This is a genomic window from Pseudomonas sp. CAM1A (assembly GCF_047501685.1).
GTDB lineage: Bacteria > Pseudomonadota > Gammaproteobacteria > Pseudomonadales > Pseudomonadaceae > Aquipseudomonas.
Genome location: NZ_JBFNXP010000004.1, coordinates 56,651 through 170,330, shown reverse-complemented (window position 1 = coordinate 170,330; position 113,680 = coordinate 56,651). Strand labels below are relative to the sequence as shown.

The 113,680-nt window shown below is 64.2% G+C and carries 95 protein-coding genes, 1 tRNA gene and 4 pseudogenes (2 of these 100 cut by a window edge); 58 read left to right on the top strand and 42 right to left on the bottom strand.

Annotated features, from left to right (window positions below):
* Window positions 1-566, top strand: partial view of a FecR family protein gene (locus ABZO33_RS13635; protein ID WP_414536455.1) — the 3' portion only. The gene continues 418 nt to the left of window position 1, outside the view; the window shows 566 of its 984 coding nt (coding positions 419-984); the start codon falls outside the window, past its left edge; it ends in the stop codon at window positions 564-566.
* Between the two features lie 120 nt (window positions 567-686).
* On the top strand, window positions 687-3,077 hold the full coding sequence (locus ABZO33_RS13630) for a TonB-dependent siderophore receptor (protein WP_414536454.1): 2,391 nt from the start codon (window positions 687-689) through the stop codon (window positions 3,075-3,077).
* A gap of 96 nt (window positions 3,078-3,173) precedes the next feature.
* On the opposite strand, the gene ABZO33_RS13625 is transcribed toward ABZO33_RS13630, so the two are convergent.
* Window positions 3,174-4,565 (bottom strand): L-cystine transporter, encoded by a 1,392-nt coding sequence (locus tag ABZO33_RS13625; protein WP_414536453.1) that lies wholly within the window; start codon window positions 4,563-4,565, stop codon window positions 3,174-3,176.
* A 247-nt stretch (window positions 4,566-4,812) separates the two neighbouring features.
* On the opposite strand from ABZO33_RS13625, the gene ABZO33_RS13620 reads away from it, so the two are divergent.
* Window positions 4,813-5,868 carry a haloacid dehalogenase-like hydrolase gene (locus ABZO33_RS13620; protein WP_414536452.1) on the top strand — a complete coding sequence of 352 codons (1,056 nt, stop codon included), beginning with the start codon at window positions 4,813-4,815 and terminating at the stop codon, window positions 5,866-5,868.
* Window positions 5,869-5,996: 128 nt separating this feature from the next.
* On the opposite strand, the gene ilvD is transcribed toward ABZO33_RS13620, so the two are convergent.
* Window positions 5,997-7,838: a dihydroxy-acid dehydratase gene (gene ilvD, locus ABZO33_RS13615; protein ID WP_414536451.1), complete on the bottom strand. Its 1,842-nt coding sequence runs from the start codon at window positions 7,836-7,838 to the stop codon at window positions 5,997-5,999.
* 350 nt (window positions 7,839-8,188) lie between these two features.
* Here ilvD and ABZO33_RS13610 point away from each other — a divergent pair, with 350 nt between their 5' ends.
* Window positions 8,189-9,865, top strand: coding sequence for a DUF4153 domain-containing protein (locus ABZO33_RS13610; protein WP_414536450.1), 1,677 nt, complete (start codon window positions 8,189-8,191; stop codon window positions 9,863-9,865).
* A 55-nt stretch (window positions 9,866-9,920) separates the two neighbouring features.
* Here the strand turns inward: ABZO33_RS13610 and ABZO33_RS13605 are convergent, their stop codons facing one another.
* Window positions 9,921-10,322, bottom strand: coding sequence for a lysozyme inhibitor LprI family protein (locus ABZO33_RS13605; protein ID WP_046857459.1), 402 nt, complete (start codon window positions 10,320-10,322; stop codon window positions 9,921-9,923).
* A 274-nt stretch (window positions 10,323-10,596) separates the two neighbouring features.
* Here ABZO33_RS13605 and ABZO33_RS13600 point away from each other — a divergent pair, with 274 nt between their 5' ends.
* The 9 genes from ABZO33_RS13600 (at window position 10,597) to ABZO33_RS13560 (ending at window position 21,267) form a co-directional block, all read left to right on the top strand.
* The gene (locus ABZO33_RS13600) at window positions 10,597-11,574 is read left to right on the top strand and encodes a dipeptidase (RefSeq protein WP_139667934.1); all 978 of its coding nucleotides are present in this window, start codon (window positions 10,597-10,599) and stop codon (window positions 11,572-11,574) included.
* A 77-nt stretch (window positions 11,575-11,651) separates the two neighbouring features.
* Window positions 11,652-12,182 (top strand): DUF5943 domain-containing protein, encoded by a 531-nt coding sequence (locus ABZO33_RS13595; RefSeq protein ID WP_012316656.1) that lies wholly within the window; start codon window positions 11,652-11,654, stop codon window positions 12,180-12,182.
* 15 nt (window positions 12,183-12,197) lie between these two features.
* A complete protein-coding gene (dgcA, locus tag ABZO33_RS13590; RefSeq protein ID WP_414536449.1) occupies window positions 12,198-14,258 on the top strand; it encodes a dimethylglycine demethylation protein DgcA in 2,061 nt (686 codons plus the stop codon).
* A gap of 172 nt (window positions 14,259-14,430) precedes the next feature.
* Complete coding sequence (gene dgcB, locus ABZO33_RS13585; RefSeq protein ID WP_414536448.1) at window positions 14,431-16,383, top strand: dimethylglycine demethylation protein DgcB; 1,953 nt, start codon at window positions 14,431-14,433, stop codon at window positions 16,381-16,383.
* Window positions 16,383-17,615, top strand: coding sequence for an electron transfer flavoprotein subunit alpha/FixB family protein (locus ABZO33_RS13580; RefSeq protein WP_414536447.1), 1,233 nt, complete (start codon window positions 16,383-16,385; stop codon window positions 17,613-17,615). The genes dgcB and ABZO33_RS13580 overlap by 1 nt, the downstream gene beginning before the upstream one ends.
* A gap of 11 nt (window positions 17,616-17,626) precedes the next feature.
* Window positions 17,627-18,397, top strand: a complete 771-nt coding sequence (locus tag ABZO33_RS13575; RefSeq protein WP_414536446.1) for an electron transfer flavoprotein subunit beta — start codon at window positions 17,627-17,629, stop codon at window positions 18,395-18,397.
* Window positions 18,398-18,846: 449 nt separating this feature from the next.
* On the top strand, window positions 18,847-19,692 hold the full coding sequence (locus tag ABZO33_RS13570) for an RHS repeat-associated core domain-containing protein (RefSeq protein ID WP_414536445.1): 846 nt from the start codon (window positions 18,847-18,849) through the stop codon (window positions 19,690-19,692).
* Window positions 19,693-19,770: 78 nt separating this feature from the next.
* Window positions 19,771-20,511 carry an RHS repeat-associated core domain-containing protein gene (locus tag ABZO33_RS13565; protein ID WP_414536444.1) on the top strand — a complete coding sequence of 247 codons (741 nt, stop codon included), beginning with the start codon at window positions 19,771-19,773 and terminating at the stop codon, window positions 20,509-20,511.
* A gap of 12 nt (window positions 20,512-20,523) precedes the next feature.
* Window positions 20,524-21,267, top strand: coding sequence for an RHS repeat-associated core domain-containing protein (locus ABZO33_RS13560; RefSeq protein WP_414536443.1), 744 nt, complete (start codon window positions 20,524-20,526; stop codon window positions 21,265-21,267).
* 112 nt (window positions 21,268-21,379) lie between these two features.
* On the opposite strand, the gene gbcA is transcribed toward ABZO33_RS13560, so the two are convergent.
* Window positions 21,380-22,672, bottom strand: a complete 1,293-nt coding sequence (gene gbcA, locus ABZO33_RS13555; protein ID WP_414536442.1) for a glycine-betaine demethylase subunit GbcA — start codon at window positions 22,670-22,672, stop codon at window positions 21,380-21,382.
* A gap of 297 nt (window positions 22,673-22,969) precedes the next feature.
* Between gbcA and gbcB the strand changes: the two genes are divergently transcribed.
* Complete coding sequence (gene gbcB, locus ABZO33_RS13550; RefSeq protein ID WP_046857453.1) at window positions 22,970-24,070, top strand: glycine-betaine demethylase subunit GbcB; 1,101 nt, start codon at window positions 22,970-22,972, stop codon at window positions 24,068-24,070.
* A 93-nt stretch (window positions 24,071-24,163) separates the two neighbouring features.
* Here gbcB and ABZO33_RS13545 read toward each other — a convergent pair whose 3' ends face one another.
* Window positions 24,164-25,027, bottom strand: coding sequence for a methyl-accepting chemotaxis protein (locus ABZO33_RS13545; protein ID WP_371920989.1), 864 nt, complete (start codon window positions 25,025-25,027; stop codon window positions 24,164-24,166).
* Window positions 25,019-25,774, bottom strand: a pseudogene (locus ABZO33_RS13540) (MCP four helix bundle domain-containing protein); the annotation flags it as partial. The gene ABZO33_RS13545 and the pseudogene ABZO33_RS13540, both read right to left, overlap by 9 nt.
* Before the next feature lie 291 nt (window positions 25,775-26,065).
* Between ABZO33_RS13540 and ABZO33_RS13535 the strand changes: the two are divergent.
* From ABZO33_RS13535 to ABZO33_RS13520, 4 genes and pseudogenes are all read left to right on the top strand, one after another.
* Window positions 26,066-26,296 carry a hypothetical protein gene (locus ABZO33_RS13535; protein ID WP_011536153.1) on the top strand — a complete coding sequence of 77 codons (231 nt, stop codon included), beginning with the start codon at window positions 26,066-26,068 and terminating at the stop codon, window positions 26,294-26,296.
* Complete coding sequence (locus ABZO33_RS13530; protein ID WP_023630184.1) at window positions 26,293-26,595, top strand: cell division protein ZapA; 303 nt, start codon at window positions 26,293-26,295, stop codon at window positions 26,593-26,595. The genes ABZO33_RS13535 and ABZO33_RS13530 overlap by 4 nt, the downstream gene beginning before the upstream one ends.
* A 58-nt stretch (window positions 26,596-26,653) precedes the next feature.
* A pseudogene (locus ABZO33_RS13525) lies at window positions 26,654-27,820 on the top strand (cache domain-containing protein); the annotation flags it as partial.
* 126 nt (window positions 27,821-27,946) lie between these two features.
* Window positions 27,947-28,684 carry a methyl-accepting chemotaxis protein gene (locus ABZO33_RS13520; RefSeq protein WP_414536554.1) on the top strand — a complete coding sequence of 246 codons (738 nt, stop codon included), beginning with the start codon at window positions 27,947-27,949 and terminating at the stop codon, window positions 28,682-28,684.
* A 77-nt stretch (window positions 28,685-28,761) separates the two neighbouring features.
* On the opposite strand, the gene ABZO33_RS13515 is transcribed toward ABZO33_RS13520, so the two are convergent.
* Complete coding sequence (locus ABZO33_RS13515; RefSeq protein WP_414536441.1) at window positions 28,762-29,802, bottom strand: low specificity L-threonine aldolase; 1,041 nt, start codon at window positions 29,800-29,802, stop codon at window positions 28,762-28,764.
* A gap of 215 nt (window positions 29,803-30,017) precedes the next feature.
* Here ABZO33_RS13515 and ABZO33_RS13510 point away from each other — a divergent pair, with 215 nt between their 5' ends.
* The 7 genes from ABZO33_RS13510 (at window position 30,018) to fdhA (ending at window position 38,980) form a co-directional block, all read left to right on the top strand.
* On the top strand, window positions 30,018-31,271 hold the full coding sequence (locus ABZO33_RS13510; RefSeq protein WP_414536440.1) for a serine hydroxymethyltransferase: 1,254 nt from the start codon (window positions 30,018-30,020) through the stop codon (window positions 31,269-31,271).
* A gap of 15 nt (window positions 31,272-31,286) precedes the next feature.
* Window positions 31,287-32,537 (top strand): sarcosine oxidase subunit beta family protein, encoded by a 1,251-nt coding sequence (locus ABZO33_RS13505; protein ID WP_046857448.1) that lies wholly within the window; start codon window positions 31,287-31,289, stop codon window positions 32,535-32,537.
* Window positions 32,538-32,554: 17 nt separating this feature from the next.
* Window positions 32,555-32,890: a sarcosine oxidase subunit delta gene (locus ABZO33_RS13500; protein ID WP_414536439.1), complete on the top strand. Its 336-nt coding sequence runs from the start codon at window positions 32,555-32,557 to the stop codon at window positions 32,888-32,890.
* Window positions 32,887-35,904 (top strand): sarcosine oxidase subunit alpha, encoded by a 3,018-nt coding sequence (locus ABZO33_RS13495; RefSeq protein ID WP_414536438.1) that lies wholly within the window; start codon window positions 32,887-32,889, stop codon window positions 35,902-35,904. Before ABZO33_RS13500 ends, ABZO33_RS13495 begins: the two co-directional genes overlap by 4 nt.
* Before the next feature lie 138 nt (window positions 35,905-36,042).
* Window positions 36,043-36,675 carry a sarcosine oxidase subunit gamma gene (locus ABZO33_RS13490; protein WP_414536437.1) on the top strand — a complete coding sequence of 211 codons (633 nt, stop codon included), beginning with the start codon at window positions 36,043-36,045 and terminating at the stop codon, window positions 36,673-36,675.
* 11 nt (window positions 36,676-36,686) lie between these two features.
* On the top strand, window positions 36,687-37,544 hold the full coding sequence (gene purU, locus ABZO33_RS13485) for a formyltetrahydrofolate deformylase (RefSeq protein WP_414536436.1): 858 nt from the start codon (window positions 36,687-36,689) through the stop codon (window positions 37,542-37,544).
* A 236-nt stretch (window positions 37,545-37,780) separates the two neighbouring features.
* Complete coding sequence (fdhA, locus tag ABZO33_RS13480; RefSeq protein WP_046787516.1) at window positions 37,781-38,980, top strand: formaldehyde dehydrogenase, glutathione-independent; 1,200 nt, start codon at window positions 37,781-37,783, stop codon at window positions 38,978-38,980.
* 48 nt (window positions 38,981-39,028) lie between these two features.
* On the opposite strand, the gene ABZO33_RS13475 is transcribed toward fdhA, so the two are convergent.
* Entirely contained in the window at window positions 39,029-39,889 is an 861-nt protein-coding gene (locus ABZO33_RS13475) for an RHS repeat-associated core domain-containing protein (RefSeq protein WP_414536435.1), read from the bottom strand.
* A gap of 396 nt (window positions 39,890-40,285) precedes the next feature.
* Here ABZO33_RS13475 and ABZO33_RS13470 point away from each other — a divergent pair, with 396 nt between their 5' ends.
* Window positions 40,286-40,564, top strand: coding sequence for a hypothetical protein (locus ABZO33_RS13470; RefSeq protein WP_062572570.1), 279 nt, complete (start codon window positions 40,286-40,288; stop codon window positions 40,562-40,564).
* A gap of 173 nt (window positions 40,565-40,737) precedes the next feature.
* Window positions 40,738-41,310: a DUF2780 domain-containing protein gene (locus ABZO33_RS13465; protein ID WP_414536434.1), complete on the top strand. Its 573-nt coding sequence runs from the start codon at window positions 40,738-40,740 to the stop codon at window positions 41,308-41,310.
* A gap of 26 nt (window positions 41,311-41,336) precedes the next feature.
* Here ABZO33_RS13465 and ABZO33_RS13460 read toward each other — a convergent pair whose 3' ends face one another.
* Window positions 41,337-42,224: an acyltransferase gene (locus ABZO33_RS13460; RefSeq protein WP_414536433.1), complete on the bottom strand. Its 888-nt coding sequence runs from the start codon at window positions 42,222-42,224 to the stop codon at window positions 41,337-41,339.
* Between the two features lie 182 nt (window positions 42,225-42,406).
* Between ABZO33_RS13460 and ABZO33_RS13455 the strand changes: the two genes are divergently transcribed.
* The 4 genes from ABZO33_RS13455 (at window position 42,407) to creD (ending at window position 46,664) form a co-directional block, all read left to right on the top strand.
* Window positions 42,407-42,907: an ATP-dependent zinc protease gene (locus ABZO33_RS13455; RefSeq protein ID WP_414536432.1), complete on the top strand. Its 501-nt coding sequence runs from the start codon at window positions 42,407-42,409 to the stop codon at window positions 42,905-42,907.
* Window positions 42,908-43,015: 108 nt separating this feature from the next.
* Window positions 43,016-43,696, top strand: a complete 681-nt coding sequence (gene creB / locus ABZO33_RS13450) for a two-component system response regulator CreB (RefSeq protein WP_038707205.1) — start codon at window positions 43,016-43,018, stop codon at window positions 43,694-43,696.
* A complete protein-coding gene (gene creC, locus ABZO33_RS13445) occupies window positions 43,696-45,129 on the top strand; it encodes a two-component system sensor histidine kinase CreC (protein WP_414536431.1) in 1,434 nt (477 codons plus the stop codon). The genes creB and creC overlap by 1 nt, the downstream gene beginning before the upstream one ends.
* A 206-nt stretch (window positions 45,130-45,335) precedes the next feature.
* Window positions 45,336-46,664 carry a cell envelope integrity protein CreD gene (creD, locus tag ABZO33_RS13440; protein ID WP_414536430.1) on the top strand — a complete coding sequence of 443 codons (1,329 nt, stop codon included), beginning with the start codon at window positions 45,336-45,338 and terminating at the stop codon, window positions 46,662-46,664.
* Between the two features lie 159 nt (window positions 46,665-46,823).
* Here creD and ABZO33_RS13435 read toward each other — a convergent pair whose 3' ends face one another.
* The 5 genes from ABZO33_RS13435 to aceE all read right to left on the bottom strand — a co-directional run bounded on the left by ABZO33_RS13435 (window position 46,824) and on the right by aceE (window position 55,503).
* Window positions 46,824-47,438, bottom strand: a complete 615-nt coding sequence (locus ABZO33_RS13435; RefSeq protein ID WP_414536429.1) for a glutathione S-transferase — start codon at window positions 47,436-47,438, stop codon at window positions 46,824-46,826.
* A 3-nt stretch (window positions 47,439-47,441) separates the two neighbouring features.
* On the bottom strand, window positions 47,442-48,110 hold the full coding sequence (gene msrA, locus ABZO33_RS13430; protein WP_023632108.1) for a peptide-methionine (S)-S-oxide reductase MsrA: 669 nt from the start codon (window positions 48,108-48,110) through the stop codon (window positions 47,442-47,444).
* Window positions 48,111-48,263: 153 nt separating this feature from the next.
* A complete protein-coding gene (locus ABZO33_RS13425) occupies window positions 48,264-50,957 on the bottom strand; it encodes a putative bifunctional diguanylate cyclase/phosphodiesterase (RefSeq protein WP_414536428.1) in 2,694 nt (897 codons plus the stop codon).
* A 252-nt stretch (window positions 50,958-51,209) separates the two neighbouring features.
* The gene (gene aceF, locus ABZO33_RS13420) at window positions 51,210-52,844 is read right to left on the bottom strand and encodes a dihydrolipoyllysine-residue acetyltransferase (protein ID WP_414536427.1); all 1,635 of its coding nucleotides are present in this window, start codon (window positions 52,842-52,844) and stop codon (window positions 51,210-51,212) included.
* Between the two features lie 13 nt (window positions 52,845-52,857).
* The gene (gene aceE, locus ABZO33_RS13415; RefSeq protein ID WP_414536426.1) at window positions 52,858-55,503 is read right to left on the bottom strand and encodes a pyruvate dehydrogenase (acetyl-transferring), homodimeric type; all 2,646 of its coding nucleotides are present in this window, start codon (window positions 55,501-55,503) and stop codon (window positions 52,858-52,860) included.
* 383 nt (window positions 55,504-55,886) lie between these two features.
* Between aceE and glnE the strand changes: the two genes are divergently transcribed.
* The 8 genes from glnE to ABZO33_RS13375 all read left to right on the top strand — a co-directional run bounded on the left by glnE (window position 55,887) and on the right by ABZO33_RS13375 (window position 65,920).
* Complete coding sequence (glnE, locus tag ABZO33_RS13410; RefSeq protein ID WP_414536425.1) at window positions 55,887-58,820, top strand: bifunctional [glutamate--ammonia ligase]-adenylyl-L-tyrosine phosphorylase/[glutamate--ammonia-ligase] adenylyltransferase; 2,934 nt, start codon at window positions 55,887-55,889, stop codon at window positions 58,818-58,820.
* Between the two features lie 139 nt (window positions 58,821-58,959).
* Window positions 58,960-60,009 carry a lipopolysaccharide heptosyltransferase II gene (gene waaF, locus ABZO33_RS13405; protein ID WP_414536424.1) on the top strand — a complete coding sequence of 350 codons (1,050 nt, stop codon included), beginning with the start codon at window positions 58,960-58,962 and terminating at the stop codon, window positions 60,007-60,009.
* Entirely contained in the window at window positions 60,010-61,068 is a 1,059-nt protein-coding gene (gene waaC / locus ABZO33_RS13400; protein WP_414536423.1) for a lipopolysaccharide heptosyltransferase I, read from the top strand.
* A complete protein-coding gene (locus tag ABZO33_RS13395; protein ID WP_414536422.1) occupies window positions 61,068-62,192 on the top strand; it encodes a glycosyltransferase family 4 protein in 1,125 nt (374 codons plus the stop codon). The genes waaC and ABZO33_RS13395 overlap by 1 nt, the downstream gene beginning before the upstream one ends.
* Window positions 62,189-62,995, top strand: a complete 807-nt coding sequence (rfaP, locus tag ABZO33_RS13390; protein WP_414536421.1) for a lipopolysaccharide core heptose(I) kinase RfaP — start codon at window positions 62,189-62,191, stop codon at window positions 62,993-62,995. The genes ABZO33_RS13395 and rfaP overlap by 4 nt, the downstream gene beginning before the upstream one ends.
* Window positions 62,995-63,729, top strand: a complete 735-nt coding sequence (locus ABZO33_RS13385; RefSeq protein WP_414536420.1) for a lipopolysaccharide kinase InaA family protein — start codon at window positions 62,995-62,997, stop codon at window positions 63,727-63,729. The genes rfaP and ABZO33_RS13385 overlap by 1 nt, the downstream gene beginning before the upstream one ends.
* Window positions 63,726-64,478 carry a lipopolysaccharide kinase InaA family protein gene (locus ABZO33_RS13380; protein WP_414536419.1) on the top strand — a complete coding sequence of 251 codons (753 nt, stop codon included), beginning with the start codon at window positions 63,726-63,728 and terminating at the stop codon, window positions 64,476-64,478. Before ABZO33_RS13385 ends, ABZO33_RS13380 begins: the two co-directional genes overlap by 4 nt.
* On the top strand, window positions 64,478-65,920 hold the full coding sequence (locus ABZO33_RS13375) for a lipopolysaccharide kinase InaA family protein (protein ID WP_414536418.1): 1,443 nt from the start codon (window positions 64,478-64,480) through the stop codon (window positions 65,918-65,920). The genes ABZO33_RS13380 and ABZO33_RS13375 overlap by 1 nt, the downstream gene beginning before the upstream one ends.
* A 194-nt stretch (window positions 65,921-66,114) precedes the next feature.
* Here ABZO33_RS13375 and ABZO33_RS13370 read toward each other — a convergent pair whose 3' ends face one another.
* From ABZO33_RS13370 to ABZO33_RS13340, 7 genes are all read right to left on the bottom strand, one after another.
* Entirely contained in the window at window positions 66,115-66,291 is a 177-nt protein-coding gene (locus tag ABZO33_RS13370; RefSeq protein WP_414536417.1) for a hypothetical protein, read from the bottom strand.
* Complete coding sequence (locus ABZO33_RS13365; protein WP_414536416.1) at window positions 66,288-67,400, bottom strand: PepSY-associated TM helix domain-containing protein; 1,113 nt, start codon at window positions 67,398-67,400, stop codon at window positions 66,288-66,290. Before ABZO33_RS13365 ends, ABZO33_RS13370 begins: the two co-directional genes overlap by 4 nt.
* A gap of 81 nt (window positions 67,401-67,481) precedes the next feature.
* A complete protein-coding gene (locus ABZO33_RS13360) occupies window positions 67,482-69,908 on the bottom strand; it encodes a TonB-dependent siderophore receptor (protein ID WP_414536415.1) in 2,427 nt (808 codons plus the stop codon).
* A 147-nt stretch (window positions 69,909-70,055) separates the two neighbouring features.
* The gene (locus tag ABZO33_RS13355) at window positions 70,056-71,000 is read right to left on the bottom strand and encodes a FecR domain-containing protein (RefSeq protein ID WP_414536414.1); all 945 of its coding nucleotides are present in this window, start codon (window positions 70,998-71,000) and stop codon (window positions 70,056-70,058) included.
* Window positions 70,997-71,515 carry an RNA polymerase sigma factor gene (locus ABZO33_RS13350; RefSeq protein WP_414536413.1) on the bottom strand — a complete coding sequence of 173 codons (519 nt, stop codon included), beginning with the start codon at window positions 71,513-71,515 and terminating at the stop codon, window positions 70,997-70,999. The genes ABZO33_RS13355 and ABZO33_RS13350 overlap by 4 nt, the downstream gene beginning before the upstream one ends.
* A 125-nt stretch (window positions 71,516-71,640) precedes the next feature.
* Complete coding sequence (locus ABZO33_RS13345) at window positions 71,641-72,351, bottom strand: PolC-type DNA polymerase III (RefSeq protein WP_414536412.1); 711 nt, start codon at window positions 72,349-72,351, stop codon at window positions 71,641-71,643.
* A complete protein-coding gene (locus ABZO33_RS13340; protein WP_414536411.1) occupies window positions 72,348-74,285 on the bottom strand; it encodes a putative nucleotidyltransferase substrate binding domain-containing protein in 1,938 nt (645 codons plus the stop codon). The genes ABZO33_RS13345 and ABZO33_RS13340 overlap by 4 nt, the downstream gene beginning before the upstream one ends.
* 205 nt (window positions 74,286-74,490) lie before the next feature.
* Between ABZO33_RS13340 and ABZO33_RS13335 the strand changes: the two are divergent.
* Window positions 74,491-74,947, top strand: a pseudogene (locus ABZO33_RS13335) (response regulator).
* Between the two features lie 67 nt (window positions 74,948-75,014).
* Here ABZO33_RS13335 and ABZO33_RS13330 read toward each other — a convergent pair.
* Window positions 75,015-77,192, bottom strand: a complete 2,178-nt coding sequence (locus tag ABZO33_RS13330) for a malate synthase G (protein ID WP_414536410.1) — start codon at window positions 77,190-77,192, stop codon at window positions 75,015-75,017.
* A 461-nt stretch (window positions 77,193-77,653) separates the two neighbouring features.
* Between ABZO33_RS13330 and ABZO33_RS13325 the strand changes: the two genes are divergently transcribed.
* On the top strand, window positions 77,654-78,172 hold the full coding sequence (locus ABZO33_RS13325; protein WP_414536409.1) for a glycine cleavage system protein R: 519 nt from the start codon (window positions 77,654-77,656) through the stop codon (window positions 78,170-78,172).
* Window positions 78,173-78,412: 240 nt separating this feature from the next.
* Here ABZO33_RS13325 and rarD read toward each other — a convergent pair whose 3' ends face one another.
* From rarD to ABZO33_RS13305, 4 genes are all read right to left on the bottom strand, one after another.
* Window positions 78,413-79,300 (bottom strand): EamA family transporter RarD, encoded by an 888-nt coding sequence (rarD, locus tag ABZO33_RS13320; protein WP_414536408.1) that lies wholly within the window; start codon window positions 79,298-79,300, stop codon window positions 78,413-78,415.
* Window positions 79,301-79,526: 226 nt separating this feature from the next.
* A complete protein-coding gene (locus ABZO33_RS13315) occupies window positions 79,527-80,501 on the bottom strand; it encodes a serine/threonine protein kinase (RefSeq protein WP_414536407.1) in 975 nt (324 codons plus the stop codon).
* 78 nt (window positions 80,502-80,579) lie between these two features.
* Entirely contained in the window at window positions 80,580-81,344 is a 765-nt protein-coding gene (locus ABZO33_RS13310) for a TOBE domain-containing protein (protein ID WP_046857415.1), read from the bottom strand.
* Window positions 81,345-81,401: 57 nt separating this feature from the next.
* Window positions 81,402-82,139, bottom strand: a complete 738-nt coding sequence (locus ABZO33_RS13305) for a ComF family protein (RefSeq protein WP_414536406.1) — start codon at window positions 82,137-82,139, stop codon at window positions 81,402-81,404.
* An 89-nt stretch (window positions 82,140-82,228) separates the two neighbouring features.
* On the opposite strand from ABZO33_RS13305, the gene bioB reads away from it, so the two are divergent.
* The 9 genes from bioB (at window position 82,229) to ABZO33_RS13260 (ending at window position 92,604) form a co-directional block, all read left to right on the top strand.
* On the top strand, window positions 82,229-83,287 hold the full coding sequence (gene bioB / locus ABZO33_RS13300) for a biotin synthase BioB (RefSeq protein ID WP_414536405.1): 1,059 nt from the start codon (window positions 82,229-82,231) through the stop codon (window positions 83,285-83,287).
* A gap of 2 nt (window positions 83,288-83,289) precedes the next feature.
* Window positions 83,290-84,462: an 8-amino-7-oxononanoate synthase gene (bioF, locus tag ABZO33_RS13295; protein ID WP_414536404.1), complete on the top strand. Its 1,173-nt coding sequence runs from the start codon at window positions 83,290-83,292 to the stop codon at window positions 84,460-84,462.
* The gene (locus ABZO33_RS13290) at window positions 84,455-85,186 is read left to right on the top strand and encodes an alpha/beta fold hydrolase (protein ID WP_258599594.1); all 732 of its coding nucleotides are present in this window, start codon (window positions 84,455-84,457) and stop codon (window positions 85,184-85,186) included. Before bioF ends, ABZO33_RS13290 begins: the two co-directional genes overlap by 8 nt.
* Complete coding sequence (gene bioC, locus ABZO33_RS13285) at window positions 85,179-86,003, top strand: malonyl-ACP O-methyltransferase BioC (RefSeq protein WP_414536403.1); 825 nt, start codon at window positions 85,179-85,181, stop codon at window positions 86,001-86,003. Before ABZO33_RS13290 ends, bioC begins: the two co-directional genes overlap by 8 nt.
* Window position 86,004: 1 nt before the next feature.
* Window positions 86,005-86,685 (top strand): dethiobiotin synthase, encoded by a 681-nt coding sequence (bioD, locus tag ABZO33_RS13280; RefSeq protein WP_414536402.1) that lies wholly within the window; start codon window positions 86,005-86,007, stop codon window positions 86,683-86,685.
* Window positions 86,686-86,794: 109 nt separating this feature from the next.
* A complete protein-coding gene (locus ABZO33_RS13275; protein ID WP_414536401.1) occupies window positions 86,795-87,091 on the top strand; it encodes a pyrroloquinoline quinone biosynthesis protein PqqE in 297 nt (98 codons plus the stop codon).
* A gap of 250 nt (window positions 87,092-87,341) precedes the next feature.
* A complete protein-coding gene (locus tag ABZO33_RS13270) occupies window positions 87,342-89,147 on the top strand; it encodes a phenylacyl-CoA dehydrogenase (RefSeq protein WP_414536400.1) in 1,806 nt (601 codons plus the stop codon).
* A 261-nt stretch (window positions 89,148-89,408) separates the two neighbouring features.
* Window positions 89,409-90,695, top strand: a complete 1,287-nt coding sequence (locus ABZO33_RS13265; protein ID WP_414536399.1) for a diguanylate cyclase — start codon at window positions 89,409-89,411, stop codon at window positions 90,693-90,695.
* Window positions 90,696-90,825: 130 nt separating this feature from the next.
* Window positions 90,826-92,604, top strand: coding sequence for an acyl-CoA dehydrogenase C-terminal domain-containing protein (locus tag ABZO33_RS13260; RefSeq protein WP_414536398.1), 1,779 nt, complete (start codon window positions 90,826-90,828; stop codon window positions 92,602-92,604).
* Between the two features lie 383 nt (window positions 92,605-92,987).
* Here ABZO33_RS13260 and ABZO33_RS13255 read toward each other — a convergent pair whose 3' ends face one another.
* A complete protein-coding gene (locus tag ABZO33_RS13255; RefSeq protein WP_414536397.1) occupies window positions 92,988-93,911 on the bottom strand; it encodes a LysR family transcriptional regulator in 924 nt (307 codons plus the stop codon).
* 210 nt (window positions 93,912-94,121) lie between these two features.
* On the opposite strand from ABZO33_RS13255, the gene ABZO33_RS13250 reads away from it, so the two are divergent.
* Complete coding sequence (locus ABZO33_RS13250; RefSeq protein ID WP_414536396.1) at window positions 94,122-95,399, top strand: aspartate aminotransferase family protein; 1,278 nt, start codon at window positions 94,122-94,124, stop codon at window positions 95,397-95,399.
* A 155-nt stretch (window positions 95,400-95,554) separates the two neighbouring features.
* The gene (locus ABZO33_RS13245) at window positions 95,555-95,713 is read left to right on the top strand and encodes a YqaE/Pmp3 family membrane protein (RefSeq protein ID WP_003177654.1); all 159 of its coding nucleotides are present in this window, start codon (window positions 95,555-95,557) and stop codon (window positions 95,711-95,713) included.
* Between the two features lie 33 nt (window positions 95,714-95,746).
* Here the strand turns inward: ABZO33_RS13245 and ABZO33_RS13240 are convergent, their stop codons facing one another.
* The 10 genes from ABZO33_RS13240 to ABZO33_RS13195 form a co-directional block, all read right to left on the bottom strand.
* Entirely contained in the window at window positions 95,747-97,558 is a 1,812-nt protein-coding gene (locus ABZO33_RS13240) for a S9 family peptidase (RefSeq protein ID WP_414536395.1), read from the bottom strand.
* Window positions 97,539-98,687, bottom strand: coding sequence for a pyrroloquinoline quinone biosynthesis protein PqqE (gene pqqE / locus ABZO33_RS13235; RefSeq protein WP_414536394.1), 1,149 nt, complete (start codon window positions 98,685-98,687; stop codon window positions 97,539-97,541). Before pqqE ends, ABZO33_RS13240 begins: the two co-directional genes overlap by 20 nt.
* Entirely contained in the window at window positions 98,659-98,934 is a 276-nt protein-coding gene (pqqD, locus tag ABZO33_RS13230; protein WP_414536393.1) for a pyrroloquinoline quinone biosynthesis peptide chaperone PqqD, read from the bottom strand. The genes pqqE and pqqD overlap by 29 nt, the downstream gene beginning before the upstream one ends.
* A complete protein-coding gene (gene pqqC / locus ABZO33_RS13225; RefSeq protein WP_414536553.1) occupies window positions 98,931-99,668 on the bottom strand; it encodes a pyrroloquinoline-quinone synthase PqqC in 738 nt (245 codons plus the stop codon). The genes pqqD and pqqC overlap by 4 nt, the downstream gene beginning before the upstream one ends.
* Before the next feature lie 27 nt (window positions 99,669-99,695).
* The gene (pqqB, locus tag ABZO33_RS13220; RefSeq protein WP_414536392.1) at window positions 99,696-100,607 is read right to left on the bottom strand and encodes a pyrroloquinoline quinone biosynthesis protein PqqB; all 912 of its coding nucleotides are present in this window, start codon (window positions 100,605-100,607) and stop codon (window positions 99,696-99,698) included.
* 73 nt (window positions 100,608-100,680) lie between these two features.
* A complete protein-coding gene (gene pqqA / locus ABZO33_RS13215) occupies window positions 100,681-100,752 on the bottom strand; it encodes a pyrroloquinoline quinone precursor peptide PqqA (RefSeq protein WP_003243383.1) in 72 nt (23 codons plus the stop codon).
* A 169-nt stretch (window positions 100,753-100,921) separates the two neighbouring features.
* Window positions 100,922-103,237 (bottom strand): pyrroloquinoline quinone biosynthesis protein PqqF, encoded by a 2,316-nt coding sequence (gene pqqF, locus ABZO33_RS13210; RefSeq protein WP_414536391.1) that lies wholly within the window; start codon window positions 103,235-103,237, stop codon window positions 100,922-100,924.
* A 52-nt stretch (window positions 103,238-103,289) separates the two neighbouring features.
* The gene (locus tag ABZO33_RS13205) at window positions 103,290-104,072 is read right to left on the bottom strand and encodes a carbon-nitrogen hydrolase family protein (RefSeq protein WP_414536390.1); all 783 of its coding nucleotides are present in this window, start codon (window positions 104,070-104,072) and stop codon (window positions 103,290-103,292) included.
* 16 nt (window positions 104,073-104,088) lie between these two features.
* Window positions 104,089-105,771: a flavin monoamine oxidase family protein gene (locus ABZO33_RS13200; RefSeq protein WP_414536389.1), complete on the bottom strand. Its 1,683-nt coding sequence runs from the start codon at window positions 105,769-105,771 to the stop codon at window positions 104,089-104,091.
* Window positions 105,772-105,931: 160 nt separating this feature from the next.
* Window positions 105,932-106,246: a helix-turn-helix domain-containing protein gene (locus ABZO33_RS13195; RefSeq protein WP_096049206.1), complete on the bottom strand. Its 315-nt coding sequence runs from the start codon at window positions 106,244-106,246 to the stop codon at window positions 105,932-105,934.
* A 550-nt stretch (window positions 106,247-106,796) separates the two neighbouring features.
* On the opposite strand from ABZO33_RS13195, the gene ABZO33_RS13190 reads away from it, so the two are divergent.
* Complete coding sequence (locus ABZO33_RS13190) at window positions 106,797-107,087, top strand: DUF3077 domain-containing protein (RefSeq protein WP_263159527.1); 291 nt, start codon at window positions 106,797-106,799, stop codon at window positions 107,085-107,087.
* 16 nt (window positions 107,088-107,103) lie between these two features.
* Here ABZO33_RS13190 and ABZO33_RS13185 read toward each other — a convergent pair whose 3' ends face one another.
* Complete coding sequence (locus ABZO33_RS13185; RefSeq protein ID WP_094011516.1) at window positions 107,104-107,565, bottom strand: Lrp/AsnC family transcriptional regulator; 462 nt, start codon at window positions 107,563-107,565, stop codon at window positions 107,104-107,106.
* A gap of 146 nt (window positions 107,566-107,711) precedes the next feature.
* Between ABZO33_RS13185 and ABZO33_RS13180 the strand changes: the two genes are divergently transcribed.
* Entirely contained in the window at window positions 107,712-108,407 is a 696-nt protein-coding gene (locus tag ABZO33_RS13180) for a CatB-related O-acetyltransferase (RefSeq protein ID WP_414536388.1), read from the top strand.
* A gap of 54 nt (window positions 108,408-108,461) precedes the next feature.
* On the opposite strand, the gene ABZO33_RS13175 is transcribed toward ABZO33_RS13180, so the two are convergent.
* Complete coding sequence (locus tag ABZO33_RS13175) at window positions 108,462-108,833, bottom strand: hypothetical protein (RefSeq protein ID WP_046857393.1); 372 nt, start codon at window positions 108,831-108,833, stop codon at window positions 108,462-108,464.
* A gap of 451 nt (window positions 108,834-109,284) precedes the next feature.
* Between ABZO33_RS13175 and ABZO33_RS13170 the strand changes: the two genes are divergently transcribed.
* The 4 genes and pseudogenes from ABZO33_RS13170 to ABZO33_RS13155 all read left to right on the top strand — a co-directional run bounded on the left by ABZO33_RS13170 (window position 109,285) and on the right by ABZO33_RS13155 (window position 112,015).
* Window positions 109,285-110,421, top strand: a complete 1,137-nt coding sequence (locus ABZO33_RS13170; protein ID WP_414536387.1) for an RNA ligase RtcB family protein — start codon at window positions 109,285-109,287, stop codon at window positions 110,419-110,421.
* Entirely contained in the window at window positions 110,421-111,041 is a 621-nt protein-coding gene (gene prfH / locus ABZO33_RS13165; RefSeq protein WP_414536386.1) for a peptide chain release factor H, read from the top strand. Before ABZO33_RS13170 ends, prfH begins: the two co-directional genes overlap by 1 nt.
* Before the next feature lie 395 nt (window positions 111,042-111,436).
* A pseudogene (locus ABZO33_RS13160) lies at window positions 111,437-111,725 on the top strand (type II toxin-antitoxin system RelE/ParE family toxin).
* Window positions 111,725-112,015: a helix-turn-helix domain-containing protein gene (locus ABZO33_RS13155; RefSeq protein WP_050703537.1), complete on the top strand. Its 291-nt coding sequence runs from the start codon at window positions 111,725-111,727 to the stop codon at window positions 112,013-112,015. The pseudogene ABZO33_RS13160 and the gene ABZO33_RS13155 overlap by 1 nt, the downstream one beginning before the upstream one ends.
* Before the next feature lie 115 nt (window positions 112,016-112,130).
* Here ABZO33_RS13155 and ABZO33_RS13150 read toward each other — a convergent pair whose 3' ends face one another.
* From ABZO33_RS13150 to ABZO33_RS13140, 3 genes are all read right to left on the bottom strand, one after another.
* Window positions 112,131-112,550, bottom strand: coding sequence for a hypothetical protein (locus tag ABZO33_RS13150; RefSeq protein WP_414536385.1), 420 nt, complete (start codon window positions 112,548-112,550; stop codon window positions 112,131-112,133).
* Window positions 112,551-112,735: 185 nt separating this feature from the next.
* Window positions 112,736-112,812, bottom strand: a tRNA-Ile gene (locus ABZO33_RS13145).
* 17 nt (window positions 112,813-112,829) lie between these two features.
* A protein-coding gene (locus tag ABZO33_RS13140) for an EAL domain-containing protein (protein WP_414536384.1) crosses the window boundary here: on the bottom strand, window positions 112,830-113,680 show its final stretch. It continues 2,893 nt past the right edge of the window; the window shows 851 of its 3,744 coding nt (coding positions 2,894-3,744); its start codon lies off the right edge, out of view; the stop codon is at window positions 112,830-112,832.

Sequence of the window (113,680 nt, the reverse complement as noted above, 5' to 3'; positions counted from 1 at the left end):
TTCAGCTCAACACCGACAGCGCCGTGCAAGTTGAATTGGGGACCACCGAGCGGCATGTCCGGCTGTTGCGTGGCGAGGCCTGGTTCGAGGTGACCCGCGACCCGGCCCGGCCCTTTGTGGTGCGTGCCGGGGATGGCTGGGTGCGGGTGGTGGGCACGCGTTTCAGCGTGGCCGAGGCAGACGGGCAGACCCGCGTGCAACTGGCCCAGGGCAAGGTCGAGGTCCGTGCCGCTACCGGCCAGGGCGTATTCCTCGAGCCCGGGCAAGCCGTGGAGTACGCGGCAGGCGGGCCGGGTGCCGTGCATGGCTTCGAGCCCGCCCGCGCCTTTGCCTGGCGCGAGCGGCAACTGGTGTTCAGCCAGCAGCCGCTGGGTGAGGTGGTGACCGAACTCAATCGCTACTGGCCCGGACAGACCCTGGTGCTGGGCGACGGCCTGCGCCAGCGCAAGGTCTCCGGCGTGTTCGACATCGACAAGCCGGAGGCCGTGCTCAAGGCCTTGACCCATACCCTGGGCGTGCGTGCCGACCAGTACACCCCGTACCTGCGCATCCTGCGCGAAGGTTGATTGAAAATATTTTCGGGGATTCCCGCCGCACCGACGTCCTTGATCTCGTAGGCGCAAATAATAAGCACTCTCAGACAGTGCCGCGCCAGTCGATCACTTTGACGCTTTCGGGGAGCCCTATTGATGAAAACCACCGCCACTCGGGCCGTGCTCGGCCTGGCCATCGCGCTTGGCAGCGCCGCCCTGGCCGGACCCGTGCAGGCTCAGGCCGCCACGCAGGCTCAGGTCTACCGTTTCGACATCCCGGCGCAGTCGCTGGACTCGGCCCTGGCGGCATTCAGTGCGGTTACCCGGATCCAGGTCCTGGTACCCGGTGAGTTCACCCAGGGCCTGCGCTCGCCGGGCCTGAGTGGCAGTTATCCACAGGACCAGGCCCTGGCCCGCCTGCTCCAGGGGACCGGCCTGGATGCCGCCTACATCGATAACGACAGCGTCACCCTGGAGCGCCACCGCGCCGGGAACGACGACGCGATGCAACTGGGCGCGGTGAAGATCGACAGCAGCCAGCTGGGCACCACCACCGAAGGCACCGGCTCCTACACCACTGGGTCGCTGACCCTCGGCAAGGGCGAGCAGAAGCTCAAGGACATCCCACAGTCGGTGTCGGTGATGACCCGCCAGCGCCTGGATGACCAGAACATGAACAGTCTCCAGGACGCCATGCGCCAGGTGACCGGCACCACGATCAAGAGCTACAACACCGGCTCCAACCTCAACGACGTTTACATGCGCGGCTTCCCGGTCGACCTGGTGCAGGTCGATGGTGTCACCCAGCCCACCGGGCAAGGCGACATGGCCACGGCGTTCGACCTGGCGATGTACGACCGCGTCGAAGTGCTGCGCGGACCGTCCGGCCTGTACCAGGGCGCGGGCGAACCTGGCGGCACCATCAACCTGGTGCGCAAGCGCGCCCTGGGCAAGTTTGCCCTGTCCGGTGAGCTGTCGGCGGGCACCTACGATCGCTACCACTCCACGGTTGACGTCACCGGGCCGCTGAACAGCGATGGCAGCCTGCGCGGGCGTTTCGTCACCGCCTACGAAAACAACCAGGCCTTCGTCGACTACGCCCAGAACGAGCGCCCGATGATGTACGGGCGCCTGGAATACGACCTGTCGCCGGCCACCACCCTGACCTTTGGCGGCGCCTACCAGCGCAACAAGTCGGTGCCCGCGTTCGGCCTGCCGGCCTACGACAGCGGCAAGCTGCTCGACGTCAAGCGCTCGACCTTCGCCGATGCCAAGTGGAACGAACTGGACGAGCGGGTCTGGGAAAGCTTCTTCGAGGTCGACCATGCGCTGGATGACGGCGGCCAGTTCAAGACCTCGCTGACCTACCGCGACGCCGAGGCGCCGACGCGCAACTTCACCTGGACCGACGGCTCGGTGAATCCGGATACCGGCGCCAGCTCGGCGGTAGCCTACAACTACTACACCCACATCAAGACCCTGGGCCTGGACAGCTTCGTGACGCGGCCGTTCGAGGCGTTCGGACGTACCCATGAGCTCACCGTGGGCGCCGACTACCAGCATGTGGACAAGGACTTCCGCTACGGTGGCCGGGAGTGGTTCGACATCAACGTGTTCGACCCGGGCAGCATCGATATCCCCAAGATCGACTACGCCATGGACAACGGCAACTCGTCCAAGTCCAACCAGTACGGGCTGTATGCGCGCACCAAGGTCAGCGCCAACGACTGGCTGGACGTGATCCTCGGCAGCCGGATGATCTGGTTCGACAGCGATGGCCATAACGCCAACCCGTTTTTCAACGAGTTCTCCGACCCCCACACCAGTGTTCGCCGCAAGGTGATCCCCTATGGTGCGCTGGTCGCCAAGCTCACCCCCGAGCTGTCGGCCTATGCCAGTTACACCACGGTGTACAAGCCGCAGACGCAGATGGCCGGCGGCAACAGCACAGTGGAGCCGCGTGAGGGCAAACAGTACGAATTGGGCCTGAAGCGGGAGTTCTTCGACGGCCGCCTGAACGGCAGCGTGTCGGTGTTCCGCATCTACGACGAGAACCGCGCCCAGCAGATCGGCCAGACGCCGTTCTATGAGGCCCAGGCCAAGGTGCGCAGCCAGGGTTGGGAAACCGAGCTGTCCGGCAACCTGACCGACAACTGGAGCGTCAGCACCGGCTACGCCTTCACCCGTCTGGAATCGGGGCGCCAGGCCGACTACCAGGGCATCAGCATCACGCCCAAGCACAACTTCAATGTGTGGACGCGCTATGCGTTCGCCGATGGGCCGCTGGAAGGGTTCAGTGTCGGTGGCGGCGTGCGGGTGGTCAGTTCCACCTACTACACGCGCAATAGCGTGGACTTCGTCCAGGGCGGCTACAGCGTGGCCACGGCGCAGGTGGGCTATCGCTTCAACAAGCACCTGTCGGCGACGCTCACGGCCAACAACCTGTTCGACCGGGTGTACTACGAGCGTGTGGACAGTGCCTGGGGCTCGAACTTCTACGGTGAGCCGCGCAACCTGACGCTCAAGCTGCGCGCAACTTACTGAAACGGGTACGTGGGAGCGGGCTGGCCCCGCGATACCGGCGCAGCCGGTGCCATCCATCGCGGGGCAAGCCCGCTCCCACAAGGACCGAACCGGTCTTCAGGAATGACTCAACTCGGCATGCTCATCCCCGCCCAGCACCTGCTGGTCGGTCTGCTTGAGCAACTGGCTGGTAACCACGCCCGCCGTCATCGAACCATTCACGTTCAACGCCGTGCGGCCCATGTCGATCAGCGGTTCCACCGAGATCAGCAAGGCCACCAGCTCCACCGGCAGGCCCATGGCCGGCAGCACGATCAGCGCTGCGAAGGTCGCGCCGCCGCCGACGCCGGCAACACCGGCCGAGCTGAGGGTGACGATGGCCACCAGGGTGGCGATCCACAGCGGGTCGAAGGTGTCGATGCCCACCGCCGGGGCGACCATCACCGCCAGCATCGCCGGATACAGGCCGGCACAGCCGTTCTGGCCGATGGTCGCGCCAAACGACGCACTGAAGCTGGCGATCGACTGCGGCACGCCCAGGCGCAGGGTCTGCGCTTCGATGTTCAGCGGGATGCTGGCGGCGCTCGAGCGGCTGGTGAAGGCGAAGGTCAGCACCGGCCAGACTTTACGGAAGAAGCGCAGCGGGCTGACGCCGGTCAGCGCCAGGATCACCCCGTGGACCACGAACATCAGGCCCAGGCCGATGTACGACACCACCACGAAGCTGCCCAACTTGAGGATGTCCTCGAGGTTGGAGCTGGCCACCACCTTGGTCATCAAGGCCAGCACGCCATAGGGGGTGAGCTTCATCACCAGGCGCACCAGGCGCATCACCCAGGCCTGCAGCACATCGATGGCCGACAGGGCGCGTTCACCCTTGTCCTTGTCGTCCTTGATCAGTTGCAGCGCGGCCAGGCCCAGGAACACGGCGAAGATCACCACGCTGATGATCGAGGTCGGCTTGGCCCGGGCCAGGTCGCCCACCGGGTTGGTCGGGACGAATGACAGCAGCAGTTGCGGAATGTTGAGGTCGGCGACCTTGCCTGCGTAGTCGCTGTGGATGGCCTGCAGGCGGGCGCTTTCCTGGGCACCGGCCACCAGCCCCTCGGCGCTCAGGCCGAACAGGTTGGTCAGGGCGATACCGAGCAGCGCGGCGATCGCGGTGGTCAGCAGCAGGGTGCCGATGCTCAGCACACTGATGCGGCCCAGCGCCGAGGCGTTGTGCAGGCGCGTCACGGCGCTGAGGATCGAGGCGAAGATCAGCGGCATGACGATCATCTGCAGCAAGCCGACGTAGCCATTGCCGACCAGGTCGAGCCAGCCGAGGGTGGCCTTGAGCACCGGGTGCCCGGCGCCGTAGATCGTGTGCAGCACCAGGCCGAAGCCGACGCCGAGGGCCAGGCCCAGCAGCACTTTCTTGGCCAGGCTCCAGTCGGTGCGGCGGGTTTGCGCCAGGCCCAGCAGCAGGGCCAGGAACGCCAGCAGGTTGAGTGACAGCGGCAGGTTCATTGAAGCTCCAGGAAAAGGCAAAAGAGGCATCGCCTCTGTGAGCGATTACGAACGGAAATGCTAACAGCCTGAAAACAAACGAATTTATACCTAAAAGTAATTTACATAGTTGTTTATGGAATAACGCCTGGTCGTTTTTGGCAATACACATGGCGTTTGCGGTTGCTTCGAGGTCGGTCGCGCATGCCTGCCTGTCATGAATCAGGTCTAGGGTTGAGCGGCCACGTCTTTGGGAGAACCGCACATGATGTCAGCTCCGAAAATTCTTGCCGGCGGCCTTGCCCTGTTGCTCAGTGCCAGCAGCTGGGCGGCCACCGAGCTCAAGCACTGGCCGGCCGAAGCCGCGCAGAAGCTCGACGCGATGATTGCCGCCAACGCCAACAAGGGTAACTACGCGGTGTTCGACATGGACAACACCAGCTACCGCTTCGACCTCGAGGAAGCGCTGCTGCCGTTCATGGAGAACAAGGGCCTGCTGAACCGCGACAAGCTCGACCCCTCGCTCAAGCTGATCCCGTTCAAGGACAGCGCCGAGCACACGGAGAGCCTGTTCAGCTACTACTACCGGCTGTGCGAGCTCGACGACATGGTCTGCTACCCCTGGGTGGCCCAGGTGTTCTCGGGCTTCACCCTCAAGGAACTGAAGCAGCAGGTCGACGAGCTGATGGCCTCGGGCAAGCCGATCCCCAGCACCTACTTCGAGGGAGACCAGGTCAAGACTATCGAGGTGCAGCCGCCGAAGGTGTTCACGGGCCAGGCCGAGCTGTACAACAAGCTGATGGAGAACGGCATCGAGGTGTATGTGATTTCCGCGGCGTCCGAAGAGCTGGTGCGCATGGTCGCCTCCGATCCCAAGTACGGCTACAACGTCAAGCCACAGAACGTGATCGGTGTGAGCCTGCTGCTCAAGGACCGCGCCAATGGCCAGCTGACCACGGCGCGCAAGCAGATTACCGCCGGGCACTACAACCCCAAGGCCAATGAAGGCCTGGAGTTGACCCCGTACCTGTGGACCCCGGCGACCTGGATGGCGGGCAAGCAGGCGGCGATCCTGACTTACATCGATGAGTGGAAGAAACCGGTGCTGGTGGGTGGCGACACCCCGACCAGCGACGGCTATATGCAGTTCCACGGCGTCGATGTGAACAAAGGCGGCATTCACCTGTGGATAAACCGCAAGGCCAAATATATGGACCAGTTGAACGGCATGATCGCCAAGAATGCAGCGGCCCAGGCCAAGGAAGGCTTGCCGGTGACGGCGGACAAGAACTGGGTGATCGTGACGCCGGAGCAGATTCAGTAATGCAATCGCGGGGCAAGCCCGCTCCCACAAGTTCGAGGAATGCTCGTGGGAGCGGGCTTGCCCCGCGATCGGGGTTTCGCAGGCATAAAAAAACCGGCGCACCAGGCGCCGGTCTTTTTTTCAGGCCATCACAGCCCTTCGAGCATTGCCTTGTTGCGCACCGCACCCTTGTCGGCGCTGGTGGCCAGCAGGGCGTAGGCCTTCAAAGCGGTGGTCACTTTGCGTGGCCGCACTTCTGCTGGCTTCCAGCCCTTCTTGTCCTGCTCGATACGGCGCTCGGCCAGCTCTTCATCGCTGACCAGCAGGTTGATCGAACGGTTGGGGATGTCGATCAGCACCTTGTCGCCATCGCGCACCAGGCCAATGGCGCCGCCCGCTGCAGCTTCCGGCGAGGCGTGGCCGATGGACAGGCCCGAGGTACCGCCGGAGAAGCGGCCGTCGGTGAGCAGGGCGCAGGCCTTGCCCAGGCCCTTGGACTTCAGGTACGAGGTCGGGTAGAGCATCTCCTGCATGCCCGGGCCGCCTTTCGGGCCTTCGTAGCGGATGATGACGATATCGCCGGCCTTTACCTCATCGGCGAGGATGCCGCGCACGGCGCTGTCCTGGCTTTCGAAGATCTTTGCATTGCCCTCGAACACATGGATCGACTCATCCACGCCGGCGGTCTTCACCACGCAGCCGTCCAGGGCGATGTTGCCGTACAGCACGGCCAGGCCGCCCTCTTGCGAGTAGGCGTGCTCGAAGCTGCGGATGCAGCCGTTTTCGCGGTCGTCGTCCAGGGTTTCCCAGCGGGTCGACTGGCTGAACGCGGTCTGGGTCGGGATGCCGGCCGGGCCTGCCTTGAAGAAGGTGTGCACGGCTTCGTCATCGGTCTGGGTGATGTCCCACTTGGCGATGGCCTCCTCCATGCTTGGGCTGTGCACGGTCGGCAGGTCGGTGTGCAGCAGACCGCCACGGGCCAGCGAGCCGAGAATGCTGAAGATGCCGCCGGCGCGATGCACGTCTTCCATGTGGTACTTCTGGATGTTCGGCGCCACCTTGCACAGCTGCGGCACCTTGCGCGACAGGCGATCGATGTCGCGCAGGTCGAAGTCCACCTCGCCTTCCTGGGCCGCGGCCAGCAGGTGCAGGATGGTGTTGGTCGAGCCGCCCATGGCGATGTCGAGCATCATGGCGTTCTCGAACGCCTTGAAGTTGGCGATGCTGCGCGGCAGCACCGACGCGTCGCCCTCGCCGTAGTAGCGTTTGCACAGCTCGACGATGGTGCGGCCTGCGGTAAGGAACAGCTGCTCGCGGTCGGAGTGAGTGGCCAGGGTGGAGCCGTTGCCCGGCAGGGCCAGGCCCAGGGCCTCGGTCAGGCAGTTCATCGAGTTGGCGGTGAACATGCCGGAGCACGAGCCGCAGGTCGGGCAGGCGCTACGCTCATACTCGGCGACTTTTTCATCGGAGGCGGTGGAGTCGGCGGCGATGACCATGGCGTCGACCAGGTCCAGGCCGTGGCTGGCAAGCTTGGTCTTGCCGGCTTCCATCGGGCCGCCGGAGACGAAGATCACCGGGATGTTCAGGCGCAGGGCGGCCATCAGCATGCCGGGGGTGATCTTGTCGCAGTTGGAGATGCAGACGATGGCGTCGGCGCAGTGGGCGTTGACCATGTACTCGACGGCGTCGGCGATGATCTCGCGGCTGGGCAGCGAGTAGAGCATGCCGTCGTGGCCCATGGCGATGCCGTCATCCACGGCGATGGTGTTGAATTCCTTGGCCACGCCACCGGCGCGTTCGATCTCGCGGGCGACCAGCTGGCCCAGGTCCTTCAGGTGCACGTGCCCCGGGACGAACTGGGTGAACGAGTTGGCGATGGCGATGATCGGTTTCTTGAAGTCTTCGTCCTTCATCCCGGTGGCGCGCCACAGGGCACGGGCGCCGGCCATGTTGCGGCCATGGGTGGAAGTCTTGGAACGATAATCAGGCATGGAGCGCTCCTGGCGGCTTAATCAGGTCACTGGCTTTGCGAGAAAAGTGCTTTTCCGCAAACCCAAACAGGGAGTGAGCTTCTCTTGTCCTAATACGCCGAAGGCCGGTTGCCACTGGCACGGATGGGGGTCGAAGGACCGCGCGGGATCGCCGCAGGCTCGACCAGAGCTCATAAACCCGCCGGGGATGTCTGGCGATGAATAGCCCGATTCTACACCGCCGCGCTCGTGAGGGAATGGCGTTGTGATAATTGGCTGCCGCCAGCCCGCAAGGTAAAGGCCTTGGTGTGGAGGGGACGGGTTTCGGTAGCCTTGCGCGCCTTCTACTCCCCAGGCCAAAAGGATTTGCAATGCCAGCGCCAAGTCGCCCCTTATTGTTCTACGTCGTCATCGGCCTGATCCAGGGCCTGGTGTGGCTCACCACCGTGAAGGGGGAGGGTCAGCTGCTGGGTTTCAGCCTGTCGGTAGCCCTGTGCGTCGCGGTGGCGGTAGCGGGCGTGAACCTGCAGCTGCTTGGCAGCGCGGTGCTGCAGCGTGGCACCGGCTGGTTGGTACTGGGCCTGACTGTGCTGCTCAGCGGGATCAGTGCCTGGCTGCTCGATACCGGGCAAATGGGCTGGCTGCAGCAGACCTGGTGCCTGGCCGCCGTCGTGCTGGCCTATATCGGCACCGCGTTCATTCTCGCCTGGCCGACCGGCGAAGGGCTGCGCCCGCGCTACGAAGACCTGTTCCGGCATGCCTGGAACAACGTCTTCATCGTCTTCCTGGCACAGCTGCTGACCGGACTGTTCTGGCAATTGCTGTGGTTGTGCGCGCTGCTGTTCAGCATGCTGGGCATTGCGCAGGTCAAGGACGCGGTGGAGTCACCGGTGTTTCTCTGGCTGGTGTTGCCGGTGGTGTTTTCGCTGGGCATGCGCATGGGCCGGGAAAACGAGAAGATCATCGGCCTGCTGCGCGGCATCCTGCTGACGCTGTGCCGCTTCCTGCTGCCGCTCAGCGCACTGATCGCCGTGCTGTTCACCCTGACGTTGCCGTTCTCTGGCCTGCAACCGGTGTGGGACACCGGCTATTCGACCACTCTGCTGCTGGTACTGGCGGGCATCAACCTGTTCCTGGTCAACGGCGTGTTCCAGGATGGCCGGCAAGGTAGCGTCTACCCCGCGTCGCTCAAGCGCCTGGTAGAGGCCAGCCTGCTGTGCCTGCCGGTGCTGGTGGGCCTGGCGGCCTATGCGAGCTGGCTGCGTATCGACCAGTACGGGCTGACACCGACACGGATCATGGCGTCGATGCTGGTAGGCGTGATGCTGGCGCATGGCCTGGCAGCGGTCTGGGCGGTGCTGGCGTCGCGCCAGGCCTGGCTGCACAGCCTGCGCCTGAGCAATCCGTGGATTGCCCTGCTCAGCGCGTTGCTGGTGGTAGTGTTCTACACGCCGCTGCTCGATCCGCAGGCATTGAGTGCTAAGAATCAGATCGAGCGGCTGCTCGATGGGCACACGCCGATCACCGAGTTCGACGCCGAGACCTTGTATCGTGATCTCGGCCAGCCGGGGCGTGAAGCCTTCGAGCAGCTCGAGCAGCGGCTGCAGACGGATGAGCTGTTCGATGCGGGCCGCCGCGAGCAGTTGTTGGTGCAGATGGCCCAGGTGCGTCAACCGACCGTGGCCGAAGACCATGGCCCGAAGTTCGAGTGGCTGGGGCCGGTGCAATCGAGTAGCGAATCATTGGCAGGCGCGACGCTTGCGCAAAGCCAGTGCGGTGGCAAGGGCTGCTACCTGTGGGCAGTCGACCTGGATGGCGACGGGCACAACGAAGTGCTGATGATCCCCCGGCACACCTATGCATCGAGTGTGTTCGTGTTCACCTGGGAGGAGCGCGAGTGGCGCGAGGTGGGCAGCCTGAGCGGCAACATGGAAAACCTCGACGGCCTGGCCAGGGGCATTCGCGAGGGTGCTGTGAAACTGGTGGCGCCGCGGTACAAGACACTGAGCATCGATGGCCAGGAGCTGCGGCCTGACTTCAGGCGCTAGCGCCCGGCGCGGGAACTCCCCGGGGGCCGCTGGGCGGCCCGTCGCGGGCAAAGGGTCACTGTTGGCCGATGCCCTGCAGGTACTCCGACCGCTCATCGCTACGTTGCGCCACGCAGGTGTCCCACGCCGCCTCGAACGCCTTGCTGCCGGGTTTCTCGGCCCAGGTCTCGACCTTGCAGTCGGCGTCGCGCAGTTGGGTCCACAGCTTCTCGGCGGCTTCCATCTTGCCGCTCAGCGCCGCGGCCTTGTCGCTTTCATCCGCGTACTGGTCGCGGATGCGCTGCATGAGGTCGTCATAGGCCGCCTTCAGCTCGCGCTCGGCGGTCTGTTTGTTGTAGGCGGCGCAGGCATAGCCCTGCTGGTCGGTCTCGACGTTGTCGCAGGGGGTGCTCTCCTCTTCGGCGGCGTGCGCGCCGAAAGCCACTGCCAGCAAGACCAGCCATGCCATTGATTTCATCGGGTTTCTCCTGAAGAGGCTGCGAGTCGCTGGATTCTCGCTCAGCCCAGGCCCGGGCGATAGCTCCCCGAGAAAATGTTCATGAAACCGCGTTGTCGAGACTCGCTCTCATTGCCGAGGGGCGTGTTAGAGCGTGCCAGGTCGGCCATTGACGCTTTCGGCAAACCCCCTGTCGTTTTTGCATCGGGGCGCCTCGAGCCGCAGGCATATGCTGGCCCCAAAGCGTCGGCACAAGGTTCGGCGCCTGCAAACTTCAATAAAAGGGGACAGCCTGATGAGCCCAGCCGAACTTCACGCCGACAGCATCGTCATCGACGGCCTGATCATTGCCAAGTGGAACCGCGAGCTGTTCGAGGACATGCGCAAGGGCGGGCTAACCGCGGCTAACTGCACGGTGTCGGTGTGGGAAGGCTTCAAGGCCACCGTCGATAATATCGCCTCGAGCCAGAAGCTGATCCGTGACAACAGCGACCTGGTGATGCCGGTGCGCACCACCGCCGATATCCGCAAGGCCAAGGAGCTGGGCAAGACCGGCATCCTCTTCGGCTTCCAGAACGCCCACGCGTTCGAGGACCAGATCGCCTACGTCGACGTATTCAAGCAGCTCGGCGTGGGCATCGTGCAGATGTGCTACAACACCCAGAACCTGGTCGGCACCGGTTGCTATGAGCGCGACGGCGGGCTGTCGGGCTTCGGCCGCGAGATCGTCGCCGAGATGAATCGCGTCGGCATCATGTGCGACCTGTCCCATGTCGGCTCGAAAACCTCCGAGGAAGTCATCCTCGAATCGAAGAAGCCGGTCTGCTATTCCCACTGCCTGCCCTCGGGCCTCAAGGAACACCCGCGCAACAAGTCCGACGCAGAGCTGAAGTTCATCGCCGACCACGGCGGCTTCGTCGGTGTGACCATGTTCGCGCCGTTCCTGGCCAAGGGCATCGACTCGACCATCGACGACTACGCCGAGGCCATCGAGTACACCATGAACATCGTCGGTGAAGATGCCATCGGTATCGGTACCGACTTCACCCAGGGCCATGGTCAGGACTTCTTCGAGTACCTCACGCACGACAAGGGCTACGCCCGGCGCCTGACCAACTTCGGCAAGATCATCAACCCGCTGGGCATTCGCACCGTCGGCGAGTTCCCCAACCTGACCGAAACGCTGCTAAAGCGCGGCCACTCCGAACGCGTGGTGCGCAAGATCATGGGCGAAAACTGGGTCAACGTACTCAAAGACGTCTGGGGCGAGTAAGCCGCTCTCCAAGCCTGAAAGCCCCTGCCAGCAACGCCGGGGCACACCAATAAAAATTTGTATGGAGTTGAGTTTCCATGGCCAAGATCGCCCCGCAATTGCCAATCGAAGTCGACAGCGAGACCGGTGTCTGGACCAGCGACGCCCTGCCGATGCTCTATGTGCCACGGCATTTCTTCGTCAACAACCACATGGGCATCGAGGAAGTGCTGGGCGCCGACGCCTATGCCGAGATCCTCTACAAGGCCGGCTACAAGTCCGCCTGGCACTGGTGCGAGAAAGAGGCTGAGTGTCATGGCCTGGAAGGTGTGGCGGTGTTCGAGCATTACATGAAGCGCTTGAGCCAGCGCGGCTGGGGCCTGTTCGAGATCCAGGACATCGACCTGGATAAAGGCACCTGCAGCGTCAAGCTCAAGCACTCCGCATTCGTGTACGTGTACGGCAAGTGCGGTCGCAAGGTCGACTACATGTTCACCGGCTGGTTCGCCGGCGCCATGGACCAGATTCTCGCTGCCCGCGGCAGCTCGATCCGCACCGTCGCCGAGCAGGTCTACGGCGGGTCGGAAGAAGGCCACGAAGATGGCCTGTTCGTTACAAAGCCGTTGTAAGCCGGAGATAGCGTCATGGCCTTCGAAGCAATGTTCCAGCCGATCCAGATCGGCAAGCTGACCATCCGCAACCGCGTGCTCAGCACCGCGCACGCCGAGGTGTATGCCACCGACGGCGGCATGACCACCGACCGCTATGTGAAGTACTACGAAGAGAAGGCCAAGGGCGGCATCGGCCTGGCGATCTGCGGCGGCTCGTCGGTGGTGGCCATCGACAGCCCGCAGGAGTGGTGGGCTTCGGTCAACCTGTCCACCGACCGCATCATCCCGCACTTCCAGAACCTCGCCGACGCCATGCACAAGCATGGCGCCAAGATCATGATCCAGATTACGCACATGGGCCGCCGCTCACGCTGGGACGGCTTCAACTGGCCGACCTTGATGTCGCCGTCGGGTATCCGTGAACCGGTACACCGTGCCACCTGCAAGACCATCGAGGTGGAAGAGATCTGGCGAGTCATCGGCAACTACGCCCAGGCTGCGCGCCGGGCCAAGGAGGGCGGCCTGGACGGTGTCGAGCTGTCGGCGGTGCACCAGCACATGATCGACCAGTTCTGGAGTCCGCGGGTCAACAAGCGTACCGACGAATGGGGCGGCAGCTTCGAAGGCCGCATGAAGTTCGGCATGGAAGTGTTGAAAGCCGTGCGCGCCGAAGTGGGCGACGACTTCTGCGTGGGCATGCGCATCTGCGGTGACGAGTTCCACCCCGATGGCCTCAGCCACGAGGACATGAAGCAGATCGCCGCCTACTACGACGCCACCGGCATGCTCGATTTCATCGGCGTGGTCGGCTCGGGTTGCGACACCCACAACACCCTGGCCAACGTCATCCCCAACATGAGCTACCCGCCGGAACCGTTCCTGCACCTGGCGGCCGGCATCAAGGAAGTGGTCAAGGTCCCGGTGCTGCACGCGCAGAACATCAAGGACCCGAATCAGGCCACGCGCATTCTCGAAGGCGGCTACGTCGACATGGTCGGCATGACCCGTGCGCACATGGCCGACCCGCACCTGATCGCCAAGATCAAGATGGGCCAGATCGACCAGATCAAGCAATGCGTTGGTGCCAACTACTGCATCGACCGCCAGTACCAGGGTCTGGATGTGCTGTGCATCCAGAACGCCGCGACCTCCCGTGAATACCTGGGCGTGCCGCACATCATCGAGAAGACCACCGGCGTCAAACGCAAGGTGGTGGTGGTTGGCGCAGGCCCCGCCGGCATGGAAGCGGCCCGCGTGGCAGCCGAACGTGGCCACGACGTGACCCTGTTCGAGAAGAAGGAGCAGATCGGCGGGCAGATCACCATCGCCGCCAAGGCCCCGCAGCGTGACCAGATTGCCGGCATCACCCGCTGGTACCAGCTGGAGCTGGCACGCCTGAAGGTCGATCTGCGCCTGGGCACCGCCGCCGACGTGGCGACCATTCAGGACCTGCGCCCGGATGTGATCGTGCTGGCGGTGGGCGGCCATTCGTTCCTTGAGCAGAACGAGCACTGGGGCGCCGCCGAAGGCCTGGTGGTCAGCAGCTGGGACGTGCTCGACGGCAAGGTGGCGCCGGGCAAGAACGTGCTGGTGTACGACACCATCTGCGAATTCACCGGCATGTCGGTGGCCGACTTCATTGCCGACAAGGGCAGCCAGGTCGAGATCGTCACCGACGACATCAAGCCGGGCGTGGCCATGGGCGGCACCACCTTCCCGACCTACTACCGCAGCATGTACCCCAAAGAAGTGATCATGACCGGCGACATGATGCTGGAGAAGGTCTACCGCGAAGGCGACAAGCTGGTGGCGGTGCTCGAGAACGAATACACCGGCGCCAAGGAAGAACGGGTGGTCGACCAAGTGGTGGTGGAGAACGGCGTGCGTCCTGACGAGCAGTTGTACTACGCGCTCAAGGACGGTTCGCGCAACAAGGGCCAGATCGACGTGGAGGCGCTATTCGCCATCAAGCCGCAGCCGATCCTCAGCCAGCCGGGCGAGGGCTACCTGCTGTACCGCATCGGCGACTGCGTGGCCCAGCGCAACGTGCATGCGGCGATCTATGACGCCTTGCGGCTGTGCAAGGATTTCTGAGTCCAGGACCAACGCGGCATCTGTAGCAGGACAACGTGGGAGCGGGCTTGCCCCGCGATAGCGCCAGCAGGGGCAACCTGGTTGGCCGATCGTACGCAATCGCGGGGCCAGCCCGCTCCCACGGACCTCTGCTCATGTCGGCGCACGCTTACCGCTGTTGTGGGAGCTTCCCATGTTGAACACCCTTCTACCCATTCTGCTGTTCACCGCCCTTGCGCTGGCGGTGCTTGGCGCCCTGCGCCGGGTGCGCATGTGGCGGCGTGGGCGGCCAAGCAAGGTCGACCTGCTTGGCGGTCTGTTGGCCATGCCGCGGCGCTACCTGGTGGATCTGCACCATGTGGTCGAGCGCGACAAGTACATGTCCAAGACCCACGTGGCCACCGCCGGCGGCTTCGTGCTCTCGGCCGTGCTGGCGATCCTGGTGCATGGCTTTGGCCTGCAGAGCAAGATCCTTGGCTACGCGCTGCTGGTGGCCACGGTCATCATGTTCACCGGGGCTCTGTTCGTCTTCAAACGCCGCCTCGATCCGCCCGCGCGTCTGTCCAAAGGCCCGTGGATGCGCCTGCCCAAGAGCCTGCTGATGTTCGCGGCGAGCTTCTTCATTGCTACCTTGCCGGTGGCGGGGATCCTGCCTGAAGGCACGGGCGGCTGGGTATTGGTCGCACTGCTGGGTATCGGCGTTGTTTGGGGCGTGTCCGAGCTGTTCTTCGGCATGACCTGGGGCGGGCCGATGAAGCACGCCTTCGCCGGCGCCCTGCACCTGGCCTGGCACCGCCGCGCCGAGCGCTTCGGCGGTGGCCGCTCCACGGGCCTCAAGCCGCTGGACCTGGAAGACCCGAATGCGCCGCTGGGCGTGGAAAAGCCGGTGGACTTCACCTGGAACCAGTTGCTCGGTTTCGACGCCTGCGTGCAGTGCGGCAAATGCGAGGCCATGTGCCCGGCGTTCGCCGCTGGCCAGCCGCTGAACCCGAAAAAACTCATTCAGGACATGGTCATCGGCCTTGCTGGTGGCACCGACGCGCGGTTCGCCGGCAGCCCGTACCCCGGCAAGCCGATCGGCGAGCATGGCGGCCACCCGCACCAGCCGATCGTCAACGGCCTGGTGGATGCCGAGACGCTGTGGTCGTGCACGACCTGCCGTGCCTGCGTAGAGGAATGCCCGATGATGATCGAGCACGTCGATGCCATCGTCGACATGCGCCGCCACCTGACCCTGGAAAAGGGCGCCACGCCGAACAAGGGCGCCGAGGTGCTGGACAACCTGATTGCCACCGACAACCCCGGTGGCTTTGCCCCAGGCGGGCGGATGAACTGGGCGGCCGATCTCAACCTGCAGCTTTTGTCCGAGGTGAAGCGCACCGAGGTCCTGTTCTGGGTCGGCGACGGCGCCTTCGATATGCGCAACCAGCGCACTCTGCGTGCCTTCGTCAAAGTGCTCAAAGCGTCCGGCGTGGACTTCGCCGTGCTCGGCCTGGAAGAGCGCGACAGCGGTGACGTGGCGCGCCGCCTGGGCGATGAGGCGACCTTCCAGCAGCTGGCCAAGCGCAATATCCAGACCCTGGCCAACTATCAGTTCCAGCGCATCGTCACCTGCGACCCGCACAGCTTCCATGTGCTGAAGAACGAGTACGGCGCCCTCGGCGGCGAGTACCAGGTGCAGCACCACAGCACCTACATTGCCGAGCTGATCGCCGCCGGCAAGCTCAACCTCGGCCAGCACAAGGGTGGCAGTGTCACCTACCACGACCCGTGCTACCTGGGCCGTTACAACGGCGAATACGAAGCCCCGCGCGAAGTGCTCAAGGCGCTGGGTATCGAAGTGCGCGAGATGCAGCGCTCGGGCTTCCGTTCCCGTTGCTGCGGCGGTGGTGGCGGTGCGCCGATCACCGACATCCCCGGCAAGCAGCGTATTCCCGACATGCGCATGGACGATATCCGCGAGACCGAGGCCGAGTTGGTGGCCGTGGGCTGCCCACAGTGCACGGCGATGCTCGAAGGCGTGGTCGAACCGCGCCCACAGATCAAGGACCTTGCCGAGCTGGTCGCCGATGTACTGATCGAAGACCAGGCCCCCGCCAGCGCAAAGTCGCAGGCGGCCAAACGTGAACCTGCGGAGGTGCACTGATGAGCGACATCATCCGCCGCGACCCACGCGCCGAGTGGATCGCCCGTAACCGCCTGCACCCGCTGCATGCGGCCATGCAGACGCAACAAACCAGCTGGATGGGCCCCAATGGGTTGATGCGCAAGAACCCCCATGCGATTGCTGCCGGCTTCATCGGCCCCAACGGCCTCAAGCGCATCGACCGCAGCGGCGCCCAGCAGGGCACCGGTGTCGGCGGTCGGCGCACGGCGGCCGCCGAAGTGCAGTTGCCGCTGCACAGCGTGGCTGCGCCTGCGTTCTACATCGCCGTGGTGCCAGACATGGTCGGTGGCCGCCTCGGCAGCCATGACCGTGACCTGCTCGGCCTGGCTCACAGCCTGGCCGGTAGCGACGGTGCGGTGCTGGCCGTGGTGTTCGGCGAGCACAAGGAAAGCAACTTTTCCACAGCCGGCGTCGACCGCCTGCTGGTCATCGAGGGTGAGGCCTTCGAGGGTTATGCACCGGAACAACTGGTCCAGGGCCTGCGGTCTGTGGATAACCAGTTCGCCCCACGCCACTGGCTGCTGCCCGATAGCCGCAGCGGTGGCGGCGAGCTAGGCCGACGCTTCGCCGCGGCCCTGGGGGAGCGCCCGGCAACAAGGGTGTGGCAGGTCAAGGATGGCCAGTGCATCGGCCGTGCCGGTGCCGGTCAGCAGGATATCCAGCGTAGTGTACCGCGGTTGATCGTGGCCGCCGCCGAATGCGCCGAGCCGGTGAGTGAAACCCGCCATGAAGCCCTGCCGGTGGAGTTGTCCACAGGCGTGGCGCGCAGCCTGTCGCGCATCGAAGACCTGGGTTCGGTGGCCGTGGACCCAGCGTCCATCGCCATGGCCGAGGCCGAGTTCATCGTCTCCGGTGGCAACGGCGTCAAGGACTGGGACCTGTATCACCAGGCCACTGCCGCCTTGGGCGCTACCGAAGGCGCGTCGCGGGTGGCGGTGGACGATGGCTTCATGCCGCGCAACCGCCAGGTCGGCGCCACCGGCACCTGGGTTACCGCGCGGGTCTACGTGGCTGTGGGTATCTCTGGCGCTATCCAGCACCTGCAGGGCATCGGTGCCTGCGACAAGGTGGTGGCGATCAACATGGACCCAGGCTGCGACATGATCAAACGGGCCGACCTGTCGGTGATTGGCGACAGCTCGGCGATTCTCAAGGCATTGATCGAGGCTGTGGATAACTTCCGCAGTGGCGGCCAGCGCGACGCGGCATAGGGGCAGCGAGCATGAGTACGAAAGTCATCAGCCTGGTCTCGATCGGCGCCCACCCCAGCTCAGGCCGCGCGCGCCGCGCCGAGCAGGATGCCCGTGCCGTGGAACTGGGCTTGCAACTGGCTGGGGATAACTTGCAGGTGGTGCACGCCGGCGATCCTCGTGAAGAGGCGCTGCGTGCCTACCTGGGCATGGGGTTGGATCATCTGGATGTGCTGGAACAGCCCGCCGGTGCCGATGTGCTGGGCGCGCTTGGCGACTACCTGCGTGATGCCGGCGCCCAACTGGTGTTGACCGGCAGCCAGGCGGAAACTGGCGAGGGCTCGGGCATGCTGCCGTTCCTGTTGGCCGAGAAGCTGGGCTGGCCGTTGGTGGTCGGCCTGGCCGAGGTGGAATCCATCGACAACGGCACTGCCCAGGTGCTGCAGGCATTGCCCCGCGGCCAGCGGCGCCGCCTGAAAGTGCGCCTGCCATTGCTGGCGACTGTGGACAACGCCGCGCCCAAGCCACGGCAGTCGGCCTTCGGCCCGGCCCGGCGTGGGGTGCTGGCGGCGCGCGCTGTAGAGGTCGTGGACGATCCGATGCTGGCCGAAGACGCCCTGCAACCGGCCCGGCCACGGCCCAAGCGGCTCAAGGTGATCAAGGCCAAGAGTGGCGCCGACCGCATGAAGGCCGCCACGGCCAAGGCCAGTGGCGGGGGCGGCAAGGTGCTCAAGGATGTTTCTCCACAGGAAGGAGCCGAGGCCATTCTCAAATTGCTGATGGAGGAGGGGGTGCTGCGCTGATTTACCCACAAACGCTGTTGGTCACACTGTGGATAATTTGTTCGAAAACCACTGTAAGCCACGTACGACAGGGCGTAGATTGACTTGATCGAATTTTGAACAATAGTATTTTCGCTGGGGGCGGGGACTAGGAATTGTGATCGAGTTCAATTATGCACAGAGTCTGGATAGAAGGCTTCGAGTTTTCAACAAAGCCTGTTCATGCCTCTGTGGATAATTTGTTTGTGCAAGGCTGCAGGCCCTGACTTCATTGAGCTGCACAGAAGTGACTATTTTTTGAGCAGCGGTAGGCGGCGGAGCCGTTGGATAAATAGGCCAGGCCGTACCCGTCAATAGCTTTAAAGGGATTCCCCTGGACCAAGCTGGCTGTCTGACCTAGCAATTTTGCCAGTTAAAGCGGCGTGGCAGTGGGTGATAGTGTTGCTGTCACGTCAGACAGTAGCCTACCCATGTTCAAGACAAAGCTGTTCGCAAGCGACCAGCTGCTGAGTCCTGGCCTTGTTTTGGACGCTTCAGGCTATGCGCTTGCTTCCTATACTCCATTCGGTGACCGTTGCGCGTTGACGGGTTTCGCGCGCATGGGGTTTACGGGGCAGTTTCGTGAATCAGAATCGGGTAGTTACCTGCTGGGCAATGGCCGTAGGGCTTACAACGCTCAGCTTATGCGTTTCCATTCTCCCGATACACTGAGCCCATTTGATGCCGGAGGCCTGAACTCCTATGCGTATTGCAAGGGGGACCCTGTCAACATGACCGATCCAAGTGGCAATGTCCCTGGATATAAAGCGACAGTGATGGGGAACTCGCCGGCACTCTATGTGGCAGGTAAAATGATGGTCACCAGCCTCTACAATAGAACACTGCCAAATGCTCAAGATGCCGTTGTCGCGCTCGCCACAGCAGCAGTTGGCGGTTTAGGTATGTATGGGGCTCTGTTGCAGTATCAGGGGGAACCGTTGGGTGATGATTATGCTAACTGGACAACAGCGATAAATGGGGCTGGAACGACGGCATATCTGCTTATGTCCGATGTACTGAAAGGCGGTACGTTAAGCCTTGAAAAAGTTCGGGAAGTCGGTGGGAAGGTGGTTAGTTATACCCGCGAAAGTTTCCGAACCCGACATGCGGGCGAAATCGCAATGGCGGATATGGTCCAGAGTAATAAAAAACTGCTTAGCACGTTCACCACGCAGCACAGTGTCGTAGAAGTCAGGGCCAGACGCCCGGGCTCTACCAGCTCGGATAGCGAGCCCGAACTTTCCACCTCTGCCTCGTCATTGAGGCAAGCTAATTAATTAGCCTGTTCGGATATTCCGTCTGCCTTGGCTCAGCTACGGTTTGTTCTGGTTATTCGACCTGTCGAGGTACCGACCATGTACGCCTCACCTTCATTGTTACAGACGGATCTTCAGCACAGCGCCCTTGCTGTCAGGCCACGAGGCGCTCCTCGATTTATTGCTTATACCGTCTATGGCGCAAGTCCGGCAGCGCCCGCAGGGCCATTGACGGGATTTGATGGGATAGTGCGTGAAAGTTTCTTGAAGGGGTATCTGCTCGGAAATGGCTATCGGGTATACAGTCCCTTGCTGATGCGATTTTATTCCGCCGACCAGATGAGTCCATTTGAGCGAGGTGGGATAAATACCTACGCATACTGTCATGGAGATCCAGTTAATTTTCGAGATGACTCTGGAAGAGCGCGAGAAAAGTTAGGTAGAAAAATATCGACGACAGACTTTCGTTCTGCTCAATTAAAAGGTCAGGCTGTGAAGTTAAAGTTGGAAATAAAAACCTTGGATCATAACCTAAAAAAAAGCCAGGAGGTACTAAGTAAAAACATTGACGCCTCGTCGGTTAAACCAAGTCAGGCGGAAATATCACTTAGAAAAACCATGGTGGAACTGCATCTTCGTAAGCGGAGTGCCGAAGAGTCGTTAACGCAAATCTCTCAGGAACTTAAGGCGATTTCGCCACCAGAGTCGAGCGCGTCAAGTGATACAGAATCAAGTGGAAGCGTACCTCCTTCACCAGGTGTTTTAAACGTAGAGACCATGATTATCCGAGGTTCATCGAACTCTGCGGATTCTCGAGAGGCGAGTAACAGGTTTTTCTAGGGGAAAGGCGTCATGATAAGCAATGCGCTGCTTCAGAAAACTGACAGGCTAAGAAGCACGTTAAGCAGCCTCTCAGGTAGTGCCTACACAGTCTATGGCTTTCAGAAGTCTCCTCCAGCGCTGTTGGGCTTCGCAGGTCAGTTAGGTGAGCGTAGCCTGAACGGGTACGCGCTCGGTAACGGTCATCGTTTTTACAATCCCTCCCTGATGCGTTTCCTTTCTCCAGACGCATTGAGTCCTTTTGCCCAAGGGGGAATCAATGGTTATGCCTATTGCGGGCTTGACCCCGTCAATCATGTAGACCCTGATGGGCGACAGTTCTATTCAGTCGCAAAAAATAATCTCATGACGGCAAAAATTTTCATGGAGGGCATTTATGTTTTCCAAAAAATTGTAAAGCGCTTTATCACCGGTTCAGAGGCGCCATGGTATGAGCCGAAAAAATTTGGTGAGTATGTTTCATACACTTTCAAGGCGACTGCTGTGGGGTTGACTGCGATATCTGAGCTTGTAAGCAACCTGCCAGGCCCTACTACGCCGGGAGAGCAGGCCAGTCACGATGGACTGATGAATACCTCTGACAATTTGAAGGGGACGGCCGCAGTATTCAGTCTAGCCGCGACAGGTGTCGAAATTATCATTGCCGGTGTAGATATTTTTCAGGCGATACAGAAAAAGAGGCAAGCCGATCTGAGTCGCGCCACCGAGATGTTGAGGCAAGCGGGGGATAATGTTGATTTGTTGCGCACGCTTTAAGGGACTATTTGGTGTGCAGCAGAGGGCTTTCTGGGGTCGCTCCACGCGAACATAAAAAGGAATGCCCTACATACCGGTTGCCTATGGCCAGACAGCACGTAGGGCTCCGAGGTTACTGAGAGGTCACTTCCTTTAGATAAGGGGCCGGCTCGGCACCTAAATTATTCAGTAGCCGCTGGCTATACCAGTCAATGAAATTCACCACCCCAAACTCATAGGTCTTCGAATACGGCCCCGGCTGATAGGCGGTTGAGTTGATCCCCCGCTGATTCTCCTCCGCCAACCGCCGATCCTGGTCATTGGTGGCATCCCATACCTTGCGCATCTCCTCCGGGTTGTAGTCCACCCCCTCCACCGCATCCTTGTGCACCAGCCACTTGGTGGTGACCATGGTTTCCTGCGCGCTGATCGGCCACACGGTGAACACGATCATGTGGTCGCCCATGCAGTGGTTCCACGAATGCGGCAGGTGCAGGATGCGCATCGAGCCCAGGTCGGGGTTCTTGATACGGCCCATCAGCTTCTTGCACGCCACCTTGCCGTCCATGGTCATCGACACGGTGCCCTTGAGCAGCGGCATGCGCACGATGCGGTTACGCAGGCCGTGGCTCTTGTGCAAGTAGGGGATCTTCTCGGCTTCCCAGGCAGCGGCCGAGGCGGCGACGTGATCCTTGAATTCCTGGCTGGCGCGCGGGTCGTTGGTGTCGTCCCATTCCAGCAGCGTCTTCAACAGCTCAGGGTGCGAGCCGTTGCAGTGGTAGCACTCGCGGTTGTTCTCCAGTACCAGCTTCCAGTTGGCCTCTTCCATCAAGGTGGTCTGCACCGCCACCTTGGTGTTTTCCATGTCGTACGGTTCCATGTAGTGGTCGAGCGTGGCGAGGAACTCGTCGATGGCCGGCGGGTTCTCAGCCAGGCTGATGAAGATGTAGCCCCCGGCCACCTTCACGTTCACAGGCTTCAGGCCGTAGTCCTTCATGTCGAAGTCGGCGCCCATCTCGGTGCCGGCGAACAGCAGGCGGCCATCGAGTTCATAGGTCCACTGGTGGTAGTGGCAGACCAGCTTGGCCACCTTGCCTTTGTCGCTGACGCACAGGCGCGAGCCGCGGTGGCGGCAGACGTTGTGGAAGGCATGCACCTTACCTTCGGCACCGCGAATCACGATGATCGGGTTCTTGCCGATCTGCAGGGTGATGTAGTTGCCCTTGGTCGGGATCTCGCAAACCATGCCGGCGATCAGCCACTCCTTGTGGAAGATTTCCTGCATGTCGATCTGGAACAGGCGCTCGTCGCAGTAGAACGGTTGCGGCAGCGAGTAAGTGCGCTCGCGGGTCTGCAGCATCTCGGCGGTGGCCTTGCGTGCAGGTTCCAGTGGATCGCCCAGGCTCAGGGTTGCGGTGACGTCCATCGTGTGGTCCTCGGGGCCGCGTGCGGCCGGCTGAAGTGGCTAATCGTTGTTGTAGTGCCGCAAGGCTGTTCTTCGAGATAAACAGCGTGTTGTTTTGCCGAGGAGTGTGCGTCCGGGCAGTGAAAGGACCATATCCACGGGCGACATGGCCGCATCGAATTCCGACGCGCCAGCCCTTGTAGCGCGGGGCTGGTCGCGATAAGCACGCCGATGTCGCGGATGGGAATGTACGTAGACGGCGCTATGCGCATTATCGGAGCCATAAGAAAGGCCGACAGTCGGCTGCTGGAGATGAACATGTCCGATACCTTCCTCAATCCGGTTACCACCCAGACCTGGGCCAATGGCCGCCACATCGTGCGTTGCGTCAAGGTCATCCAGGAAACCTGGGACGTGCGCACCTTCTGCTTCATGGCCGACCAACCGATCATGTTCTTCTTCAAGCCTGGGCAGTTCGTCACCCTGGAGCTGGAGATCGAAGGCAAACCGGTGATGCGTTCGTACACCATCTCCAGTTCGCCATCGGTGCCCTACAGCTTCTCCATCACCGTCAAGCGCGTGCCGGGCGGGCTGGTCTCCAACTTCCTCCACGACACCATGCACGAAGGCGCAGAGCTGCCGGTGCACGGGCCGGTGGGGTTGTTCAACGCCATCGACTTCCCGGCCGGCAAGACGCTGTACCTGTCCGGCGGCGTCGGCATCACCCCGGTGATGTCCATGGCCCGCTGGTTCTACGACACCAACGCCAATGTCGACATGGTGTTCGTGCACAGCGCCCGCTCGCCGAAAGACATCATCTACCACCGCGAGCTGGAGCAGATGGCCTCGCGCATCCCCAACTTCAGCCTGCATATCATTTGCGAGAAACACGGGCTGGGTGAGCCGTGGGCGGGTTATCGCGGTTACCTGAACCAGCGGCTGATGGAGCTGATCGCCCCGGACTACCTCGAGCGCACCATATTCTGCTGCGGCCCGACGCCCTACATGAGCGCGGTCAAGCGCATGCTTGAGGCGGTCGGCTTCGACATGAAGAACTACCACGAGGAATCGTTCGGCGCGACGCCGCCGGAGGCCAAGGCCGATGCGGTGGAGCACGCGGAGGCTGCGGCCGATGCGCCGGAAGTGGATGTGGCCGATCTCAACCTGGTGGAGTTCGTCGGCAGCGACAAGAGCATCCGCGTGGCCCCGGGCGAGACCGTGCATGCGGCGGCAGCCAAGGTCGGGCTGATGATCCCCAAGGCCTGCGGCATGGGCATCTGCGGCACCTGCAAGGTGCTCAAGCTTGGCGGCGAGGTGGAGATGGAGCACAACGGCGGGATTACCGAGGAGGACGAGGCCGAGGGCTACATCCTGTCGTGCTGCAGCGTGCCGAAAGGGGATGTGCGGATAGAGTACTGATCCGGCACTGCAAAGCACCGCGGGGCAAGCCCGCTCCCACGCCAAACCTGGACCTGGCGTGGGAGCGGGCTTGCCCCGCGATGCGTTTGAGGATCAGGTGCGGAACCGCGCCACCAACCCGTTCAGATCCACTGCCAACCGCGACAGCTCGGCACTCGCCGCGCTGGTCTGATGCGCGCCGGTCGCGCTCTGCACCGACAGGTCGTTGATGTTCACCAGGTTGCGGTCCACCTCTCGGGCCACCTGGGCCTGTTCCTCGGCGGCGCTGGCAATTACCAGGTTGCGCTCGTTGATCTGCGCCACCGCGCCGGCGATGGTGTCCAGCGCCAGGCCTGCGCCACGGGCGATGTTCAGGGTCGATTCGGCGCGCTCGGTGCTGGTGCGCATCGAGTCCACGGCCTGCTCGGTACCGCCCTGGATGCTGCCGATCATCCGCTCGATCTCGCTGGTGGATTGCTGGGTGCGGTGGGCCAGGGCGCGTACCTCGTCGGCGACCACGGCAAAACCACGGCCTGCCTCGCCGGCGCGGGCTGCCTCGATGGCGGCGTTGAGCGCCAGCAGGTTGGTCTGGTCGGCCAGGCCGCGGATCACGTCCAGTACCTTGCCGATATCGCGGGACTGCTCGGCCAGGTGGGCGATCAGCTTGGCGGTGGCCTGCACATCGCCGCTCATGCGCTCGATGGCGCCCACGGTCTCCAGTACCAGGTCGCGGCCATCGCCAGCTGAGCGGCTGGCTTCGCTGGATGCTTCCGAGGTGCTGACCGCATTGCGTGCCACTTCTTCGACGGCGCTGGTCATTTCCGTAACGGCGGTGGCGGCCTGCTCGATCTCGTTGTTCTGCTGCTGCAGGCCACGGGCGCTTTCGTCGGTGACGCTGTTCAGCTCTTCGGCGGCGGAGGCCAGCTGGGTGGCGGAGCCGGCGATCAGTTGCAGGGTATCGCGCAGCTTGTCCTGCATCTTGGCCATGGCCTTGAGCAGGCGCGCGGCTTCGTCGGTGCCGTCGGCGTGAATGCTGTGGGTCAGGTCGCCTTCGGCGATCTGCTCGGCGGCCTTGAGCGCCTCGTCGATGGGCTTGACGATGCTGCGGGTGAGCAGGAAGGCGAACAGCAAGGTCAGCACCGTGGCCGCCACCAGCAGGCTGATCACCAGGGCGAAGGCGCCGCTGTACTGCTCGGCCGCCTGGGCGTTGGTGGCGCTGGTCTGGTCGGTGTTGATGCGCACCAGCGCGTCCATGACCTTGTTGATCTGCTCGGAGTTGTCCAGCAGGTCGCGGTTGAGCAGGTCACGCAGGGCATCGAGGTCGCCGGCCTGGCTCAGGCTGCGCATGCGCGCCTCGAGCTGGCGGTACTGGTTGAGCAGCAGGCCGTACTGGTCGAAGGCGGCTTTCTCGTCGGCGGCGGTCACCAGCGGCTCGTAGGCGCGGCGCGCCTTGTCGATCTGCGCGTTGCGCTCGTCCAGCAGGCGCAGGGTGTCTTGCTGGGTGGCCGGCTCGCGGTTGAGCAGCAGGCGGTAGGAGAGGGTGCGCAGGCGCAGATTCAGTGCGGTCAGCTCGTCGAGAGTCTTGATGCTGGGCACGCTGACTTCTTCGATGGTCACGCCGGCCTGGCGGATGTTGCCCATCTGGATCAGCGAGAAGATACCCAGGCCGAGCATCAGCACACCGATCACGGCGAACCCGAGCAACGCGCGGGGCGCGATATTCATATTGCGTAAGGACATGGAGGCGGTTTCCAAGGCAGAAGAGGTGCCGCGATCCATGCGACGGAAGAAGACCTGCCTGCCTATCGGTCGTGACCGGCCAGTCTTTAGGCTGACGCGATGAAATTGTGAGGCAGCTAACTATTTTCCTGACCAGCGGTTGATCCAGGTCGGAACAAGCGCGGTGATCCTGAGTCAACCTGAACCCGGCAAACACCTTTTGAATCCGATATTTAATGGCGGGGGCGCAGGTTTTTCCTTATCGTGTGCGCCCTTTGCAACAACCGAGATAGACGCATGTTGGAAACTTCCCTGAATCAACTCGAGCAACTGGTCAGCGACCTGATGCACAAGAACGCACAGCTGGCCGAGCAGAACGCCAGCCTCAGCCAGGAACTGGCCCAGGCCAAGGAAGAAAACGACAGCCTGCAGTTGTCGCTGATGGAACAGGAAGAGAAGCACGGCGCCACCGCCGCGCGCATCCAGGCCTTGGTCGAGCGCGCCAGCGCAGGTGTCGTGAACGCATGAGACTGCAAGCGCAGCCGGTCAACGTCGTGTCGATCCTGGGCAACGACTATTCGCTGAAGGCTCCCGAGGGCCAGGAAGAAACCCTGAACCAGGCCGTGCGCATGCTCAATGTCGCGCTGGCCGAGACCAAGCGCAGCTACCCGACGCTGATCGGCGACAAGCTGCTGGTGCTGGCCGCCCTGAACCTGTGCTCCAAGCAGATCGAACTGCAGCGCGAGCACGACCGCACCCTCGAGCGCACCCAGGCGCAGATCGACGCTACGGTCGATGCCATCAGCAAGGCCGTCTCCGACGTCTGAGTGATGTCATGGCGGGGCTTCGTGGGAGCGACGATGCGGCGACCCGACCTGCCCCGCGATGGTGGCGGCCATCCTGTCGCAGATCACTGGAACAACTGGATACTTAAGTGTATACACTTCCCGAAAAACAATAATTATCGGGGAGTGGGATATGCGTATCTGGCAGCGGAGTATCCAGTGGCAATTGATCGCGAGCATGGGCGCCGCCCTGCTGGCGAGCATCCTGGTGGTGGTGGCGATCTACACGGTGGCGCTCAATCGCCTCACCGAACGCTACCTGGTCGACACGGCGCTGCCGGCCAGCGTCGAGGCCATCCGCAACGATATCGAGCGCATGCTCGGCCAGCCGCTGGTGGCGGCGGCGGACATCGCTGGCAACACCCTCCTGCGTGACTGGCTGGCCGCCGGTGAAACCCCGGCCGAACTGCCGCGCTTCATCGAATACCTGGACGCGGCCAAGCAGCGCAACCACGCCTTTACCACTCTGTTCGCCTCCGCAGTGAGCGGCAACTACTACAACGAAAAAGGCCTGGACCGCACCCTCAGCCGTGCCAACCCCAAGGACAAGTGGTTCTACGGCTACATCGACAGTGGCGCTGAGCGCCTGATCAACATCGATATCGACGGCTCCACCGGCGAGCTGGCGCTGTTCATCGACTACCGGGTCGAGAAGGATGGCCAGCTGGTCGGTGTAGCCGGCATGGGCCTGCGCATGACCGAGCTGTCGAAGCTGATCCACGACTTCAGCTTCGGCGAGCACGGCAAGGTGTTCCTGGTGCGCAACGACGGGCTGATCCAGGTCCATCCCGACCAGCAGTTCAGCGGCAAGCGTCAACTTGCCGAGCAACTGGACGTCGAGGCGGCGAAGGCTGTGCTGGTGGGCGGCGAGGGCCTGCGCAGCAGCCGTTTCCAGCGTGATGGCGCGGACTACCTGGCCTTGGGCTTGCCATTGCGCGACCTGAACTGGACGCTGGTGGCCGAGGTGCCGGAAGCCGAGATCTACGCCCAGGCACGCCAGGCAATCTGGCAGACCTGCCTGATTGGCGGCGGCGTGGCGCTGATTTCGTTGTTGCTGGTGGTGCTGCTGGCGCGCGGGCTGGTGCGGCCGATCCGCCAGGTCACGGCGGCGCTGGTGCAGATTGGCAGTGGTGCGGGCGACCTCAGCCATCGCCTGGACGATGCGCGCCAGGACGAACTGGGCGACCTGGCCCGAGGCTTCAATCGTTTCCTCGACAGCCAGCGCGGTCTGATCGGCGAGGTGCTGCGCACCACTGAACGCCTGCACCAGTCGGTGGAGCAGGTGACCCAGGTGGTGGACAACACCGCCGAGCGCTCGGGCCGCCAGCAGGAAATGACCGAGATGGTCGCCACCGCCGTGCACGAGATGGGCCTGACCGTGCAGGATATCGCCCAGAACGCCGGCTCCGCCGCCCACGCCTCGCAATCGGCGCGGGATGAGGCACTGCAGGCGCGGGAAGTGGTGCGCCGCTCCATCCACAACATCGAGGGCATGTCCGGGGAGATTGGTCGCGCCGCCGAGGCCGTGACGCAGCTGGCCGACGAGGTTGCCTCGATCGATGAAGTGCTGGCGGTGATCCGCAGCATTTCCGAGCAGACCAACCTGCTGGCGCTCAACGCCGCCATCGAGGCAGCGCGGGCCGGCGAGATGGGGCGGGGCTTCGCGGTTGTCGCCGATGAAGTGCGCACCTTGGCGCGGCGTACCCAGGTGTCCACCGACGAAGTGCAGCAGATGATCCAGCGCCTCAAGCACGGCGCCGGCATGGCAGTTGCGTCGATGCAGGCCGGTCAAACGGCCACCGGCAACGGCGTCGAGTCGAGCCAGCGTACCGGCACCTCGCTGGGCGCTATCACCGATCAGGTCGAGCGCATCAGCGGCATGAACGAGCAGGTGGCCACCGCCACCGAGGAACAGTCGGCGGTGACCGAGGAGATCAACCGGACGGTGCAGGGGATTTCCGACCTGGCGCGGCAGACAGCGGCTGAGGTGCAGGGGTGCCGAGAAGAATGCCAGGCGTTGCGTGGGTTGGCCGATGACCTGGCGCGGCAGATGGGAGGCTTCCGTCTCTAGCTGATCGCGGGGCAAGCCCGCTCCCACAAGCGCTTTGGAATGGCGTGGGAGCGGGCTAGCCCCGCGATGGCGATTGATCAGGCGCCGAAGATCGCGCGGATATCCGCCGCCAACTCCCGCACGCGCGATTCCTGGGTATCCCACGAGCACATGAACCGCGCACCACCGCTACCGATGAAGGTATAGAAACGCCAGCCTTTGTTGCGCAGCGCCTCCAGCGCAGGTTCCGGCATCTGCAGGAACACCCCGTTGGCCTCCACCGGGAACATCAGCTCCACTCCCGGCAGGTCACTCACAAGCGATGCCAGCAGCTGCGCGCAGTGGTTGGCGTGCTGGCCATGGCGCATCCAGGCGCCGTCTTCGAGCAGCCCGACCCAGGGTGCCGACAGGAAGCGCATCTTCGACGCCAACTGTCCGGCCTGCTTGCAGCGGTAGTCGAAATCTTCTGCCAGGGCGCGGTTGAAGAACAGGATTGCCTCGCCCACCGCCATGCCGTTCTTGGTGCCGCCAAAGCACAGCACATCGACGCCAGACTTCCAGGTCAGTTCGGCCGGCGAACAGCCGAGGAAAGCGCAGGCATTGGTGAAGCGCGCGCCGTCCATGTGCAGGTTCAGGCCCAGTTCCTTGCAGGTGGCGCTGATCGCCTTGAGCTCGTCGGGGCGGTAGACGGTGCCCACTTCGGTGGCCTGGGTAAGGGTCACCACCCGCGGCTTGGGGTAGTGGATGTCCTGGCGCTTGAGTGCCACTTCGCGGATCGACTCGGGGGTGAGCTTGCCGTTGACGCTGGGCGCGGTGAGCAGCTTGGAGCCGTTGGAGAAGAACTCCGGCGCGCCGCATTCGTCGGTTTCGACGTGGGCGGTCTCGGAGCAGATCACGCTGTGGTAGCTCTGGCACAGCGAGGCCAGGGCCAGGGAGTTGGCGGCGGTGCCGTTGAAGGCGAAGAACACTTCGCAGTCGGTCTCGAACAGCTTGCGGAAGTACTCCGAGGCGCGTTCGGTCCACTGGTCGTCGCCGTAGGCGCGTTCGTGGCCCTGGTTGGCCTTTTCCATCGCGGCCCAGGCTTCGGGGCAGATGCCGGAATAGTTGTCGCTGGCGAATTGCTGGTTGTTATTGGTCATGACGCCTGTCCTTTTTACGACGCAGGCACGCACTCTAAACCATCGATTCGAGGGTTGCCTATACAAGCCTTGGCTGGCCCTGGGGAGCAATGTCGTAAACGCGCCATTGCAAGGCGCGCGCAGGCATCTGTACCGCCGTGCCCGGTCATACCATCGCTGCAAAGGGTGGGAAAACCCTCACCAGACAAGAAACGATCGCTGCCGGGAGATACACGATGTTCAGCAAGCAAGACCAGATCCAGGGTTATGACGACGCACTGCTGGCGGCGATGAATGCCGAGGAGCAGCGCCAGGAAGATCACATCGAGCTGATCGCCTCGGAGAACTACACCAGCAAGCGCGTGATGCAGGCCCAGGGCAGCGGCCTGACCAACAAGTACGCCGAAGGCTACCCGGGCAAGCGCTACTACGGTGGCTGCGAGCATGTGGACAAAGTCGAGGCGCTGGCCATCGAGCGCGCCAAGCAGCTGTTCGGCGCCGACTACGCCAACGTCCAGCCGCACTCCGGTTCCTCGGCCAACAGCGCGGTGTACCTGGCCCTGCTGCAGGCCGGCGACACCATCCTGGGCATGAGCCTGGCCCACGGCGGCCACCTGACCCATGGCGCCAAGGTGTCGTCCTCGGGCAAGCTGTACAACGCTGTTCAATATGGCATCAATACCGACACCGGCCTGATCGACTACGACGAGGTCGAGCGCCTGGCCGTGGAGCACAAGCCGAAGATGATCGTCGCCGGCTTCTCGGCCTACTCCAAGACCCTGGATTTCCCGCGTTTTCGCCAGATCGCCGATAAAGTCGGGGCGCTGCTGTTCGTCGACATGGCCCACGTCGCCGGCCTGGTTGCCGCCGGCCTGTACCCCAACCCGATCCCCTTCGCCGACGTGGTCACCACCACCACCCACAAGACCCTGCGCGGTCCGCGTGGCGGCCTGATCCTGGCCAGGTCCAACGAAGAGATCGAGAAGAAGCTCAACGCCGCCGTGTTCCCCGGTGCCCAGGGCGGCCCGCTGATGCACGTGATCGCCGCCAAGGCGGTGTGCTTCAAGGAAGCGCTTGAGCCTGGCTTCAAGGCCTATCAGAAACAAGTCATTGAAAACGCCCAGGCCATGGCCCAGGTGTTCATCGACCGCGGCTACGACGTGGTCTCCGGCGGTACCGACAACCACCTGTTCCTGGTCAGCCTGATCCGCCAGGGCCTGACCGGCAAGGACGCCGACGCCGCCCTGGGCCGCGCCCATATCACCGTCAACAAGAACGCCGTGCCCAACGACCCGCAGTCGCCGTTCGTCACCTCGGGCCTGCGCATCGGCACCCCGGCCGTCACCACCCGCGGCTTCAAGGTTGCCCAGTGCGTGGCGCTGGCCGGCTGGATCTGCGATGTGCTGGACAACCTGGGCGACGCCGATGTCGAGGCCGATGTGGCCAAGAACGTCGCCGCGCTGTGCGCCGACTTCCCGGTCTACCGCTGAGTGGAGCAGAACACCATGCAACGTTATTCGGGCTTCGGCCTCTTCAAGCACTCCCTCAGCCACCACGAGAACTGGCAGCGCATGTGGCGCACGCCGACGCCGAAGAAGGTCTACGACGTGGTCATCGTTGGCGGTGGCGGCCATGGCCTGGCCACCGCCTACTACCTGGCCAAGGAGCACGGCATCACCAACGTGGCGGTGATCGAGAAGGGTTACCTGGGCGGCGGCAACACCGCCCGCAACACCACCATCGTGCGTTCCAACTACCTGTGGGACGAGTCGGCGCACCTGTACGAGCACGCCATGAAGCTGTGGGAAGGCCTCTCGCAGGACATCAACTACAACGTGATGTTCTCCCAGCGCGGCGTCTACAACCTGTGCCACACCCTGCAGGACATTCGTGACTCCGAGCGTCGGGTCAACGCCAACCGCCTCAACGGCGTCGACGGCGAGCTGATCCGTACCGAACAGGTGGCGGCCGAGATCCCCTACCTGGACTGCTCGAAGAACACCCGCTACCCGATCCTCGGCGCCACCGTGCAACGGCGTGGCGGGGTGGCCCGCCACGACGCTGTGGCCTGGGGCTTCGCCCGGGCCGCCGACGCCCTGGGCGTGGACCTGATCCAGCAGACCGAAGTGATTGGCTTCCGTAAAGAAAACGGCGCAGTAATCGGCGTCGAGACCAACAAGGGCTTCATCGGCGCCAAGCGCGTCGGCGTGGTCACCGCCGGTAACTCCGGGCACATGGCCAAGCTGGCCGGCTTCCGCCTGCCGCTGGAGTCGCACCCGCTGCAGGCGCTGGTATCGGAGCCGATCAAGCCGATCATCGACAGCGTGATCATGTCCAACGCCGTGCACGGTTACATCAGCCAGTCCGACAAGGGCGACCTGGTGATCGGCGCCGGTATCGATGGCTGGGTCGGCTACGGCCAGCGCGGCTCCTACCCGGTCATCGAGCACACCCTGCAGGCGATCGTCGAGATGTTCCCGATCCTCTCCCGGGTGCGCATGAACCGTCAGTGGGGCGGCATCGTCGATACCACCCCCGACGCCTGCCCGATCATTTCCAAGACCCCGGTGAAGAACATGTTCTTCAACTGCGGCTGGGGCACCGGCGGCTTCAAGGCCACCCCGGGCTCGGGCAACGTCTTCGCCGCGAGCCTGGCCAAGGGCGAGATGCACCCGCTGGCCGCGCCTTTCTCCATCGACCGTTTCTACAACGGCGCGCTGATCGACGAACACGGCGCCGCTGCCGTCGCCCACTGACCCCGGAGACAACCGTCATGTTGCACATCTTCTGTCCCCACTGCGGCGAGCTGCGCTCCGAGGAAGAATTCCACGCGTCTGGCCAGGCCCACATCGCCCGCCCGCTGGACCCGAACGCCTGCTCCGACGAGGAGTGGGGTACCTACATGTTCTTCCGCGATAACCCGCGTGGCATCCACCACGAGCTGTGGGACCACGTTGCCGGCTGCCGCCAGTACTTCAACGTCACCCGCGACACCGTGACCTACGAAATTCTGGAAACCTACAAGATCGGCGAGAAGCCTCAGGTCACCGCCGCCTCGAAACAGAGCAGCGCGCCAGTGACCGCCAAGGGCCAAGGGGAAAAAGTATGAGCCAGACCTATCGCCTCGCCAGCGGCGGCCGTATCGACCGCAGCAAGGTGCTGAACTTCACCTTCAACGGCAAGACCTACCAGGGTTATGCCGGCGACACCCTGGCCGCCGCACTGCTGGCCAACGGCGTCGACATCGTCGGGCGCAGCTTCAAGTACTCGCGCCCGCGCGGGATCATCGCCGCCGGCACCGAAGAACCGAACGCGATCCTGCAGATCGGCGCCAGCGAAGCCACCCAGATCCCCAACGTGCGCGCCACCCAGCAGGCCTTATACGCGGGCCTGGTGGCCACCAGCACCAACGGCTGGCCGAACGTCAACAACGACATGATGGGCATCATCGGCAAGGTCGGCGGCAGCATGATGCCGCCCGGGTTCTACTACAAGACCTTCATGTACCCCAAGTCGTTCTGGATGACCTACGAGAAGTACATCCGCAAGGCGGCGGGCCTCGGCCGTGCACCGCTGCAGAATGATCCGGACAGCTACGACTACATGAACCAGCACTGCGACGTGCTGATCGTCGGCGGCGGCCCTGCCGGTCTGGCCGCTGCACTGGCCGCCGCGCGCAGCGGTGCCCGGGTGATCCTCGCCGATGAACAGGAAGAGTTCGGCGGCACCTTGCTCGACAGCCGCGAAACCCTCGACGGCAAACCGGCCGCCGATTGGGTCAACGCCGTGGTGGCCGAGCTGGAGAGCCTGCCGGAAGTCACCCTGCTGCCGCGCAGCACGGTCAACGGCTACCACGACCACAACTTCCTCACCATCCACGAACGCCTCACCGACCACTTCGGCGACCGCGCCCCGATCGGCCAGGTGCGTCAGCGCGTGCACCGTGTACGTGCCAACCGCGTGGTGCTGGCCGCCGGCGCCCATGAGCGTCCACTGGTGTACGGCAACAACGACCTGCCGGGCAACATGCTCGCTGGCGCCGTCTCTACCTACGTGCGTCGTTATGGCGTGGCCCCGGGCCGCAAACTGGTGCTGTCGACCAACAACGACCACGCCTACCGCGCCGCGCTGGATTGGCACGACGCCGGTCTGCAAGTGGTCGCCATCGCTGACGCCCGCCACAACCCACGCGGTTCGCTGGTCGAGGAAGCGCGTGCCAAGGGCATCCGCATTCTCACTTCCAGCGCCGTGATCGAGGCCAAGGGCAGCAAGCACGTCACCGGTGCCCGCGTGGCCGCCATCGATGTGCAGGCGCACAAGGTCACCAGCCCCGGTGAAACCCTCGACTGCGACCTGATCGCCACCTCCGGCGGCTACAGCCCGGTGGTGCACCTGGCCTCGCACCTGGGCGGTCGCCCGGTGTGGCGTGAAGATATCCTCGGCTTCGTGCCCGGCGATGCCCCGCAGAAGCGCGTGTGTGTCGGTGGGGTGAACGGTGTCTACGCCCTCGGTGACGTGATCGCCGACGGTTTCGAAGGCGGTGTGCGCGCCGCCACCGAGGCCGGCTTCAAGGCCAGTGTCGGCACCCTGCCGAAAACCCTGGCGCGCAAGGAAGAGGCCACCGTGGCCTTGTTCCAGGTGCCCCACGATAAAGGCACCGCCCGTGCGCCGAAGCAGTTCGTCGACCAGCAGAACGACGTCACCGCCGCCGCTATCGAGCTGGCCACCCGCGAAGGCTTCGAGTCGGTCGAGCACGTCAAGCGCTACACCGCGCTGGGCTTCGGCACCGACCAGGGCAAGCTGGGCAACATCAACGGCCTGGCCATCGCCGCCCGTTCGCTCGGGATAGGCATCCCAGAAATGGGCACCACCATGTTCCGCCCCAACTACACGCCGGTGACCTTCGGCGCGGTGGCGGGCCGGCATTGCGGGCACCTGTTCGAGCCGGTGCGCTTCACCGCCCTGCATGCCTGGCACGTCAAGAACGGCGCCGAGTTCGAGGACGTCGGCCAATGGAAGCGCCCGTGGTACTTCCCCAAACCGGGCGAAGATATCCACACCGCCGTGGCCCGCGAATGCAAGGCCGTGCGTGACAGCGTCGGCCTGCTCGACGCCTCGACCCTGGGCAAGATCGACATCCAGGGCGCGGACGCCCGCGAGTTCCTCAACCGCATCTACAGCAACGCCTGGACCAAGCTCGACGTGGGCAAGGCCCGCTACGGCCTGATGTGCAAGGAAGACGGCATGGTCTTCGATGACGGCGTGACCGCCTGCGTCGGCGACAACCACTTCATCATGACCACCACCACCGGCGGCGCCGCCCGCGTGCTGCAGTGGCTGGAGCTGTACCACCAGACCGAATGGCCAGAGATGAAGGTGTTCTTCACCTCGGTCACCGACCACTGGGCGACCATGACCCTGTCCGGCCCCAACAGCCGCAAGCTGCTGGCCGAGGTCAGCGACATCGACCTGGACAAGGAAGGCTTCCCGTTCATGAGCTGGAAGGAAGGCCTGGTCGGCGGCGTACCGGCGCGGGTGTTCCGCATCTCGTTCACCGGCGAGCTGTCGTACGAGATCAACGTGCAGGCCAACTACGCCATGGGCGTGCTGGAGCAGATCGTCGAGGCCGGGAAAAAGTACAACCTGACCCCGTACGGCACCGAGACCATGCACGTGCTGCGCGCCGAGAAGGGTTTCATCATCGTCGGCCAGGACACCGACGGCTCGATGACCCCGGACGACCTCAACATGAGCTGGTGCGTGGGCCGCAACAAGACCTTCTCGTGGATCGGCCTGCGTGGCATGAACCGTGAGGACACCACCCGCGACAATCGCAAGCAGCTGGTGGGCCTCAAGCCCGTGGACCCGAACGTGTGGCTGCCGGAGGGCGCCCAGCTGGTGTTCGACCCCAAGCAGCCGATCCCGATGGACATGGTCGGTCACGTCACCTCCAGCTACGCGGCCAACTCCCTGGGTTATTCGTTCGCGATGGGCGTGGTCAAGGGTGGTCTCAAGCGCATGGGCGAGCGGGTGTATTCGCCGCAGGCCGATGGCAGCGTGATCGAGGCCGAGATCGTGTCTTCGGTGTTCTTCGATCCGAAGGGTGAGCGGCAGAACGTTTGATTCCGCGATGACGGGATCTTTTGTGGGAGCGAGCTTGCCTCGCGATGCGATGGTGGCCTTGATGCCGCTATCGCGGGGCAAGCCCGCTCCCACGAGGTCAGTGTGGTTCCTCGCACAAGAATTCAAGGCAGGTAAGAAATGAGCGCTATCAACGTCTTCCAGCAAAACCCGGGCCCTGAGGCCAAGGCCCAGTCGCCGCTGCACCACGCCGACCTGGCCAGCCTGGTCGGCAAGGGCCGCAAGAACGCAGGCGTGACCCTGCGCGAGAAGAAACTCCTCGGCCACCTGACCCTGCGTGGCGACGGCCATGACCAGGCCTTCGCCGGCGGTGTACACAAGGCCCTGGGGCTGGAGCTGCCGGTGGCCCTGACCGTGGTCGCCAACAGCGAGATGTCGCTGCAGTGGGTCGGCCCGGACGAGTGGCTGCTGATCGTTCCCGGCGGCCAGGAGTTCGCCGTGGAGCAGAAGCTGCGCGACGCCCTCGACGGCCAGCATGTCCAGGTGGTCAACGTCACCGGCGGGCAGACCCTGCTCGAACTGCGCGGCCCCAACGTGCGCGACGTGCTGATGAAATCCACCAGCTATGATGTACACCCGAACAACTTCCCGGTCGGCAAGGCCGTCGGCACCGTGTTCGCCAAGTCGCAGCTGGTGATCCGCCGCACCGCCGAGGACACCTGGGAGCTGGTGATCCGCCGCAGCTTCTCCGACTACTGGTGGCTGTGGCTGCAGGACGCGTCGGCCGAGTACGGCCTGGCCATCGAAGCGTAAGGAGCAGCACCATGAGTCGGGCACCGGACACCTGGATTCTCACCGCCGACTGCCCGAGCATGCTCGGCACGGTCGATGTGGTGACGCGTCACCTCTACGAGCAGCGCTGCTACGTCACCGAGCACCATTCCTTCGATGACCGTCTGTCGGGGCGGTTCTTCATTCGCGTGGAGTTCCGCGCCGCGGACGGCTTCGACGAGGCCGGCTTCCGTGCCGGCCTCGCCGAACGCAGCGAAGCCTTCGGCATGGCCTTCGAGCTGACCGCGCCCAACCACCGCCCCAAGGTGGTGATCATGGTGTCCAAGGCCGACCACTGCCTGAACGACCTGCTGTATCGCCAGCGTATCGGCCAACTGGCCATGGACGTGGTCGCGGTGGTGTCCAACCACCCCGACCTGGAGCCCTTGGCGCACTGGCACAAGATTCCCTATTACCATTTCGCCCTCGACCCGAACGACAAGCCGGCGCAGGAGCGCAAGGTGTTGCAGGTGATCGAGGAGAGCGGTGCCGAACTGGTGATCCTCGCCCGCTACATGCAGGTGCTGTCGCCGGAGCTGTGCCGCCGGCTGGATGGCTGGGCGATCAACATCCACCACTCGCTGCTGCCTGGGTTCAAGGGCGCCAAGCCGTATCACCAGGCCTACAACAAGGGCGTGAAGATGGTGGGTGCCACCGCGCACTACATCAACAACGACCTGGACGAAGGGCCGATCATCGCCCAGGGCGTGGAGGTGGTGGACCACAGCCACTACCCGGAAGACCTGATCGCCAAGGGGCGGGACATCGAGTGCCTGACCCTGGCGCGGGCGGTGGGCTACCACATTGAAAGAAGGGTGTTCCTGAACGCCAATCGTACTGTCGTTCTCTAAACCGAAACCATCGCGGGGCAAGCCCGCTCCCACGCTGTATGTGGGAGCGGGCTTGCCCCGCGATGGTTTTTTTACGACAGATGGTGCGCCGCAAACAGGCATCCTCCTGTCGCATCCAGTCACCGCCCCATCCCCCATCAAGCCCACAATCCCTTCATTCCAGTAACACAGGCCGCCCACGGAAGGCGGCGCTTTCCACCACCGCTGCATAAATACAAATCAAGCGAGGTAAGAGCATGTCTGGTAACCGTGGAGTGGTGTATCTCGGCGCGGGCAAGGTCGAGGTGCAGAAGATCGACTACCCCAAGATGCAGGACCCGCGCGGCAAGAAGATCGAGCACGGTGTCATCCTCAAGGTGGTCTCCACCAACATCTGCGGCTCCGACCAGCACATGGTCCGTGGCCGTACCACCGCCCAGGTCGGCCTGGTGCTGGGCCATGAAATCACCGGTGAAATCGTCGAAATGGGCCGTGACGTCGAGCGCCTGAAAATCGGCGATCTGGTGTCGGTACCCTTCAACGTCGCCTGCGGGCGCTGCCGCTCGTGCAAAGAGATGCACACCGGCGTCTGCCTCACCGTCAACCCGGCCCGCGCCGGCGGCGCCTACGGCTACGTCGACATGGGTGACTGGACCGGCGGCCAGGCCGAATATGTGCTGGTGCCGTACGCCGACTTCAACCTGCTGAAACTGCCTGACCGCGACAAGGCCATGGAGAAGATCCGCGACCTGACCTGCCTGTCCGATATCCTCCCAACCGGTTACCACGGCGCTGTCACCGCAGGTGTTGGCCCAGGCAGCACGGTGTATGTCGCAGGTGCCGGCCCGGTTGGCCTGGCCGCCGCAGCGTCCGCCCGCCTGCTGGGCGCCGCCTGCGTGATCGTCGGCGATCTCAACCCGTTGCGCTTGGCCCACGCCAAGTCCCAGGGCTTCGAAGTGGTCGACCTGTCCAAGGACACCCCGCTGCACGAGCAGATCGTCGATATCCTCGGCGAGCCGGAAGTGGATTGCGCCGTCGATGCGGTGGGCTTCGAGGCCCGTGGCCATGGCCACGAAGGCGCCAAGCACGAAGCCCCGGCCACCGTGCTCAACTCACTGATGCAGGTGACCCGCGTCGCCGGCAACATCGGTATCCCGGGCCTGTACGTGACCGAAGACCCGGGCGCGGTGGATGCCGCCGCCAAGATTGGTGCCCTGAGCATTCGTTTCGGCCTGGGTTGGGCCAAGTCCCACAGCTTCCACACTGGGCAGACCCCGACCATGAAGTACAACCGCCAGTTGATGCAGGCGATCATGTGGGATCGCATCAATATCGCCGAAGTGGTGGGGGTGCAGGTGATCAGCCTGGATCAGGCGCCGGAGGGGTATGGGGAGTTTGACGCGGGGGTGCCGAAGAAGTTTGTGATTGATCCGCATAAGACGTTTAGTGCGGCCTAGATAAATAGCCTGGCAAAGCCCCAATTAGGGGCTTTGCTATTTGGAATGTTACTGTCCCTGTCTGAGGTTGTCTATTTTCTGATGTAAAATTCGAGTGCTTTCTGATAGCTGTTCGTGCTGCTGTATTAGGTCGTTAAGTTGTCGAGTGCCGTTTCTACTTTCGTAAGATCCTAGAGTGTGATGATTTATATAGTTCTGCGTCTTGCGGATGTTTTTTTTCAGTTCTTTCTGTTTTGCAGTGTTTTTATCAATTGTCTTTTTATAGGATTGCTCTTTCTTAAGTTGTTTCATGCTTAATGAAGGGCGTTGCGTCGTAGGCGCTGTTACTGTGCTTGGTGCGAGAGATATGTCATTAGTGATAGGTGGGGCCGAAGGCTCATATTGGTCATAAGCGGGTGCAGAGGGGTCATAAGGGTTTTGAGGTGGTGCATAGGGGGCGTAGTAGCCAGGAGGCTGCTCAAAAACTGAGCTTGCGCTTGGTATCGGATTTCTTGGTCGTGTGGCGACGCTGAAACTCGGGGGGGCGTCGTAGCTTGGAAGAGAAGACGTGCTTGAAGAGCGACGCATATGGCCGGTTGGGTCAGTGTAGTTGATTGGGTCGCCTTCGCAGAATATATACGCGTTCAAGCCACCGCTGCCGAATGGGCTATAGCTATCTGGCGAATTGAAACGCATCAAGGTTGAGTTATAGCAGCGATAGCCTCTCCCAAGTAAGTAATAGCCTTGATTTGTGCGTGGTTCACCTGTGAATCCCAGCAAGGAGACCTTTCCGTTATCGACCGGGTCATGTCCGAAAGCTGAATAAGAGAACGCACTTCCATTGTCGCGCGCCTGATGGTACAGAGTCGATCTTTGTCTGTCCGTCGCCAGCAATGCTGTTACTGGGGAGCGGCGGCGTTCCTGTGTCATGGTGGCTCCGGCTTTGACCTTTAGGTTCCATGACTTTGCGGTCGAGATCCTCAGCCGGCAACTGTTAAAATTGCTAGGTTTGAGGAATATTCCTACTGGGTCTCAGGTTACTTTCCGCTGGCGAGGATAGATTGCAGGAAATACCCTACGCAGTCTGTCGATACACGTCTGATTGTCCGGGGAAATCCTGACCACTAGGCTTTCCCGGTCGCTGTCGATTCAGCGATCGGGCGTGGAAACCCGGCATTAGCATGGTTGTTGTCGTCATGACGGCTGTACGCGGGAGGTCTCTGGGCCTGCCGGGTTCACCATGCACCGGTCTTTCCACCCCGTGTACAGCTGTCACCCTGATGTGTGGAAGCGGAAGGGTGGCACCCAACACTGCATGGTGCCTCGATGAAAAAAATCGTCCCCGACCCACCCCACCAATTCGCCTTACCCCCTGACAAATCCCTCGCCCGCGCCATCCATGACGGTGTCGTGCCCATGGAATACGTGCTGGCCAACGTCTCCCACTACCTGATGTTCGCCTTCAGCGACAGCCACCGGGCGCTGGACCGCATCGAGGACGAAGAGACGCGGCAATTGCTCAAGCTTGGGCTACGGGCCATGCAGATCGCCTGGGGGCAGGCAGATGCGCTGGCCAGTGCGGTTGAAAACAGAGCTGGCCAGTAGCTGCCCATCGCGGGGCAAGCCCGCTCCCACGAATGACCCAGCGCTTCGTGGGAGCGGGCTTGCCCCGCGATTAGGCCCTTGCAATGAACACCGATGGCCGGCCCGGAACAAACCCCTGCCACCCCAGTCCAACCCTCGTTTCCCGGCCATTCCGGCCGACGAGGTCCCTCCCGATGAAAGCATTCACCCTGGCAACCCTGATGACCCTGGCCGCAAGCCCGGTGTTCGCCTTCAACCTCAGCGACGCGGCCAATGCGGTCTCGGCCATGCAGAACCAGAATCAACAGGGCCAGGTGCAGGCGCCGGCCGGCCAGGCCAACCTCCTCAATACCTTGGGCAGCGAATTGAAGATCACCCCCGAACAGGCCATCGGCGGGGCCGGGGCGATGCTGGGGCTGGCGCGCAACAACCTCAGCGGCGACGACTATGGGCAACTGACCCAGGCCGTGCCGGGCCTGGACCTGTTGTCCGGCAGCAATGGGCTGGGTGGGTTGAGCGGGCTGGGGCAGTTGCTCGGCAATGGCAAGAACAGCCCGGCCCTGAGCAATGCCCTGGGCGGCGAGGTGGAAAACCGCAACGACCTGGACAACGCCTTCAAGGCGCTGGGCATGGATACCGGCATGATCGGGCAGTTCGCGCCGTTGATCCTGCAGTACCTGGGGCAGCAGGGGATTGCCGGGTCGTTGTTGCAGAATCTGGGGAGCTTGTGGAGCAACCCTGCGCCGCTGGGCCAGCCATCGGTCTGATAGGCCGGCACGGGCAAGGTGGCGCGTCAGCGCATTTCTTCACGCAATTGCGCGATCCGCTGGTCCTTGTCCAGCCACAGCTGGTTGACCCAGGCCTGCACCGTCTGACGAAACGCCGGGTCGTTCTCGTAGTCGCCCTCGCACAGCGCCGGGTCCAGCTCGCGCACGCGGATGTCGATGATCACCCGGCTGATGCTGCCGTTGAGCAGGTCCCAGAAGCCCGGCGCCTTGTCGCCGGGATAGACGATGGTCACGTCCAGCAGCGCATCCAGCTGCTCGCCCAGCGCCGCCAGCACGAAGGCCACGCCGCCGGCCTTGGGCTTGAGCAGGTAGCGGTAGGGCGATTGCTGCTCGGCACGCTTGGCCTCGGTGAAGCGGGTGCCTTCGAGGTAGTTGACCACGGTCACCGGCTGGCGCTTGAACAGCTCGCAGGCGGCCTTGGTGATCTCCAGGTCCTTGCCCTTGAGTTCGGGGTGCTTGTCGAGGAAGGCCTTGCTGTAGCGCTTCATGAACGGATAGTCCAAGCCCCACCAGGCCAGGCCCAGCAACGGTACCCAGATCAGCTCCTTCTTGAGGAAGAACTTGAAGAACGGCACGCGGCGGTTGAGGCTCTCGATCAGCGCGGGGATATCGACCCAGGTCTGGTGGTTGCTCACGCACAGGTACGAGGTGTCGCTGCGCAGCGTGTCGACGCCGCGGATGTCCCACTGGGTGGGGATGCACAGGGCGAAGATGGCCTTGTCGATCTCCGACCAGGTTTCGGCGACCCACATCACCGCGGCCGACGCGTAGTCGCGGCCACGGCCTGGCAGCACCAGCTTGAGCAGGGCGAAGACCAGCAGCGGGCCGATCAGCACCAGGGTGTTGAGCAGCAGCAGGGTGAGGGTGAGGATGCCGGTCAGCAGGCGACGCATAAGGGGACTCTTGTTGTGTGAAGTGAACGGTTGGCAATGATAAGCAGGGTATGGCCCTTAGCCAAACGTCGTACGTCCATTAACTGGGACAAATGTTTCACATTATGTTGTTTAACCTGTGGCGACGAACCTATCCTGCCCGCGCAGTCTAAGCACTGACCCCTCTCAAGGAAGCCTGCCCCGTGAAACCCTTGCTTGCCCTGCTGTCTCTTCTGGCGCTGCCGGTGATGGCCGCCGAACCGACGCTCTATGGCCGTTACGAGAACATCAAGCTGCCGGAAATCGGCCAGACCCTCAAAGCCAAGATGGATACCGGTGCCTGGACCGCTTCGCTGTCGGCCAAGGACATCGAGATGTTCAGCCGTGATGGCAACGAGTGGGTGCGCTTCCGCCTGGCGACCGAGGGTGCCAGCGACAAGCTCTACGAGCATGAAGTGTCGCGTATCAGCAAGATCAAGAACCGCGCCGAGGAAGATGACGAGGAGGAGTCGCCAGCGCTCTCGCATCGCCCGGTGATCGACCTGGAAATGTGCCTGGGCGATGTGAAACGCACCGTGGAGGTCAACCTGGTCGACCGCAGCAATTTCCGTTATCCGCTGTTGATCGGCTCCAAGGCCCTGCGCAAGTTCAAGGCGGCGGTGGATCCGCGCGAGAAGTTCACGGCGGGCAATCCGGGCTGCTGATGCCGCAGCTGCAAGCATGGAGCGACAAGCTGCAAGAAACAGCGGATCGGTGTAAGTTGCCGCGATCCGCTTTCACTTGAAGCTTGCAGCTCGAGGCTTGCCGCTCAGATGCCCCACATCCTCATCGTCGAAGACGAATCCGCCATCGCCGACACCCTTATCTACGCCTTGCAGGCCGACGGCCACAGCACCGAATGGGTGACCCTCGGCAGCGCCGCCGTCGAGCAGCAGCGTCTGCGCCCGGCCGACCTGGTGATCCTCGACATTGGCCTGCCCGACATCAGCGGCTTCGAGACCTGCCGCCAGCTGCGCCGCTTCAGCGAGGTGCCGGTGATGTTCCTCAGCGCCCGCGACGCCGAGATCGACCGCGTGCTGGGCCTGGAAATCGGCGCCGACGACTACGTGGTCAAACCATTCAGCCCCCGCGAAGTGGCGGCGCGGGTACGGGCGATCCTCAAGCGCATGGCGCCGAGGGTTGAAGTGGCCAGCGACAGCACGCCGTTCCAGCTCGATACCCTGGCGATGCGTATCAGCTACCGGGGCCAGGCGCTGGCGCTCACCCGCCACGAGTTCCGCCTGCTGCAAAGCCTGCTCGAGCAACCGCGACGGGTGTTCAGCCGCGAGCAACTGCTCGACGGCCTGGGCGTGGCCTCGGACGTGGGCTATGAGCGCACCATCGACAGCCATATCAAGAGCCTGCGCGCCAAGCTGCGCCAGGTCGCGCCCGACGCCGAGGCGATTCAGACGCACCGCGGCCTGGGCTACAGCTACAGCCCGGAGCACGCCTGATGCGCCTGGGGATTCGCATTTTCCTGGTGTACTTCCTGTTCGTCGGCCTGGCGGGCTACTTCCTGCTCAACACGGTGCGCGAGCAGATCCGCCCGGTGGTGCGCCAGTCATCCGAAGAAACCCTGGTGGACACCGCCAACCTGCTGGCCGAGATCCTTCATGACGATGTGAAGAACGGCACACTGACCCAGAGCCGCCTGTCGCAGGTGCTGGCTTCCTATGGCGAGCGGCGCCCGAGCGCGCAGATCTGGGGGCTGGCGAAAAACCAGGTCAGCCACCGGATCTACGTGACCGATGCCAAGGGCATCGTCCTGCTCGACTCCAGCGGGCAGGCCGTGGGCAAGGATTATTCGCGCTGGAACGACGTCTACCTGACCCTGCGTGGCCAGTACGGCGCACGTTCGACCCGCAGCGACCCGGATGACGAAAGCACTTCGGTGATGCATGTGGCGGCGCCGATCCTCGACGGTGGCCAGATCATCGGCGTGGTGACGGTGGCGAAGCCCAACAGCTCTCTGCAGCCATACATCGATCGTTCCGAGCGGCGCCTGCTGATCCTCGGCCTCGGGCTGATCGTGCTCGGCCTGTTGGTGGGCGCGGCGCTGTCGTGGTGGCTGACTCGCTCGCTGCGCCGCCTTACCCACTATGCCCAGGCGGTCAGCGAGGGCCAGCGTGCCGCGCTGCCGCACTACAAGGGCGGCGAGCTGCTGCAACTGGCCACGGCGGTAGAGCGCATGCGCACCCAGCTCGAAGGCAAGGCCTATGTCGAACGCTACGTGCACACGCTCACCCATGAGCTCAAGAGCCCGCTGGCGGCGATCCGTGGCGCCTCGGAGCTGCTCCAGGGCGACATGCCGCAAGAGCAGCGGGCGCGCTTTGCCGGCAATATCGAGCGCGAGAGCGACCGCTTGCAGCAGATGATCGAGCGGTTGCTCAACCTGGCCCGGGTCGAACAGATGCAGGCCCTGGAGGACGAGCAGCAGGTGGCGGTGGCGGCGTTGATCGACGAGCTGCTGCTGGCCCATGGCGCGAGGATCGACGGCGCCGGATTGCAGGTGCGCCAGCGGATCCCGGCGGGCCTCAGGCTGCTGTGTGATCCATTCCTGATGCGCCAGGCGCTGGCCAACCTGCTGGACAACGCGCTGGATTTCACCCCGCAGCAAGGCAAGCTTGCCTTCGAGCTGGAACGCGATGGCGAGCGGGTGGCCTTGAGCCTGTTCAACCAGGGGCAGGCGATTCCCGAATATGCCCTGGGCCGGGTCAGCGAGCGGTTCTATTCGCTGCCAAGGCCCGGCACCGGGCGCAAGAGCACCGGGCTGGGGCTGAACTTCGTGGCCGAGGTGATGCAGCTGCATGGCGGGGTGTTGGCGGTGGACAACGTCGAGGGTGGGGTGCGGGTGAGGTTGTGGCTACCTGCGCGGCGACTCGACTGAGAGGCGGATACACTGTGGGAGCGGGCTTGCCCCGCGATGAGGCCAGCCCAGGCAACATGACTGCCTGATCGGGCCTCATCGCGGGGTAAGCCCGCTCCCACGTTGTGTTGCCATCCAAGCAATCTCCACACAATCTCCACATTTCCTCCCCAAGGGCTCCACGTGGCGGGCAGACACTGCCCCCATCGCAAACGGAGCCCAACCCCATGAACAAGACCTTAGGTTTCAAGCTCGGCCTGATCGCCGTGCTGATCCTGCTGCTGCTGATTCCCCTGCTGATGATCGGCGGCCTGATCGACGAACGGCAGCAACTGCGCAACAACGTGCTCGGCGAGATCGCCGCGAGCTCCAGCTTCGACCAGCTGGTCAGTGGCCCGGTGGTGGTGGTGCCTTATCGCAAGTACGAGCGCCGCTGGATCGACAAGGACGGCAAGAGCGTCCAGGAAACCAGCACGGTCCACGGCCAGTTGTACTTCCTGCCGGAAACCTTCGAAATGGATGTGGGCGTCGATACCGAGCTGCGTGCCCGGGGCATCTACCAGGCGCGCCTGTTCCATGCCAAGAGCAGGATCAGTGGCCGCTTCAAGCTGCCCGAGCGCTGGGGGATCGACAAGGACTACGACGACTATCGCTTCGACAAGCCGCGGTTGATGGTCGGCATCAGTGACATCCGCGGCATCGAGAACAGCCTTGAACTGAAGTTGGACGACCAGCGCCTGCCGTTCCAGCCGGGCAATGGTGTCGACTGGATGCCTGGCGGCGTGCATGTGGACCTGCCGCAGTTCAGCGAGCCGCAGGCCCGCGAGTTCACCTATGCCTTCGACCTGGACCTGCTGGGCACCGGACAACTGGCCGTGCTGCCGGTCGGGCGCAGCAGTACCGTGGACATGCGCGCCAACTGGCCGCACCCAAGCTTCATCGGCAACTTCCTGCCCAGCCGCCGCGCGATCGACGAGAAAGGCTTCAGCGCCCACTGGCAGACCACGTTCTTCGCCACCAATCTGGAAGAGGCGGTGCGCCTGTGCGCCACGGCCGGCAAGTGCGGCGACTTCAACGAGCGCGCCTTCGGTGTCAGCTTCGTCGACCCGGTGGACCAGTACCTCAAGAGCGAGCGGGCGATCAAGTACGCGCTGCTGTTCATTGCCCTGACCTTCGCCGGCTTCTTCCTGTTCGAGGTGCTGAAGAACCTCAGCGTGCATCCGGTGCAGTACATCCTGGTGGGCGTGGCCCTGGCGTTCTTCTATCTGCTGCTGCTGTCGTTGTCGGAACACCTGGGGTTCGGCCTGGCTTATGGGCTGTCGGCGTCGGGTTGTGTGCTGCTGATCGGCTTCTACCTGGTGCACGTACTGCGCAGCCTGGGGCGCGGGGTGGGCTTTGCGGCGGGGCTGGCGGCGTTGTACGGCATGCTCTACGGGCTGCTCAGCGCCGAGGACTACGCACTGCTGATGGGCTCGTTGCTGTGCTTTGGCCTGCTCGGGGTGTTCATGGTGCTGACCCGTCGGCTGGACTGGTCGCGGGTGGGGAGGTTGGGATGAGGGAGGATAGAGAGATCGGGCGCTGGTTGGCCTACCGGATTGCGCTGCTGTTTCCTGTAAGACCGAGGTGAATCCATCGCGGGGCAAGCCCGCTCCCACGCCCAATCCCGATACTGGGGTAATGGCGTGGTAGCGGGCTTGCCCCGCGATGGGGGTCTGTCAGGCTGGCGGCACAGTCGCCAGCATCGACGCCCGCTGGCTGACCTCGGCATACCACGCCGCCAGCCCTGGATACTGCCCGCGCCAATCGAACTCAGGCTGGCGCAGGTCCAGATACCCCAGGGCGCAGGCCACACCGATCGCGGCGATATCGAAGCCGGAGATGATCTCCGCCAGGTGCTCGTGCTCCAGGCTCGCCAGCCCACGGCGAATCTTCTCGCCCTGCGCGGTAACCCAACCGTTCCACTGCTTGTCCACCGGGCGCAGGAAGGTCTCGTAGCGCGTGGCCACCGCCGCGTCCATGATCGCATCGGCCTGCGACGCCAGGGTAAGCCGCCGCCAGCGCGCCGAGCCCTCGCGGGGGATCAACGGCAGGCCGACATGCTGGCTGTCGAGGTACTCGCAGATCACCCGGCTGTCGTGCAGTACGCTGCCGTCATCCAGGCGCAGGGCCGGGATCTTGCCGATCGGGTTGCCCTGGTTGAGCTGCTCGTCGCCGTTCACTGGGCTGATGTTCACGCCCTGCACGCTGACACGATCCAGCTGGCCGGTCTCGTGCAAGACGATCATCACCTTGCGCACGAAGGGCGACAACGGCGAATGGAACAGAATCATGGCTCAGTTGCCCTGCAGACTGGGCGGCAGGCACACGCCGGTGCCGCCGATGCCGCAGTAGCCGTCCGGGTTCTTGGCCAGGTACTGCTGGTGGTAGGCCTCGGCGAAGTACACGGTCGGCGCCTGGGCGATCTCGGTGGTGATCTCGCCGAAGCCGGCCTTGCTCAGCTCGGCCTGGAAGGCGGCCTGGCTGGCCTGGGCTTCCTCGAGTTGCTGCGGCGAGGTGCAGTAGATCGCCGAGCGGTACTGGGTGCCGACATCGTTGCCCTGGCGCATGCCCTGGGTCGGGTTGTGCAGCTCCCAGAACATCGCCAGCAGTTCGCGGTAGCTGACCTTGTTCTTGTCGAACACCACCAGCACCACTTCGGTGTGGCCGGTCAGGCCCGAGCAGACCTCTTCATAGGTCGGGTTGGGGGTGAAGCCGCCGGCATAGCCGACCACGGTGCTGACCACGCCTTCGCGCTGCCAGAAGCGCCGTTCGGCACCCCAGAAGCAGCCCAGGCCGAAGATGGCGAAGTCGATGTCGCCTTCGAAGAACGGGCCGAGCAGCGGGGTGCCTTCGAACACATAGTGGAACTCGGGCAGGGTCATCGGGGTTTCACGGCCAGGCAGGGCCTGTTCCGCGGTGGGCAGGACGTTTTTGTTCACCAGGATTTCCGAACGCAGGACCATGGCCGTTCCTCTGTGTTTTTCAGTGGGATAGGTGTTGGCCTTATCGCGGGGCAAGCCCGCTCCCACGCAGGCTATACGCAGACTGCGTAGGAGCGGGCTTGCCCCGCGAAGGGGCCCGAATGGTTCCTATAGTGCCCGAGGTTGGCGCCGCTGTCAGTCCACCGGCCCACGCGGATAACGGCGCAGCTTCTCGCTCAGCTCGCGCCCCGGGATAGGGCGGTCGAACAGGTAGCCCTGGCCGACGTCGCAGCGGTGGCGGCGCAGGAATGCCAGCTGCTCGGGCGTCTCGATGCCCTCGGCGACCACCTTGAGCTTGAGGTTGTGGGCCATGGCCACCACCGCCGAGGTGATCTCCATGTCGTCCTGGTTGTCGGGGATTTCGTTGATGAAGCTGCGGTCGATCTTGATGATGTCGATCGGGAACTTCTTCAGGTAGCTCAGCGACGAGTAACCGGTGCCGAAGTCGTCCATGGCCAGGGTCAGGCCCAGGGCCTTGAGCTCGTCGAGTTGGCGGTGCGTGTCTTCGCTGGCTTCGAGCAGCAGGCCTTCGGTCAGCTCGAGTTCCAGCAGGTGCGGTGGCAGGGCTTCTTCCTTGAGGATGCCGGCGATCGAGCCGACCAGCTCCGGGTCGGAGAACTGCTTGGGCGACAGGTTGATCGCCACGTGCAGGTTGCCAAGACCTGCTTCGCGCAGCTGCTGGCTCATGCGGCAGGCCTGGCGCACCACCCACTTGCCAATGGGGATGATCAGGCCGGTTTCCTCGGCCACGCTGATGAACTGGTCGGGGCGGATCATGCCGCGCTCGGGGTGGTTCCAGCGCAGCAGCGCCTCCAGGCCCAGCAGGCGACCGCTGCGCAGGCACAGCTTGGGTTGGTAGAACACTTCCAGTTCGTTCTGGGTCAGGGCGCGGCGCAGGTTGTTCTCGACGAACAGCTTGTAGCTGGCCTCGGCGTTGAGCACCTCGGTGAACACCTGGACCTGGTGCTTGCCGTTGGCCTTGGCCTTGTGCAGGGCCAGGCCTGCGTTCTTCATCAGCGTGGCCGGGTCGCTGCCGTGCAGCGGCGCGCAGGCCAGGCCCACGGAGGCGGTGACGTTGATCAGCTGGTTGTCGACGAACATCGGCTTGTCGAGGGTGCGCAGCAGCTGGTGGGCCACGCCCTGGCCGTCATCGAGGCTGGTGTCGTCGAGCAGCACGGCGAACTCGTTGCTGGCGAAGCGCGCCAGGCTACCGCCGTTGCTCAGGCTGTTGCGCAGGCGCCGGGCCAGGCTGATCAGCAGCTTGTCGCCGGTCTGGTGACCGAGGCTGTCGTTGATCCGCTTGAAGTTGTCGATGTCCACCAGCAGCAGGCAGATCGGGCTGTTGCTGTCGCGGGCGAAGCGCTCGTCGAGGTTGCGGATGAATGCCGGGCGGTTGCCCAGGTTGGTCAGGTTGTCGGTGTAGGCCAGGCGCTCGATACGCTGCTGGGCCAGCTTGGTCTGGGTGACATCCTCGTAGATGCCGATGTAGTGGGTCAGTTCGCGGTTGTCACCGTACACCTTGGAGATCGACAGCTGGCCCCAGTAGGGCTCGAGGTTCTTGCGCCGGCTCTTGAACTCGCCCTGCCAGCTGTTGCCCATGGCCAGGCTCGACGGCGAGTCGAACAGCAGCTCGCTGAGGTTTTCCAGGGCCGGCAGTTCGGCCAGGTGGTGGCCCTGGACTTCCTCGGTGCTGTACTGGGTAATCGCGGTGAAGCTGGGGTTGACGTACTCCACCACGCCGTCGCGATTGACCAGCAGGAAGGCGCTGGCGCTCTGCTCCACGGCCCGCTGGAACAGATGCAGGGCGCTGGCGGCGGTGCGCCGGTTGTGGTTGTTGATGACCTGGGCGAACTGGTCGGCCAGCTCGCCGGCGAAGGCGATCTCGTCCGACTGCCAGGCCCGCGGCTGGCCGGTCTGTTCCAGGCACAGCACGCCGACCACCTGGCCATCGATGCGGATACTGGCATCGAGCATGGCGTTGTCGTCGGTGCCGTACAGCGACTCCGCCATCTCGCGGGTGCGCGGGTCGTGGCTGGCGTTGTGGGCGTCGATGGCGCGGCTGGCGTGCAGGGCCTCGAGGTAGTCGGGGAAGCGGCTGGCGTCGATCGCCTCGGGCATGCGGTGTTGCTGTTCGCGGCGGTACCAGGCGCTGATCGGCTCAAGGCGCTGCTCGTCCAGGTACCAGATGCTGGCGCAGTCGACCCGGTAGATCTCGCAGGCGCTGCGGGTGATCAGCTCGGCGGCTTCGAGCAACGAGTTGCCGACGCTGTAGCGCTGGCGCGCCAGGCGCAGGATCAAGTCCTGCTGGGCGCGGACCCGGTCCAGGTGCTCGAGCTGCTCCTGTTGAGCGCGCTGGTTCAGCTGCAGGGCCAGCTGCAGGCGGTTGTTGCGCGATTCCAGGTCGTTGGCGTCGAGGTCGGGGGCGTCCTGCTGGTGGTCGTCGAACACCGTCAGGTAGCCACGCAACAATTGGCGGTTGTGCTGCTTGTAGCTTTCGCCGACTTCCAGCAGGCGCAGTGGCGCGGGGCTGGCGTGCAGGGTATAGCGCACCCGGTAGTAGCCGCGCTGGGCCAGTTGCAGCTGGATTTCATCGTGCAGCTTGTAGCGCGCCTCCGGCTCCATGAGGCTGGCATAGGGTGAGCCGATCAGGGCGCAGAGCTCGGCGGCGGGCAGGCCGAACTGGCGGTCGCAGGCCGGATCGAGGTAGAGCATCGCCCAACTGGCTTCGTTCAGCCGTTCGAAACGCAGCATGCCGAGCCGCGAGGGCACGGGGAGCTGCGTCACGACCTCGGCCGCCACACGGCTGGCGGCATCGGGTTGGCTTTTCATCGAAGACTCGCTTGAACTGGGGCGCGGCCTGAGGCACGGCGTATCGGGCAAGGTTGCATCATGTCCCGTGGGCTGGCAAGCGGCCATGCGGGATGCTGTGAACAGGTTGTCGGCCAACAGGATGAAATCTGAAGCGAGGTCCTTGGCGGGAGGGGGGGCCAAAAAAAAGCCCCGCCAATTGGCGGGGTTGAGGTACGAGCGTGGCAGCTCGAAAACGGTGCTGCCCCTCGAGTGAGGGGCAGCGTGCAGCTATTACAGCAGCATGGTGCGGATATCGCCCAGCACGTCGCCCAGGCGCTTGGTGAAGCGCGCGGCGGCGGCGCCGTTGATCACACGGTGATCGTAGGACAGCGACAGCGGCAGCATCAGCTTGGGCTGGAAGGCCTTGCCATCCCAGACTGGCTGCATGGTCGCCTTGGAGACGCCGAGGATCGCCACTTCCGGCGCGTTGACGATCGGCGTGAAGCCGGTGCCGCCAATGTGGCCGAGGCTGGAGATGGTGAAGCAGGCGCCTTGCATGTCGTCGGCCGAGAGCTTCTTGGTGCGGGCCTTCTCGGCCAGCGCGGCGGCTTCGGCAGCCAGTTGCAGCAGGCTCTTCTGGTCGACGTTCTTGATCACAGGGACCAGCAGGCCGTCCGGGGTGTCCACGGCGAAACCGATGTGCACGTACTTCTTGCGGATGATCGCCTTGCCGCTTGGCGCCAGCGAGCTGTTGAAGTCCGGCAGTTCCTTGAGCAGGAAGGCGCAGGCCTTGAGCAGCAGTGGCAGCACGGTCAGCTTGACGCCAGCCTTCTCGGCCACGGCCTTCTGCGCGACACGGAAGGCTTCCAGCTCGGTGATGTCGGCGGAGTCGAACTGGGTCACGTGCGGTACGTTCAGCCAGCTGCGGTGCAGGTTGGCGGCACCGACCTGCATCAGGCGGGTCAGGGCGACTTCTTCGACTTCACCGAACTTGCTGAAGTCGACGACCGGGATCGGCGGGATGCCGGCACCACCGGTAGCGCCGGCAGCCGGGGCTTCCTTGGCCTTCTGCATCATCGCCTTGACGTAGACCTGCACGTCTTCTTTCAGGATGCGGCCGTGCGGGCCGGTGGCGGCAACTGCGCCCAGCTCGACGCCGAATTCACGGGCCAGCTGACGAACGGCAGGGCCAGCATGGACCTTGGCGTTGCTGCCAGCAGCCGGCGCGGTGGCGACCGGTGCAGGGGCGGCAGCCGGAGCAGCAGCGGCAGGCGCCGCGGCTGGAGCAGCCTCAGCCTTGGCCGGAGCAGCTGCGGCGGGTGCTGGAGCAGCAGCAGGGGCAGCGCCAGCGGCTTTGATCTTGAAGATCAGGTCGCCGGTGCCGACTTCGTCTTCCAGCTTGCACAGCACGGCTTCGATCACGCCAGCGGCGGGCGACGGGATCTCCATGGAGGCCTTGTCGGACTCCAGGGTGATCAGCGACTGGTCGGCTTCGACGGTGTCGCCGACCTTGACCAGCACTTCGATGATCTTGGCCTTGCCCGACGAGCCGATGTCCGGCACGTGGATATCCTGCACGCTGGCGGCAGCCGGAGCTGCGGCTGCAGCAGGGGCCGGGGCGGCGGCTTCAGCGGCGGGCGCTGGAGCAGCAGCCGGGGCCGCCGCGGCCGGAGCCTCGGACGCCGCAGCGGCGCCCTCGACTTCCAGGACCAGCAGCTCGTCGCCTTCTTTCAGGCGGTCGCCCAGCTTGACCTTCAGTTCCTTGACCACACCGGCCTTGGGCGCCGGGATCTCCATGGAGGCCTTGTCGGACTCCAGGGTCAGCAGGCTCTGGTCGGCCTCGATACGGTCACCGACCTTGACGAACAGCTCGATGATTTCACCTTCACCGCTGCCGATGTCAGGTACGCGAATGAGTTCGCTCACTTAAAAATACTCCTCAGCAGTCCAGTGGGTTGCGCTTGTCCGGATCGATGCCGAACTTGACGATGGCGTCAGCCACAACCTTGGGTTCGATCTCGCCACGGTCAGCCAGGGCTTCCAGGGCAGCCAGCACCACGAAGTGGCGGTCGACTTCGAAGAAGTGACGCAGCTTCTTGCGGCTGTCGCTGCGACCGTAACCGTCGGTACCCAGGACTTTGAACTCTTTGCTCGGCACCCACTGGCGAATCTGCTCGGCGAACAGCTTCATGTAGTCGGTGGAGGCGATGACCGGGCCCTTGCGACCGTTCAGGCACTCTTCGACGTAGGTCTTCTGAGGCTTCTGGCCAGGCTTGAGGCGGTTGGCGCGTTCCACGGCCAGGCCGTCGCGACGCAGTTCGTTGAAGCTGGTGACGCTCCACACGTCGGCGCCGACGTTGAACTCTTCACGCAGGATCTTCGCAGCTTCGCGGACTTCGCGCAGGATGGTGCCGGAGCCCATCAGCTGTACGTGGTGCGCGGCTTCGCGGGTGTCTTCCTCGAGCAGGTACATGCCCTTGATGATGCCTTCCTCGACACCGGCCGGCATGGCTGGCTGCTGGTAGGATTCATTCATCACGGTGATGTAGTAGAAGATGTCCTGTTGCTCTTCGGTCATCTTCTTCATGCCGTCCTGGATGATCACCGCCAGCTCATAGCCGTAGGTCGGATCGTAGGTGCGGCAGTTCGGGATGGTGCCCGCCATCATGTGGCTGTGACCGTCTTCGTGCTGCAGGCCTTCACCGTTGAGGGTGGTACGGCCGGCGGTACCGCCGATCAGGAAGCCACGGGTGCGGCTGTCGCCAGCAGCCCAGGCCAGGTCGCCAATGCGCTGGAAGCCGAACATCGAGTAGAAGATGTAGAACGGCAGCATCGGCTGGTTGTGGCAGCTGTACGAGGTACCGGCAGCGATGAACGACGACATGGCGCCGGCTTCGTTGATGCCTTCCTCGAGGATCTGGCCCTTCTTGTCTTCGCGGTAGAACATCACCTGGTCTTTATCGACTGGCTCGTAGAGCTGGCCGACCGACGAGTAGATGCCCAGCTGGCGGAACATGCCTTCCATACCGAAGGTACGGGCTTCGTCCGGGATGATCGGGACGATGCGCTGGCCGATGTCCTTGTCCTTGACCAGCTGCGCCAGAATACGCACGAAGGCCATGGTGGTGGAGATTTCGCGGTCGCCCGAGCCGTCGAGGATCGCTTTCAGCGTTTCCAGTGGCGGGGTCGGCACGCTGAAGCTCTTGGCGCGACGCTGAGGCACGAAACCGCCCAGGGCAGCACGGCGCTCGGCCAGGTACTTGGCTTCGGCAGAACCTTCTTCAGGCTTGAAGAACGGCAGGTTCTCAAGGTCGGCATCCTTGACCGGGATGTCGAAGCGGTCACGGAAGTGACGCAGGCTGTCGACGTCGACCTTTTTGGTGTTGTGCGCGGTGTTCTTGGCTTCGCCGGCACCGGTACCGTAACCCTTGATGGTCTTGGCCAGGATGACGGTCGGCTGCTCTTTGTGGTTAACAGCCTGGTGGTACGCCGCGTAGACCTTGTACGGGTCGTGGCCGCCACGGTTGAGCTTCCAGATCTCGTCGTCGGACAGGTCTTCGACCATGGCCTTGAGCTCTGGGGTGTTGAAGAAGTTCTCGCGGACGTACGCGCCGTCCTTGGCCTTGTAGTTCTGGTACTCGCCGTCGATGACTTCGTCCATGCGGCGCTGCAGGGCACCGTTGGTGTCCTTGGCCAGCAGTGGGTCCCAGAAGCGGCCCCAGACGACTTTGTTGACGTTCCAGCCACCGCCACGGAACACGCCTTCGAGTTCCTGGATGATCTTGCCGTTGCCGCGAACCGGGCCGTCGAGGCGCTGCAGGTTGCAGTTGATGACGAAGATCAGGTTGTCCAGCTTCTCGCGGCCAGCCAGGGCGATCGCGCCCAGGGATTCCGGCTCGTCGCACTCGCCGTCGCCCATGAAGCACCAGACCTTCTGCTTGCCGGCCGGGATGAAGCCACGGGCTTCCAGGTACTTCATGAAGCGTGCCTGGTAGATTGCCTGGATCGGGCCCAGACCCATGGAAACGGTCGGGAACTGCCAGAAGTCAGGCATCAGCCACGGGTGCGGGTACGAAGACAGGCCGTTGCCGTCCACTTCCTGACGGAAGTTGTTCATCTGTTCTTCGTTGATGCGGCCTTCCATGAAGGCGCGGGCGTAGACGCCTGGCGAAGCGTGGCCCTGGAAGAACACCAGGTCGCCGCCGTGTTCGTCGGTCGGGGCCTGGAAGAAGTAGTTGAAGCCGATGTCATACAGGGTGGCGCTGGAGGCGAAGCTGGAGATGTGTCCGCCCAGGTCCGAGTCTTTCAGGTTGGTGCGCATGACCATGGCCAGGGCGTTCCAACGCACCATCGAGCGAATGCGGCGTTCCATGAACAGGTCGCCGGGCATGCGTGCTTCGTGGGTGACAGGGATGGTGTTGCGGTACGGGGTGGTGATGGCATACGGCAGCTGCGAGCCACTGCGGGTGGCCAGCTCGCCCATACGGGTCATCAGGTAATGAGCGCGGTCTTCGCCTTCTTTGTCGAGGACCGACTCCAGGGCATCCAGCCATTCCTGGGTTTCGATTGGATCGAGGTCTTGCATGGCTTGCTCCAGGGCGGAAAGGCCACCAGAATCGATGGCCTGAGTTTGCGACTGGCCTTATGGGCAGACGTCGTGAATTCTTGGATTACCGGACAGTCATCCGGCGCGGTGTAGTTTTACTACAAATGCTTTCGCATTTCATGCTTTTGCACGTTGGGCGTAGTAGTAAAACTACACAAATGCGACGTTTGGTCGCATCCCGGGTTGTGAGGAAAAACGTTCATGTTGGTTGGCGGTGTGTCGCGAGCAGGTGAATCTTGATGGGTTTTGCCAATTTTTCGGCTTTATCAGCTATTTCCAACTTTTGTACGACAGTCCAACCGTGGTCCAACCCCCGTTTGACCTCCCCAACCGCTCTCTTTCACGCCGATCAAGGATAGACCATGCGCCTGCCTTTGCCGCTCGATCTGCCTGCCGCCCTCCAGCCACTGGTCGCTCGCAACCAGCAATTTCTCCGCGATGCCTTGGCCGCTCATCCTGATCTGCGCCTGGACAGCCTGGGCGCCGAGCATCGGCGCCAGTTCGACCAGGTCGCCGCCGCCAGTGATTTCGTCCTGGAGCAGGCCCAGCGCGACCCGGCGGTGCTGTTCGAGCTGCTGGCCAGTGGCGCGATGGACCGGGCATACACCCCGGGCCAACTGCGCGCTCACATCCACGTCGTCGCCCAGGCCGCGCAAAGCGAGGACGAACTGGCGCGCAACCTGCGCCGCGAGCGCAACCGCCAGCAGTTGCGCATCATCTGGCGCGACCTGACCCGCCAGGCAGCGTTGGCCGAGACCTGCCGCGACCTGTCGGACCTCGCCGACGCCAGCATCGACGAAGCCTATCAATGGTTGTACCCACGCCATTGCCAGCAGTTCGGCACACCCATCGGCAATCGCAGCGGCCAGCCCCAGCAACTGGTGGTGCTGGGCATGGGCAAGCTGGGCGCGGTGGAGCTGAACCTGTCGTCGGACATCGATCTGATCTTCGCCTTCCCCGAGGGCGGGGAAACCGAAGGCGTGAAGCGCTCGCTGGACAACCAGGAGTTCTTCACCCGCCTGGGCCAGCGCCTGATCAAGGCGCTCGACCCGGTCACCGTCGATGGCTTCGTGTTCCGTGTCGACATGCGCCTGCGCCCGTATGGCTCTGCCGGGGCGCTGGTGCTCAGCTTCAATGCCCTGGAGCAGTACTACCAGGACCAGGGACGCGACTGGGAACGCTACGCCATGATCAAGGCGCGGGTGGTGGCCGGCGACCAGGCGGCCGGCGCGCAGCTGCAGGAGATGCTGCGGCCGTTCGTCTACCGGCGCTACCTGGACTTTTCCGCCATCGAAGCGCTGCGCACCATGAAGCAGCTGATCCAGCAGGAGGTGCGGCGCAAGGGCATGGCCGAGAACATCAAGCTGGGGGCCGGGGGCATTCGCGAAGTCGAGTTCATCGCCCAGGCATTTCAGCTGATCCATGGCGGGCGCGACCTGAGCCTGCAACAGCGGCCGCTGCTGAAGGTGCTGACCACCCTGGAGGGCCAGGGCTACCTGCCGCCGGCGGTGGTCGCCGAGCTGCGCGACGGCTACGAGTTCCTGCGTTACACCGAACACGCGATCCAGGCCATCGCCGACCGCCAGACCCAGATGCTGCCGGACGACCCGACCGACCGCGAACGCATCGCCTACATGCTGGGCTTTGCCGACTGGGATGGCTTCCATGCGCAACTGATGCACTGGCGCGGGCGGATCGACTGGCATTTCCGCCAGGTGATCGCCGATCCCGATGAAGATGAGGCCGAGGGCGAACTCGTAGTGGGGGGTGAATGGTCGCCTCTGTGGGAGCAGGCCCAGGATGAAGAAGCCGCCGGGCGTCAGTTGCAGGAAGCCGGTTTCCATCAGCCTGTCGAGGCGTTGCGCCGGCTCAATGCCTTGCGGGTCAGCCCGACGCTGCGCTCGATGCAGCGCATCGGTCGTGAACGCCTGGATGCCTTCATCCCGCGGCTGCTGGCCCAGGCGGTCGAGCACGACAATCCGGACCTGGTGCTGGAGCGAGTGCTGCCCCTGGTCGAGGCGGTGGCGCGCCGCTCCGCCTACCTGGTACTGCTCACCGAAAACCCCGGTGCCCTGCGCCGTCTGCTGACCTTGTGCGCGGCCAGCCCGTGGATTGCCGAGCAGATGGCGCGCTATCCGCTGCTGCTCGACGAGTTGCTCAACGAAGGCCGGCTGTTCAGCCCGCCGCTGGCACCTGAGCTGGCTGCCGAGCTGCGCGAACGGCTCACCCGTATCCCCGAGGACGACCTGGAACAGCAGATGGAGGCCCTGCGCCACTTCAAGCTGGCCCACAGCCTGCGCGTAGCCGCCTCGGAGATCAGCGGCAATCTGCCGTTGATGAAGGTCAGCGACTACCTGACCTGGCTCGCCGAGGCCATACTCGACCAGGTGCTGGCCCTGGCCTGGCGCCAGACCGTGGCGCGTCATGGCCAGCCCAAGCGCAGCGACGGCAGCCTGTGCGACCCTGGCTTCATCATCGTTGGCTACGGCAAGGTCGGCGGCCTCGAACTGGGCCACGGCTCGGACCTGGACCTGGTGTTCATCCACGATGGCGACCCCAACGCCGACACCGACGGCGCCAAACCCATCGACAGCGCGCAGTTCTACACCCGCCTGGGCCAGCGCATCATCCACCTGCTGACCACCCAGACCAACTCCGGCCAGCTCTACGACGTGGACATGCGCTTGCGCCCGTCCGGCGCCTCGGGGTTGCTGGTGAGCTCGCTGGGCGCGTTCGAGCGCTACCAGCAGAACGAGGCCTGGACCTGGGAACACCAGGCTCTGGTGCGGGCCCGGGTGCTGGTGGGTTGTCCACAGGTGGCGAGTGCGTTCGAGGGCGTGCGGGCCAAGGTGCTCGGCCAGTCTCGCGACCTGGACAAGTTACGCGTCGAAGTGAGCGAGATGCGCGCCAAGATGCGTGACAACCTGGGCACCAAGGCCACCGCCGCAGGCACGGCGGGCAATGCCTTCGATGCCGGCCAGCCCTTCGATATCAAGCAGGATGCCGGCGGTATCGTGGATATCGAATTTATGGTGCAATACGCCGCTTTGGCCTGGTCCCACGACCATCCGGCCATACTGCGCTGGACCGACAACATCCGCATCCTCGAAGAGCTCGAACAGGCCGGGTTGATGCCCGCCGCCGACGCGGTGCTGCTGCGCGAGCTGTACAAGGCGTTCCGCTCGGCCTCGCACCGCCAGGCCTTGCAGAAGCAGGCCGGGATGATCGACGCGGCGCAGTTCGCCGAGGAGCGCCGTGAGGTACGGCGGATCTGGGGGCAGCTTGGGTTGACCTGAGCTTGCCGGGGCCGCGCTGCGGCGAACAGGGCGCAGCGCGCCCTCGGTGGTACACTGTCCGCCACATAGCCTGAATATAAAGAGGGGAGGCCAGGTTGTAGCGCAGCCTGCAGCCTCCCCGAATGTTTCTGGATAAAGCATGAGAATACTGATCATTGGCCCCAGCTGGGTCGGCGACATGGTGATGGCGCAGACCCTGTTCCAGAGCCTCAAACAGCAGCACCCCGACTGCGTGATCGACGTCCTGGCACCCGAGTGGAGCCGGCCGATCCTCGAACGCATGCCCGAGGTGCGCCAGGCCTTGAGCTTCCCGCTCGGCCACGGCGCGCTGGAGCTGGCCACGCGGCGGCGCATCGGCAAGTCGCTGGCCGGCCAGTACGACCAGGCGATCCTGCTGCCCAATTCGCTCAAGTCGGCGCTGGTGCCATATTTCGCCGGCATCCCCAAGCGCACCGGCTGGCGCGGCGAGATGCGCTACCTGCTGCTCAACGATGTGCGCAAGCTGGACAAGGCGCGCTACCCGCTGATGATCGAGCGCTTCATGGCCCTGGCCTACGCACCGGGTACCGAGCTGCCCAAGCCGTATCCGCGCCCGGCCCTGCAAATCGAGGCCGCCAGCCGCGAGGCCGCCCTGGCCAAGTTCGGCCTGGAGCTGGACCGGCCCGTGCTCGCCCTGTGCCCCGGCGCCGAGTTCGGCGAGGCCAAGCGCTGGCCGGCCGAGCATTACGCCGAGGTGGCCGAGGCGATGATCCGCCAGGGCTGGCAGGTGTGGTTGTTCGGTTCGAAGAACGACCACCCGGTGGGCGAGCAGATCCGCGACCGGCTGATCCCGGGCCTGCGCGAAGAGTCCTGCAACCTGGCCGGCGAGACCTCGCTGGCCGAGGCCATCGACCTGATGTCCTGCGCCAGCGCCGTGGTGTCCAATGACTCCGGGCTGATGCACGTGGCCGCCGCCCTCAACCGTCCGCTGGTGGCGGTGTATGGCTCGACCTCGCCGGGTTTCACCCCGCCGCTGGCCGACCAGGTGGAAGTGGTGCGCACCGGTATCGAATGCAGCCCCTGCTTCGACCGCACCTGCCGCTTCGGCCATTACAACTGCCTGCGGCTGCTGGATCCGGCGAAAGTGATCGCCGCCTTGCACAGCCTGGGTGGCTCCGACCTGATCGCAACCGTGGCCGAGGTCGACTGAGTGCGGGTCCTGATCATCAAGACGTCGTCGCTGGGTGACGTCATCCATACCTTGCCGGCGCTTACCGACGCCGCCCACGCCATCCCCGGCATCCGTTTCGACTGGGTGGTGGAGGAGGGCTTCGCCGAGATCCCCAGCTGGCACCCGGCGGTCGACCAGGTGATCCCGGTGGCGATCCGCCGTTGGCGCAAGAATATCTGGCAGACGCTCAAGAGCGGCGAGTGGAAGGCCTTCAAGCAGCGCCTGCGCGAGCACAAGTACGACCTGGTGATCGATGCCCAGGGCCTGGTCAAGTCGGCCTGGCTGACCCGTTACGTGAAAGCGCCGGTAGCCGGCCTGGACCGCTACTCGGCCCGTGAGGGCTGGGCCAGCCGCTTTTATGACAGGCGGCTGTCGGTCGCTGTCGGCCAGCATGCCGTTGAGCGCGTGCGCCAGCTGTTCGCCTTGGCCCTGGCCTACGACCTGCCGGAAGGGCTGGGCAACTACGGCCTCGACCTCAATCGCCTGCAACTGCCACCTGCCGCGCCTTACGTGGTGTTCCTGCACGGCACCACCTGGGCCACCAAGCACTGGCCCGAGGCCTACTGGCGTGAGCTGGCCGAGCGCATGGGCCGGCGCAAGCTGCAGGTGATGCTGCCATGGGGCAACCCGGCGGAAAAAGCCCGCGCCGAGCGCATCGCCCAGGGCTTGAACAATTGCCAGGTGCTGCCCAAATTGAACCTGGCGGGCGTGGCCCGTGTGCTGGCCGCCGCCAAGGCCTGCGTGGCGGTGGACACCGGCCTGGGCCACCTGGCTGCGGCCCTGGATGTGCCGACCCTCTCCCTGTTCGGCCCTACCAACCCTGGTTTGACCGGTGCCTACGGACGCGCCCAGATCCACCAGGCGAGCGACTTCCCCTGCGCCCCGTGCCTGCAGAAGAAGTGCACCTACAAACCGAGCGCCGAGGACCTGCGCCGGTTCGATCTCAAACGCGAGTGGCCGCTGTGCTTCACTCGCCTGAATCCCGAGCATGTGGCGGGCCGCTTGAGCGCGCTGCTGCTGGCTGAGGATGTTCGTTGATGCAACTGGCTTTTGTGCTCTACAAGTATTTCCCCTTTGGCGGGCTGCAGCGTGATTTCATGCGCATCGCCCTCGAATGCCAGAAGCGTGGCCACCAGATCCGTGTGTACACGCTGATCTGGGAAGGTGACATTCCGCCGGGCTTCGAGGTGCTGGTGGCGCCGGTCAAGGCGCTGTTCAACCACCGCCGCAACGAGAAGCTCAGTGCGTGGATGGAAGCCGACCTGGCCAAGCGCCCGGTCGATCGCCTGATCGGCTTCAACAAGATGCCCGGGCTGGATGTCTACTACGCCGCCGACGGCTGCTTCGAGGACAAGGCCCAGACCCTGCGCGGCGGCCTGTACCGCCGCTGGGGCCGTTACCGCCATTTCGCCGAATACGAGCGGGCGGTGTTCGCCAAGGATGCGCGCACCGAGATCCTGATGATCTCCGAGGTGCAGCAGCCGCTGTTCATCAAGCACTACGGCACGCCCGAGGCGCGCTTCCACCTGCTGCCGCCGGGCATTTCCCAGGATCGCCGCCGTCCGACTGATGCCGCGGCCATCCGCGCCGATTTCCGCCGCGAGTTCGGCCTGGCCGACGACGAGCTGCTGCTGGTGCAGATCGGCTCGGGTTTCAAGACCAAGGGCGTGGACCGCAGCCTCAAAGCCCTGGCGGCGTTGCCGTCGGCCCTGCGCAAGCGTACCAGGCTGATGGTCATCGGCCAGGACGATCCCAAGCTGTTCCAGGTGCAGAGCACGGCGCTCGGCCTGGGCGAGCAGGTGCAGTTCCTCAAGGGGCGCAGCGACATTCCGCGTTTCCTGCTCGGTGCCGACCTGCTGATCCACCCGGCCTATAACGAGAACACCGGCACCGTGCTGCTCGAAGCGCTGGTCGCCGGCTTGCCGGTGCTGGTGTCCAAGGTTTGCGGCTATGCCCACTATATCGCCGAGGCCGACAGCGGCCTGGTGCTGGACGAGCCGTTCGAGCAGGAACAGCTGAACCGCTACCTGCAACGCATGCTCGAAGACGCCGGGGCCCGCGCGGCCTGGTCGGACAACGGTGTGGCCTTCGCCGAGACCGCCGACCTGTACAGCATGCCGCAGCATGCCGCCGACGTGATCCTCGGTCAGGAGACCGCATGAAGCTGATACTGGCCGAACCGTTCAAGCGCCTGTGGGCCGGGCGCGATCCCTTCGAGGCCGTCGAGGCCCTGCAGGGCGAGGTGTACCGCGAACTGGAAGGCCGCCGCACCCTGCGCACCGAGGTCGATGGCGCGGGCTTCTTCGTCAAGATCCACCGCGGCATCGGCTGGGGCGAGATCTTCAAGAACCTGTTCAGCGCCAAGCTGCCGGTGCTCGGCGCCGGCCAGGAATGGCGGGCCATCCAGCGCCTGCATGAAGTCGGCGTGCCGACCATGACTGCGGTGGCCTACGGCGAGCGTGGCGGCAACCCGGCCACCCAGCACTCGTTCATCGTCACCGAGGAGCTGGCGCCGACCGTCAGCCTGGAAGACTTCAGCATCGACTGGCTCAAGCAGCCGCCAGCGCCGCGCCTGAAGCGTGCGCTGATCGCCGAGGTGGCGAAGATGACCGGCGGCATGCACCGCGCTGGGGTCAACCACCGCGATTGCTACATCTGCCACTTCCTGCTGCACACCGATCGCCCGGTGACGGCCGACGACTTCCGGCTGTCGGTGATCGACCTGCACCGTGCCCAGACCCGGACGACGGTCAGCCGCCGCTGGCGCGACAAGGACCTGGCCGCCCTGTATTTCTCGGCCCTGGACATCGGCCTGACCCGCCGCGACAAGCTGCGCTTCCTGCGGGGCTACTTCCAGCGCCCGTTGCGTCAGGTGCTCAAGGACGAGGCCGCACTGCTCGCCTGGCTGGAGCGCAAGGCGCAGAAGCTCTACGACCGCAAGCAACGTTACGGGGACGCACTCTGATGGCGAGCTGGAACCTGGCGCCCGAGTATGCGCACCTGGCGGCCGATTTCGGCAGTATCGACGCGGTGTTCGCCATCAAGGGCGAGCGCCTGACCCGCGACCCGTTGAGCGAGGTCATCCGCATCGAACGGGACGGGGTCAACTACTACGTCAAACGCTACACCGGCGCCGGCAAGCACATGCGCCGCTACCTGGGGCGCCCGCGGGTCAAGGCCGAGTGGCAGAACCTCAAGCAGTTCGCCAAATGGGGCATCCCTACCGCCGACGTGGTCGCCTGGGGCCTGGAGCGCCAGGGCCTGGCGTTTGGCCGTGGGGCGATGATCACCCGCGAGCTGCCACGCACCGAGGATCTCTCGGCGTTGGCCGAGCGCGATGACCCGCGCCTGCGTGACGCGGCCTGGGTCGATCATGTCAGCCGCCAGCTGGCGCGGCACACCCGGGTGATGCACGACCACCATTTCGCCCACAACGACCTGAAATGGCGCAACCTGCTGGTCGATGACCAGGGCACGCTGTTCTTCATCGACTGCCCGACCGGCGACTTCTGGCGTGGCTTCATGCTGCGCCACCGCTTGATCAAGGACCTGGCCTGCCTGGACAAGGTTGCCAAGTATCACCTGTCGGCGACCCAGCGCCTGCGCTTCTACCTGCAGTACCGCGGGCATGCGCGCCTGCATGCTCGCGACAAGAAGCGTATCCGCCAGGTGCTGAGCTTTTTCGAGGGAAGGGAATGACCGACTACCTGGCCAGTGCCGACCAGGCACTGCTGCAACGCCACGGACTGGGCGACTTCGAGGCGCTCTGGGCCTTGCAACTGGATGCCGTGGACGAACCCAACACCGGCCGCGGCGGCTGGAGCAGCGTGTTCCGCCTCGAACTCGAGGGCAAGGGCTACTACCTCAAGCGCCAGAGCGACTACCTGACTCGCAGCCTGCACCGGCCGTTCGGCGAGCCGACCTTCGCGCGTGAGTTTCGCAACATCAGCCGTTACCAGAAGCTCGATATTCCGGCCCTGCAGGCGGTTTTCTATGGGGAACGCAAACAGGCTGGCCAACACCGGGCGATCCTCATGACCCGGGCGCTGGACGAATGGACCGACCTCGAGCAGTTGCTCGGCCATTGGCCGCAGACACCCGCGCCGCAACGCCAGGGCATCCTCCAGGCCTGTGGCCAGCTGGCGCGCACCCTGCACGGCGCCGGTCAGATGCACGGTTGCTTCTACCCCAAGCACATCTTCCTGCGTGAACGCCGAGAGGGCTGGCAGGCACAGTTGATCGACCTGGAGAAGACCCGTCCGCTGCTGTTCGGCATGCGTGACCGGGTCAAGGACCTCGAGCCGCTGCTGCGGCGTGCCCGGGCCTGGGGCGAGGGCGATGTGCGTGTGCTGCTGGCCGCCTACCTGGAGCAGCCGGCGGACAGCGCCCTGGTTTCCACCTGGCTGCAACGCCTGACCCAACGCCGCCGCCACAAAGAGGCCCGCTGATGCGCCTGTCCGAATTGAAGGAGGCCGGGCGCAGCCCAAGCCTACCCCTGACCATCACCCTCGCCGACGCGGCGGGCAGCGCCGACCTGCAACTGCTCAGCCTGCTGCGTGTGCTGCCGGGCCAGCGCTATGTCGGCGCCGGCATCTGGCGTGGCACCAAGGTCCTGGCCAAATTGCTGGTCGGCGGCAATGCCGCCCGCCACTTCCAGCGCGAACGCGACGGCGCCCGACTGATGGCCGAACAGGGTTTGACCACGCCGCGCCTGCTGGTCGATGGCCTGAAGGAAGGCGAGGGTGGCTGGCTACTGTTCGAATACCTCGATCACGCCGAAAGCCTGGGTGACGCCTGGGCCAAGGTGGAATCATTGCCGATGCTCGCCGACGAGCAGCACCTGGTGCTTGGCGAGGCGTTGACTGCCATAGCACACCTGCACGCCAAGGGCTTGTGGCAGGAAGACCTGCACCTGGACAACCTGCTGCGCCAGGACGGTCAGCTGTACCTGATCGATGGCGCCGGCATCAAGGCCGAAACCCCCGGCCAGCAGCTGTCGCGCCAGCGCGTGCTGGAAAACCTCGGGGTGTTCTTCGCCCAGTTGCCCAAGCGCCTGGAGCCTTTTATCGAGGAGGCGCTGGTGCATTACATCCTGGCCAACGCCGAGCATGCGCTGCCGCTGGAAGCGTTGCAAAAGCAGGTGGACAAGGTGCGCAACTGGCGCCTGAAAGACTACCTGGACAAGGCCGGGCGCGAATGCACGCTGTTCAGCGTCGAGCGTAGCCTGTCGGGCCTGCGCGCCATCCGCCGCGGCGAGGTCGAGGCGCTGCTGCCGGTGCTCGAGCAGGCCGATGCGCTGATCGACCAGGGCCACCTGTACAAGACCGGTGGCGCGGCCAGCGTGGCGCGTATCGAGGTGGCCGGGCGCACGCTGGTGCTCAAACGCTACAACATCAAGAACACCGCCCACTGGTTCAAGCGCTTCTGGCGCCCGAGCCGGGCCTGGCATTCGTGGATCGAAGGCCACCGTCTGGGGTTTCTCGACATTGCCACGCCTCGGCCCCTGGCGGTGCTGGAGCAGCGGGTAATGGGGCTGCGCAGCACGGCCTACCTGGTGACCGAGTACGCCGATGGGCCGGACCTGATCGAGTGCTTCGCGCCCTACGTGGAGAGCGGCGAGGCACCCGACGAGCAGGTCGAGGCCTTGGTGCGGGTCATGCAGCAGCTGATCCGCGAGCGCATCAGCCATGGCGACTTCAAGGGCCACAACCTGTTCTGGCAGGACGGCCAATGGTCGCTGATCGACCTCGACGCCATGTGCCAGCACGCCACCCAGCTCAGCTTCGCCCCGGCCTTCGCCCGGGACCGGGCGCGGCTGCTGCGCAACTGGCCAAACGGCAGTGCGTTGCACCAGCGATTGGACCAGGTGTTGCCTCGGTTGGCAGATTGAATGACCAACTAACTGCGTGGTAGCCCAACCTTTCAGGCTGTGCTGACGGGCAGGGAACAGAGATCACCTGCGTGGGAGCGGGCTTGCCCCGCGATCACCGGCGAAGCCGGTGCCATACGACTCATCGCGGGGCAAGCCCGCTCCCACGCTGATCTAGTTAATCTGCTAGTTACGTTTTCTTCCATGAGGGCGGCTTACCGTCGCCAGAACCCAATCAAGCCCAGGCCGGCTGATAGGCCCAGCCCCACCCAGGCCAGCACATCCCACACCCCATCCCCGAGCAGTGCGGCAAACAGCCCGGCCGCACTGAGCACGGCGATCAACGCCGGCCAGGCGAAGATCCTGCGGGTGCTTTGCGACTTGTGGCTCATGCCCTCGCCTCCCGTGGTTTACGTTGCTTGCCCCACCACAGGTACAAGCCGCTGCCCAGCACGATGATGGTCAGCACATCGAGCACGGCCCAGAGGATCTGCATCGGCCGGCCACCGTAGTCGCCGAAGTGCAGGGGCTGCGACAGGCCCATGGCGTCCATGTACCACGGGCGTTCGCCAACGGCGGTCACCTCCAGGGTTTGCGCGTCGATCAGGATCGGTGTGAACAAGTGCGAGGTCAGGTTCGTGGCGCCATTCATGAACACCGCGTAGTGGTGCTCGCTGGAGAAGCGCGTGCCGGGGAAGGCGATGAAGTCTGGGCGCATGCCGGGCGCGGCCTGTTCGGCGATCTTCAGCAACTGGCTGGCGGGGGCGCGTCCGGTGAGGGGTGGGGCATCGCGGTAAGGGGCGACCATGGCCGCCAGGCTGTCGTTGCGCCAGGCGGCGATCACCAGGTCGGACAGGGCGCTGATCACCCCGGTGACGCCGACCACCAGGGCCCAGGTCAAGGTGACCACGCCGATCAGGTTGTGCAGGTCGAGCCAGCGCAGGCGCCGCGACTTGTCGTGGCGCACCGTGGCGAACTCCAGGCGGCGCATGAACGGCGTGTACAGCACCGTGCCGGAGACGATCGCGACGACGAACAGCAGGCCCATGAAGGCCAGCCACAACTTGCCGGGCAGCCCGGCGAACATGTCCACGTGCAGGCGCAGCATCAGCATCATGAAACCGCCGTTGGCTGCCGGCATGGCTACGGCCTCACCGGTACGCGCATCAAGCATGAAGGTGTGCGATTGGTCCGGGTGGGTGCCGGCGGTGGCGGCCATGATCGCCACCACGCCGTTGGGTTCGTCCTCTTCGTAGCCGAAGTACTGCATGACTTCACCAGGGCGGTGTTGCTCGGCCTTGAGCACCAGTTGTTGCAGGTCCAGGTGCGGGGTGTCGGCGGGCATCTCGCGCAGTTCGGGGGCATCGCCCAGCAGGTGTTCCAGCTCGTGGTGGAAGATCAGCGGCAGGCCGGTCAGGGCCAGCAGCAGCAGGAACAGCGTGCACACCAGGCTGCTCCAGGTGTGGACCGTTGACCAGCGGCGGATGGTTTGGCTTTTCATCACGGCTCCTTACACGATCGCGGGGCAAGCCCGCTCCCACCGCCCGTGGGAGCGGGCTTGCCCCGCGATGGCTTCGGTCACTCAGAATTTGTAGGTGGCGCTGGCGACGACACTGCGCTGGTCGCCGTAGTAGCAGTAGTAGCCGTCGCAGGTGGAGAGGTAGTCCTTGTTCAGCAGGTTGCTGGCATTGACCGCCACCGAGGCGCCCTTGAGGCTGTTGTCCAGGCGGCCCAGGTCGTAATGCACGGCGGCGTCGAACACAGTGTAGGCCTTGCTCTTGCCGAGCCAGGTGTTGGCTTCGTCACCGTAGCGGTTGCCGGTGTAACGTGCGCCAAGGCCAATGCCGAAGCCGTCAAGCACACCGGTATGCCAGGTGTAGTCGGCCCACAACGAGGCCTGCTGGTTGGGCATCTGTTGCAGACGGTTGCCTTTGTACTGCCCTTTCTGAACTTCGGACTTGGCCAGGGTATAGGCGGCGATCACCTTCAGGTTGTCGGTGACGTCGGAGACGGCTTCCAGCTCCAGGCCATGGACCTTGACCTCGCCGGTCTGGCTGGAGACCGGCACACCACCCACGTTGTTGGTGACGGTCACGTTCTTCTGGGTGAGGTCATACACGGCCGCCGACAACAGGGTGTTGGAGCCAGGTGGCTGGTACTTGATGCCCAGCTCCCATTGCTGGCCTTCGGTCGGCTTGAAGGACTTCTCGACATCCGCGTCCGAGCCGGTGCTTGGCTGGAAAGACTCGGCATAGGACAGGTAGGGAACAAAGCCTGAATCGAACACGTAGCTAAGCGCCGCGTTACCGCTGAACTGCTTGTCGCGCTGGGTGTTGGTGGCATTGCCCTTGTTGAGGAACGTGGTGCCGGTATGCACCCAGTCTTCACGCCCGCCCAGGGTCAGGCGCCATTTGTCGAGCGCCATCTGGTCCTGGATGTAGAGCCCCGTCTGCACGGTTTTCTGGTTGTAGTCCATATAGGCCGCGGAGCGGTCCGGGCGGGTGATCGGCAAACCGTACACCGGGTTGTTGACGTTGGTGGGTGGTACGTTGAAGCCATAGATGGAGAGGAAGTCGGATTCGGTGCGCTGGTGGTCCAGGCCGATCAGCACGGTATGGCTGATATCGCCTGTGGTGAAGTCGGCCTGGAAGTTGTTGTCGAGCGCGAACTGGCTGATGTCCTCATCGACGTTGGTGGACATGCGGCTGGCATTGCCCTCGTTGTCCACCGGGCCGCCGGGTTGGTAGTAGCTACCAACGGTGATCGTCTGGAACGACAGCTCGCTCTTGGTATAGCGCACGTTCTGGCGGAACTGCCAGACATCGTTGAAACGGTGCTCGAAGGCATAGCCCAGCGCGTAGTAGGTGCGGTCGTAGTATTCGTAATCCGGGTCACCCAGGTTCTTGTGGCGGGAGACCTTGCCGAACGGCATGTCGATCTTGGTGCCTTGGATCGGGTAGAACTGGCTGGTGGCGCCGGTATCGTCGCGGGTGAACTGGCTGAGGAAGGTCAGCGAGGTGTCTTCGTCGATGTTCCAGGTCAGGCTTGGGGCGATGTTGTAGCGCTTGTTGTCGATGTGGTCGATCTGCGTGCCGCTGTCGCGCACCACGCCGCTGACGCCATAGAGGAACTGGCCCTGCTCATCAAGCTTGCCGGTGCTGGCGAAGTTGAGCTGGCGGTGGTTGTCACTGCCGTACTGCAGCTGGATCTCGTGGCTGCTCTCGGCCTGGGGGCGGCGGCTGACCATGTCCAGCAGGCCGCCGGGCGGGGTCTGGCCATACACCGACGAGGCCGGGCCACGCAGCAGCGCGAGGCGGTCGAGGTTCCAGGTTTCGGCTTTCGGGTTGGCATACACACCGCGGGGCAGGGGCAGGCCGTCGAGGAACTGGGTCGGCTCGAAGCCGCGCACGCGCATCCAGTCATAGCGGGTGTCGCTGCCGAAACTGGCCGAGACGATGCCTGGCATGTACTTCACCGCATCATCCAGGCTCTGCACGCCGCGGTCGCTCATCTGCTGGCGGGTGGCGACGGAAATGGAGCGTGGGACTTCGACCAGCGCGGTGTCGGTCTTGGTGCCGGCGGCGGTGCGCTTGGCGGTATAGCCCTCCACCGGGCCCCAGGCACTTTCAAAGCTGCTGTTGGCGTCGATATTGGTCTCCGGCAGCGCCAGGCTGCCTTCCGCCACCAGGCTGTAGCTGCCGGCGCTGCTTTGCTGCAATTGCAGGCCGGTACCACGCAGGGCGGCCTGTAGCGCGCCGATACCGTTGTACTGGCCGCTGACCGGCGCCGAATTGCGCCCACTGACCAGCGCCGGGTCCAGCGCCAGGGCGATACCGGCCTGGCTGGCGATCTGGTTCAGGGTACTGGCCAGCGGTGCGCTGGGCAGGTTGTAGGCACGCATGGCGGACTGTTCGGCGGCGAACAGGGCGGTGCTGACCAACGGGGTGGCCAGGCCGATGGCCAGGGCCATCAGGCTGGGGCGAAGCAAAGCATCAACGGCACGGGACATTCAGCGGCTCCTCGACGAAATAGTGCTGACTGCTTCCTTGCCGAGCGAGAGTGGGAAAGTGACAGGGGGGTGTGAAAAAAATACGACTGATTTGCAAAATCCTTTGGGAGGCGGCAAGCCGGCTCCCAAAGGGCGGTCTGGCTGGGGCTATTTGGCGGTAACGGTGACCCACCACGGCGTATGCCGCTCGACCTTCACCGGCAGTACCGGTTGCAGCGAGGCCAGGGCCAGGTCGGTGTCGGTCAGCGGGAAACTGCCGCTCACGCGCAGGTCGGCGACCTCGTCGCTGACCCCCAGGTGGCCGCTGCGGTACTGACCGAGGGTGGCCACCAGGTCGGCCAGGCGCACGTTGTCCACCACCAGCATGCCGCGGGTCCAGGCGTCGCTGCCGACCGCCACGGGGCTGACACTGCCCAGGCCATCGGCGCTCATCAGCACTTGCTGGCCTTCGCGCAGCACCTGCTCGTCGCCGCTGTGCTGCGGCTTGGCGGCTACCGAGGCCTGCAACACCTCCAGGCGTGTGCCTGCCTCCTCGCGCTTGACCAGGAAGCGGGTGCCCAGCGGGCGCAGGCGACCTTCCTCGGTGCGTACCAGAAACGGGCGGCTGTCCTTGTGGCCGGTTTCCACCGAGATCTCGCCCTGGTGCAGGACGATCAGCCGTTGCTCGCCCTGGAAGTCGATGTCCACCGCGGTCTGGCTGTTGAGGCTGAGCAGGGTGCCGTCTTCCAGGCGCAGGGTGCGCAGCTCGCCGGTGCTGGTGCGTTGGTCGGCCAGCCAGTAGGTGGGCGACAGTGACGGTGCGCCGGCCCAGGCCAGCAGGCCGCCGAGCAGCAGCATGCCGGCCAGGCCGCCCAGGCGCTGGCGCAACCCGGCCCGCGATTGCAGCAGAGTGTGGCGTGCCGGACCGGCGGCAGCGTTGACACGCTGGTCGAGCATACCCAGTTGCAGCCAGGCGCGGGCGTGCTCCTCGTGGGCGGCGTGCCAGCGTGTGAACTCGCTGCGTTCGTCCGGGGTACCGCTACCTTCGTCAAGGCACAGCTTCCAGGCAATGGCCGCTTCCAGCACCTGGCTGGAAACCGGGGCATGCTTCATGTCGGCTCCCCGTAAAGGGCGATATAGCACTGGCGCAGGCCTTGGGCGATGTACTGGCGCACGCGCGAGACCGACACCCCGAGGCGCTCGGCGATCTCGGCGTGGCCCAGGCCATCCAGGCGGTTGTACAGGAAGGCTGCCCGGGCCTTGCTCGAGAGCTTGCCCAGCAAGCGGTCGATGGCCTTGAGGTCTTCGAGGATCAGGTGTTGCTGTTCCGGTGACGGGTGCTCGGCTTCGGGCAGCAGCGCCAGTTCCGCGAGGTAGGCCTGCTCGAGGGCGGCGCGGCGGAAGTGGTCGAACAACAGGCCCTTGGCCACGGCGACCAGAAAGGCGCGGGGTTCGCGGGGGGTGTCCAGGCGCTCGCGGCCAAGCAGGCGCACGAAGGTGTCCTGGCTCAGGTCCTCGGCGCGCTGGCGGCAGGCGGTGCTGCGCTGCAGCCAGGCCAGCAGCCAGGTGCGATGGTCGCGATACAGCGCTCCGACCAGTTCGGCATGTGGACTGTGCGCAGACGTCAAGAAGCGTTCCCCGGGAAAGAATGCGTTAACTAACGATAATTATTCGCGATTGTGGCAGAGGCAGGGGGGAGGGCGCAATTGACGCTTATCGGATTGCCAGCATGACAGGGAGCACGTGATAAAAATCAGAGGCCGTGGTGCTGCGCCTTGCGTCGTCGCCACTGGCGCACCCGCTGCTCCAGTTGCAGCGGGCTGTCCAGTTGCTGGCGGCGCGCCTGGCTGAACAGGATCAACGCAAGTTCCGCAGTCACCTGGGCATCGGCGCTGGCATGGTGGCGGGCCTGGACTTCGAGGCCGAAACGGGCGATCCAGTCGTCCAGCCCGGCCTCGCGCAGCACGGTATCGGGGTTGAGCATCGGCGCCAGTTCGGCCACGTCGAGAAACGGATGCTGCAGGCGCAGGCCCAGGCTGTCCTTCAATGCCCGAGCCAGCATGCGCTGGTCGAACGGGGCATGGAACGCCAGTACCGGGCTGTCGCCGATGAATGTCATCAGGTCGAGCAGCGCCTCGGCCGGTTCGCAGCCGGCGGCCAGGGCGCTGGGGCCAAGGCCGTGGATCAGCACGCTGGCGTTGGTTTTCTGTTCGGGGCGACGCAGGGTCCGCTCGAACGGCCGACCGAGGTCGATGGCACCGTCCTCGATGGCCACCGCGCCGATCGACAGCACCTGATCGCGATTGAGATTCAGGCCGCTGGTCTCCAGGTCCAGCACCACCCAGCGCTGTTCGCGCAGGGAGCACACGTCCAGGGGCGCAGGCCCGGGCAGCGCGGCCAGGCGGCGCTGCAGCGCCGCATCGAGTTCGGGAGCTGTGGGGCGCAACCAGGCGAACAGGTTCACAACTGGTACCGCAGGGCCAGGCTGCTTTGCAGGCGCTGGGCCTGGCGCAGGGACTCGCGCAGGATGCGCCGGTCCAGGTGGTTGAGGCTGTCGGGGTCGAGTCGGTTGGAATAAGGCATGTTCTCGCGGCTCTGGCGCTGGTGCTGCTGCATGCGGGTCTGCTGGATGAAGTGGTAGGCCTCCTCATAGGCGGCGCCGTCGAGCGGGTCGATGATGCCCTTGGCGATCAGCTGGCGTAACCGCTCCACGGTATTGCAGGCTGTGATGCCGTGGGCCAGGGCCAGCAGCCGGGCGCCATCGACGAACGGGGTCAGGCCCTGCACCTTGAGGTCAAGGGTGGCGGCCTTGTCGTCCCCTTGGCGGGTCAGCACGAACTCGCGCAGGCGCCCGACCGGCGGCCTTTGGCGCAAGGCGTTGTCGGCCAGCATGCGCTGGAAGATGCGGTTGTCCGCGACTTGCTCCAGCAGGCCCTGGCGCAGTTGCTCGCAGCCTTGCTCGTCGCCCCAGACCACGCGCAGGTCGAAGTAGATGCTCGAGCCCAGCAGGTTCTCGGGGCTGGCTTCGCGCACGAAGCCGGCGAAGCGCCGCGCCCACTCGCCGCGCGACAGGCACAGCTCGGGGTTGCCGGCCATCACGTTGCCCTTGCACAGGGTGAAGCCGCACTGGGCCAGGTTGTGGTTGATCTGCTGGGCCAGCGGCAGCAAGCGTGCGCGGATGACTGCGGCTTCGGCGCCGTCACGGGCTTCGAAAAGAATGCCGTTGTCCTGGTCGGTGTGCAGGGTCTGCTCGCGGCGGCCCTCGCTGCCGAAGCACAGCCAGCTGAACGGCACGCCCGGGTCGCCGCGCTCGGCGATGGCCAGTTCGATTACCCGGCACACGGTGTGGTCGTTGAGCAGGGTGATGATCTGGGTGATCTGCGTAGAGGATGCGCCGTGGGCGAGCATGCGTTCGACCAGCTGGCCGATCTCTCCACGCAGCGACACCAGGCTGTCCAGCCGCGGTGCATGGCGGATGGTGCGGGCCAGGTGCACCAGGTCGACGCGTTGCAGGGAGAACAGGTCGCGCTCGGAAATCACCCCGCACAGGCGCTGGTTGTCCACCAGGCAGACATGCGCAATGTGGCGCTCGGTCATCGCCATGGCGGCGTCGAACGCACTGGCCTTGGGGCTAAGGTAGAACGGGCTGGCGGTCATGTAGCGCTCGATGGGCGCGGTCAGTTCGGCGCTGGCGTCGGCTACCACCTGGCGCAGGTCGCGCAGGGTGAAAATGCCGATGGGGTGGCGCTGTTCATCGATGATCACGATGCTGCCGACCTGTTGCTCGTGCATCAGCCGCACAGCTTCGCGCAGTGGCGTGTCTGGCGTGCACACCACCGGGTGGCGCAGCGCCAGCTCGCCCAGCGGCGTGTTCAGCGAGTACTGGGTGCCCAGGGTTTCAACGGCGCGCTGGCGCACTTGCTGGTTGACCTGGTCGAGCAGGCTGCTGACGCCGCGCAGGGCGAAGTCGCGGAACACCTCGGACATGGAAAACACACGAATGAACGCGGCCTTGTCCAGTTGCAGGCAGAAGGTGTCTTCGCCGGCCAGGTGCTCGGTGCGGGTGGCCCGCTCGCCGAGCAGTGCCGCCAGCGGGAAGCATTCACCGCTGGTGATCTCGAAGGTGGTCTCGGTGCCCGGCTTGGTGACATGGTGACGCTCGCCGACCACGCGCCCCTGCTTGACGATATAGAAGTGCTCGACCGGGCCTTCGGCCGGCGTGATGATGCTTTCGCCGCCCGCGTAGAAGCGCAGCTGGCACTGTTCCACCAGGTAGGCCAGGTGGCTGTGTTCCATCTGGTTGAACGGCGGGAAACGCTGCAGGAACTGCAGGGTGCCCTGGATGTTTTGCAGTACCGCTGTCCTGCCGGCCTGGGAATAGGCGTCCTTTTTGCTCATGAAGCTGACCGTATCGCTACGCCGAACTATATATATCTATCTATAGGGGTCGGCTTTGTTGTTCTCGGCCCCCATGGTCGGCTGGCCGTACCGTGGTGCCCATTGGACGTAAGTCTAGAGCGGGGCTGTCAAGGACCCGACGAAAGGCGAACCGGGCTATGTAAATTTCGCGGTCCTAAGCTGTGAACGAGATTTTTTTGACGAGATGGGCCATGGCCGAGCATGACGACATACTGAGTGACGCCGAGCGCGAGGCACTGGCCGGGGTGAGTGCGCCTGTCGCGGCTCGTCCCGTGGTGCTGGTGGTGGATGACAACCCGGTGAACAGCGAGGCGCTGAGCCTGTACCTGAAGAGTCGGGGCATCGCCTGCATGACGGCTGACGGCGCGCAGGAAGCGATGTTGAAGCTGCATTACGAACCGCGGATCGCGCTGATGATCACCGACCTGCGCATGGAGCCGAAGGATGGCCTGGAGCTGATACGCCAGGTTCGCGAGTCCGAGCGGGCGGCGCTGTCGATCATCGTGGTGTCGGGTGACACCGATGTGAAGGAGGCCGTGGACGTGATGCACTTGGGGGTTGTGGACTTTCTGCTCAAGCCGGTGGACCTGGGGAGGCTCTTGGAGCTGGTGCGACGTGAGTTGAGAATGGATCAGGGCTGAAAACGATCGCGGGGCAAGCCCGCTCCCACGTGGGAGAGGGCTTGCCCCGCGATGTGTTGCTGGCGGCTTACAGCCCGTTGCGTGCCTTGAACTCGCGGCGACGACGGTGCAGGACCGGCTCGGTGTAGCCGTTCGGTTGCTTGGCACCCTCCACCACCAGCTCGATCGCCGCCTGGAACGCGATGTTGTCATCGAAGTTCGGCGCCATCGGGCGGTACAGGGCGTCACCGGCGTTCTGCTTGTCGACCACCGCGGCCATGCGCTGGAGGCTTTCCAGCACCTGCTCCTGGGTGACCACGCCATGGCGCAGCCAGTTGGCCAGCAGCTGGGCCGAAATCCGCAGGGTGGCACGGTCTTCCATCAGGCCGACATCATTGATGTCCGGCACTTTCGAACAGCCCACGCCTTGGTCGATCCAGCGCACCACATAGCCGAGGATGCCCTGGGCGTTGTTGTCCAGCTCGTTGCGGATTTCCTCGTCCGACCAGTTGGTGTTGGCCGCCAGCGGGATGGTGAGGATATCGTCGACCTGCGCCTGGGTACGCGAAGCCAGCTCGCGCTGACGGGCCTGCACGTCGACCTTGTGATAGTGCAGGGCGTGCAGGGTGGCGGCGGTCGGCGACGGTACCCAGGCGGTGTTGGCGCCGGCCAGCGGGTGGGCGATCTTCTGCTCGAGCATGGCGGCCATCAAATCGGGCATGGCCCACATGCCCTTGCCGATCTGCGCGCGGCCCTGCAGGCCGGTTGCCAGGCCGACGTCGACGTTGTTGTTCTCGTAGGCGCCGATCCACTTCTCGTTCTTCATGGCGCCCTTGCGCACCACGGCGCCGGCTTCCATGGAGGTGTGGATCTCGTCACCGGTGCGGTCGAGGAAGCCGGTGTTGATGAACACCACGCGCTCGGCAGCCGCCTTGATGCAGGCCTTGAGGTTGACCGTGGTGCGGCGCTCCTCGTCCATGATGCCGACCTTGACGGTGTTGCGCTTCATGCCCAGCAGGTCTTCGACGCGGCTGAAGATCTCGGCGGCGAACGCCACCTCTTCAGGGCCATGCATCTTCGGCTTGACGATGTAGACGCTGCCGCTGCGGGTGTTCTTGCGGCTGGTGTTGCCGTTGAGGTTGTGCAGGGCGATCAGGTTGGTGAACAGGCCGTCCTGGATGCCTTCGGGGATTTCGTTGCCCTGAGCGTCGAGGATCGCCGGGTTGGTCATCAGGTGGCCAACGTTACGCACGAACAGCAGCGAGCGGCCGTGCAGGGTCACGCTGCCGCCATTGGGCGCGGCGTACTCGCGATCCGGGTTCATGGTGCGGGTGAACGTCTTGCCGCCTTTGCTGACGCTCTCGGCCAGGTCGCCTTTCATCAGGCCCAGCCAGTTGCGGTAGACGATGACCTTGTCGTCGGCGTCGACGGCGGCGACCGAGTCTTCGCAGTCCATGATGGTGGTCAGCGCCGACTCCATCAGAATGTCTTTCACGCCGGCGGCGTCGGTGCTGCCGACCGGGGTGCTGGCATCAACCTGGATTTCGAAGTGCAGGCCGTTGTGCTTGAGCAGCACGGCGGTCGGCGCCTTGGCGTCGCCATGGAAACCGATCAGCTGGGCGTCGTCGCGCAGGCCGCTGTTGCTGCCGCCCTTGAGCGCAACCACCAGCTTGCCGCCTTCGATGCGGTAGGCGGTGGAGTCGACGTGAGAGCCGGCGGCCAGTGGCGCGGCCTCGTCGAGGAAGGCGCGGCCGAAGGCGATGACCTTGTCGCCACGCAGCTTGTTGTAGCCCTGGCCTTTCTCGGCGCCGCCTTCGTCGCTGATGACGTCGGTGCCGTAGAGGGCGTCATACAGCGAACCCCAACGGGCGTTGGCGGCGTTCAGGGCGAAGCGGGCGTTCATCACCGGCACCACCAGCTGCGGGCCGGCCATGACCGCGATCTCTTCATCGACGTTCTGGGTGGTGGCCTGGAAGTCCTCGACTTGTGGCAGCAGGTAGCCGATCTCCTGGAGGAACGCCTTGTAGGCCACGGCGTCGTGGGCCTGGCCTTTGCGGGCCTGGTGCCAGGCGTCGATCTTGGCTTGCAGCTCGTCGCGCTTGGCGAGCAGGGCTTTGTTCTTTGGAGCGAGGTCTTTGATGATCTCTGCCGCCCCGGCCCAGAACGCATCGGCCTTGATGCCGGTTCCAGGGATCGCTTCGTCGTTGACGAAGTCATACAGGGCCTTGGCGACCTGAAGGCCACCGACTTGAACGTATCCAGTCATTGCTTGCCTCACCTCTGCTCAGCTATTTCGCTTTCGCTCTTCTGTATTAAGCCTGTAGCGCTTCTCTAAACACGGCACCAGTGCGTGCCCGCGGGTTCCGGGGCGGCTGGGTGCGGCTCGCCAGACGGGCCGGCGGGCGGTTGGCGTATTTTCACAGGCGCCTTGGCAGACATCGAAACGACGTTTTTGTAGTCCGCGCCAGCGCATACTACATGAAGCAGCTGGCAGGTAAACATCAGACTAAAAGCGTCGCTCTGCGACCGGTTGGTCGCATGGGGTCACGCTGGGAGACGCCATGTTCGCAAAAAACAGGTGGATTGTTCCAGATAAATCTTGAAACAGTACACGATTGATTGTCGTGACTGTCCTGCGGCAGGTTGCCGCGCCTTGCCTATACTGATTCGATCCCCGAATCGCGGCCGCCTGCGGCGGCGTTTGCAGACGAATGAAGGAGTGGCCCCGTGGACCATCTTGTACTGACCGTGATCGCCCCTGACAAGGCCGGACAGGTAGAACGTATCGCCCAGTGCATCGCCGATCACAATGGCAACTGGCTGGAAAGCCGCATGTCACGCATGGCCGGCCAGTTCGCCGGCATCCTGCGGGTAGCGGTACCGGCGGAAAACTACGCCGAACTGGTCGAGTCGCTGCAGAAACTGGGCGACCACGGCATCCGAGTGTTGATCGCCGAAAGCGGCATCGAGCCGTCCTGCACCTGGAAACCGATCGCCATGGAACTGGTGGGCAACGACAGGCCCGGCATCGTTCGCGACATTACCCGCCTGCTGGCAGAGCTTGGGGTGAACGTGGAGCGCCTGAGCACCGAGGTGCGCCCGGCGCCGATGAGCAGCGAGCCGTTGTTCCAGGCCGATGCACTGCTGGCGCTGCCCTTGACCCTGTCGCTGGACGACCTGCAACAACGGCTGGAGAGCCTGGCGGATGATCTGATGGTGGAACTGTGGTTGCGGCCGGAGGAATGAGGCGAGTGGCCAGGCCTGAGCCAGCAGCTTTATCCAGTTTCTACGGGGATGCCCCTGTGGATAACCTGGGGGCCTTCCCCGCCAGCCCAGAGCCCTCGCCGGTTAGCGGGCATTGAGCAAAAAACGCCCAGTAATCAGTCGCTTGTGCACAAACCACGGGGACGAGGGTGTGGATAACCTCTGGAGACCTTGCTGCAGGTCACGCATTCCGTGGCCTGCAGCTTATTGATCATTAATTGATCAGGCGCGCTTGCGCAAACTCAGCCAGGCATCGACGCTGTAGATCGCCAGGCCTGCCCAGATACACGCGAATGCCACCAGCGTGCTGGACGAAAGATGCTCATTGAACAGCCACACCGCCTGCAGCAGCACCAAGGTCGGCGCCAGGTACTGCAGGAAGCCCAGGGTGGTGTACGGCAGGTGGCGGGCGGCGGCGTTGAAGCACACCAGGGGTATCAGCGTGACTGGGCCGGCGGCGATCAGCCACAGCGCCTCGCTGCTGTTGAAGAACTCCAGGCTGGCGCTGTTGGCCGTCGGGTGCAGCAGCAGCCAGCCGATCGCCAGCGGTACCAGCATCCAGGTTTCGACCACCAGGCCGGGCAGCGCCGCGACCGGCGCCTGCTTGCGGATGAGCCCGTAGAAGCCGAACGACAAGGCCAGCGCCAACGATACCCAGGGCAGGCTGCCGACCTGCCAGACCTGTTGCGCCACGCCGAGGGCCGCCAGGCCCACCGCCAGCCATTGCAGGCGGCGCAGGCGTTCGCCAAGCAGCAGCATGCCGAGCAATACGTTGATCAGTGGGTTGATGTAGTAGCCCAGGCTGGCCTCGAGCATGCGCCCGTTGTTCACCGCCCACACATAGGTCAGCCAGTTGCCGGCGATCAGCGTGCCGCTCAGGGCCAGGATGGCCAGGCGCCTGGGGTTGTCGCGCAGTTCGCGCCACCAGCCGGGGTGCTTCCAGACCAGCAGCAGGAGCGAGCCGAACAGCGCTGACCAAAGCACCCGATGGACGATGATTTCCACCGCCGGGACGCTCTGGATGGCTTTGAAGTACAGGGGGAACAGGCCCCAGATGATGTAGGCGCCGAGGCCCAGAATGTACCCGCGACGCGGGTTTGCGGCGTGCATGCAGAATCCTTGCTTAGGTAGCTAAATAAAGCGACGCCTATTGTAGACAGAGCGCGGCGCAGACCTAGTGTCCTGTCTCGGAAATAAGCTGTTCACTTTTGGCGGCGTCTTGGGCGCCCGGCCCGCGTTGCCACTCCTCGCCATAGCCCTGCTATGACTCGTCGCGGCGCCTTGGCCGAACACCCAAGCCACTCGCCAAAAGAGAACGTATTTCCGAGACAGGACACTAGAACAATTTCAGCGGTTGTTCATCGAGGGCGGCCATCTGCTCACGCAGGGCCAGGATCTGGTCACCCCAGTAGCGCGGCTGGCCGAACCACGGGAAGCTGCGCGGAAATGCCGGGTCATCCCAGCGCCGCGCCAGCCAGGCGCTGTAGTGCAACTGGCGCAGGGCGCGCAGCGGCTCGATCAGGGCCAGCTCGCGCGGGTCGAAGTCGTGGAACTCGTTGTAGCCATCGATCAGCTCGGCCAGCTGGCCGAGGCGTTCCTCGCGGCTGCCGGCAAGCATCATCCACAGGTCCTGCACCGCCGGGCCCATGCGGCAGTCGTCGAGGTCGACCACATGGTAGATATCGTCGCGGTGCATCAGGTTGCCGGGGTGCAGGTCGCCGTGCAGGCGGATCCGCTGGTGCGGGGTGCGGGCATAGATATCCTCGACCCGCTTGAGCAGGTCGCGGGCCACGGATTCGAAGGCCGGCAGCAGCTCGCGAGGAACGAAGCCGCCGTCCAGCAGGGTGTTGAGCGAGGCATGGCCAAAGTTGTCCACAGCCAGCTGTTCACGGTGTTCGAATGGCCGGATGGCCGCCACGGCATGCAAGCGCCCGAGCAATTGGCCCAGGCGGTACAGCTGGTCGAGGTTGCCCGGCTCCGGGGCATGGCCGCCACGGCGCGGGAACAGGGCAAAGCGAAACCCCTGGTGCTCGAACAGGGAACGGTCTTCGTGCAGCAGCGGCGCCACCACGGGCACTTCGCACTCCGCCAGCTCGGCGGTGAAGGCATGTTCTTCGAGGATTGCCGCATCGCTCCAGCGCCCAGGGCGATAGAACTTGGCGATCAGCGGTTGTTCCCCCTCGATGCCCACCTGATAGACACGGTTTTCGTAGCTGTTGAGCGCCAGCACCCGCGCATCGCTGAGAAAGCCCAGGCTTTCCACGGCGTCCAGCACGAGGTCGGGGGTGAGGGTGTCGAAGGGGTGGGACATGAAAGGCTCCAGGCGCGGGGACGGCGTGGCTGCATGTTACCCCAATCACATGGCAGGCCCCGCCCTTGTCGTAGCCGGTTAGACCGGAACCCCCAGCAACACGAACGACGGATGGAACTGCACCCGCATCATGCTTTGCGGCCCGACTTGATACTGCGCCAGCCAGTCAGCTTCGGCGAAAGCGCACAAAGTCTGCCCGTTACCCAGTGCCAGGCGCACCTCGACGGGACCGTCCTGTTCACCGACAAGCTCCTCGACCTTGGCCTTCAGGCAATTGCTGCCTTGCTCCGCCAGCTCGTCCGGCCCCAGCAACTGCACCCAGCCCGCCTTCAGCAGCGCCACTACCGTGCCCCCCAGTGCCAGCTCCAGCCGCTCGGTACTGCCCCGGGTGATCAAGGCTTCGATCTCCAGGCCGCCGCCCAGGTCCAGGCTGATGCGGTCATGCCGGCCTTCGCGGCGCAGCCCGCTGATCCGCCCTTGCAACTGGTTGCGCGCACTGGTACGCAGCATCAGCCGGCCGAGCAGAGCGAGGTCGTTGCTGTCCTCGGCGGACTCCAGGATCTCTGCCTGCAACGCTTGCAGGCGCTGGTACAGGCGCAGTACCCGTTCGCCTTCGGCGGACAGCCGGGCGCCACCGCCGCCCCTGCCCCCGGTGCTGCGTTCCACCAAGGGCTGCGCCGCCAGGTTATTGAGTTCGTCGATGGCATCCCAGGCGGCCTTGTAGCTGATTCCCGCGGCCTTGGCGGCGCGGGTGATAGATCCCTGCTCGGCGACATGTTGCAGCAGGGCGATGCGCTGTGGGCGGCGGGCAATGTGCTGGGTGAGCAAGGCAGGCAGGGACATGGGCGGGCATCAGGCGTGGTGTAGGTCCCGCGACGTTGCCGCCGTCAACGGGGCAAGTCAAGCCTGGCCCGGGCGCGGTGTGCGCGCCAGGCAGTAGATATCCACCCGCCGGGCACCGGCCTTGCGCAGTAATCGGGCGATGGTCTGCGCGGTCGCCCCGGTGGTCAGCACGTCGTCGACCAGCGCCAGGTGCCGGCCCTCCAGTTCACTGCCCGGGGTGAGGGCGAAGGCCTGGCGCAGGTTGCGTTGCCGGGCCTTGGCACCGAGCGCCTGTTGTGCCGGCGTATCGCGCACCCGCTGCAGCAAGTGCTCGTCGCAGGGCAGGCGCAACTGTCTGGCGAGCCAGCGGGCGAGCATCGCCGCCTGGTTGAAGCCGCGCTGGCGCAGTCGTCGACCGGCCAGGGGAACGGGCAACAAGCAGTCAGGGCGTGGCAAGCCTTCGTGATAGTGGTGGCTCAGGCTCAGGCCGAGCAGTTGGGCCAGCAACCGCCCCAAGGGCCACTGGCTGTTGTGCTTGAAGCGGCTTATCAGGGTGTCGACAGGAAAGCCGTAATGCCAGGGCGCGATTACCCGTTTGAATGCCGGTTGGCGCCGGCTGCAGTTGCCGCAGAGAAGGTCGTCCAATGCCAGGGGCAGCGCGCAACGGCGGCATTGCTCTTGCAGCCAGGGCAGCGTCTGCTCGCAGGCGAGGCACAGGGGGTAGGGCTGCCCTGCGCGCTCGTCGCAGAGCAAACAGGGTTGATCGATATTTGTACAGATGTAAACCAGTATATTCTTGATTGGTTGACAGTTCATGGGCCTTCCGTGACTATGCGAGCTATCCGTGATGCGCTGGAAGGTTTTCCTGTCCCGGCGTCAGTCAGACCATAGATAAGGAAACGCCGATGAGCGCCAGCGCAATTGCAACAACCCGTCACGACTGGTCCCTGGCCGAGGTCAAGGCCCTGTTCCAGCAGCCGTTCAATGATCTGCTGTTCCAGGCCCAGACCATGCACCGCGCGCATTTCGACCCCAACCGCGTGCAGGTCTCCACACTGCTGTCGATCAAGACCGGCGCCTGCCCGGAAGATTGCAAATATTGTCCGCAGTCCGGCCACTACAACACCGGGCTGGAAAAACAGAAGTTGATGGAAGTGCAGAAGGTGCTGGAGGAGGCCGCCCGGGCCAAGGCCATCGGCTCGACCCGCTTCTGCATGGGCGCGGCGTGGAAGCATCCGTCGGCCAAGGACATGCCCTACGTGCTGGAGATGGTCAAAGGGGTCAAGGCCATGGGCCTGGAAACCTGCATGACCCTCGGCAAGCTCGACCAGGAGCAGACCCAGGCCCTGGCCCAGGCCGGCCTGGACTACTACAACCACAACCTCGACACCTCGCCGGAGTTCTACACCAGCATCATCACCACCCGCACCTACAGCGAGCGCCTGCAGACCCTGGCCTACGTGCGTGACGCCGGCATGAAGATCTGCTCCGGCGGCATCCTTGGCATGGGCGAGTCGCTGGACGACCGTGCAGGCCTGTTGATCCAGCTGGCCAACCTGCCCGAGCACCCGGAGTCGGTGCCGATCAACATGCTGGTCAAGGTTGCCGGCACGCCGCTGGCCGACGAGCAAGACGTCGATCCGTTCGACTTTATCCGCATGCTCGCCGTGGCCCGGATCCTCATGCCCAAGTCCCACGTGCGCCTGTCGGCCGGCCGTGAGCAGATGAACGAGCAGATGCAGGCGCTGGCGTTCATGGCCGGGGCCAACTCGATCTTCTACGGCGAGAAGCTGCTGACCACCGCCAACCCGCAGGCCGACAAGGACATGCAGCTGTTCGCCCGCCTGGGTATACAGCCGGAAGCGCGCGAAGAGCACGCCGACGAAGTGCACCAGGCCGCCATCGAGCAGGCGCTGGTCGAGCAGCGCAGCAGCGAGCTGTTCTACGACGCAGCCTCGGCCTGAGCATGGCCTTCGATCTCGCCGCGCGGCTGGCCGAACGGCGTGCCGCCGACCTCTATCGTCAACGGCCACTGCTGGATAGCCCGCAAGGCCCGCAGGTGGTGGTCGATGGCCAGCCGCTGCTGGCCTTCTGCAGCAATGACTACCTGGGCCTGGCCAATCACCCCGAGGTGATCAAGGCCTGGCGCGACGGTGCCGAGCGCTGGGGTGTCGGCGGTGGCGCCTCGCACCTGGTGATCGGCCACAGCACCCCGCACCATGCCGTTGAAGAAGCGCTGGCCGAGTTGACCGGGCGCCCTCGGGCGTTGTTGTTTTCCACCGGCTACATGGCCAACCTCGGTGCCATCACCGCGCTGGTGGGGCAGGGCGACACAGTGCTGCAGGACCGCCTCAACCACGCTTCCCTGCTTGACGGCGGGCTGCTCAGCGGCGCCCGCTTCAGCCGCTATCTGCACAACGATCCGGCCAGCCTGGCCGGTCGCCTGGAGAAAGCCACCGGCAATACCCTGGTGGTCACCGATGGCGTGTTCAGCATGGATGGCGATTGCGCCGACCTGCCGGCCCTGGCGAATGCCGCCCGCAGCCGCGACGCTTGGCTGATGGTCGACGATGCCCATGGCTTTGGTACCTTGGGCGCCAACGGCGGCGGCCTGGTCGAGCATTTCGGCCTGGGCGTGGAGGACGTGCCGGTGCTGATCGGCACCCTGGGCAAGGCCTGTGGCACCGCCGGCGCCTTCGTTGCCGGCAGCGAGGACCTGATCGAGGCGCTGGTGCAGTTCGCCCGGCCCTACATCTACACCACCAGCCAGCCGCCGGCATTGGCGTGCGCCACGCTCAAGGCGCTGGAGCTGCTGCGCCGGGAGCGCTGGCGGCGCGAGCACCTCGCTGCGCTGATCCAGCAGTTCCGCACGGGCGCCGAGCAGATCGGCCTGACCCTGATGGACAGCCACACCGCAATCCAGCCGATCCTTATCGGCGATGCAGGGCGGGCGTTGGCGTTGTCCCGCTTGCTGCGCGAACGCGGGCTGCTGGTCACGGCGATTCGCCCGCCCACCGTACCCGCCGGCAGTGCCCGGTTGCGGGTGACCCTGAGCGCCGCCCACAGTGAGGCGCAGGTGCAGCTATTGTTGAATGCATTGGCCGAGTGTTATCCACAGCTGGAGTCCGCCGATGCGTAACCGAATGATCCTTCTGCCCGGCTGGGGGCTGGGCACCGCCTCACTGGAGCCGCTGGCCGCCAGCCTGCGTGCCCAGGACCCGCGCCTGCAGGTCGAGCTGATGCCGTTGCCGGATCTGGCCGACAGCGACCCACTGGCCTGGGTCGACTATCTCGACCGCAAGCTGCCCAACGACGTGTGGCTGGGCGGCTGGTCGCTGGGTGGCATGCTCGCCAGCGCCTTGGCGCACAAGCGCGGTGATCATTGCTGCGGCTTGCTCACCCTGGCTAGCAACCCCAGTTTCGTCGCTCGGCCGGATTGGCCGCACGGGATGGCGCCGGATACCTTCGGTACCTTCCTCGATGGCTGCCGCAGCCATACCCAGGTGACCCTCAAGCGCTTCCGTACCTTGTGCAGCGACGGCGCGCAGCAACCGCGCACCTTGCTGCGCCAACTGGGCGTCGGCGTGCCCGACACCGATCCGCTGTACCTGGCCACCGGGCTGGAGGTGCTGGCCAGCCTCGATACGCGCGCTGCCCTGGAGCAATACGGCGGCCCGCAGCTGCACCTGTTCGCCGGCAGTGACGCGCTGGTGCCGGTGGAGGCTGCCAAGGCCCTGAGCGATCTGTTGCCCGACGTGGAAGTCGGCCTGGTCGAAGACAGTTCCCACGCCTTCCTGCTGGAGTACCCGCAGGAGCTGGCGGCGGGCATCAAGAGTTTTCTGCATGAGAGTGGCGATGACTGATCTTTCCCAGCCCACCTTGCCCGGTGCCCTGCCGGACAAGCGCCAGGTGGCGGCTTCGTTTTCCCGTGCCGCAGCCAGCTACGACAGTGTCGCGGCCTTGCAACGCGCCGTAGGCATGGCGCTGCTGGAGAAACTGCCCGCAGGTATCGCCCCTGTGCGCTGGCTGGACATGGGCAGTGGCACCGGCCATTTCAGCCGAGTCCTGGCCGAGCGCTTCAATGATGCCGATGGTGTGGCGGTGGACATTGCCGAGGGCATGTTGCGCCATGCCCGTGGGCACGGCGGCGCCCGGTACCATGTGGCTGGTGACGCCGAGCGTCTGCCGTTGCGCGATGGCAGTGTTGATCTGCTGTTCAGCAGCCTGGCGGTGCAGTGGTGCGGCCAGTTCGCCAGCGTGCTGGGTGAGGCGCGGCGGGTGCTGCGCCCAGGCGGCGTGCTGGCATTCAGCAGCTTGTGCGTGGGCACCCTCGATGAGTTGCGCGCCAGCTGGCAGGCCGTCGATGGCATGGTGCACGTCAATCGCTTCCGGCGTTTCGAGGATTACCAGCGTCTATGCGGAGGCAGCGGCCTGGAGCTGATCGATCTGGAGCGACGTCCCCATGTACTGCATTACCCCGACGTGCGCAGCCTGACCCACGAGCTCAAGGCACTGGGTGCGCACAACCTCAATCCGGGGCGCCCATCGGGGTTGACCGGACGGGCGCGGATGCAGGGCCTGTTGCAGGCCTATGAACAGTTCCGCCAACCTCAGGGGCTGCCTGCCACCTATCAGGTGGTGTATGGCGTCTTGCGCAAATCGCAGGTCGGGGAGCAGTGACATGAGCCAGGCCTATTTCATTGCCGGCACCGACACCGATGTCGGCAAGACCACCATCGCCGCGGGTCTGCTGCATGCGGCGATGCAGGCGGGGCTGAGCACGCTGGCGGCCAAACCGGTGGCATCCGGGTGCATGGTGACGCCCAGAGGGTTGCGCAACAGCGATGCCCTGGCATTGATCGATGAAAGCTCGGTCAAACTGCCCTATGAAGCGGTCAACCCCTTCGCTTTCGAGCCGGCCATCGCTCCACACGTGGCGGCGCATGAGGCGGGAGTGGTGTTGAGCGTGCCGGTGCTGCGTGATGCGATGCACAAGGTGCTGGCGCAGCACGCCGACTTCACCTTGATCGAAGGTGCCGGCGGCTGGCGGGTGCCGTTGTCCGGGCATGCCAACCTGTCAGATCTGGCCATTGCCCTGAAGCTGCCGGTAATCCTCGTGGTAGGGGTGCGGTTGGGGTGCATCAACCACGCCTTGCTCAGCGCCGAGGCCATTGCCCGCGACGGCCTGCAACTGGCCGGTTGGGTGGCGAACATCGTCGATCCGCGCACATCGCGCCTGGAGGAGAACCTGTCGAGCCTGGCCGAGCGGCTGCCCGCGCCATGCCTGGGGCGTGTACCCTGGTTGAAGCAGGCGGGCGCCGCCGCGGTGGCGGAGCATTTGCACCTGGACCTGTTGGATTAGGCCTTTACCTATCAGATGGCACTAGGCTATTAGGGATTTAAACGGGCCTTTTTCCCGGTCTGCTGCTTTAATAAGACCTGTTCATTATCCAGCGTCATGGAGTCCTGACATGGAAATCAATGCGAGCTCCGCCTACTACGCGGGCCTGGGTGCCATCCAGAACGGTCAGAACCGTGTCGACCAAGCCGCCCAGCAGATCGCCAGCGGCGCCGTCGAGCGTGGCACCAGCGGGCAGTCCACCGACTACCAGGCCGAGCGCCTGCGCGGCGTTGACCGCAGCCAGCAGATGGATCTGGCCACCAGCACCGTGCAACTGGCCCTGGGCAAGCACGAAGTCGAACTGGGTGCCAAAGTCGCCAAGGCTTCCGATGAAATGCTCGGTCGGTTCATCGACACCTACGTCTGACCCGCTGAACCACATTCGCTTACTTCGCGGGGCAAGCCCGCTTCCATTCGTGGGAGCGGGCTTGCCCCGCGATGCGTTTGAGAGTGTTTGGCTGAATCGTCATATTCGGCGGCATAAATGCCATTGTTGGCCCACCTTGACAGCGAGGCCTGCTAAACGTAAGTTTCAAACAACTGTTTGACCGAAAGCCGCCAAGAGCTGGTCGGTACCCGCGGTCTTCCCACCGAACTCATCACAGAGGTTCATCGCAATGCCTGATTACAAAGCCCCCTTGCGTGATATCCGCTTCGTCCGCGACGAACTGCTCGGCTATGAGGCGCATTATCAGAGCCTGCCGGGCTGCCAGGACGCCACGCCGGACATGGTCGACGCGATCCTGCAGGAAGGCGCGAAGTTCTGTGAAGAGGTACTGGCCCCGCTGAACCGCGTTGGCGACCTGGAAGGCTGCACCTGGAGCGAGGCGGGCGTGAAGACCCCGACCGGCTTCAAGGAAGCCTACCAGCAGTTCGTCGAAGGCGGCTGGCCGAGCCTGGCCCACGACGCCGAGCACGGCGGCCAGGGCCTGCCCGAATCGCTGGGCCTGGCCCTGAGCGAAATGGTCGGTGAGTCGAACTGGTCGTGGGGCATGTACCCAGGCCTGTCCCATGGCGCGATGAACACCATCTCCGAGCACGGTACCCCCGAGCAGCAGGAGACCTACTTGACCAAACTGGTGTCCGGTGAATGGACCGGCACCATGTGCCTGACCGAACCGCACTGCGGCACCGACCTGGGGATGCTGCGCACCAAGGCCGAACCTCAGGCCGACGGCAGCTACAAAGTGTCCGGCACCAAGATCTTCATCTCGGCCGGTGAACACGACATGGCCGACAACATCGTCCACATCGTCCTGGCCCGCCTGCCCGATGCGCCGGCCGGCACCAAGGGTATCTCGCTGTTCATCGTGCCGAAGTTCCTGCCCAATGCCGAAGGCGGCGCGGGTGAGCGCAACGGCGTGAGCTGCGGCTCGCTCGAGCACAAGATGGGCATCCACGGTAACGCCACCTGCGTGATGAACTTCGACAGCGCCACCGGCTACCTGATCGGCCCGGCCAACAAGGGCCTGAACTGCATGTTCACCTTCATGAACACCGCTCGCCTGGGGACCGCGCTGCAAGGCCTGGCCCACGCTGAGGTGGCGTTCCAGGGTGGCCTGAAGTACGCCCGCGATCGCCTGCAGATGCGCTCGCTGACCGGCCCGAAAGCACCGGAAAAAGCCGCTGACCCGATCATCGTCCACCCGGACGTGCGCCGCATGCTGCTGACCATGAAGGCGTTCGCCGAAGGCAACCGCGCCATGGTCTACTTCACCGCCAAGCAGGTGGACATCGTCAAGTACAGCCAGGACGAGGAAGAGCGCAAGAAGGCCGACGCGCTGCTGGCCTTCCTGACTCCGATCGCCAAGGCGTTCATGACCGAAGTCGGTTTCGAGTCTGCCAACCACGGTGTGCAGATCTACGGCGGCCACGGCTTCATCGCCGAATGGGGCATGGAGCAGAACGTCCGCGACAGCCGTATTTCCATGCTGTACGAAGGCACCACCGGCATCCAGGCGCTCGACCTGCTCGGCCGCAAGGTGCTGATGACCCAGGGCGAGGCGCTCAAGGGCTTCACCAAGATCGTTCACAAGTTCTGCCAATCCCAGGAAGGCAATGCCGCCACCAAGGAGTTCGTCGAGCCGCTGGCCGCGATCAACAAAGAGTGGGGCGAGCTGACCATGAAGATCGGCATGGCCGCGATGAAGGACCGCGAGGAAGTGGGTGCCGCTTCGGTGGACTACCTGATGTACTCCGGCTATGCGTGCCTGGCCTACTTCTGGGCCGACATCGCCCGCCTGGCAGCCGAGAAACTGGCGGCCGGCACCAGCGAAGAGGCGTTCTACACCGCCAAACTGCAGACTGCGCGCTTCTACTTCCAGCGCATCCTGCCGCGTACCCGCGCCCACGTGGCGGCCATTCTGTCCGGCGCCGACAACCTGATGGCGATGAAGGAAGAAGACTTCGGTCTGTCCATCTAAGCCTGTCGGTTTTACGAAAAACCGCCTGCCTTTACCGGCAGGCGGTTTTTTTTCGCCCGGACGTCAGCTGCGGCTTAGGCTCCCATAGGGATCGTGTAAGCAGGAAAAATCCTACTGGGTGTCGCATCCAGTAACGAGAAAGCCTCAAGCTTCGCCCCTGACCTGCCGTTAAAGCGGGCATCTGTATTCATCTATTCATGTGCACTGCCGATGAAGTAGGGGCACAATGCCATTATTGATCTGCCGGGTCGGAGATTACCCTTGTTTCGTCTATCCGCTGTACGCGCGAGCCACTTCCTGCCTTCGCTGATTCTGTTGCTGGCAGGGCTTGCGGCAGCCTATGTGAGGGACCTCAGCGTCTTCTTCACATCGCTGTTCAACGTTCTACCCACGTTGGTGCTGTTGCTGGGGGGCGCCTACTGCGCCGTATACCGCCGCCAGCGCGAGCTGTTCCTGATGGTATCGGTGTACATCGCCTATTTCCTGCTCGACACCCAGACCGATTTCTACCGCGACAATGGCCGGGTCCGCGAGGATGCGGCGGTGATCTTCCATCTGGTGTGCCTGCTGTTGCCGGCGCTGTTCGGCCTGTACGGGGCATGGCAGGAGCGCACCCACCTGGCCCAGGACCTGCTGGCGCGCTTCGCCGTGCTGTTCGCCGTAAGTAGCGTGGCGGTGGCGCTGGAGCAGAGCTTTCCCGAGGCGCTGCTGGGCTGGCTGGCCGAGATCCGCTGGCCAGCGCTGCATGGCCAGTGGATGAGCCTGATCCAGTTGGCCTACCCCTTGTTCCTGGCCGTATTCATCCTGCTGGTGGTGCAGTACCTGCGTGAACCAAGACCCTTGCATGCCGCGCAGATCATTGGCCTGATCGGCGTGTTCTGGATGCTGCCCAAGACCTTCATCCTGCCGTTCACGCTGAACATCATGTGCAGCCAGGTGATGCTGATGATCGCCGCCGCGGTGTCCCACGAGGCCTACCAGATGGCCTTCCGCGACGAGCTCACCGGCCTGCCGGGGCGGCGCGCCCTGAACGAGCGCATGCAGCGCCTGGGGCGTAATTATGTGATCGCCATGACCGACGTCGACCACTTCAAGAAATTCAACGACACCCATGGCCACGATGTCGGTGACCAGGTACTGCGCCTGGTCGCCAGCCGCCTGTCCAAGGTGACCGGGGGCGGGCGCGCCTACCGTTACGGTGGCGAGGAGTTCGCCCTGGTGTTCGCCGGCAAGACCGCCGAAGAATGCCTGCCGCACCTGGAGGCGGTGCGCGAGATGATCGCCAACTACGCTATCCAGCTGCGTGACCAGAACAGCCGCCCGCAGGATGATTCCACCGGGCGCCAGCGCCGTGGGGGAGCGGTCAATACCACGGTGTCGGTGACCATCAGCATCGGCGTCGCCGAGCGCCAGGTCGAGCACCGCAACCCCGACGAAGTGCTCAAGTCCGCCGACCAGGCGCTGTACAGCGCCAAGGGCGCGGGGCGCAACTGTGTCATGACCTTCGGCCAGCAATCGCGGCGCGGTGCCGTGCGCATGGCGGGTTAGCGCGTGACTATGCCTGACTATTCGGTCGCATGATGACCCTATGTCTCGTAAAAGTTGTTCGGTTACACTGCGGTCATCCCAGTGCCGCGGCCCCGACGGGCCGCCCCGACCCCGATAGCGAGAGGTTGTCATGGCTGAATATAAAGCGCCCCTGCGCGATATGCGCTTCGTCCTCAATGAAGTCTTCGATGTGGCCACGCTCTGGTCGCAATTGCCCGCGCTGGCCGAGGCCGTCGACGCGGACACCGCCATGGCCGTGCTGGAGGAGGCCGGCAAGGTCACCGGCAAGACCATCGCGCCGCTGAGCCGCGCCGCCGACGAAGAGGGTTGCCACTGGGAAAACGGTTCGGTGCGTACCCCGGCGGGTTTCATCGACGCCTACAAGACTTATGCCGAAGGGGGCTGGGTCGGCGTTGGCGGTGATCCGCTGTTTGGTGGCATGGGCATGCCCAAGGTCGTCTCGGCCCAGGTCGAGGAGATGGTCAATGCCTCGAGCCTGGCCTTCGGCCTGTACCCGATGCTGACCGCCGGCGCCTGCCTGTCGATCAACGCTCACGCCAGTGAAGCGCTCAAGGAAAAGTACCTGCCGAACATGTACGCCGGCGTCTGGGCCGGTTCCATGTGCCTCACCGAGCCCCACGCCGGTACCGACCTGGGCATCATCCGCACCAAGGCCGAGCCCCAGGCCGATGGCAGCTACAAGGTCAGTGGCACCAAGATCTTCATCACCGGCGGCGAGCACGACCTCACCGAGAACATCATCCACCTGGTGCTGGCCAAGCTGCCGGACGCTCCGGCTGGACCGAAAGGCATCTCGCTGTTCCTGGTACCCAAGTTCCTGGTCAACGAAGATGGCGGCCTCGGCGCGCGCAACCCGGCCACTTGCGGCTCGATCGAGCACAAGATGGGCATCCAGGGCTCGGCCACCTGCGTGATGAACTTCGACGAAGCGGTCGGCTACATCGTCGGTGAACCTAACAAGGGCCTGGCGGCCATGTTCACCATGATGAACTACGAGCGCCTGGGTGTCGGCATCCAGGGCCTGGCTTCGGCCGAGCGCTCCTACCAGAACGCCGTGGAGTACGCCCGCGATCGTCTGCAGAGCCGTGCCCCGACCGGCCCGCAGGCCAAGGACAAGGTGGCCGACCCGATCATCGTCCATCCGGACGTGCGGCGCATGCTGCTGACCATGAAGGCGTTGACTGAGGGCGGCCGGGCGTTCTCCACCTATGTGGCTATGCAGCTCGACAGCGCCAAGTACAGCGAAGACGCCGCGACCCGCAAGCGCAGCGAGGAACTGGTGGCGTTGCTGACCCCGGTGGCCAAGGCCTTCCTCACCGACCTGGGTCTGGAGTGCACCGTGCATGGCCAGCAGGTCTTCGGCGGCCATGGCTACATCCGCGAATGGGGCCAGGAGCAGTTGGTGCGCGATGTGCGCATCACCCAGATCTACGAAGGCACCAACGGTATCCAGGCGCTGGACCTGGTAGGCCGCAAGGTGGTGGCCAGCGGCGGCGCCTACTACACACTGTTCGCCGACGAGATCCGCCAGTTCATCGCCACCAGCGCTGCTGACCTTGGCGAGTTCACCAAGCCTCTGGCAGCCTCCCTCGACCAGCTCGACGAGCTGACCGCCTGGGTGCTGGATCAGGCCAAGGGCAACCCCAACGAGATCGGCGCGGCTTCGGTCGAGTACCTGCACGCATTCGGTTATGTCGCCTATGCCTATATGTGGGCACTGATGGCGCGAACGGCCAAGGCCGGTGAAGGTGATGCCGACTTCTACGGGGCCAAGCTGGGCACGGCGCGATTCTACTTCGCACGCCTGCTGCCACGGGTTCACTCGTTGGTGGCATCGGTGAAGGCGGGCAGCGAGTCGCTCTACCTGCTGGACGCCGCGCAGTTCTGACCATTGCGGGGCTGCGTTGCAGCCCGTCGCGGCATGAGGCCGCTCCTACAGGGGGATGCAATCCGTCTGTAGGGGCGGCCTTTTGTTTTGTCAGGGCGGCGTGTTTGTGAATGAACTGCTTTTGTAAGCTTTGGCTTACACGACGTGGTGACGTTTCGCCTCTTTCCTAAGATTGGATCCACGGTTACTCTTTCTTACATGGACGTAGCGCAGGATGCGCAATGGACAGAGCAGGACGCCTTACAAGGAAGTTGCGCAGGAAGCGCGAAAAGATAGAACAGGGACAAGAAGGATTTCCTGCCAGGATGGCGGGGTGATAGGGATGTCGAAGGGAAACAGTCTGGAAAACCCCGCTTAGGCGGGGTTTTCTTTGTGCGCGTGTTTCAGCCAAGCACGTCCAGCGGCGAAACCCCCAGCTGGCGTGGGTCGGCCTCTTCCTCCAGCAAGCTGCGCAGCAGCTCGACCGAGGCCTGTTGGCGTTGCGCGTCACGGAACACCAGGCCTACCTTCAGCGGAATACGCGGCTCGCTCAGGGGCTTCCACAGCAGCGCCTGGTCGTCCTGCGCGGCATCCTTGGCCCGGCCCGGCAGGATGGTCACCAGCGCCGTGTGCGCCAGGCTGTCGAGGATCCCCGCCATGTTGTTCATCTCGGCCTGCACTTGCGGCCGGCGCCCTTGGCTGGCCAGCTGTGCCTTCCAGATCTGGCGGATCTGGAACTCCTCGCCAAGCATCAGCATCGGTAACTCGGCTGCCTGACGGATCGAGACTTTCTTGAAGTCCTTCAACGGGTGGGTACGGGGGATGACCAACTGCAGTTCATCTTCGTACAGCAGTAAGCCATGCAGCCCTGGCTGGCGTGGCGGCAGGTAACTGATGCCGATGTCCAGGCTGCCGTTGAGCAGGCGCCGCTCGATCTCCGACCCCGACAGCTCATAGATCTGTACCACCAGGTGCGGCTGGGCTTTGCGCACCCGCTCCAGGAGCTGCGGCACCAGGCTTGGCCGTACGGTCTGCAGCACGCCGATGGCCAGGGTGCGCAGCGACTGGCCCTTGAAGTTGCCCATCGCCTCGTGGGCCCGTTGCAGGCCATCGAGCAAGGGCAGGGCGTGGTTGTACAGGGTATGCGCGGCGAGCGTGGGCAGCAGGCGTTTGTTGCTGCGTTCGAACAGGTTCAGGTCGAGGCTGTGCTCCAGCTGGCGAATCTGCTGCGACAGCGCTGGCTGGGACAGCGACAGGCGTTCGGCGGCGCGCCCCACATGGCCTTCTTCATAGACCGCGACGAAGTAACGCAGTTGGCGGAAATCCATAAGTGATACTTATCGAAAAAGCTGAGAAAACGAAATGGCCGCGAAACGACCAGAGGCCTAGTCTATCGCCGTATTCCAACGGGTTACAGCGCTCATCCCGGCGATTGTTACCCCAGCTGAAAAACACCTTTGATAGGAAAGGCAGAATATTCAATTCCGGCGCCAGACCGGAACCCTGACTGCCCACCACCGTGATTGGCCGGAGTCCCGATGAACCTGTTCAACCTGCGCCGTTCGGCACCCGCCGTCGCCGAGCCCGAGCGTGCCTCGGTGAGCGTGCCGGCCGCCGCGCAGTGCTCCCGCGAGCGGCTGATGCCCAGCATCGAACGTGCGCCGCACGTATTCGTGCGAGGGCAGGGATCGTGGTTGTGGGACGACGAGGGGCACGCCTACCTGGACTTCACCCAGGGTTGCGCGGTGAACAGCCTGGGCCACAGCCCGAGCGTGCTGGTCAAGGCCCTGGGCGACCAGGCGCAGGCGCTGATCAATCCCGGCGCCGGCTATCACAGCCGCGGCCTGCTGAACCTGGTCGAGCTGCTGTGCCAGCGCACCGGCAGTGATCAGGCCTACCTGCTCAACAGTGGTGCCGAGGCCTGCGAGGGTGCGATCAAGCTGGCGCGCAAATGGGGCCAGCTGCACCGCAACGGCGCCTATCACATCATTACCGCCAGCCAAGGCTGCCATGGGCGCACGCTCGGGGCGTTGTCGGCGTCCGACCCGCTGCCATGCAACCGTTGCGAGCCCGGCTTGCCGGGCTTCAGCAAGGTGCCGTTCAACGACCTGGCGGCGCTGCATGCGGCGGTCGACTCGCGCACCGTGGCGATCATGCTCGAGCCGATACAGGGTGAGGCCGGCGTGATCCCGGCCACCCGTGAGTACCTCCAGGGTGTCGAGCAGTTGTGCCGTGAGCTGGGCATTCTGCTGATCCTCGATGAGGTGCAGACCGGTGTAGGACGTTGCGGTGCCCTGTTGGCAGAAGAAACCTACGGCGTGCGGGCTGACATCATCACTCTCGGCAAGGGACTCGGTGGTGGTGTGCCATTGGCCGCGCTGCTGGCCCGCGGGCGCGCCTGCTGCGCCGAACCGGGGGAGCTCGAGGGCAGCCACCATGGCAACGCACTGATGAGCGCCGCCGGGCTGGCTGTGCTGCAGACCGTGCTGGAGGCCGGTTTCTTCGAGCAGGTGATGGACAGTGGCCGCCACCTGCGCGATGGCCTCAGCCGCCTGGCTGGCCGCTACGGCCAGGGCGAAGTGCGCGGCCAGGGGCTGTTGTGGGGGCTGCAACTACGCGAGGGAGCCGCGGCGCAACTGGTCGAGGCTGCGTTGCAGGAGGGCTTGCTGCTCAATGCGCCGCAGGCCGACGTGGTGCGCTTCTCGCCGGCACTGACCGTGAGCAAGGGCAACATAGACGAGATGCTCCTGCGCCTGGCCCGCGCGTTCACCCGGCTGCATGCCCAGCAGCACAATCGCCGCGAAGTGCCGGCCTGACCCGGCAGCCAGCGTACAGAATTTCAACGAACCGTCTCGCGTTCCTGCGCATCGCCTCTGGTCTGAAATACATGGCCAGGGGCGTTTTTTTGCCCGGTGGAACCTCTGGCAGGTCCGGCTAGTCTGTGTTGATACACCTTCACGGAGCGCATTGCATGGACTTCATACGCATCATCATCGCCATTCTCCTGCCGCCGCTGGGCGTGTTCCTCCAGGTGGGGTTCGGTGGGGCGTTCTGGCTGAACATCCTGCTGACCTTGCTGGGTTACATCCCCGGGATCGTGCACGCGGTGTACATCATCGCCAAGCGCTGAAGGATCGGGGCCGCAATGCGGCCCCCGGGTGAATCATCGGCCAAGCAGCCGGCAGTAGAACTTCCACTCTTCCTCGAGCGCATGCGCCAGGTTCGCCGCCTGGCGGAACCCATGTCGCTCGCCCGCATAGAAATGCCCCTCGGCTCGGATGCCATTGGCCTGTAGGGCCTCGAGCATCGAGCGTGTCTGCTCCGGCACCACCACCGCGTCCAGCTCACCCTGGAAGAAAATCACCGGTACCTTGATTCGTCCGGCATGCAGCAACGGGGTGCGCTGGCGATACCGCTCGGCATCGCGCTGCGGGTCGCCGATCAGCCAGTCCAGGTAGTCGCCTTCGAACTTGTGGGTGGCCCGTCCCAGCGCCTCGGGGTCGCTGACGCCGTACAGGCTGGCGCCGCCACGGAACACATCCTGGAAGGCCAAGGCGCACAGGGTGGTGTAGCCCCCGGCGCTGCCACCGCGGATAAAGGCCTGGGCCGGGTCGACCAGGCCCTGCTCGGCAAGGTGCCCGACTGCCGCGCAGGCGTCCTCGACGTCGTATTCGCCCCAGCGCAGGTGCAGCGCCTGGCGGTAGGCGCGGCCATAGCCGCTGCTGCCTCGGTAGTTGAGGTCGGCGACGGCGAAGCCGCGTTGGGTCCAGTACTGGATACGCGGGTCGAGCACTGGGTAGCAGGCCGATGTCGGGCCGCCATGGATGAACACAACCAGTGGGGGTAGGCCGGCCGTACCTTGCATGGCTGGGTAGAAGAAACCGTGGGCCGCGCCATCGCCACTGGCATAGTGGATTGGCTGCGGGCGGCTGATGTGTTCCACGGGCAGTACCTCGGTGCCGCCTGCCAGTACTTCGACTTCGTGGCTGCGCCGGTCGATGGCAATCACCGCCGCTGGGCTGATCGGCGAGGCGGCCACTGCATAGATCCGCTCGTTGTCCAGGGCCAGACTACGGAACCGCGTGTATGCACTGGCATAGCGCTCCACTTCGCCGCTGTCGCGGCGCAACCCCAGTTGCCCGAAGCCGTCCTCGAACCAGCTGGCCAGGTAGCGGGTGGCGCCGAGGGCCAGCCAGGTGCTGGCGCCCAGCTGCCAGGGAGCGGCGGCGTGGTCTGCGGATGCGGCGGGCAGGCGTTGCCAGTGTCCGTCGAGTTCGCCCCAGGGCTGCCAGAAACCGTCGCGGTCGGAGAGGCAGTACAAGCGGCCTTGTTCATCGAAACGGGGCTGCTGCAAGGATTCGTCCTGCGCGGCGACGCAGCGTGCCGCGCCCCAAACGCCAGAAGGTTCGCGCTCCCGGCACATCAGGCGGGTGACGGTCCAGGGTTGCGCCGGCCGGTCCCATTCGATCCAGGCCAGCCGCTTTCCATCTGGGCTCAGCGTGGGCGAGGCGTAGAAGTCGGCCCCTTCGACCAGGATTTGTCGATGTTCCGCCGAGAGACTCACCAAGCGATGCACGACCTGCTCGCCATGCTGCTCTTCGACGGCCAGCACCTGGCCGGCATGCCACTGCACATCGCCATAGCGGCAGTCGTCGGCGTGGGTAAGCGGGCGCGGTGGGCTGCCGTCCAAGGCCTGCAGGTAGACCTGCTGGTCCTTTTCGTTGACGAACACCAGCCCGTCCCCACCCAGGCAGAAGCTGCCGCCACCGTATTCATAGACCCGGCTGCGCACGCTGAACCCGTCCGGGGTCAGGCAGCGCGCCTGGTGGTCGCGCCAGTGCCAGATCCGGCAAGCGCCATCGGCGGGGCGGAACTCGTTCCAGAACACACCCTGTTCGCCGACCTTCAGTTCGGCGAAATCGGTCCCGGCGGCCACCGCCTGGGTGGCGCTGAACTCAGCCGCGGGCAATGACATGGGAGTTGCGCTCGTTGCGGAAGGTCATCTGTTCAATCTCCAACGTGGCGTGCTCGGCTTCCTCGCGGGCCTTGAGGATGATGCCGTGGTCTGGTGACTTGGCGCACACCGGGTCGGCCTTGCTGGCGTCGCCGGTGAGCATGAAGGCCTGGCAGCGGCAGCCGCCGAAGTCCTTCTCCTTCTCGTCGCACGAGCGGCACGGCTCGGGCATCCAGTCATAACCCCGGAAGCGGTTGAAGCCGAACGAGTCGTACCAGATGTGGTGCAGGTCATGGTCGCGCACATTGGGGAACTGCACCGGCAGCTGGCGTGCGCCATGGCAGGGCAGGGCGGTGCCGTCCGGGGTGATGGTCAGGAACAGGCTGCCCCAGCCGTTCATGCAGGCCTTGGGGCGCTCTTCGTAGTAGTCGGGGGTAACGAAAATCAGCTTGCACGGGCTGCCTTCGGCCTTGAGTTTGTCGCGGTACTCATTGGTGATGCGCTCGGCCCGTTCCAGCTGGGCGCGGGTCGGTAGCAGGCCGAGGCGGTTGAGGTGCGCCCAGCCGTAGAACTGGCAGGTGGCCAGCTCCACGAAGTCAGCCTCCAGAGCGATGCACAGCTCGATGATGCGGTCGATCCGGTCGATGTTGTGCCGATGGGTGACGAAGTTGAGCACCATCGGGTAGCCGTGGGCTTTCACCGCCCGGGCCATCTCCAGCTTCTGCGCGAAGGCCTTCTTCGACCCTGCCAGCAGGTTGTTCACCTGCTCGTCGCTGGCCTGGAAGCTGATCTGGATATGGTCCAGCCCGGCCTGCTTGAACGCGGCGATCTTCTGCTCGGTCAAGCCGATGCCGGAGGTGATCAGGTTGGTGTAGTAGCCCAGGCGCCGGGCTTCGCCGATCAGCTCGGCGAGGTCCTGGCGCACCAGCGGCTCGCCGCCGGAGAAGCCGATCTGCGCGGCGCCCATCTCGCGGGCTTCGGCCATTACCTTGAACCACTGCTCGGTGCTCAGCTCCTTGCCCTGCTCGGCGAAGTCCAGCGGGTTGGAGCAGTACGGGCACTGCAGCGGGCAGCGGTAGGTGAGTTCGGCCAGCAGCCATAGCGGCAGGCCGACCGGCACCTCAGGCGAGGGTGATCCAGTGTTCGGCACGGGCCACCTCCATGAATTGCTCGATGTCGTCGGCGACTTCGGGCACACCGGGGAACTGCTGTTGCAGCTCGCCGATGATCGCGGCGACGCTGCGCTGGCCATCGATCAGCCCGCCGATCAGGCCGGCGCTGTCGTTGAGCTTGATCATCCCCTCGGGGTACAGCAGCACGTTGCCCTTTTGCGCGGGCTCGTACTGGAAACGATAGCCGGGGCGCCAGGCGGGCACCTGTTGACGGTCGAAACTCATAGGGCGATCCCCTTGTGCCAGGCCCGCTCGGCAGTGACGCTGTGGTACGGCGGGCGGTTCAGTTCATAGGCCATGCTCATGGCATCGAGCATGCTCCACAGGATATCCAGCTTGAATTGCAGGATCTCCAGCATGCGCTCCTGTCCCTCGCGGGTGGTGTAGTGCTGCAGGGTGATCGCCAGACCGTGTTCCACATCACGCCGGGCCTGGCCCAGGCGGGTACGGAAGTATTCATAGCCGGCCGGGTCGATCCACGGATAGTGCTGCGGCCAGCTGTCCAGGCGCGATTGGTGGATCTGCGGGGCGAACAGTTCGGTCAGCGAGCTGCTGGCGGCCTCCTGCCAGCAGGCGCGGCGGGCGAAGTTGACGTAGGCGTCGACGGCGAAGCGCACGCCGGGCAGCACCAGCTCCTGGCTACGCAGTTGCTCGGGGTCCAGGCCCACGGCCTGACCGAGGCGCAACCAGGCCTCGATACCACCGTCCTCGCCGGGCGCGCCGTCGTGGTCGAGCAGGCGCTGGATCCACTCGCGGCGGATTTCGCGGTCCGGGCAGTTGGCCAGGATCGCCGCATCCTTCATCGGGATGTTCACCTGGTAGTAGAAGCGGTTGGCCACCCAGCCCTGGATCTGCTCGCGGCTGGCGCGACCTTCATACATCGCCACGTGGTAGGGGTGATGGATGTGGTAGTAGGCGCCCTTGGCGCGCAGGGCCTGCTCGAACTCGGCAGGGGACATCGGCGTTGCGTCGCTCACAGGGCCTCCTTACAACTCGATACTCATGCCATCGAAGGCGACTTCCACGCCGCGGCGCTGTACTTCGGCGCGTTCCGGCGAGTCTTCGTCGAGGATCGGGTTGGTGTTGTTGATGTGGATAAGCACCTTGCGCTGGCGCGCGAAGCCGTCCAGCACCTCGAGCATGCCGCCCGCGCCGTTCTGCGCCAGGTGGCCCATCTCGCGGCCGGTGCGGGTGCCGACGCCGCGGCGCTGCATTTCATCATCCTCCCACAGGGTGCCGTCGACCAGCAGGCAGTCGGCGCCGTGCATCATCTCCAGCAGCTTGGCATCGACCTGGCCCAGGCCCGGCGCGTAGAACAGCTTGCCGCCGGTGCGCGTGTCCTCCACCAGCAGCCCGAGGTTGTCGCCCGGGTGCGGGTCGAAACGGTGCGGCGAGTAGGGCGGCGCGGCGCTGCGCAGCGGGAAGGGGGTGAAGCGCAAGTTCGGGCAGGCGTCGATGACGAAGCTGGTGTCGAGGTCGATGCGGTTCCACACCAGGCCACCGTTCCAGTGGCTGAGCATGTTGAACAGTGGAAAGCCGGTGGTCAGGTCCTGGTGGACCATGTCGGTGCACCACACCTGGTGCGGACAGCCTTCGCGCAGGCTGAGCAGGCCGGTGGTGTGGTCGATCTGGCTGTCGAGCAGGACGATGGCATTGATACCGGTGTCGCGCAGGGCACGGGCCGGCTGCATCGGCGCAAAGGCCTGGAGCTGGGCGCGGATGTCTGGCGAGGCATTGCACAGGATCCAGTGCTCGCCGTCGTCGGACAGGGCGATGGACGACTGGGTGCGCGCCGTGGCGCGCAGGGTGCCGTCGCGGTAGCCCTTGCAGTTGACGCAGTTGCAGTTCCACTGGGGGAAGCCGCCACCGGCGGCGGAACCGAGAATCTGGATGTACATGCGCGCCCTCGTAAACGCTGATCCGAAAAACGACAACGCCCCGGCGGGCCGAGGCGTCGTCACGCACTGCCGCTTAGCGGTTGGCGAAGTACATGGTCACTTCGAAGCCGATACGCAGGTCAGTGTATGCAGGTTTGGTCCACATGGGTTTGCTCCTTCCGGATGGGTTTGAGGTGGTCGGTTCATTATTGGGTTCTCCCAGGCACGAGAGGTTCCATTGACCGAGATTGCGCTATCTTACAAGAAAAAATTGTACCGAAAGGTTAATTATTCGAAATGTGCCCTTGCACAAACGGTAACAATCATCTTGGATCTCACCGCCATTTGGCGTCCGGCGCGGCGGCATTGGCCAGGCACAGCCAACCGTGCCTGGCGTCGATGAGTTGCTGCAGCAGTTCGTCCAACTGAACTTGCTCGACATTGAGAATAGACCGGCGCATTCGCGACAGGTCCGGATTGTGTGTCGCCATATGTGCCTGCCAGGCCCAGTGCACGACATCGGCATTGCTCATCGCCGCTTCGTCGAACTGATCGGCCAGCTGCGCACGGGCATTGGCGTCCAGCTCGACGCCTTGACCCAGCAGGTCCATCAGGTGGCCAAGGATCTCTGCGTGGCTGGCGTGCGGTGATTGCACGCCGAACAGGAGCCCGCTGTAGCCCTCGATCTGACGAAAGGCGCTTAACACTGCATAACCCAACTGCAGCTCGACGCGCAGGCGTTGATAGACCGGGCCTTGCAACAGCTGGGCGAGCAGGCGGCCGGTGGGCTGCAGATGCGCAGGCAATGGGCAGAACAGCAACAGTGCGGCCTCGCTGCCCGAAGTCTGGATTTGCCGCCAGTGGCGCCCCTGGATCGGGCGTGGCGCTGAAGGCTCGGCAGGCTGGCCCATGAGGTCCTGCAACGCGGCTCCCAGCGCCCCCTGTTGCGCCGTGTCGAATCCTTGTGCCAACCCCTGCCACCGGGCCTGCTGCCAGAGTGAATCGAGCTGCGGCTGGTCCGGCGTGCAGGCCGGTAGTGGTTGCGTTGCGCCCATCAGCAAGGTGTCCGGCAATGCCTTGAGCAGGGCGCGGATCGGTATCAAGGGGGCTTCGGCTGCCGCTGGCGCGTGCCAATGCTGCCTGGCAGGCGCGCGCAGCAACGCAAGCGCCTCCTGCGTGGCGTTGATCACGGCCAGGGGATGTCCCGCCAGGCGCAACTGCCAGTACTCGCCGCGGGCCTCGAAACCCAGTTGCAATGCCGCCTGCGTGGCACGCTCGCGCAACGGTCGAAGGCTGTGCTCGAGAACGGTCCACAGACGTTGGCGCAGCGGTGATGGAACCTGCCAGCGCAGGTCCAGGGCTGCGAACTGGCGTGCTGGCGGCAGGCAGTGGCCGATACCAAGCGCGGCTGGCAATGCCCTGCCGATCGTGGGCAGTGCGTCTGCCAGCAGTGTTTCCTCGGGGGGGAGTTGCCAGTCTCCTGCAGGCATGGATGGCAGGTCGGCCAACAGTGCATCGAAGGCGGCCAGGCCTTGGGCCGACAGTCCGCTGAAAGGCCGACCGGCGCTGTCGCGCTGGGCCAGTTCAAGCGCGCTGCCAGCTTGTTCCCGGCGTTGCTGCAGTTGAGTGAAGCGCAGGTTCAGCTGTCCAGGATCCTGCTGTCGTAGAAAATCCAGCCAGCCATGCAGCAGTACCCGGGCCTCGGCCAGGCAGGCCTCGTCCGACAGCTGCAACTGGACATGCCAGAGCAGCTGTCCGGCATGGGCGTGGAGTTGTTGCGCCTTGCAGTCCTGCAGCCAGCCGCGTTTGCGCAAGGCATCCAGCCAACCGCCAGGCCGGCTGTCGGTGAGCTGGGCTAACAACAATTCAAGCGCCTGCTCGGCGCCTTCCGGCACGTGGTCATGGGCAAACAGCCAGTCATGACGAGCTCCCCATGCGGTTGGCTGGCGCAAAGGCGCTTCGAGCAAGGCAGGCGGCGGGTTGCGGACGGTGCCCGCACCCTGGGCGAACAACTCGCCGTATCGTCTGCTCAGTTGTGCCAGTTCATCCAGTGACTGCGGGCCGGCCAGGCTCAAGGTGAGCTGCTTGCCTTGATAGTGGCGTTGATGGAACAGTCTCAGCCCTTGCTGGAAGGCCGGGCTTTCCAGCGGCAGGCTGTAGCGGTTGCCGGCATGGAAAGCGCTCAGCGGATGGCGCGCCGATACCGATTGCAACAGGGTGAACTGGCGTTGCGCCTCGGGGTTGCGCGACCAGGCGATGAACTCGGCATGAATCACCTCGCGTTCGCGGCGCTGGCGCTCGATGGCAAAGTCCGGTTCGGCGAGCATCTGGCACAGACGCTCCAGCCCGCCGGCCAGTGCTGCAGGGGGCACTTCGAAAAAGAAATCGGTGGTGCGTTCGCGGGTGCTGGCATTGACCTGGCCGCCCAGGCCCTGCACGTAGCGCATCAGGCCGTCGTCCAGTGGGAAACGCGCGGTACCGAGGAAGAACAGGTGTTCGAGAAAGTGCGCCAGGCCCGGCCAGCGCGCCGGTGCGTCGTGGCTGCCTGCATGCACACGCAGCGCCGCCGCCGCGCGTTTGAGGCGTGGCGCATGACGCAGGGTCAGGTGCAGGCCGTTGGCGAGGGTGAGGTGGCGGATGGCGTCGGACATGACGCCATGCTAGCGCGCAATGCTGAGGTTGTCTGCGCTGGCCCTGCCGCTGTTAATGCAGATCCCGGCGCAGGTCCGACAGGTAGGGAAACGCTTCCCTTCCTTTCAATACCTGGTCGCGCTCCATATCCGCGAGCAACAGCTCCTCCTCGTTCCCGGCCATCGCCAGCACACCACCGTCCGGTCCGACGATGCTGCTCTGCCCGCAATACTGGATCTCGCCCTCGCTGCCGCAGTAGTTGGCGTAGACCAGGTAGCACTGGTTCTCCTGCGCCCGCGAGCGCACGGTCACCTGGCAGACGAAGTCGTAGGGCGCCATGTTCGCCGTCGGCACCAGGATCAGCTCGGCGCCGTTCAGCGCCAGGCGCCGGGCGTTTTCCGGGAACTCGATGTCGTAGCAGATCAGCATGCCGACCTTCCAGCCGTCCAGCTCGACCACCGGAAAGTGATCGGCGCCCGGGCTGAACATCGAGCGGTCCAACTCGCCGAACAGGTGGGTCTTGCGATAGTTGCCCAGGCTGCGGCCATGGGCGTCGATCAACTGCACGCTGTTGTAGATCGCGCCGTCCTCGCCCCGCTCGGGGTAGCCATAGACGATGCCGATGCGATGCGCCTGGGCGATCTCGACCACGCTCATCGCCGAGGGGCCGTCAGCGGGCTCGGCCAGGCGCTGTGCCTGGTCAAGGCCGATGTTGTAGCCGCTGAGGAACATCTCCGGGCACACCAGCAGCTGCGCGCCACGGGCGGCGGCGTGCTGGGCCTGGTGCTGCAGGCGCTCGAGATTGCCGGGCACGTCCAACGGCTTGGGCGTGCCCTGGAACAGGGCGATGCGCATGGCGCTACTCCTTCGCTCAGTCGGCCAGGGCGATCGGGCCGATCTCGTGGAACACATCGCCCGGGCCGGGGTTGTCCGGGTGGGTCTGGCCCCCGAAGTGGTTGATGATACCCCACACGGCATTGAGCGAAGTCTGCACCGCGCCTTCGACCCAGGCCGGGGTCCATGATACGTCGTCACCGGCGATGAAGATGCCGCGCTGTTCGGCGGGCATGTCCTGCTGCATGAAGTGCGCGTACATGCGCTGGTTGTAGCGGTAGTGGCCCGGCAGCGCGCCCTTGAAGGCACCGAGGAAGTGCGGGTCGGCCTCCCACGAAATAGTGATAGGGTCGCCGATGATATGCCCGGCAATATCAGTTTTCGGGTAGATCTTCTTCAGCGCGTCGAGGGCCAGTTGCACGCGCTTTTCGGTCGGGTGCGGCAGCATCTTCAGGGCGTCGCTCATCCAGGCATAGGACAGGCAGATCACCCCCGGCTTGTCATCGCCGTTGTCGAACAGGTAGGTGCCGCGGGTCAGGCGGTCGGTGAGGGTCATGCTCATCAGGTCGCGGCCGGTCTGCGGGTCCTTGTCCTTCCAGAACGGGCGATCGACCATGACGAAGGTCTTCGACGACTGCATGTAGCGGGTACGGTCCAGGGCCATCCACATCTTCTGCGAGAACAGCGACTCCTCGCAGTCGATCTGGGTGGTCAGCAGCCAGCTCTGGCAGGTGGTGAGTACCGCCGCGTAGTGGCGCACGTCACCGTAGTTGTCGGTGACTGCCAGGCGACCATCGGCGGCGCGGGCGATGCGCTTGACCCCGGTGCGTGGCGCGCCGCCGTGCAGGCCGCTGAGGCTGGTGCCGGCCGGCCAGTGGGCGCAACGTTCCGGCATATGGCGCCAGATGCCCTGCGGCACCTGCTCGACGCCGCCGACCACCAGGTGCTGGTGGTCGTCGCAGTTGGTCATCACCACGCGGAAGATTTCCAGCATCGAGTTGGGGAAGTCCGAGTCCCAGCCGCCGGTGCCGAAACCGACCTGGCCGAACACTTCGCGGTGCTGGAAACTCAGCTTGGCGAACGAGCGCGAGGTGGCGACGAAGTCATAGAAAGTGCGGTCATCCCACAGCGGCACCAGCTTGTTCCACAGGTCCTTGAGGCGCGGCACGTCGCGGTCGCGAATGGCCTGCTGGATATCGCCGAACTGCGCGCCGCTCTCCAGGGCGTCGGCCCAGGCCTCGGCCACTTCGTGGAACAGCTGCGGCAGGTCGGCGGATTTTTCGGCGTAGTAGGTCTGGCCTTCCAGGTCGATGACCGTGCTGCCCGAGGCGGGAGTCAGCGGGTTGGGGAATGGTTTGGTCTCCAGGCCCAGCTTGTCGACATAGTGGTAGAAGGCGGTGGACGACACCGGGAAGCGCATGCCGCCCAGTTCGGCGACGATGCCGTCGGTGCCGTTGAACACCTGCGAACGCAGCCTGCCACCCAGCTTGGAGGCTTCGTACACCACGGGCTTGAGGCCCAGCTTCATCAGCTCGTAGGCCGCCACCAGCCCGGCAATGCCCCCACCGACAATCGCCACCTCTTCGCCATGGCGCGCCTCGGGAATGCTGCCCAGGCCGGCCGGGTGCTCCAGCCAGTCGTCGAAGGCGAAGGGGAAGTCGGGGCCGAAAATGGTGATGGGTTTCTTGCCGTCGGCGGGGTGGCGGTTTTTCTTGTTCATGTAATGACCTTGCCAGGGGCTGCGCAGGGGGCGGAGCCTGAGTATAGAGAATGTCTGGTGGCCATTTTATGAAGTGGGGTGTTCGTAATTAAGGTGAAAATTGACGTCGTTATGTGATTTGTTTCGTCTTGATGATTTATGTTTATTGAAAAACGACGAGTCAGCTCAACGATGCTAGGTGCTCGACGGTTTCAGGGTACTTCTGCACCAGCCTGATCAGCGCCACGGCCTGGGCGTTGGGCTTGGAGCGGCCCTGTTCCCAGCTCTCCAGGGTGCGGGCGTTGGTACGCAGGTACGCGGCAAACACCGCCCGTGACATGTTCAGGCGCTGGCGCAGTTCGGTCAGTTCGTTGGGGGCCAGCGGGGCAAGCTCCTCGAAGGTCACCTTGTGCGAACGCAGGGTCAGTTTGCCGGCGCGCTCATCGGCAAGGGCGTCGAAACCTTCGGTGAGTTCAGTGAAGATGTTGCGTGGCATTGGTGGCTCCTGCTTTTCAGGTGCACCATAATGCCACTTCTATACGTGATTTACGTATAGATCATTACTTTCAAGTTGTTTCACTTGGCGGGTTTCCAAGTCCTGAGGCGAGATGCATCCCTTGTGGGAGCGGGCTTGCCCCGCGAATAGGGCGGCATAGTCATTATCGGGTTATGGCACGGGCTCCGCCCGTGATCGCGGGGCAAGCCCGCTCCCACAAAGTCTACGTCGCGCTGGAGAGAATCAGCTTGGTCCTACAGAACCAAGTACTAACAGGAAGTATCCTACGAGCCATGTAGCCTCGGTCTGGCAGTTTGGGAGAACCCTTCGCGGTTAACTTCAGCCGGTCACCGCAAATTCGGTGATCGGGCGTGAGAACCCGGCGATCAAATTGGAGGCATGCTGTCATGGCAGCTGTGCGCGGGCAGGTTCTGCCTGGCCGGAATGTAGCCTCCAACTTCGCCGGTTCTCACCCCGCGCATGGCTGCCACCCATTCCCGTGAGAAGGTTGCGTGGTGGCCTCTTTGAGCCGGTAATGGAGGCAATACCCATGAAAAAGATCGTCCCCGACCCACCCCTCACTTTGAACCCAACCACCGAGCAGTCCTTCTGCTCCTGCCAATCCAGCCATCCCCCGATCTTCACCGTGCGTCCCGGCGTCGATGCCGCCGACGCCCTGGTCCACGCCAGCATGCTGGCCCGGGCCATCCAGGAGATCGCCGACGACTACGCCCAGCACCATGCCCCCGAGGCGGGGCGGGCGATGATCTGGTCGATCCTGCATTCGGCGGAAACGGTACGCGCGCTGCTGGAAGGGCTGCTCGACGCGATGGAGGCCTGAGGGGCCGTTGCCGCGGTCAGCCTGGCTGGCCGCGATCCACCTTGCTGCTGAGGATGATCGACGTGGTGGTCTTCTCCACCCCGTCGAGGCTGCCGATCAGGTCGAGCAACTGGTCCAGCTGTTCCGGTGAGTCGCTGAGTAGCCAAGCCACATAGTCGAACTCGCCACTGACCGCGCACAACTGCTGGACCTGCCCCATGGCGCTCAGGTGGCGCACGATGTCCTTGCCCGAGCGCGGCTGCGCCTTGATCCCCACGTAGGCCTGCAGGCCGCCGCCGATCAGGCGCTGCCCCAGGCGCACACCATAGCCGGTGATCACCTTGTTGCGTTCCAGGCGTTCGAGGCGCGAGTTCACCGTGGTACGGGCGATCCCCAGTTGGCGGGCGAGCGTGGCGACGCTTTCGCGGGCGTTGATCTGCAACAGGGAGATCAATTGGCGATCGATGGCGTCGAGGGTGATGGAGGAGGTGGCCGGCATGGTAGGTCTCTTTTGTCGAGCTGCTAGCCTATGCAAGCGCGACCGATTCGCGCAAGGCGCCCAGGGCTGGCATTACGTTGGCAAGGCGGTACGATAGCGGGCCGCTGCCGCTCGGCAGCCTGGACCATGGCAGGAGTGATTGACCCATGAAGTTCAAGGACTGGTACTGGCGGCGATGGATTCGCCAACACGGTTGCAAGGTGAGCACGGGCATTTCCAAGTTCGGCAAGCGCGCCAGGTTGGCGCTCGAGGCCGAAGTGCGCATCGGCGATGTGGCGGTCAGCGCCGCCACCCTCGATGTTTCGATCGGGGCCCACACCTATATCCGCAGTGGCGGCTCGCTGCAGGTGGTCGAGTCGATCGGGCGCTATTGCTCGATCGGCAGCGCGGTGGTCATCGGCCAGGAAAAATACGCTCATCCCACCGACTGGCTGAGTTCCCACCCTTTCCAGTTCACCGGCACCCAGTGGCAGTACGAGCCGCCAAACACGCCGGCGCGCATTGGCCATGACGTGTGGATCGGCGAAGGCGCAATGATCATGGAAGGGGTCGAAGTGGGCACCGGCGCGATTGTCGCCACCCGCGCCCTGGTGACTCGGGACGTGCCGCCCTATGCCGTGGTGGCGGGCTTTCCAGCCAAGATCGTGCGTTATCGATACCCGGAAGCGATGATCGAGCGCTTGCTCGCATCGCGTTGGTGGGAGCGCGATACCCGGCAGTTGCTGGAGCTGCCGCTGCACGACCCTGCCGCCTGTCTTGACCGGATCAGCGGGCTCGGTGAGGCAAGTTACGCGAGGATCGAGATTTCGCGGCGTGGCTGCAAGGTGCTGGCGTCGGCTTGAATCGCCGAGAAAAGGTTACGACCGGGGCTGCTGCGCAGCCCTGATCGGATTGGATCAACGTGACGCGCTGGTCTGCGCCGTGGCGCAAGGCGACTTCAGGCCAGCAGTCATGCTCTCGACGTTGTCGAGCATCTGGTTGCCTTTGTTGACCTTCTGCGCGTTCTCCGCAAGCTGCATGCGTTGGTCATAGGTGGCTGAAGTGCCATTCATGCTGTTCTTGGTTTCGAGCACGGAGTTGGCGATGCTGAGCAGGCTGCGGCCGGTGGAGATCAGGTTGTCGGTCGCACTGGGCGTGCACGGGGCGTTGCCGCCGGCCATCTGGCTGGGCTGTTGGCCCTGGTTGTAGGAGCCCGGTGCCACGCAACCTGCGAGCGTGGCCAGCATCGGTACAACGAGCAGGGCCCCAAGCGTTCCTTGGATGTTCATGTGACGTTCCCTCGATCACTGGGCTCCGACCCGGTGCCGAAGCGATGGAGGGATTCTAGAAACGCGGCAGTAATGGCGAAATAGAACGGGTGTGCTAAAGGCACTTTGCCGCTGGTCAGAGCGACCCGAGCTACAAATCCAGGGGAAGCTGGGCACTGTACTGCCAGTGCATTGTTTTTTGTACCGCGCAGCGGTCAGGTTTTTCGGCCATGACGTTGTTCTCCTGGTAAAAGTGTGATCAAGGTTGTTGCAAGGTGGCAATTACACACCTAAGATGCCCGCCTTCTCTCACCCGACAGCAAAGGAGGTACATCATGCAACAGTCGATCACCCTTTGCAGGTCGCGCCTGGCTTGAACGCATTCGCCGCTACTCGTTAGCGGTACCGCAACGCCCGGCCTCTGGCCTGCCAATCCGAATATCTTTTTGTTTCAACCCATCAGGATTGGACTATGGGCACTTGCATTCGCAATTTGTCCGACGGCGCCGTATTGGTCGCCGCGGACAACACCTGGATCGAAGGAAAAGCGATCCAACAACTCGAAACCACCGCTCGTCTAGGGGGCATGCATCGGGTGGCCGGCATGCCGGACCTGCATCCGGGGCGTGGCTATCCGGTCGGCGCGGCATTCTTTTCCGTGGGGCGTTTGTACCCGGCGTTGGTCGGCAATGATATCGGCTGTGGCATGGCGCTGTGGCGCACGGACATCCCGACCGCCAAGCTGCATCTGGACAAGCTGGAGAAACGCCTTGGCAACCTCGACCTGCCGCTCGACGAGACGTGGCAGGAGGCCGTCGCCAGCTTCGGTTTGCCTGCCACGGGGCACGAGCGTTCTCTAGGCACCATTGGTGGTGGTAACCACTTCGCCGAGCTGCAGCAACTCGATGAAAGCTACGACGATGCGGCCCTGTCAGCCTTGGGCATCGAGCGCAAACACCTGCTGTTGCTGGTGCACAGCGGCTCGCGTGGTTTGGGCGAGGCGATCTTGCGTGAGCAGGTCGACCTGTTCGGTCATCACGGACTGGAGGCGGGCAGCGAGGCCAGCACTCATTACCTGGGCCGGCACGACGGCGCGCTGCGTTTTGCCGAAGCCAACCGTCAGTTGATTGCCCGGCGCATGCTCGGCCGCATGCGTGCCGATGGCGATGTACTGCTCGACATCAACCACAACCTGGTGTCGCCAGCGCAGGTCGACGGGCTCGATGGTTGGCTGCATCGCAAAGGCGCCACACCGTCGGATCAGGGGGCGGTGGTGATCCCTGGTTCGCGCGGCGACTACAGCTACTTGGTACAGCCGATCGCCGACGAGCGCAGCCTGTTGTCCCTGGCCCATGGCGCCGGACGCAAATGGATGCGCAGCGAGTGCAAGGACCGCCTCGCCTCGCGCTACAGCGTCGAGCAACTGAGTCGTACGGCACTAGGCAGCCGCGTGATCTGCGCCGACCGGGCGCTGATCTACGAGGAAGCGCCGGAGGCCTACAAGGCTATCGACTCGGTGGTGGGTGCCTTGCGTGAAGCGGGGTTGGTTCGCGTGCTGGCACGACTGAAACCGGTGCTTACCTACAAGACGCGCGGAGGGTGCTGCTGATGATCCTACTGCAACTCTCGGCGGCTCAGGGGCCGGAAGAATGCACCCTGGCAGTGGCCAAGGCATTGCTCAGGCTGCAGGCCGAAGCGGATGCCCAGGCCGTGGCGGTACGGATACTCGAAGAAGAGCCGGGGCCGCGGCGCGGTACCTTGCGCTCGGTGTTGCTGGCACTGGATGGCGAGCAGGCCGAGCGTCTGGCGGATCACTGGACGGGCTCGCTGCAATGGACGTGCAGCAGTCCGTACCGGCCGGGGCATGCGCGCAAGAACTGGTTCTTTGGGGGCGCACGGTTTGCGCCACCGGCACCGGAATTGGCGAGCGAGATCCGCTTCGAGACCTTGCGTTCGTCCGGGCCGGGTGGTCAGCATGTCAACACCACCGACTCGGCAGTGCGCGCCACGCACCTGGCCAGCGGCGTCAGCGTCAAGGTACAGAGCGAGCGTAGCCAGCACGCCAACAAACGCTTGGCGCTGCTGCTCATCGGTCAACGCCTGGCGCAACAGGCAGAGCAGGTCGACAGCGAACTGCGCGCGGAGCGGCGGTTGTTCCATCACCGCATCGAGCGTGGCAATCCACGTCGGGTGTTTCGTGGTGAGCGCTTCGAGCCGGCTGACGAGTAGATTGTGTGCGAATAGTCGTCGAGCAAAAGTCAGGCCGGGCGGCGTAGGCGATGCCGGCCCCACAAAAACGGATGAGGAAAGGACCCGGCTCGCACTCGGGTTTACGCTTTGCAAATGAGCATTCCGTATCTGAGGCGATCCCGCCAAAAACGCAAAAGCCGCGCATCGCGCGGCTTTCTGTTTGGCGGGCCCACACGGACTCGAACCGTGGACCAAAGGATTATGAGCACTTTTTTGCGACGGAAAGCGCGTCGGCGGGAGGGGGATAAGTGATTTTCTGGCCGGATTTTTTTTCGCGCCGGATTTTCGCCCGGCTTGGGCAGGGTTGAAGAAAGCCGCACGCTGGCCTATAGTGCAACTACGCCAATGACGCATAAGAACGCGCAAGGGAAGCAATGATTTTCGTCGAGACGCCGATCTTCACTGAGGACTTGCATGAGCTGCTAGCAGCATTTGGCTGTGAACCCGACCGCTGGGGATGTGATCCAGCACACTGGCGGGCTTCGCAAGGTTCGCTGGGCTGCAAACGGCAAGGGCAAGCGTGGTGGAGTTCGAGTGATCTACTACTACATCACCGCAGCTGCGCAGATTCGGCTACTGGTGATCTACCGGAAGGGCGTGAAAGACGACCTCTCAGAAGACGAGAGGAAAGAGCTGCGCAAACTGAACGAAGGGTGGCAATGATGGAAAAGGGTCTGTTCAATCGCCTGAAAGAAAGCATGACGCAGATGAACGAGATTGATCGGGGCGAGCGTCAACCGTCCCGTGAATTTCACGTAGACGCTGTACAAGTCAAAAACATTCGCAAGGCTACAGGGTTGTCGCAGATTGCCTTTGCCGAAACGATTGACGTTGCCGTGGGTACTTTGCGCAATTGGGAGCAGGGGCGTCGAGACCCTGAAGGGCCTGCCAGGGCTTTGCTCCGGGCCATCCATAACGACCCGGCTAACGTCCTTGCCGCACTGAAGCAGTAACAAAAAAACCGCCTTAGTAGGGCGGTTTTTCCGTAAGCGCAGCCGAATAGTGGCTGGCCTGCTGTTCTCACAGGACGCTTCAACGTTTGCAGAGTCTACACCCAATGCTGGGACTTCAGGTCAGTGTTAGTTCCAGGTCGTCGCCAGTCCATCGCGTCGGCGGTTTCTCATTGTTCAGGCTGCGCTCAAGCAGCTCTAACCTGTGCTCCAGATCGGCTTTTTCAGCAGCGAGCAGCGCCGCCTTATGCTCCGCCTCCCTGAGCCGATTCCCCAGGCCATCTAAGTTCCTGGTGCGTTGATCCATATCCTGCGCTCTGCTGCGCAGTTGCTGTTCTTGTCGTTCAACTGCACGCTGCCGATCCGCTACCAGGGCGGCTGCTTTCTTCGCTGCTCTGGTGCGCGATAGCGCTGCCTGTTTTGAGCGTGCATGACGGGCTGCACCATGGGCATTGGCGCTGGCCACGGCTTCGGCCCGCCGCCAGGCTTCAGTCTTGACTCCGATAGACGCTGCCGCATTGTCGCGGGCCTTCAGCATTGGCGCTTCATCCGCAGCAGCCAGGGTCGAGTAGAACGCCGACACCGCCTCATGTTTTGCCTTGGCCCCTGCACTTTGCACCAGGGAGCGCGTCGGTTGCGCGACGGTGTGGACGAAACGGGGAAAATTTATGCCCTAAAAACGCAAATGGCCTACGCTTATTAAGCGTAGACCATTGATTTTGTTGGTGGGCCCACACGGACTCGAACCGTGGACCAAAGGATTATGAGTCCTCTGCTCTAACCAACTGAGCTATAGGCCCTCAGCAGGTGCGCAGGATTATAACGAGGGTTTCGATAGCGTGCCATCCGAAAGATCCGTTTGTGCTATGCGAAGAAAGGTCGCCGCGAATTCGTCCGGCGGCAGGGGTAGACTGACGATGTAGCCCTGAATCTGCTCGCAGCCTTCGGCGGCAAGGAAACGTTGCTGCGCCTGGTTTTCCACGCCTTCGGCAATGATCGTCAATTGCATGCTGCGGCCCAGCGCGATGATCGCGCGGGCGATGGCGGCGTCGTGGGGGTCGTCGGGCAGGCCGCGGATGAACGACTGGTCGATCTTGAGGATGTCCAGTGGCAGGCGCTTGAGGTAGCTGAGCGAGGAGTAGCCGGTGCCGAAGTCGTCGATCGCCAGTTGCACGCCCAGCTGCTTAAGCTGGTGCAGTACGCTCAGTGCCTCCTCGGCCTGGCTCATGATGAAGTTTTCGGTGATCTCCAGTTGCAAGTCGCCGGCCTTGAGCTGGTAGTTGCGCAGCAGTTGCTCGATGCGCCGGGCCAGGTTGGGCTGACGCAGCTGGGCGCCGGCAAGGTTGATGGAGAGCGGGCCGAAGGCGTGGTAGGTCTTCTTCCAGCTATGCATCTGCCGGCACGCCTGCTCCAGTACCCAGTCGCCAAGTTGAAGAATGGTGCCGTTCTCCTCGGCCAGGTGAATGAACTGCTCGGGCGGCACGTCGCCGAAGGTTGGGTGGGTCCAGCGGATCAAGGCCTCGGCGCCCACCAGGCTCTGGGTCTTGAGGCTGAACTTGGGCTGGTAGCAAAGGCTCAGCTCATTGCGTTCGATGGCGCGGCGTAGTTCGTGTTCCAGGGCGATGCGCTCGCTGGCCTGGGTGGTGAGTTCTCGGGTGTAGGCCTCGA

What these genes read in the sequence shown, in the direction of transcription:
- dgcA (WP_414536449.1), top strand. Translation starts at nt 12,198, where the DNA reads ATGGCCTTCGAAGCAATGTTCCAGCCGATCCAGATCGGCAAGCTGACC.
- pqqB (WP_414536392.1), bottom strand. Translation starts at nt 100,607, where the DNA reads ATGTACATCCAGATTCTCGGTTCCGCCGCCGGTGGCGGCTTCCCCCAG.
- ABZO33_RS13535 (WP_011536153.1), top strand. Translation starts at nt 26,066, where the DNA reads ATGTTGGAAACTTCCCTGAATCAACTCGAGCAACTGGTCAGCGACCTG.
- ABZO33_RS13375 (WP_414536418.1), top strand. Translation starts at nt 64,478, where the DNA reads ATGCGCCTGTCCGAATTGAAGGAGGCCGGGCGCAGCCCAAGCCTACCC.
- rfaP (WP_414536421.1), top strand. Translation starts at nt 62,189, where the DNA reads ATGAAGCTGATACTGGCCGAACCGTTCAAGCGCCTGTGGGCCGGGCGC.
- ABZO33_RS13240 (WP_414536395.1), bottom strand. Translation starts at nt 97,558, where the DNA reads ATGTCATTGCCCGCGGCTGAGTTCAGCGCCACCCAGGCGGTGGCCGCC.
- pqqF (WP_414536391.1), bottom strand. Translation starts at nt 103,237, where the DNA reads ATGTCCGACGCCATCCGCCACCTCACCCTCGCCAACGGCCTGCACCTG.
- ABZO33_RS13185 (WP_094011516.1), bottom strand. Translation starts at nt 107,565, where the DNA reads ATGCCGGCCACCTCCTCCATCACCCTCGACGCCATCGATCGCCAATTG.
- ABZO33_RS13180 (WP_414536388.1), top strand. Translation starts at nt 107,712, where the DNA reads ATGAAGTTCAAGGACTGGTACTGGCGGCGATGGATTCGCCAACACGGT.
- ABZO33_RS13495 (WP_414536438.1), top strand. Translation starts at nt 32,887, where the DNA reads ATGAGCCAGACCTATCGCCTCGCCAGCGGCGGCCGTATCGACCGCAGC.
- ABZO33_RS13370 (WP_414536417.1), bottom strand. Translation starts at nt 66,291, where the DNA reads ATGAGCCACAAGTCGCAAAGCACCCGCAGGATCTTCGCCTGGCCGGCG.
- prfH (WP_414536386.1), top strand. Translation starts at nt 110,421, where the DNA reads ATGATCCTACTGCAACTCTCGGCGGCTCAGGGGCCGGAAGAATGCACC.
- ABZO33_RS13465 (WP_414536434.1), top strand. Translation starts at nt 40,738, where the DNA reads ATGAAAGCATTCACCCTGGCAACCCTGATGACCCTGGCCGCAAGCCCG.
- ABZO33_RS13505 (WP_046857448.1), top strand. Translation starts at nt 31,287, where the DNA reads ATGCAACGTTATTCGGGCTTCGGCCTCTTCAAGCACTCCCTCAGCCAC.
- glnE (WP_414536425.1), top strand. Translation starts at nt 55,887, where the DNA reads ATGCGCCTGCCTTTGCCGCTCGATCTGCCTGCCGCCCTCCAGCCACTG.
- bioF (WP_414536404.1), top strand. Translation starts at nt 83,290, where the DNA reads ATGGCCTTCGATCTCGCCGCGCGGCTGGCCGAACGGCGTGCCGCCGAC.
- ABZO33_RS13360 (WP_414536415.1), bottom strand. Translation starts at nt 69,908, where the DNA reads ATGTCCCGTGCCGTTGATGCTTTGCTTCGCCCCAGCCTGATGGCCCTG.
- creB (WP_038707205.1), top strand. Translation starts at nt 43,016, where the DNA reads ATGCCCCACATCCTCATCGTCGAAGACGAATCCGCCATCGCCGACACC.
- ABZO33_RS13195 (WP_096049206.1), bottom strand. Translation starts at nt 106,246, where the DNA reads ATGCCACGCAACATCTTCACTGAACTCACCGAAGGTTTCGACGCCCTT.
- ABZO33_RS13340 (WP_414536411.1), bottom strand. Translation starts at nt 74,285, where the DNA reads ATGAGCAAAAAGGACGCCTATTCCCAGGCCGGCAGGACAGCGGTACTG.
- gbcA (WP_414536442.1), bottom strand. Translation starts at nt 22,672, where the DNA reads ATGGACGTCACCGCAACCCTGAGCCTGGGCGATCCACTGGAACCTGCA.
- ABZO33_RS13330 (WP_414536410.1), bottom strand. Translation starts at nt 77,192, where the DNA reads ATGACTGGATACGTTCAAGTCGGTGGCCTTCAGGTCGCCAAGGCCCTG.
- ABZO33_RS13560 (WP_414536443.1), top strand. Translation starts at nt 20,524, where the DNA reads ATGATAAGCAATGCGCTGCTTCAGAAAACTGACAGGCTAAGAAGCACG.
- ABZO33_RS13545 (WP_371920989.1), bottom strand. Translation starts at nt 25,027, where the DNA reads ATGCAGGACAAGCTGCGCGATACCCTGCAACTGATCGCCGGCTCCGCC.
- ABZO33_RS13580 (WP_414536447.1), top strand. Translation starts at nt 16,383, where the DNA reads ATGAGCGACATCATCCGCCGCGACCCACGCGCCGAGTGGATCGCCCGT.
- ABZO33_RS13250 (WP_414536396.1), top strand. Translation starts at nt 94,122, where the DNA reads ATGAACCTGTTCAACCTGCGCCGTTCGGCACCCGCCGTCGCCGAGCCC.
- purU (WP_414536436.1), top strand. Translation starts at nt 36,687, where the DNA reads ATGAGTCGGGCACCGGACACCTGGATTCTCACCGCCGACTGCCCGAGC.
- ABZO33_RS13570 (WP_414536445.1), top strand. Translation starts at nt 18,847, where the DNA reads ATGTTCAAGACAAAGCTGTTCGCAAGCGACCAGCTGCTGAGTCCTGGC.
- ABZO33_RS13475 (WP_414536435.1), bottom strand. Translation starts at nt 39,889, where the DNA reads ATGACACAGGAACGCCGCCGCTCCCCAGTAACAGCATTGCTGGCGACG.
- ABZO33_RS13395 (WP_414536422.1), top strand. Translation starts at nt 61,068, where the DNA reads ATGCAACTGGCTTTTGTGCTCTACAAGTATTTCCCCTTTGGCGGGCTG.
- ABZO33_RS13255 (WP_414536397.1), bottom strand. Translation starts at nt 93,911, where the DNA reads ATGGATTTCCGCCAACTGCGTTACTTCGTCGCGGTCTATGAAGAAGGC.
- ABZO33_RS13245 (WP_003177654.1), top strand. Translation starts at nt 95,555, where the DNA reads ATGGACTTCATACGCATCATCATCGCCATTCTCCTGCCGCCGCTGGGC.
- waaF (WP_414536424.1), top strand. Translation starts at nt 58,960, where the DNA reads ATGAGAATACTGATCATTGGCCCCAGCTGGGTCGGCGACATGGTGATG.
- pqqD (WP_414536393.1), bottom strand. Translation starts at nt 98,934, where the DNA reads ATGAGTTTCGACCGTCAACAGGTGCCCGCCTGGCGCCCCGGCTATCGT.
- ABZO33_RS13435 (WP_414536429.1), bottom strand. Translation starts at nt 47,438, where the DNA reads ATGATTCTGTTCCATTCGCCGTTGTCGCCCTTCGTGCGCAAGGTGATG.
- ABZO33_RS13150 (WP_414536385.1), bottom strand. Translation starts at nt 112,550, where the DNA reads ATGCTGAAGGCCCGCGACAATGCGGCAGCGTCTATCGGAGTCAAGACT.
- ABZO33_RS13200 (WP_414536389.1), bottom strand. Translation starts at nt 105,771, where the DNA reads ATGAACAAGAAAAACCGCCACCCCGCCGACGGCAAGAAACCCATCACC.
- ABZO33_RS13170 (WP_414536387.1), top strand. Translation starts at nt 109,285, where the DNA reads ATGGGCACTTGCATTCGCAATTTGTCCGACGGCGCCGTATTGGTCGCC.
- ABZO33_RS13305 (WP_414536406.1), bottom strand. Translation starts at nt 82,139, where the DNA reads ATGAACTGTCAACCAATCAAGAATATACTGGTTTACATCTGTACAAAT.
- dgcB (WP_414536448.1), top strand. Translation starts at nt 14,431, where the DNA reads ATGTTGAACACCCTTCTACCCATTCTGCTGTTCACCGCCCTTGCGCTG.
- ABZO33_RS13620 (WP_414536452.1), top strand. Translation starts at nt 4,813, where the DNA reads ATGTCAGCTCCGAAAATTCTTGCCGGCGGCCTTGCCCTGTTGCTCAGT.
- gbcB (WP_046857453.1), top strand. Translation starts at nt 22,970, where the DNA reads ATGTCCGATACCTTCCTCAATCCGGTTACCACCCAGACCTGGGCCAAT.
- ABZO33_RS13380 (WP_414536419.1), top strand. Translation starts at nt 63,726, where the DNA reads ATGACCGACTACCTGGCCAGTGCCGACCAGGCACTGCTGCAACGCCAC.
- fdhA (WP_046787516.1), top strand. Translation starts at nt 37,781, where the DNA reads ATGTCTGGTAACCGTGGAGTGGTGTATCTCGGCGCGGGCAAGGTCGAG.
- ABZO33_RS13500 (WP_414536439.1), top strand. Translation starts at nt 32,555, where the DNA reads ATGTTGCACATCTTCTGTCCCCACTGCGGCGAGCTGCGCTCCGAGGAA.
- ABZO33_RS13310 (WP_046857415.1), bottom strand. Translation starts at nt 81,344, where the DNA reads ATGTCCCTGCCTGCCTTGCTCACCCAGCACATTGCCCGCCGCCCACAG.
- creD (WP_414536430.1), top strand. Translation starts at nt 45,336, where the DNA reads ATGAACAAGACCTTAGGTTTCAAGCTCGGCCTGATCGCCGTGCTGATC.
- creC (WP_414536431.1), top strand. Translation starts at nt 43,696, where the DNA reads ATGCGCCTGGGGATTCGCATTTTCCTGGTGTACTTCCTGTTCGTCGGC.
- ABZO33_RS13530 (WP_023630184.1), top strand. Translation starts at nt 26,293, where the DNA reads ATGAGACTGCAAGCGCAGCCGGTCAACGTCGTGTCGATCCTGGGCAAC.
- ABZO33_RS13175 (WP_046857393.1), bottom strand. Translation starts at nt 108,833, where the DNA reads ATGAACATCCAAGGAACGCTTGGGGCCCTGCTCGTTGTACCGATGCTG.
- ABZO33_RS13270 (WP_414536400.1), top strand. Translation starts at nt 87,342, where the DNA reads ATGCCTGATTACAAAGCCCCCTTGCGTGATATCCGCTTCGTCCGCGAC.
- ABZO33_RS13490 (WP_414536437.1), top strand. Translation starts at nt 36,043, where the DNA reads ATGAGCGCTATCAACGTCTTCCAGCAAAACCCGGGCCCTGAGGCCAAG.
- ABZO33_RS13605 (WP_046857459.1), bottom strand. Translation starts at nt 10,322, where the DNA reads ATGAAATCAATGGCATGGCTGGTCTTGCTGGCAGTGGCTTTCGGCGCG.
- ABZO33_RS13290 (WP_258599594.1), top strand. Translation starts at nt 84,455, where the DNA reads ATGCGTAACCGAATGATCCTTCTGCCCGGCTGGGGGCTGGGCACCGCC.
- aceE (WP_414536426.1), bottom strand. Translation starts at nt 55,503, where the DNA reads ATGCAAGACCTCGATCCAATCGAAACCCAGGAATGGCTGGATGCCCTG.
- ABZO33_RS13425 (WP_414536428.1), bottom strand. Translation starts at nt 50,957, where the DNA reads ATGAAAAGCCAACCCGATGCCGCCAGCCGTGTGGCGGCCGAGGTCGTG.
- ABZO33_RS13595 (WP_012316656.1), top strand. Translation starts at nt 11,652, where the DNA reads ATGGCCAAGATCGCCCCGCAATTGCCAATCGAAGTCGACAGCGAGACC.
- ABZO33_RS13575 (WP_414536446.1), top strand. Translation starts at nt 17,627, where the DNA reads ATGAGTACGAAAGTCATCAGCCTGGTCTCGATCGGCGCCCACCCCAGC.
- ABZO33_RS13515 (WP_414536441.1), bottom strand. Translation starts at nt 29,802, where the DNA reads ATGACCAATAACAACCAGCAATTCGCCAGCGACAACTATTCCGGCATC.
- ABZO33_RS13510 (WP_414536440.1), top strand. Translation starts at nt 30,018, where the DNA reads ATGTTCAGCAAGCAAGACCAGATCCAGGGTTATGACGACGCACTGCTG.
- ABZO33_RS13520 (WP_414536554.1), top strand. Translation starts at nt 27,947, where the DNA reads ATGACCGAGATGGTCGCCACCGCCGTGCACGAGATGGGCCTGACCGTG.
- ABZO33_RS13315 (WP_414536407.1), bottom strand. Translation starts at nt 80,501, where the DNA reads ATGTCCCACCCCTTCGACACCCTCACCCCCGACCTCGTGCTGGACGCC.
- ilvD (WP_414536451.1), bottom strand. Translation starts at nt 7,838, where the DNA reads ATGCCTGATTATCGTTCCAAGACTTCCACCCATGGCCGCAACATGGCC.
- bioB (WP_414536405.1), top strand. Translation starts at nt 82,229, where the DNA reads ATGAGCGCCAGCGCAATTGCAACAACCCGTCACGACTGGTCCCTGGCC.
- ABZO33_RS13260 (WP_414536398.1), top strand. Translation starts at nt 90,826, where the DNA reads ATGGCTGAATATAAAGCGCCCCTGCGCGATATGCGCTTCGTCCTCAAT.
- ABZO33_RS13205 (WP_414536390.1), bottom strand. Translation starts at nt 104,072, where the DNA reads ATGCGCATCGCCCTGTTCCAGGGCACGCCCAAGCCGTTGGACGTGCCC.
- ABZO33_RS13355 (WP_414536414.1), bottom strand. Translation starts at nt 71,000, where the DNA reads ATGAAGCATGCCCCGGTTTCCAGCCAGGTGCTGGAAGCGGCCATTGCC.
- ABZO33_RS13600 (WP_139667934.1), top strand. Translation starts at nt 10,597, where the DNA reads ATGAGCCCAGCCGAACTTCACGCCGACAGCATCGTCATCGACGGCCTG.
- ABZO33_RS13610 (WP_414536450.1), top strand. Translation starts at nt 8,189, where the DNA reads ATGCCAGCGCCAAGTCGCCCCTTATTGTTCTACGTCGTCATCGGCCTG.
- ABZO33_RS13155 (WP_050703537.1), top strand. Translation starts at nt 111,725, where the DNA reads ATGGAAAAGGGTCTGTTCAATCGCCTGAAAGAAAGCATGACGCAGATG.
- ABZO33_RS13460 (WP_414536433.1), bottom strand. Translation starts at nt 42,224, where the DNA reads ATGCGTCGCCTGCTGACCGGCATCCTCACCCTCACCCTGCTGCTGCTC.
- msrA (WP_023632108.1), bottom strand. Translation starts at nt 48,110, where the DNA reads ATGGTCCTGCGTTCGGAAATCCTGGTGAACAAAAACGTCCTGCCCACC.
- bioD (WP_414536402.1), top strand. Translation starts at nt 86,005, where the DNA reads ATGAGCCAGGCCTATTTCATTGCCGGCACCGACACCGATGTCGGCAAG.
- ABZO33_RS13470 (WP_062572570.1), top strand. Translation starts at nt 40,286, where the DNA reads ATGAAAAAAATCGTCCCCGACCCACCCCACCAATTCGCCTTACCCCCT.
- ABZO33_RS13625 (WP_414536453.1), bottom strand. Translation starts at nt 4,565, where the DNA reads ATGAACCTGCCGCTGTCACTCAACCTGCTGGCGTTCCTGGCCCTGCTG.
- rarD (WP_414536408.1), bottom strand. Translation starts at nt 79,300, where the DNA reads ATGCACGCCGCAAACCCGCGTCGCGGGTACATTCTGGGCCTCGGCGCC.
- ABZO33_RS13275 (WP_414536401.1), top strand. Translation starts at nt 86,795, where the DNA reads ATGGAAATCAATGCGAGCTCCGCCTACTACGCGGGCCTGGGTGCCATC.
- ABZO33_RS13565 (WP_414536444.1), top strand. Translation starts at nt 19,771, where the DNA reads ATGTACGCCTCACCTTCATTGTTACAGACGGATCTTCAGCACAGCGCC.
- ABZO33_RS13365 (WP_414536416.1), bottom strand. Translation starts at nt 67,400, where the DNA reads ATGAAAAGCCAAACCATCCGCCGCTGGTCAACGGTCCACACCTGGAGC.
- bioC (WP_414536403.1), top strand. Translation starts at nt 85,179, where the DNA reads ATGACTGATCTTTCCCAGCCCACCTTGCCCGGTGCCCTGCCGGACAAG.
- ABZO33_RS13190 (WP_263159527.1), top strand. Translation starts at nt 106,797, where the DNA reads ATGAAAAAGATCGTCCCCGACCCACCCCTCACTTTGAACCCAACCACC.
- pqqC (WP_414536553.1), bottom strand. Translation starts at nt 99,668, where the DNA reads ATGTCCCCTGCCGAGTTCGAGCAGGCCCTGCGCGCCAAGGGCGCCTAC.
- ABZO33_RS13385 (WP_414536420.1), top strand. Translation starts at nt 62,995, where the DNA reads ATGGCGAGCTGGAACCTGGCGCCCGAGTATGCGCACCTGGCGGCCGAT.